Origin of the sequence: Rhodococcus sp. KRD197, assembly GCF_017168235.1 — a bacterium.
Taxonomy (GTDB): Bacteria; Actinomycetota; Actinomycetes; order Mycobacteriales; family Mycobacteriaceae; genus Rhodococcoides.
Genome location: NZ_JABFAO010000011.1, coordinates 179184 through 294138 on the forward strand (window position 1 = coordinate 179184; position 114955 = coordinate 294138).

At 64.4% G+C, this 114955-nt stretch carries 110 protein-coding genes, 4 tRNA genes and 1 pseudogene (2 of these 115 only partly in view); 57 read left to right on the forward strand and 58 right to left on the reverse strand.

Annotated features, from left to right (window positions below; all coding sequences use genetic code 11):
* The 3 genes from J1M86_RS16585 to J1M86_RS16595 form a co-directional block, all read left to right on the forward strand.
* Positions 1-178: the 3' portion of an RDD family protein gene (locus J1M86_RS16585; RefSeq protein ID WP_230556378.1), read on the forward strand. 422 nt of this gene lie to the left of the window's left edge; only the last 178 of its 600 coding nucleotides appear in the window; its start codon lies beyond the left edge, outside the window; it ends in the stop codon at positions 176-178.
* A gap of 175 nt (positions 179-353) precedes the next feature.
* Complete coding sequence (locus J1M86_RS16590; RefSeq protein ID WP_206510689.1) at positions 354-1310, forward strand: hypothetical protein; 957 nt, start codon at positions 354-356, stop codon at positions 1308-1310.
* Positions 1311-1478: 168 nt separating this feature from the next.
* Positions 1479-2408 carry a hypothetical protein gene (locus J1M86_RS16595; RefSeq protein WP_206510690.1) on the forward strand — a complete coding sequence of 310 codons (930 nt, stop codon included), beginning with the start codon at positions 1479-1481 and terminating at the stop codon, positions 2406-2408.
* 99 nt (positions 2409-2507) lie between these two features.
* On the opposite strand, the gene aspS is transcribed toward J1M86_RS16595, so the two are convergent.
* On the reverse strand, positions 2508-4346 hold the full coding sequence (gene aspS, locus J1M86_RS16600; protein WP_206510691.1) for an aspartate--tRNA ligase: 1839 nt from the start codon (positions 4344-4346) through the stop codon (positions 2508-2510).
* Positions 4347-4516: 170 nt separating this feature from the next.
* On the opposite strand from aspS, the gene J1M86_RS16605 reads away from it, so the two are divergent.
* Positions 4517-5446, forward strand: coding sequence for a neutral zinc metallopeptidase (locus tag J1M86_RS16605; protein ID WP_206510692.1), 930 nt, complete (start codon positions 4517-4519; stop codon positions 5444-5446).
* Positions 5447-5456: 10 nt separating this feature from the next.
* Here the strand turns inward: J1M86_RS16605 and J1M86_RS16610 are convergent, their stop codons facing one another.
* Positions 5457-6506 carry an Rv2578c family radical SAM protein gene (locus J1M86_RS16610; RefSeq protein ID WP_206510693.1) on the reverse strand — a complete coding sequence of 350 codons (1050 nt, stop codon included), beginning with the start codon at positions 6504-6506 and terminating at the stop codon, positions 5457-5459.
* Positions 6507-6618: 112 nt separating this feature from the next.
* Here J1M86_RS16610 and J1M86_RS16615 point away from each other — a divergent pair, with 112 nt between their 5' ends.
* Positions 6619-7086 (forward strand): DUF3237 family protein, encoded by a 468-nt coding sequence (locus tag J1M86_RS16615; RefSeq protein ID WP_075838648.1) that lies wholly within the window; start codon positions 6619-6621, stop codon positions 7084-7086.
* Between the two features lie 4 nt (positions 7087-7090).
* Here the strand turns inward: J1M86_RS16615 and J1M86_RS16620 are convergent, their stop codons facing one another.
* From J1M86_RS16620 to J1M86_RS16630, 3 genes are read right to left on the reverse strand one after another with little or no spacing between them, the layout of a single operon-like run.
* Complete coding sequence (locus J1M86_RS16620; protein ID WP_206510694.1) at positions 7091-7720, reverse strand: hypothetical protein; 630 nt, start codon at positions 7718-7720, stop codon at positions 7091-7093.
* Positions 7710-8981 (reverse strand): histidine--tRNA ligase, encoded by a 1272-nt coding sequence (gene hisS, locus J1M86_RS16625; RefSeq protein ID WP_206510695.1) that lies wholly within the window; start codon positions 8979-8981, stop codon positions 7710-7712. Before hisS ends, J1M86_RS16620 begins: the two co-directional genes overlap by 11 nt.
* A gap of 2 nt (positions 8982-8983) precedes the next feature.
* Positions 8984-9679: an MBL fold metallo-hydrolase gene (locus J1M86_RS16630; protein WP_206510696.1), complete on the reverse strand. Its 696-nt coding sequence runs from the start codon at positions 9677-9679 to the stop codon at positions 8984-8986.
* A 193-nt stretch (positions 9680-9872) separates the two neighbouring features.
* On the opposite strand from J1M86_RS16630, the gene J1M86_RS16635 reads away from it, so the two are divergent.
* On the forward strand, positions 9873-10742 hold the full coding sequence (locus J1M86_RS16635; protein ID WP_206510697.1) for a peptidylprolyl isomerase: 870 nt from the start codon (positions 9873-9875) through the stop codon (positions 10740-10742).
* Positions 10739-11533, forward strand: a complete 795-nt coding sequence (locus J1M86_RS16640; protein ID WP_206510698.1) for a peptidylprolyl isomerase — start codon at positions 10739-10741, stop codon at positions 11531-11533. Before J1M86_RS16635 ends, J1M86_RS16640 begins: the two co-directional genes overlap by 4 nt.
* Before the next feature lie 71 nt (positions 11534-11604).
* On the opposite strand, the gene J1M86_RS16645 is transcribed toward J1M86_RS16640, so the two are convergent.
* The 12 genes from J1M86_RS16645 to J1M86_RS16700 all read right to left on the reverse strand — a co-directional run bounded on the left by J1M86_RS16645 (position 11605) and on the right by J1M86_RS16700 (position 24761).
* The gene (locus tag J1M86_RS16645) at positions 11605-13995 is read right to left on the reverse strand and encodes a bifunctional (p)ppGpp synthetase/guanosine-3',5'-bis(diphosphate) 3'-pyrophosphohydrolase (RefSeq protein ID WP_206510699.1); all 2391 of its coding nucleotides are present in this window, start codon (positions 13993-13995) and stop codon (positions 11605-11607) included.
* Positions 13996-14095: 100 nt separating this feature from the next.
* On the reverse strand, positions 14096-14650 hold the full coding sequence (locus tag J1M86_RS16650; protein WP_075838645.1) for an adenine phosphoribosyltransferase: 555 nt from the start codon (positions 14648-14650) through the stop codon (positions 14096-14098).
* On the reverse strand, positions 14647-16323 hold the full coding sequence (locus tag J1M86_RS16655; protein ID WP_206510700.1) for an ABC transporter substrate-binding protein: 1677 nt from the start codon (positions 16321-16323) through the stop codon (positions 14647-14649). The genes J1M86_RS16650 and J1M86_RS16655 overlap by 4 nt, the downstream gene beginning before the upstream one ends.
* The gene (secF, locus tag J1M86_RS16660) at positions 16323-17531 is read right to left on the reverse strand and encodes a protein translocase subunit SecF (RefSeq protein ID WP_206510701.1); all 1209 of its coding nucleotides are present in this window, start codon (positions 17529-17531) and stop codon (positions 16323-16325) included. The genes J1M86_RS16655 and secF overlap by 1 nt, the downstream gene beginning before the upstream one ends.
* 1 nt (position 17532) lies before the next feature.
* Positions 17533-19281, reverse strand: coding sequence for a protein translocase subunit SecD (secD, locus tag J1M86_RS16665; RefSeq protein WP_206510702.1), 1749 nt, complete (start codon positions 19279-19281; stop codon positions 17533-17535).
* 176 nt (positions 19282-19457) lie between these two features.
* A complete protein-coding gene (yajC, locus tag J1M86_RS16670; RefSeq protein ID WP_075838642.1) occupies positions 19458-19865 on the reverse strand; it encodes a preprotein translocase subunit YajC in 408 nt (135 codons plus the stop codon).
* Between the two features lie 128 nt (positions 19866-19993).
* Positions 19994-21121, reverse strand: coding sequence for a Holliday junction branch migration DNA helicase RuvB (gene ruvB / locus J1M86_RS16675; RefSeq protein ID WP_241260176.1), 1128 nt, complete (start codon positions 21119-21121; stop codon positions 19994-19996).
* Positions 21118-21726, reverse strand: coding sequence for a Holliday junction branch migration protein RuvA (gene ruvA / locus J1M86_RS16680; RefSeq protein ID WP_075838641.1), 609 nt, complete (start codon positions 21724-21726; stop codon positions 21118-21120). The genes ruvB and ruvA overlap by 4 nt, the downstream gene beginning before the upstream one ends.
* Complete coding sequence (gene ruvC / locus J1M86_RS16685) at positions 21723-22352, reverse strand: crossover junction endodeoxyribonuclease RuvC (protein WP_075838640.1); 630 nt, start codon at positions 22350-22352, stop codon at positions 21723-21725. Before ruvC ends, ruvA begins: the two co-directional genes overlap by 4 nt.
* Before the next feature lie 118 nt (positions 22353-22470).
* Entirely contained in the window at positions 22471-23226 is a 756-nt protein-coding gene (locus tag J1M86_RS16690; RefSeq protein ID WP_075838639.1) for a YebC/PmpR family DNA-binding transcriptional regulator, read from the reverse strand.
* An 84-nt stretch (positions 23227-23310) separates the two neighbouring features.
* Complete coding sequence (gene pdxT, locus J1M86_RS16695; protein ID WP_206510703.1) at positions 23311-23913, reverse strand: pyridoxal 5'-phosphate synthase glutaminase subunit PdxT; 603 nt, start codon at positions 23911-23913, stop codon at positions 23311-23313.
* Positions 23910-24761 carry an acyl-CoA thioesterase II gene (locus J1M86_RS16700; protein ID WP_075838638.1) on the reverse strand — a complete coding sequence of 284 codons (852 nt, stop codon included), beginning with the start codon at positions 24759-24761 and terminating at the stop codon, positions 23910-23912. Before J1M86_RS16700 ends, pdxT begins: the two co-directional genes overlap by 4 nt.
* A gap of 24 nt (positions 24762-24785) precedes the next feature.
* Between J1M86_RS16700 and J1M86_RS16705 the strand changes: the two genes are divergently transcribed.
* Positions 24786-25460, forward strand: a complete 675-nt coding sequence (locus tag J1M86_RS16705) for a hypothetical protein (protein WP_241260178.1) — start codon at positions 24786-24788, stop codon at positions 25458-25460.
* 32 nt (positions 25461-25492) lie between these two features.
* On the opposite strand, the gene pdxS is transcribed toward J1M86_RS16705, so the two are convergent.
* The 9 genes from pdxS to J1M86_RS16750 form a co-directional block, all read right to left on the reverse strand.
* The gene (gene pdxS / locus J1M86_RS16710; RefSeq protein ID WP_075838637.1) at positions 25493-26467 is read right to left on the reverse strand and encodes a pyridoxal 5'-phosphate synthase lyase subunit PdxS; all 975 of its coding nucleotides are present in this window, start codon (positions 26465-26467) and stop codon (positions 25493-25495) included.
* Between the two features lie 115 nt (positions 26468-26582).
* Positions 26583-27608: an NUDIX domain-containing protein gene (locus J1M86_RS16715; protein WP_206510704.1), complete on the reverse strand. Its 1026-nt coding sequence runs from the start codon at positions 27606-27608 to the stop codon at positions 26583-26585.
* Positions 27608-28732: a glycosyltransferase family 4 protein gene (locus J1M86_RS16720; protein ID WP_075838636.1), complete on the reverse strand. Its 1125-nt coding sequence runs from the start codon at positions 28730-28732 to the stop codon at positions 27608-27610. Before J1M86_RS16720 ends, J1M86_RS16715 begins: the two co-directional genes overlap by 1 nt.
* A complete protein-coding gene (locus J1M86_RS16725; protein ID WP_206510705.1) occupies positions 28729-29634 on the reverse strand; it encodes a phosphatidylinositol mannoside acyltransferase in 906 nt (301 codons plus the stop codon). Before J1M86_RS16725 ends, J1M86_RS16720 begins: the two co-directional genes overlap by 4 nt.
* The gene (gene pgsA, locus J1M86_RS16730) at positions 29631-30317 is read right to left on the reverse strand and encodes a phosphatidylinositol phosphate synthase (protein WP_075838635.1); all 687 of its coding nucleotides are present in this window, start codon (positions 30315-30317) and stop codon (positions 29631-29633) included. Before pgsA ends, J1M86_RS16725 begins: the two co-directional genes overlap by 4 nt.
* A gap of 25 nt (positions 30318-30342) precedes the next feature.
* A complete protein-coding gene (locus J1M86_RS16735) occupies positions 30343-30885 on the reverse strand; it encodes an HIT domain-containing protein (protein WP_206510706.1) in 543 nt (180 codons plus the stop codon).
* Positions 30886-30887: 2 nt separating this feature from the next.
* Complete coding sequence (gene thrS / locus J1M86_RS16740; protein WP_206511087.1) at positions 30888-32981, reverse strand: threonine--tRNA ligase; 2094 nt, start codon at positions 32979-32981, stop codon at positions 30888-30890.
* Between the two features lie 102 nt (positions 32982-33083).
* The gene (locus J1M86_RS16745; protein ID WP_307786689.1) at positions 33084-33476 is read right to left on the reverse strand and encodes a TIGR02611 family protein; all 393 of its coding nucleotides are present in this window, start codon (positions 33474-33476) and stop codon (positions 33084-33086) included.
* A gap of 169 nt (positions 33477-33645) precedes the next feature.
* A tRNA-Val gene (locus J1M86_RS16750) sits at positions 33646-33717 on the reverse strand.
* Between the two features lie 236 nt (positions 33718-33953).
* On the opposite strand from J1M86_RS16750, the gene J1M86_RS16755 reads away from it, so the two are divergent.
* The 10 genes from J1M86_RS16755 to J1M86_RS16800 all read left to right on the forward strand — a co-directional run bounded on the left by J1M86_RS16755 (position 33954) and on the right by J1M86_RS16800 (position 38625).
* Positions 33954-34025 (forward strand) — tRNA-Gly (locus tag J1M86_RS16755).
* An 18-nt stretch (positions 34026-34043) separates the two neighbouring features.
* Positions 34044-34114: transfer RNA gene (locus J1M86_RS16760), tRNA-Cys, on the forward strand.
* A 42-nt stretch (positions 34115-34156) separates the two neighbouring features.
* A tRNA-Val gene (locus J1M86_RS16765) sits at positions 34157-34231 on the forward strand.
* Between the two features lie 211 nt (positions 34232-34442).
* Positions 34443-34892 (forward strand): SRPBCC family protein, encoded by a 450-nt coding sequence (locus J1M86_RS16770; RefSeq protein WP_206510707.1) that lies wholly within the window; start codon positions 34443-34445, stop codon positions 34890-34892.
* 63 nt (positions 34893-34955) lie between these two features.
* Positions 34956-35306, forward strand: a complete 351-nt coding sequence (locus J1M86_RS16775; RefSeq protein WP_206510708.1) for a YciI family protein — start codon at positions 34956-34958, stop codon at positions 35304-35306.
* Positions 35237-36571 carry a DUF6596 domain-containing protein gene (locus J1M86_RS16780; RefSeq protein WP_206510709.1) on the forward strand — a complete coding sequence of 445 codons (1335 nt, stop codon included), beginning with the start codon at positions 35237-35239 and terminating at the stop codon, positions 36569-36571. The genes J1M86_RS16775 and J1M86_RS16780 overlap by 70 nt, the downstream gene beginning before the upstream one ends.
* Before the next feature lie 111 nt (positions 36572-36682).
* Positions 36683-36910, forward strand: a complete 228-nt coding sequence (locus J1M86_RS16785) for a hypothetical protein (RefSeq protein ID WP_206510710.1) — start codon at positions 36683-36685, stop codon at positions 36908-36910.
* The gene (locus J1M86_RS16790) at positions 36903-37580 is read left to right on the forward strand and encodes an alpha/beta family hydrolase (RefSeq protein ID WP_206510711.1); all 678 of its coding nucleotides are present in this window, start codon (positions 36903-36905) and stop codon (positions 37578-37580) included. The genes J1M86_RS16785 and J1M86_RS16790 overlap by 8 nt, the downstream gene beginning before the upstream one ends.
* 65 nt (positions 37581-37645) lie before the next feature.
* Complete coding sequence (locus tag J1M86_RS16795) at positions 37646-38098, forward strand: hypothetical protein (protein ID WP_206510712.1); 453 nt, start codon at positions 37646-37648, stop codon at positions 38096-38098.
* Positions 38095-38625: a GNAT family N-acetyltransferase gene (locus tag J1M86_RS16800; RefSeq protein WP_206510713.1), complete on the forward strand. Its 531-nt coding sequence runs from the start codon at positions 38095-38097 to the stop codon at positions 38623-38625. Before J1M86_RS16795 ends, J1M86_RS16800 begins: the two co-directional genes overlap by 4 nt.
* A gap of 35 nt (positions 38626-38660) precedes the next feature.
* Here the strand turns inward: J1M86_RS16800 and zapE are convergent, their stop codons facing one another.
* Positions 38661-39677 carry a cell division protein ZapE gene (zapE, locus tag J1M86_RS16805; RefSeq protein ID WP_206510714.1) on the reverse strand — a complete coding sequence of 339 codons (1017 nt, stop codon included), beginning with the start codon at positions 39675-39677 and terminating at the stop codon, positions 38661-38663.
* A gap of 88 nt (positions 39678-39765) precedes the next feature.
* Here zapE and J1M86_RS16810 point away from each other — a divergent pair, with 88 nt between their 5' ends.
* The 5 genes from J1M86_RS16810 to J1M86_RS16830 all read left to right on the forward strand — a co-directional run bounded on the left by J1M86_RS16810 (position 39766) and on the right by J1M86_RS16830 (position 44411).
* Positions 39766-40530 (forward strand): pyrimidine reductase family protein, encoded by a 765-nt coding sequence (locus J1M86_RS16810; RefSeq protein ID WP_307786665.1) that lies wholly within the window; start codon positions 39766-39768, stop codon positions 40528-40530.
* 13 nt (positions 40531-40543) lie between these two features.
* On the forward strand, positions 40544-42106 hold the full coding sequence (locus tag J1M86_RS16815) for an alpha/beta hydrolase (RefSeq protein WP_206510716.1): 1563 nt from the start codon (positions 40544-40546) through the stop codon (positions 42104-42106).
* Between the two features lie 84 nt (positions 42107-42190).
* Entirely contained in the window at positions 42191-43447 is a 1257-nt protein-coding gene (locus J1M86_RS16820; protein WP_206510717.1) for a glycosyltransferase family 87 protein, read from the forward strand.
* 9 nt (positions 43448-43456) lie between these two features.
* Complete coding sequence (gene msrB / locus J1M86_RS16825) at positions 43457-43885, forward strand: peptide-methionine (R)-S-oxide reductase MsrB (RefSeq protein ID WP_206510718.1); 429 nt, start codon at positions 43457-43459, stop codon at positions 43883-43885.
* A 67-nt stretch (positions 43886-43952) separates the two neighbouring features.
* Positions 43953-44411: a MaoC family dehydratase gene (locus tag J1M86_RS16830; protein ID WP_075840191.1), complete on the forward strand. Its 459-nt coding sequence runs from the start codon at positions 43953-43955 to the stop codon at positions 44409-44411.
* Here J1M86_RS16830 and J1M86_RS16835 read toward each other — a convergent pair.
* Genes J1M86_RS16835 through hemE form a run of 5 tightly spaced genes read right to left on the reverse strand, consistent with a single transcriptional unit; the run spans position 44392 to position 50556 of the window.
* A complete protein-coding gene (locus J1M86_RS16835) occupies positions 44392-46692 on the reverse strand; it encodes a molybdopterin-dependent oxidoreductase (protein ID WP_206510719.1) in 2301 nt (766 codons plus the stop codon). The genes J1M86_RS16830 and J1M86_RS16835 overlap by 20 nt on opposite strands.
* A 52-nt stretch (positions 46693-46744) precedes the next feature.
* On the reverse strand, positions 46745-47437 hold the full coding sequence (locus J1M86_RS16840) for an HAD family hydrolase (protein ID WP_206510720.1): 693 nt from the start codon (positions 47435-47437) through the stop codon (positions 46745-46747).
* Complete coding sequence (hemQ, locus tag J1M86_RS16845; protein ID WP_075840020.1) at positions 47434-48129, reverse strand: hydrogen peroxide-dependent heme synthase; 696 nt, start codon at positions 48127-48129, stop codon at positions 47434-47436. The genes J1M86_RS16840 and hemQ overlap by 4 nt, the downstream gene beginning before the upstream one ends.
* Positions 48130-48133: 4 nt before the next feature.
* Complete coding sequence (locus J1M86_RS16850; RefSeq protein WP_206510721.1) at positions 48134-49495, reverse strand: protoporphyrinogen oxidase; 1362 nt, start codon at positions 49493-49495, stop codon at positions 48134-48136.
* Complete coding sequence (gene hemE, locus J1M86_RS16855; RefSeq protein ID WP_075840193.1) at positions 49492-50556, reverse strand: uroporphyrinogen decarboxylase; 1065 nt, start codon at positions 50554-50556, stop codon at positions 49492-49494. The genes J1M86_RS16850 and hemE overlap by 4 nt, the downstream gene beginning before the upstream one ends.
* A 149-nt stretch (positions 50557-50705) precedes the next feature.
* Here hemE and J1M86_RS16860 point away from each other — a divergent pair, with 149 nt between their 5' ends.
* From J1M86_RS16860 to J1M86_RS16880, 5 genes are all read left to right on the forward strand, one after another.
* The gene (locus tag J1M86_RS16860; RefSeq protein WP_075840194.1) at positions 50706-51305 is read left to right on the forward strand and encodes a DUF3000 domain-containing protein; all 600 of its coding nucleotides are present in this window, start codon (positions 50706-50708) and stop codon (positions 51303-51305) included.
* A gap of 41 nt (positions 51306-51346) precedes the next feature.
* The gene (locus J1M86_RS16865) at positions 51347-52660 is read left to right on the forward strand and encodes a ribonuclease D (RefSeq protein ID WP_206510722.1); all 1314 of its coding nucleotides are present in this window, start codon (positions 51347-51349) and stop codon (positions 52658-52660) included.
* 72 nt (positions 52661-52732) lie between these two features.
* Positions 52733-53992 (forward strand): thiolase family protein, encoded by a 1260-nt coding sequence (locus J1M86_RS16870; RefSeq protein WP_206510723.1) that lies wholly within the window; start codon positions 52733-52735, stop codon positions 53990-53992.
* Entirely contained in the window at positions 53989-56094 is a 2106-nt protein-coding gene (locus J1M86_RS16875; protein WP_206510724.1) for a 3-hydroxyacyl-CoA dehydrogenase NAD-binding domain-containing protein, read from the forward strand. The genes J1M86_RS16870 and J1M86_RS16875 overlap by 4 nt, the downstream gene beginning before the upstream one ends.
* A 233-nt stretch (positions 56095-56327) precedes the next feature.
* Positions 56328-56612 (forward strand): YciI family protein, encoded by a 285-nt coding sequence (locus J1M86_RS16880; RefSeq protein WP_206510728.1) that lies wholly within the window; start codon positions 56328-56330, stop codon positions 56610-56612.
* 46 nt (positions 56613-56658) lie between these two features.
* Here J1M86_RS16880 and dxs read toward each other — a convergent pair.
* Positions 56659-58524: pseudogene (dxs, locus tag J1M86_RS16885) on the reverse strand (1-deoxy-D-xylulose-5-phosphate synthase); the annotation flags it as partial.
* Positions 58525-58705: 181 nt separating this feature from the next.
* Between dxs and glsA the strand changes: the two are divergent.
* Entirely contained in the window at positions 58706-60532 is a 1827-nt protein-coding gene (gene glsA, locus J1M86_RS16890) for a glutaminase A (RefSeq protein WP_206510729.1), read from the forward strand.
* Between the two features lie 30 nt (positions 60533-60562).
* Here the strand turns inward: glsA and J1M86_RS16895 are convergent, their stop codons facing one another.
* Together J1M86_RS16895 and J1M86_RS16900 are read right to left on the reverse strand one after the other, a co-directional pair.
* Positions 60563-61321, reverse strand: a complete 759-nt coding sequence (locus J1M86_RS16895; RefSeq protein ID WP_206510730.1) for an anti-sigma factor — start codon at positions 61319-61321, stop codon at positions 60563-60565.
* Positions 61318-62040: a sigma-70 family RNA polymerase sigma factor gene (locus J1M86_RS16900; RefSeq protein ID WP_075840025.1), complete on the reverse strand. Its 723-nt coding sequence runs from the start codon at positions 62038-62040 to the stop codon at positions 61318-61320. The genes J1M86_RS16895 and J1M86_RS16900 overlap by 4 nt, the downstream gene beginning before the upstream one ends.
* 126 nt (positions 62041-62166) lie before the next feature.
* On the opposite strand from J1M86_RS16900, the gene J1M86_RS16905 reads away from it, so the two are divergent.
* Together J1M86_RS16905 and J1M86_RS16910 are read left to right on the forward strand one after the other, a co-directional pair.
* Positions 62167-63144, forward strand: a complete 978-nt coding sequence (locus J1M86_RS16905; RefSeq protein ID WP_206510731.1) for an ATP-binding cassette domain-containing protein — start codon at positions 62167-62169, stop codon at positions 63142-63144.
* Positions 63141-63977, forward strand: a complete 837-nt coding sequence (locus tag J1M86_RS16910) for an ABC transporter permease (protein WP_075840027.1) — start codon at positions 63141-63143, stop codon at positions 63975-63977. The genes J1M86_RS16905 and J1M86_RS16910 overlap by 4 nt, the downstream gene beginning before the upstream one ends.
* 4 nt (positions 63978-63981) lie before the next feature.
* Here J1M86_RS16910 and J1M86_RS16915 read toward each other — a convergent pair whose 3' ends face one another.
* A complete protein-coding gene (locus J1M86_RS16915; protein WP_206510732.1) occupies positions 63982-64515 on the reverse strand; it encodes a CGNR zinc finger domain-containing protein in 534 nt (177 codons plus the stop codon).
* 26 nt (positions 64516-64541) lie between these two features.
* On the opposite strand from J1M86_RS16915, the gene J1M86_RS16920 reads away from it, so the two are divergent.
* A complete protein-coding gene (locus tag J1M86_RS16920; RefSeq protein ID WP_075840196.1) occupies positions 64542-64724 on the forward strand; it encodes a hypothetical protein in 183 nt (60 codons plus the stop codon).
* Positions 64725-64738: 14 nt separating this feature from the next.
* Here the strand turns inward: J1M86_RS16920 and J1M86_RS16925 are convergent, their stop codons facing one another.
* The gene (locus J1M86_RS16925; protein WP_206510733.1) at positions 64739-66004 is read right to left on the reverse strand and encodes a class I SAM-dependent RNA methyltransferase; all 1266 of its coding nucleotides are present in this window, start codon (positions 66002-66004) and stop codon (positions 64739-64741) included.
* Positions 66001-68028, reverse strand: a complete 2028-nt coding sequence (locus J1M86_RS16930; protein ID WP_075840029.1) for an APC family permease — start codon at positions 68026-68028, stop codon at positions 66001-66003. Before J1M86_RS16930 ends, J1M86_RS16925 begins: the two co-directional genes overlap by 4 nt.
* Positions 68029-68248: 220 nt before the next feature.
* Here J1M86_RS16930 and J1M86_RS16935 point away from each other — a divergent pair, with 220 nt between their 5' ends.
* Positions 68249-68914, forward strand: coding sequence for a TrkA family potassium uptake protein (locus J1M86_RS16935; protein WP_075840030.1), 666 nt, complete (start codon positions 68249-68251; stop codon positions 68912-68914).
* 30 nt (positions 68915-68944) lie between these two features.
* Positions 68945-69604 carry a TrkA family potassium uptake protein gene (locus J1M86_RS16940; protein ID WP_075840031.1) on the forward strand — a complete coding sequence of 220 codons (660 nt, stop codon included), beginning with the start codon at positions 68945-68947 and terminating at the stop codon, positions 69602-69604.
* On the opposite strand, the gene J1M86_RS16945 is transcribed toward J1M86_RS16940, so the two are convergent.
* Positions 69578-70222, reverse strand: coding sequence for a DUF3159 domain-containing protein (locus J1M86_RS16945; protein ID WP_206511089.1), 645 nt, complete (start codon positions 70220-70222; stop codon positions 69578-69580). The two genes, J1M86_RS16940 and J1M86_RS16945, sit on opposite strands and share 27 nt — an antisense overlap.
* 142 nt (positions 70223-70364) lie before the next feature.
* Positions 70365-70742 (reverse strand): OB-fold nucleic acid binding domain-containing protein, encoded by a 378-nt coding sequence (locus J1M86_RS16950; protein ID WP_206510734.1) that lies wholly within the window; start codon positions 70740-70742, stop codon positions 70365-70367.
* 135 nt (positions 70743-70877) lie between these two features.
* On the opposite strand from J1M86_RS16950, the gene J1M86_RS16955 reads away from it, so the two are divergent.
* A complete protein-coding gene (locus J1M86_RS16955) occupies positions 70878-71582 on the forward strand; it encodes an alpha/beta hydrolase (RefSeq protein ID WP_206510735.1) in 705 nt (234 codons plus the stop codon).
* Here the strand turns inward: J1M86_RS16955 and J1M86_RS16960 are convergent.
* Positions 71579-72454: a DUF3710 domain-containing protein gene (locus J1M86_RS16960; protein ID WP_206510736.1), complete on the reverse strand. Its 876-nt coding sequence runs from the start codon at positions 72452-72454 to the stop codon at positions 71579-71581. The two genes, J1M86_RS16955 and J1M86_RS16960, sit on opposite strands and share 4 nt — an antisense overlap.
* 23 nt (positions 72455-72477) lie before the next feature.
* Positions 72478-72933 carry a dUTP diphosphatase gene (gene dut, locus J1M86_RS16965; protein ID WP_206511090.1) on the reverse strand — a complete coding sequence of 152 codons (456 nt, stop codon included), beginning with the start codon at positions 72931-72933 and terminating at the stop codon, positions 72478-72480.
* 257 nt (positions 72934-73190) lie between these two features.
* On the opposite strand from dut, the gene J1M86_RS16970 reads away from it, so the two are divergent.
* On the forward strand, positions 73191-73679 hold the full coding sequence (locus J1M86_RS16970) for a DUF3093 domain-containing protein (protein ID WP_230554762.1): 489 nt from the start codon (positions 73191-73193) through the stop codon (positions 73677-73679).
* A 33-nt stretch (positions 73680-73712) separates the two neighbouring features.
* Here the strand turns inward: J1M86_RS16970 and J1M86_RS16975 are convergent, their stop codons facing one another.
* Positions 73713-74015, reverse strand: coding sequence for a DUF4193 domain-containing protein (locus J1M86_RS16975; RefSeq protein ID WP_019664051.1), 303 nt, complete (start codon positions 74013-74015; stop codon positions 73713-73715).
* A gap of 583 nt (positions 74016-74598) precedes the next feature.
* On the opposite strand from J1M86_RS16975, the gene cei reads away from it, so the two are divergent.
* Positions 74599-75279, forward strand: coding sequence for an envelope integrity protein Cei (gene cei, locus J1M86_RS16980; RefSeq protein ID WP_206510738.1), 681 nt, complete (start codon positions 74599-74601; stop codon positions 75277-75279).
* Between the two features lie 24 nt (positions 75280-75303).
* Here the strand turns inward: cei and J1M86_RS16985 are convergent, their stop codons facing one another.
* On the reverse strand, positions 75304-76227 hold the full coding sequence (locus tag J1M86_RS16985) for an inositol monophosphatase family protein (RefSeq protein WP_206510739.1): 924 nt from the start codon (positions 76225-76227) through the stop codon (positions 75304-75306).
* Positions 76228-76419: 192 nt separating this feature from the next.
* On the opposite strand from J1M86_RS16985, the gene ppgK reads away from it, so the two are divergent.
* Positions 76420-77217: a polyphosphate--glucose phosphotransferase gene (gene ppgK / locus J1M86_RS16990; RefSeq protein ID WP_206510740.1), complete on the forward strand. Its 798-nt coding sequence runs from the start codon at positions 76420-76422 to the stop codon at positions 77215-77217.
* 30 nt (positions 77218-77247) lie between these two features.
* On the forward strand, positions 77248-78747 hold the full coding sequence (locus J1M86_RS16995; protein ID WP_307786666.1) for an RNA polymerase sigma factor: 1500 nt from the start codon (positions 77248-77250) through the stop codon (positions 78745-78747).
* A 65-nt stretch (positions 78748-78812) separates the two neighbouring features.
* Here the strand turns inward: J1M86_RS16995 and J1M86_RS17000 are convergent, their stop codons facing one another.
* Positions 78813-79184 (reverse strand): DUF952 domain-containing protein, encoded by a 372-nt coding sequence (locus tag J1M86_RS17000; RefSeq protein ID WP_206511091.1) that lies wholly within the window; start codon positions 79182-79184, stop codon positions 78813-78815.
* A 283-nt stretch (positions 79185-79467) separates the two neighbouring features.
* On the opposite strand from J1M86_RS17000, the gene J1M86_RS17005 reads away from it, so the two are divergent.
* Positions 79468-79662, forward strand: coding sequence for a hypothetical protein (locus J1M86_RS17005; RefSeq protein ID WP_075840035.1), 195 nt, complete (start codon positions 79468-79470; stop codon positions 79660-79662).
* A 109-nt stretch (positions 79663-79771) separates the two neighbouring features.
* Here the strand turns inward: J1M86_RS17005 and J1M86_RS17010 are convergent, their stop codons facing one another.
* Entirely contained in the window at positions 79772-81514 is a 1743-nt protein-coding gene (locus tag J1M86_RS17010) for a DEAD/DEAH box helicase (protein WP_075840036.1), read from the reverse strand.
* A 214-nt stretch (positions 81515-81728) separates the two neighbouring features.
* On the opposite strand from J1M86_RS17010, the gene J1M86_RS17015 reads away from it, so the two are divergent.
* Positions 81729-82892 (forward strand): YihY/virulence factor BrkB family protein, encoded by a 1164-nt coding sequence (locus J1M86_RS17015; RefSeq protein WP_206510742.1) that lies wholly within the window; start codon positions 81729-81731, stop codon positions 82890-82892.
* Here J1M86_RS17015 and J1M86_RS17020 read toward each other — a convergent pair.
* Positions 82865-83101, reverse strand: a complete 237-nt coding sequence (locus J1M86_RS17020; protein WP_075840037.1) for a DUF3039 domain-containing protein — start codon at positions 83099-83101, stop codon at positions 82865-82867. The genes J1M86_RS17015 and J1M86_RS17020 overlap by 28 nt on opposite strands.
* 85 nt (positions 83102-83186) lie before the next feature.
* On the opposite strand from J1M86_RS17020, the gene J1M86_RS17025 reads away from it, so the two are divergent.
* The 4 genes from J1M86_RS17025 to J1M86_RS17040 all read left to right on the forward strand — a co-directional run bounded on the left by J1M86_RS17025 (position 83187) and on the right by J1M86_RS17040 (position 87037).
* On the forward strand, positions 83187-83555 hold the full coding sequence (locus J1M86_RS17025) for a DUF3099 domain-containing protein (RefSeq protein WP_075840201.1): 369 nt from the start codon (positions 83187-83189) through the stop codon (positions 83553-83555).
* A gap of 50 nt (positions 83556-83605) precedes the next feature.
* A complete protein-coding gene (locus tag J1M86_RS17030) occupies positions 83606-85141 on the forward strand; it encodes a methyltransferase (RefSeq protein ID WP_206510743.1) in 1536 nt (511 codons plus the stop codon).
* A 106-nt stretch (positions 85142-85247) separates the two neighbouring features.
* Positions 85248-86219: a sigma-70 family RNA polymerase sigma factor gene (locus J1M86_RS17035; protein ID WP_075840039.1), complete on the forward strand. Its 972-nt coding sequence runs from the start codon at positions 85248-85250 to the stop codon at positions 86217-86219.
* A gap of 386 nt (positions 86220-86605) precedes the next feature.
* The gene (locus J1M86_RS17040) at positions 86606-87037 is read left to right on the forward strand and encodes a hypothetical protein (protein ID WP_075840202.1); all 432 of its coding nucleotides are present in this window, start codon (positions 86606-86608) and stop codon (positions 87035-87037) included.
* A 129-nt stretch (positions 87038-87166) separates the two neighbouring features.
* Here J1M86_RS17040 and J1M86_RS17045 read toward each other — a convergent pair whose 3' ends face one another.
* On the reverse strand, positions 87167-87733 hold the full coding sequence (locus J1M86_RS17045) for a TetR/AcrR family transcriptional regulator (RefSeq protein WP_307786667.1): 567 nt from the start codon (positions 87731-87733) through the stop codon (positions 87167-87169).
* Between the two features lie 80 nt (positions 87734-87813).
* Between J1M86_RS17045 and J1M86_RS17050 the strand changes: the two genes are divergently transcribed.
* Entirely contained in the window at positions 87814-88761 is a 948-nt protein-coding gene (locus J1M86_RS17050) for a triacylglycerol lipase (RefSeq protein WP_206510744.1), read from the forward strand.
* A 574-nt stretch (positions 88762-89335) separates the two neighbouring features.
* Here J1M86_RS17050 and J1M86_RS17055 read toward each other — a convergent pair.
* A complete protein-coding gene (locus J1M86_RS17055; protein ID WP_206510745.1) occupies positions 89336-92014 on the reverse strand; it encodes a bifunctional GNAT family N-acetyltransferase/acetate--CoA ligase family protein in 2679 nt (892 codons plus the stop codon).
* A complete protein-coding gene (locus tag J1M86_RS17060; RefSeq protein WP_206510746.1) occupies positions 92007-93278 on the reverse strand; it encodes an acetoin utilization protein AcuC in 1272 nt (423 codons plus the stop codon). The genes J1M86_RS17055 and J1M86_RS17060 overlap by 8 nt, the downstream gene beginning before the upstream one ends.
* Before the next feature lie 159 nt (positions 93279-93437).
* On the opposite strand from J1M86_RS17060, the gene J1M86_RS17065 reads away from it, so the two are divergent.
* Both J1M86_RS17065 and galE read left to right on the forward strand, forming a co-directional pair.
* Complete coding sequence (locus J1M86_RS17065; RefSeq protein ID WP_075840043.1) at positions 93438-94124, forward strand: metal-dependent transcriptional regulator; 687 nt, start codon at positions 93438-93440, stop codon at positions 94122-94124.
* A 15-nt stretch (positions 94125-94139) separates the two neighbouring features.
* The gene (gene galE, locus J1M86_RS17070) at positions 94140-95132 is read left to right on the forward strand and encodes a UDP-glucose 4-epimerase GalE (RefSeq protein WP_075840044.1); all 993 of its coding nucleotides are present in this window, start codon (positions 94140-94142) and stop codon (positions 95130-95132) included.
* Here galE and J1M86_RS17075 read toward each other — a convergent pair.
* The 4 genes from J1M86_RS17075 to J1M86_RS17090 form a co-directional block, all read right to left on the reverse strand.
* Entirely contained in the window at positions 95129-96265 is a 1137-nt protein-coding gene (locus J1M86_RS17075; protein WP_206510747.1) for a DUF4192 domain-containing protein, read from the reverse strand. The genes galE and J1M86_RS17075 overlap by 4 nt on opposite strands.
* 157 nt (positions 96266-96422) lie before the next feature.
* Positions 96423-97151, reverse strand: coding sequence for a sensor domain-containing protein (locus J1M86_RS17080; protein WP_206511093.1), 729 nt, complete (start codon positions 97149-97151; stop codon positions 96423-96425).
* Positions 97152-97346: 195 nt separating this feature from the next.
* Positions 97347-97973, reverse strand: a complete 627-nt coding sequence (locus tag J1M86_RS17085; RefSeq protein ID WP_075840046.1) for an MBL fold metallo-hydrolase — start codon at positions 97971-97973, stop codon at positions 97347-97349.
* Positions 97970-99055, reverse strand: coding sequence for an S-(hydroxymethyl)mycothiol dehydrogenase (locus J1M86_RS17090; protein WP_206510748.1), 1086 nt, complete (start codon positions 99053-99055; stop codon positions 97970-97972). Before J1M86_RS17090 ends, J1M86_RS17085 begins: the two co-directional genes overlap by 4 nt.
* Positions 99056-99209: 154 nt before the next feature.
* On the opposite strand from J1M86_RS17090, the gene sthA reads away from it, so the two are divergent.
* The 4 genes from sthA (at position 99210) to J1M86_RS17110 (ending at position 105497) form a co-directional block, all read left to right on the forward strand.
* Positions 99210-100625, forward strand: a complete 1416-nt coding sequence (gene sthA / locus J1M86_RS17095) for a Si-specific NAD(P)(+) transhydrogenase (protein WP_206510749.1) — start codon at positions 99210-99212, stop codon at positions 100623-100625.
* A 161-nt stretch (positions 100626-100786) separates the two neighbouring features.
* The gene (locus J1M86_RS17100; protein WP_206510750.1) at positions 100787-101764 is read left to right on the forward strand and encodes a proteasome assembly chaperone family protein; all 978 of its coding nucleotides are present in this window, start codon (positions 100787-100789) and stop codon (positions 101762-101764) included.
* Between the two features lie 131 nt (positions 101765-101895).
* A complete protein-coding gene (locus tag J1M86_RS17105) occupies positions 101896-102933 on the forward strand; it encodes an alpha/beta fold hydrolase (RefSeq protein WP_075840048.1) in 1038 nt (345 codons plus the stop codon).
* A 53-nt stretch (positions 102934-102986) separates the two neighbouring features.
* Entirely contained in the window at positions 102987-105497 is a 2511-nt protein-coding gene (locus J1M86_RS17110; RefSeq protein ID WP_075840205.1) for an RNA helicase, read from the forward strand.
* Here J1M86_RS17110 and J1M86_RS17115 read toward each other — a convergent pair.
* Positions 105484-106440 carry a hydrogen peroxide-inducible genes activator gene (locus J1M86_RS17115; RefSeq protein ID WP_075840049.1) on the reverse strand — a complete coding sequence of 319 codons (957 nt, stop codon included), beginning with the start codon at positions 106438-106440 and terminating at the stop codon, positions 105484-105486. The two genes, J1M86_RS17110 and J1M86_RS17115, sit on opposite strands and share 14 nt — an antisense overlap.
* 161 nt (positions 106441-106601) lie before the next feature.
* Here J1M86_RS17115 and J1M86_RS17120 point away from each other — a divergent pair, with 161 nt between their 5' ends.
* From J1M86_RS17120 to J1M86_RS17130, 3 genes are all read left to right on the forward strand, one after another.
* Positions 106602-107189 carry a peroxiredoxin gene (locus tag J1M86_RS17120; protein WP_206510751.1) on the forward strand — a complete coding sequence of 196 codons (588 nt, stop codon included), beginning with the start codon at positions 106602-106604 and terminating at the stop codon, positions 107187-107189.
* Between the two features lies 1 nt (position 107190).
* The gene (locus J1M86_RS17125) at positions 107191-107730 is read left to right on the forward strand and encodes a carboxymuconolactone decarboxylase family protein (protein WP_075840050.1); all 540 of its coding nucleotides are present in this window, start codon (positions 107191-107193) and stop codon (positions 107728-107730) included.
* Between the two features lie 113 nt (positions 107731-107843).
* On the forward strand, positions 107844-108515 hold the full coding sequence (locus tag J1M86_RS17130) for a PhzF family phenazine biosynthesis protein (protein WP_075840051.1): 672 nt from the start codon (positions 107844-107846) through the stop codon (positions 108513-108515).
* 24 nt (positions 108516-108539) lie between these two features.
* Here J1M86_RS17130 and J1M86_RS17135 read toward each other — a convergent pair whose 3' ends face one another.
* Positions 108540-109193: a hypothetical protein gene (locus tag J1M86_RS17135; RefSeq protein WP_206510752.1), complete on the reverse strand. Its 654-nt coding sequence runs from the start codon at positions 109191-109193 to the stop codon at positions 108540-108542.
* A gap of 66 nt (positions 109194-109259) precedes the next feature.
* Here J1M86_RS17135 and J1M86_RS17140 point away from each other — a divergent pair, with 66 nt between their 5' ends.
* Positions 109260-109493, forward strand: coding sequence for a hypothetical protein (locus J1M86_RS17140; RefSeq protein ID WP_206510753.1), 234 nt, complete (start codon positions 109260-109262; stop codon positions 109491-109493).
* On the opposite strand, the gene J1M86_RS17145 is transcribed toward J1M86_RS17140, so the two are convergent.
* Positions 109477-110751, reverse strand: a complete 1275-nt coding sequence (locus J1M86_RS17145) for an aspartate aminotransferase family protein (RefSeq protein ID WP_075840052.1) — start codon at positions 110749-110751, stop codon at positions 109477-109479. The two genes, J1M86_RS17140 and J1M86_RS17145, sit on opposite strands and share 17 nt — an antisense overlap.
* A 107-nt stretch (positions 110752-110858) precedes the next feature.
* Here J1M86_RS17145 and hrpA point away from each other — a divergent pair, with 107 nt between their 5' ends.
* Positions 110859-114758 carry an ATP-dependent RNA helicase HrpA gene (gene hrpA / locus J1M86_RS17150; protein ID WP_206510754.1) on the forward strand — a complete coding sequence of 1300 codons (3900 nt, stop codon included), beginning with the start codon at positions 110859-110861 and terminating at the stop codon, positions 114756-114758.
* Between the two features lie 61 nt (positions 114759-114819).
* On the opposite strand, the gene J1M86_RS17155 is transcribed toward hrpA, so the two are convergent.
* Positions 114820-114955, reverse strand: the final stretch of a protein-coding gene (locus J1M86_RS17155) for a hypothetical protein (RefSeq protein ID WP_206510755.1). Its footprint extends 305 nt past the window's final position; only the last 136 of its 441 coding nucleotides appear in the window; its start codon lies off the right edge, out of view; its stop codon occupies positions 114820-114822.

Consider the following 114955-nt stretch of genomic DNA (forward strand, 5'->3'; position numbering starts at 1 on the left):
GACACAGGCCGAGGCCGCCAAGCGCAACGCGTTCATGCTGCTCAACATCGTGCCGCTACTCGGTGGTCTGCTCGTGATCGTCGCGTACATCGTTATCGCCGTCACGATCAATTCCAGCCCGACCAAGCAGGGAAAGCACGACGAGATCGCTGGTGGAACACAGGTCGTCACGACCTAGCCAAAGCGAGCACCACGCTCGACAAAGCGGACAGAGGACGGACCGTCGACACCGTCGACGGTCCGTTTTCGCGTTCTCACCCGAGAATTCACCATCGATAGACGTGCCCGACGCGCTCCATGCGTGCACAATCCTCTCAAGTGCACGAGGCGCACCACCGACGAGAAGAGGCATCGTGAGCGTGAACCCACCGGACGGTCCGCAAGATGGTCCCGATCCGAACCAGCCCCAGAATCCCCAGTACCCACAAAATCCTCAGTACCCACAGAACCCTCAGTACCCACAGAATCCGCCCGGCAACTACCCACCGCCGAGTGGCACCAACCCTCCGCCTCCCGGCAACTACCCACCACCGGGTGGCAACTACCCACCGCCTCCCGGCAACTACCCACCACCGGGTGGCAACTACACACCGCCTCCCGGCAACTATCCTCCGCCTCCCGGCAACTACCCACCACAGCCCGGAAACTACGGCGGCGGTTACGGGGCAGGCCTACCGCCGACCCTGAATGTCGGTGACGCCATCTCGTACGGATGGAACACCTTCAAGAACAACGCGGGCGTATGGGTCGGCATCGTTCTCATCGCCGGCGTCATCCAGATCGTGCTCAGTTTCGTGTTCGGTGGATTCGACACTTCCTCGGACTTCTCCGACTCATTCAGTGCCTGGAGGATCCTCGGCTCGTTGGTCACCGCGGTGGTCGGCTACCTGATCAATGCCGCTCTGATCAGAGGCGCTCTCCACGAAATCGACGGAAACAAGCCGGCGATCGGCTCGTTCTTTCAGTTCGGAAACGTCGCTTCGATCATCATCGCCAGCATCCTTGTCGGCATCATGGTCGGAATCGGTTTCGTGCTCTTGATCATCCCGGGAATCGTGCTCGCATTCCTGACGTGGTGGACGCTTCAGTTCGTTATCGACCGAAACGAGGATGCGATCACTGCGATCAAGTCCAGCTTCAAGGCGATTTCCGCCAATGCCGGCCCGCTGTTCCTGCTGGCGCTCGCCCTTTTCGGCATCAACGTACTCGGCCTCATCGCCTGCTTGGTAGGGCTTCTCGTGACCATTCCGGTCACGATTATCGCCTCCACCTATGCCTACCGGATCACCACGCGCAACGCGCCTGTCTGACGCGCGCGTCACACGACATCGGCCCCGAATCCAAGTATCGGATTCGGGGCCGATGCGCGTGCAGACTCTGAAACGGTACTTTCCGGTATCGAATTGTCACCCGGACGTCGTATGGTTTCGGGGCGATCTGCGTCCATCGACGCACGATCCACTTCGAATGAAAGGGACATGGTGAACGACCAACCGACCGGGGGCGGCGGCCACGATCCACAATACGATCGACCCGAGAACCAACCGTACGAGCCCGGCCCGTATTCGGGCCAGTACCCGCCGAATCAGTACCCGCACAACCAATTCCCGCCCAACCAGTACCCACCGAATCAGTACCCGCCGGGGCAGTACCCCCCGATGGGCAATCAGTGGGGCCACAGCCCGCAGCCGACGTACATTCAGCCCGCGACTCTCCGGGTAGGGGAAGCGATCTCGTACGGCTGGAAGAAATTCGTAGCGAACATCGGCACCTGGCTTGCCTTCATGGGACTGTTCGCGGCGATCCTGCTCGTCTTCTACGTGGCACTGTTCGTCGTGACGTTCAACAACCTGACAGCCTCGGGGGCCTACGACGACCCGTCCTACGACGCCACATTCGTCGAGAACGGTCTCTCTGCCGGAATGATCGTCGGCACTTCGGTGGCAGGCATCATCGGATACTTCGCCTCCGCGCTCCTCGTTCGAGGATCCTTGCTCGAACTGGACGGTGCGACACCCTCCTTCGGGTCGTTCTGGCGCCTGCCGAACGTGGGGAATCTGACGGTGTTCGCAGTCGTCGCCTCGGTCCTCAACGCCGTTCTGAACGGCGCCCTACATCCCATCATCGGGATCTTCGTGAGCTTCATTTTCGGCATCGCCATCTGGTTCGTGCTTCAGTTCCTGCTCGACCGGGGCACGTCAGCGATAGGTGCGGTCGCTGCGAACCTACGTTTGCTCGCCTCGAGTCCCGGGCCGCTGGCGTTGCTCTTCATGACCCTCGTGGCCCTCAACCTCGGCGGGGCGCTGTTGTGCGGACTGGGTCTGATTCTCACGGTGCCGGTCACGATGATCGCCACGACCTACGCGTATCGAGTACTGACCGGCGGGACCGTCTCGACTGCCCCCTGAGTCGCTCTCGCGCACGAGATCACGGCCGCGCACAACAAGGTGAGGCCCCTCGAGCATGTCGATGCTCGAGGGGCCTCACGGTCACGGGGTCGGCGGCTGTTAGGCCGGTTCGGCGTCTGGCTTCTCCGGCTTCGCGTCCGTCTCCGGCTTCGCGTCCGTCTCTGGCTTCGCGTCCGTCTTCTCCGGCTTCGCGTCGATGCCGGATTCCTTGCGCTGCAATGGCGTGATCGGCGCCGGAGCGTCTGTCAATGGGTCGACACCGCCACCGGACTTCGGGAACGCGATGACCTCGCGGATGGAATCGACACCGGCGAGAAGAGCGGTGATTCGATCCCATCCGAAAGCGATCCCACCATGCGGGGGTGCGCCGTAACTGAAAGCGTCGAGCAGGAAGCCGAACTTCTCCTGAGCCTCTGCTTCGTCGATCCCCATTACCGCGAACACTCGTTGCTGAATGTCCTTGCGGTGGATGCGGATACTGCCCCCGCCGATCTCGTTGCCGTTGCAGACGATGTCGTAGGCGTAGGCGAGTGCCGATCCGGGATCGGTGTCGAATGTTTCCATCGACTCCGGCTTCGGTGATGTGAACGCGTGATGTACAGCCGTCCACGCACCCGATCCGACTGCAACGTCGCCGCTGGCGGTCGCGTCGGACGTCGGCTCGAACAGCGGGGCGTCGACGACCCACACGAAAGCCCACGCCTTCGGATCGATCAGGTCGAGCTTGCGGGCGATCTCGCCACGCACGGCACCGAGCAGGGCGCGAGAGGTCTTGACTGCACCAGCCGAGAAGAAGATCGCGTCACCCGGCTTCGCGCCGACGTGCGCTGCGATCCCGTCACGCTCGGCGTCGGTGAGGTTCTTCGCAACCGGACCACCCAGCGTGCCGTCCTCGGCGACGAGAACATACGCGAGTCCCTTGTGGCCGCGCTGCTTGGCGAACTCCTGCCACTTGTCGAGTTGCTTGCGCGGCTGCGAGGCCCCACCCGGCATCACCACAGCACCGACGTAGGGCGCTTGGAACACCCGGAAAGTCGTGTCGGCGAAGAAGTCGGTGCATTCGACCAGTTCGATCTCGAAACGTAGGTCCGGCTTGTCCGACCCGTAACGCCGCATCGAATCCGCGTATGTGATCCGCGGTATGGACGTGGTGAACTCGTGCCCGACGAGCTTCCACAGCGCGGCCAGAATCTCCTCGGCGAGCAGCATGACATCGTCCTGCGTGACGAAGCTCATCTCCACGTCCAGCTGAGTGAACTCGGGCTGGCGGTCGGCGCGGAAATCCTCGTCGCGGTAGCACCGAGCAATTTGGTAGTACCGCTCGATACCGCCGACCATCAGCAGCTGCTTGAACAGCTGCGGGCTCTGCGGCAGTGCGTAGAAGCTGCCGGGCTGCAATCTGGCCGGCACGAGGAAGTCGCGAGCCCCCTCGGGCGTCGAACGTGTCAGCGTCGGCGTTTCCACCTCGATGAATTCGTGGTGCGCGAGGACACCGCGGGCGGCCGCGTTGACATGCGAGCGCAGTCGGATGGCATGGCCGGGTCCTTCTCGCCGCAGGTCGAGGTAGCGGTACTTGAGCCGAGCTTCCTCTCCCGGTTGGTCATCTAGCTGGAACGGCAGCGGAGCGCTCTCCGAAAGCACTTCGATGTCGGAGGCGTCGACCTCGACGGCGCCCGTCGGGATCTCGTAGTTCTGATTGCCGTCGGGGCGCTGCTCGACGGTGCCGGTCACCTTCACCACGTACTCGGCGCGGAGCCGGTGCGCCTTCTCCGCGACATCGCCGGCGCGGAATACGACCTGGGCGACCCCTGAAGCGTCGCGGAGATCGATGAAGATGACACCGCCGTGATCGCGTCGGCGCGCAACCCAACCCGTCAGGGTGACTGTTCGGTCGACGTGCTCGGATCGAAGTGATCCGGCGAGGTGGGTGCGCAGCACGGGTTTCCTTTCGCGAAAAGCCGAAAATAGGTGTTCGTCGGTCACCGATCCTACGGAGCGCGACATCGGTACCGGAAACGCGATACCACCAGCCGTGCGAAGCTGGTGCCCGACAGCGGTATTTCAGGTCGTACCCGCGTTGCGGGGCACCGTCGAGAGGGACTCGATCGATGACGTTCAGCAGAGGCTCACGCATGGAACGCGGGCGGGTGTCCGTAGGTGGCAGCGGTGGAGGCCGGGGCGGGAAGGTCGCACTGGGCGGCATCGGCGGTGTCGTCGTCTTGGTCGTCGCACTACTGCTCGGCGGCGACCCCGGCGAACTTCTGAGCCAGCTGGGCGGTGTCGACGGTTCCTCGCAGGGCGGGTCCGGTGAGGCGGGCACCCTCGAAGGATGCGAGACCGAGGAGGATGCGAACTCGAAGGTCGACTGTCGAATCGGATTCACCGTGTCGAGTCTGGACACCGTCTGGCAGTCGCAACTGGCGGCGCAGACGGGAGTCGCCTACGTGCGTCCGGCCGTGAACATCTTCACCGACTCGACCTTCACCGGTTGCGGCAGCGCTACCAGCGCCGTCGGCCCCTTCTACTGCCCGGCCGACGCGACTGCGTATTTCGACACCAGCTTCTTCCGAGTTCTCGTCGATCAGTTCGGCTCCAGCGGCGGACCGCTCGCCCAGGAATACGTGGTGGCTCACGAAGTCGGGCATCACATCCAGAACCAACTCGGCGACATCGGACGCGCACAATCCGATCCACAGGGACCCGAGTCCGGGGGCGTTCGTGTCGAACTGCAGGCCGACTGCTACGCCGGGATATGGGCGCATTTCGCGACGCAGATCCCCGCGGAAGAGACCGGTGTTCCGTTCCTCGACCCGCTCTCCGACGCCGATGTCGACGACGCCCTCTCTGCTGCCGCGTCGGTGGGCGACGATCGGATTCAGCAGTCGACCACCGGGCAGGTCAACCCTGAGGGTTGGACCCACGGATCGTCGGCGCAGCGGCAATCATGGTTTCTCACCGGCTATCGAACGGGCTCGGTGTCGGCGTGCGACACTTTCGCCGCAGTCGATCTGAACAATCCCGCGGCGCTCACCCGCTGACCGAGGCGATCTAGAACAGCGTCAACGCGGGAGTGCGATTCGTCGGTGCCGCAAACGAGTCCGCCGGCACATCGGACGGGGAGGCCAGGATATCTTCGACCGGCCCCGCCTGCTCGGCGGCGAATCCATGCCGTTCCAGCAGCGGGTCGATACGCCGGCGAAGCCATGCTGTGTACTCCGGCGTCACATACGCGCCATCGCCGTACAACTGCCGATAACGGCGAACCAGGGCTGGATGGTTCGTCGCCAACCACGACATGAACCAGTCCTTGGTCGAGGAGCGTAGATGCATCGGGAGCGTCGTCACCGAGGACGCACCCGCCTCGGCCAGCGCCTCGAACAGGCCGTCGAGTTGCCGCGCGCCGTCGGTGACGAACGGGATTACCGGCGCCACCATTACCCCACACGGTAGGCCTGCGTCACGGATCGCTCGGATGAGATCGAGCCGCGCACGCGGGCTGGGGGTTCCGGGTTCCAGCTGTCGCTGCAGTTCGGGATCAGCCATCGCGAGGCTGACACTTATCCGGACATCGACCTCACCGGCGGCCAGCGTCAGCAAAGGCAGGTCGCGTCGGAGCAGAGTGCCCTTCGTCAAGATCGAGAACGGTGTGCCGGATTCCGTGAGTGCCCTGATGATTCCGGGCATCAGCCGGTAGCGACCCTCGGCACGCTGATAAGGGTCGGTGCTGGTACCCAGAGCCACCATCTCGCGCTTCCAGGAACGTCGCGCCAACTCCTTACGCAGCACCGCAGCGATGTTGGTCTTCACAACGATCTGCGAGTCGAAGTCGTTGCCCGAGTCGAGATCCAAATACTCGTGAGTGGGGCGGGCGAAGCAGTATCGGCAGGCATGCGAGCATCCCCTGGACGGATTGATCGTCCAGGTGAACGGTAGCGAGTTGTCCCCCTGCACCTTGTTGAGTGCACTCTTGCACAGCACCTCGTGGAACGTGATTCCCTCGAACTCGGGTGTCTGTACGCTGCGAACGAGCCCGGCACGCCCGAGACCGGGCAACGCGCCCTCGTCTGCGGCGTCGAGTGTCTGACCGGCCCATCGCATGCACATAGTCGAACATGTGTTCTAGGGCGTGTCAAGGTCGACTCGGGAGCCGGAGGACGCCGTACCATCGGATCCACCCACCGACCTCACACCAACAAGGAGCGTTCTGCACGTGACTGCACCCATCGCGCCCACCCTCGAGCCGATACTCCGGCTCGGACTCAGCTTGGGCGTCCCGATCGATCTCGGAGCGGTACCGGCGGGCGAACGCGTCGTGACACCCATCCTGGGCGGGGCAGCACCCGGTCCGGATATCGAGGGCACCTTGGCGGGTTCGTCGTCGATCGTTGCGACGACGCGGGCCGACGGATGCACCGAACTGAGCACCGAACTCGTCCTCGAACTGGCTGACGGCGGTTATCTTTCGCTCGCACATCGCGTATTTCAGTTCGGCCCGGCCGAGGTCATCGAGTCCCTGGGCGGCACCGAGGAAGTGGATCCAGCGACCTACTACTTCCGCGGCACGCTCGACATCTCGACCGCCGTACCGCAGTTCACCTACCTCAACCGCGCATTGGTCGTCACGTCCGGATCACGCTCGGTCGATTCCATCGTTCTCGACGCCTTCCTCGTGACCTGAGCGTTCAGCTCGTCAACTCGACGACTTCCCGGTCGGTCAAGGTAGCGATGGGCGTTCGGCCGGCGTCACGAACCAGTTCGACCGCTCGATGCAGCGGACGTTCGCTCAGACCCGCGTCTCTGGCTTCCGCTTTGAGTTGATCGACCAGCACCGAGGCGATCGCGGCAGCAGGGACGAGTTCTGTGGTCCACAGCGCGTCTGCGAGTGAGCGGAGCGCAAGAATCGGCAATTCCCGTCCTCCCCCGCCGGTGTAGAGCGCCAGCGCAATAGTGGCGCGGGTCTTGCCGTCGTAGAGCCGCAGCGACACCTGATCGATCCGGGCAACCCGAACCTGAAGCTCGGCGGTCACCACGTCGGGAACTACCAATCGCTTCGTGCGAAACCCGCCACGAATGTGAACAACGTTGTCCGCGAGCCAGATGCGGCGCCTGATGCCCACCCACGCCGAGCCCGCGGTAGGCACTGCGACCACGAGCCCGAGAACCACTGCCACGACGACCGGGAGAAAGAAGCTCGCAATCACAGCGAGGAGAACCCCCACCACAATCGAGCCGACCGCGAACTTCTTCAGGCGCGGCGCGACGACATCGACGGGAATCAGATCCAGTGCGACGGACGTTCCCTCACTTGGCAATGCCGGCCTCCACCTGTGCAAGCACCTCGGTGAGCGGTACTTCGCGCTGCTCCCCCGTGGCAAGTTCCTTCAATACCACTGTGCCCGCCGCCAACTCCTGGTCGCCGAGCACCAGGGCGTATCGAGCGCCCGAGCGGTCCGCCGCCTTCATCGCACCCTTGACTCCGCGGTTGCCGTAAGCCATATCCACGCTGATTCCCTTGCCCCGCAACTGACCTGCAATAGTGACGATTCGCGCTTTCGCTTCGGCGCCGAGCGGTACACCGAATACGTCACAGCGTGCCGTCGAAGCAGCCGACTTGCCCTCTGCGGCGAGTGCGAGCATCGTGCGATCGACGCCGAGGCCGAATCCGATACCCGAAAGCTCCTGCCCTCCCAGTTGCGCCATGAGCCCGTCGTAGCGACCCCCGCCGCCGATACCGGACTGTGCACCGAGGCCGTCGTGGACGAACTCGAAGGTCGTCTTGGTGTAGTAGTCGAGCCCGCGCACCATGCGCGGATTGACGACATACGGCACGCCGAGTGCATCGAGGTGACAAAGGACTTCCTCGAAGTGGGCCTTGGCCGTGTCCGAGAGGTGGTCGAGCATGAGCGGTGCATCCGCGGTCATCTCACGTACCTCGGGTCGCTTGTCGTCGAGTACGCGGAGCGGGTTGATCTCGGCACGCTTTCGGGTGTCCGCATCCAGCGGCAAACCGAAAAGGAAGCTCTGAAGCTTCTCGCGGTACTGCGGTCGGCACGTGTCATCACCGAGCGACGTGATCTCGAGACGGAAATCGCTCAGTCCGAGGCTCCGAAAGCCGGTGTCGGCAACGGCTACCACTTCTGCGTCGAGCGCGGGATCATCGATGCCGATGGCCTCGATGCCTACTTGTTGCAGCTGTCGATATCGTCCGGCCTGAGGACGCTCGTAGCGAAAGAACGGGCCGGCGTAGGCAAGTTTCACCGGCAGCGCCCCGCGATCGAGCCCATGTTCGATGACTGCACGCATGACGCCGGCGGTGCCCTCGGGACGCAACGTCACCGAGCGATCGCCCCGATCTGCGAACGTGTACATCTCCTTGCTCACGACGTCGGTCGATTCCCCGACGCCACGGGCGAACAGCCCGGTGTCCTCGAAGATCGGTAGTTCGATGTGGCCGTATCCGGCGTTGCGGGCGGCGCCGAGCAAGCCCTCGCGCACGGCGACGAACTCCGCAGAGTTCGGCGGAAAGTAGTCGGGGATGCCCTTGGGCGCAGAAAAACTGGTCGGCTTGCTCACGGTCACAGCTTTCCTTGTCCGGGTACCGACAGTCCAACGAGAAAGGGATTGGCGGTGCGTTCGGAACCGATCGAACTCTGGCCGCCGTGCCCGGGCAGGATCACCGTGTCATCGCTCATCGGCAGCAACGAATGTGCGATGGATTGCAGGAGCTGCTCGTGGTCGCCTCCGGGGAGATCCGTGCGACCGATCGAGCCGGCGAACAGCGTGTCACCGGTGAGTGCGACGCGGACAGTGTCACCGTTGGGTCCATCCATCTCGATGGTGAACACCACCGACCCCTGCGTGTGCCCGGGAGTGTGGAGGACTCCGAAGGGAATCCCTGCCAGTTCGAGGGGCACACCGTCGTCGAGACCGCGTACCTCGTCCGGCTCGGAGAACTCAGCGTCTCCCAGCAGTGCTGCCAGCGTCGGCCCGGTTCCTCGAAGCGGATCCGAGAGCATGTAGCGGTCTTCGGTGTGAATGTATGCCGGAATGTCGAAAGTCCGACACAACGGTTCGACCGACCACGTGTGATCGAGGTGGCCGTGTGTGAGCAGAATCGCAACGGGCGTGATGTTCGATTCGTCCAGAAAGCGCATGAGTGGTTCGGCTGCGTCCTGGCCGGGATCGACTACGACGCACTCACGGGCATCGTCGTGCGCGATGACGTAGCAGTTGGTCTGGAACATTCCCGCCGGGAATCCGGTGACGAGCACGGCAGCAGCTCCTGTTTTGGGGTGAGGGCAGGTCGGACCCAGCGTAGTTGCATGGTGTTCACCTGCACGTCGCCAGTGCCCGACCAGAATGTTCTCAGGATGTGATGGCACACTCACTCACGGTCGGTTCGGTCTCGGATGGTGCCGAATCGAGGACACTTCTCGATCGAGGACTAGCAGGAGGACACGTCAATTGCCCAGCAACGAGCAGCGGCGCGAAGCAGCCAAGAGAAAGCTCGAGCGACAGCTCGAACGTCGCGCCGAACGTGCGAAGAAGCGTAAGCAACTGACGATCGCCGGATCGATTGTCGGCGTCCTGGTCGTCGTAGGTGCAGTTGCCGTCGCGGTCGCGCTCACCCGGGGCAGCGACGATGCCGACACGACGGCTGCCGATGCCACCTCGAGCGCGACGAGCGGCGACACGCTCATCGCCGAAGGCCGCGCTGAGGCGCTCCCCGAGACCGTCGATTGTGCGTATCCCACTGCTCCGCAGCCCGCCGCGAAGGAGAACACTCCTCCGCGCGCAGAGGGTGTGCCCACGAGCGAGGAAACTCTGAGCTACAGCATGGAGACGACCCAGGGCAACATCGGTCTGACGCTGAACAACCCACAGTCTCCCTGCACTGTGAACAGCTTTGTCTCGTTGGCCAACCAGGGCTACTTCGACGGCACCACGTGCCATCGCCTCACCACCGGGGGCGCCCTGCAGGTTCTGCAGTGCGGTGATCCAGCAGGAACCGGCGCGGGTGGCCCGGGTTATCAGTTCGACGACGAGTTCCCAGCGGATCAGTTCGCCGACGGTGACTCCGCGGCAGATGACCCGATCACCTATCCGCGCGGCACGGTGGCCATGGCGAACGCCGGCGCGGGAACCAACGGCAGCCAGTTCTTCCTGGTCTACGGCGACTCGACACTCCCGCCCGCATACACCGTGTTCGGCAGCATCGACGAGACAGGACTGCAGACCCTGGACCAGATTGCAGCAGCAGGCGTCGAAGGTGGCGCCTCCGACGGTGCCCCCGCTGAGCCGGTCGAGATCACCAGCCTCGTGAGCGACCTGTGACGCGGCCTTCGGTGCTGTGGGCGGCTGTCGGCGCGGCGGCACTTGTACTCGTGGGCTGCTCCTCCGGCTCCACCGACTCGCCGGATGCGACGACCAGCAGCGCGCAATCCTCGACGTCCGCTCCCGCCAGCACCACGCAGATGCCGTTGGACATGACTCGATTCGGAGTGCTTCCCCCGGTTCCGGCGGCGTTGGCACAGACGACCACGTGCAGCTACCCGGAATCGTCGCCGGCTGTGAAGGAGAACGTGCCGCCGGCGACCACCGAGGTGCCTACCGAAGGAATCGTCGATGTCGCCGTCGCGACGAACCAGGGACCGATCGGGCTCACTCTCGACCGAACCGAAGCGCCGTGCACCGTGAACAGCTTCACGTCGTTGGCTTCGCAGGGATACTTCGATGACACCCCGTGTCATCGTTTGACCACGAGCGCCGGGCTGGAGGTTCTCCAGTGCGGAGATCCGTCCGGCACGGGTAGTCGCGGGCCGGGGTACGAGTACGCGAACGAGTACCCCACGACCGCGTTCGCGCCGGAGGATCCGGCGCTGTCCATGCCCGTGGTGTACCCGCGCGGCACCGTGGCCATGGCGAACGCCGGACCCGGTACCAATGGCAGCCAGTTCTTCCTGGTCTACGCCGATTCGGTGCTGCCGCCTCAGTACACCGTCTTCGGCACCATCTCCGAGGAGGGGTTGGCCACGCTCGACTCGATTGCCGAAGCCGGTGTGTCCGGCGGAGCGAGCGACGGCGCGCCGATCGATGACGTGATACTCGAGACCGTCACCGCATAAGGCACTTCGCGCATGTGAGTGGTTTTACATAGCCCGCTATGTAAAACCACTCACATGCGGCGGAGCCGCCCTCAGGCCGCCGAGGTCAGCCGATACACGTCGTAGACACCTTCGACGTTGCGTACGACATTGAGGACGTGCCCCAGGTGCTTCGGGTCGCCCATCTCGAAGGTGAACTTGCTGATGGCAACCCGGTCCCCCGACGTTGCGACCGAGGCCGAGAGAATGTTGACCTTCTCGTCCGCCAAAGCCTTGGTGACATCGGACAACAGCCGGTGCCGATCGAGTGCCTCGATCTGAATCGCCACCAGAAAGACCGAGGACGCAGACGGTGCCCACTCGACGTCGATGAACCGTTCGGACTGCTCGCCGAGTGACTTCGCGTTGGTGCAGTCGGTCCGGTGCACGCTGACCGAACCGCCTCGTGTGACGAACCCGAGAATGTCGTCGCCGGGTACCGGTGTACAGCACTTCGCCAACTTGGCCACGACACCTTCGGTTCCCGATACCAACACTCCGGCGTCGCCGACCTGACGTGGTCGCGTCGGGATGGTCGACGGAGTCGCCCGCTCTGCGAGTTCCTCCTCCACGTCTCCGACGCCGCCCAGGTGAGCGACCAATCTCTGCACCACGTGCTGGGCAGAGACATGGCTCTCCCCGACCGCTGTGTAGAGCGCTGAGACATCGACGTAGCGGAGCTCGTGGGCGATGGTCGACATCGACTCGGCGTTCATCAATCGCTGCAGAGGGAGTCCGCCGCGGCGGACTTCCTTGGCAATCGCATCCTTGCCGGCCTCGAGCGCCTCTTCACGGCGTTCCTTGGCGAACCACTGGCGGATCTTGGTCTTCGCGCGCGGTGACGCGACAAACCCCTGCCAGTCACGGCTGGGCCCCGCGGTGACTGCTTTCGAGGTGAAGACCTCGACTACCTCACCGTTGTCCAGCTTTCGCTCGAGGGCGACGAGGCGGCCGTTGACGCGGGCGCCGATACAGCGGTGGCCGACCTCGGTGTGAACGGCGTAGGCGAAGTCGACGGGACACGAACCCGCCGGCAACGTCACCACGTCGCCCTTGGGTGTGAAGACGAAGATCTCTTTGACCGCGAGGTCGTACCGTAGAGATTCGAGGAATTCGCCCGGATCCGCGGCTTCACGCTGCCAGTCCAGGAGCTGGCGCATCCACGCCATATCGTCGACCTCGGCGTTGTCGCTGCCGTGCTTTCCGCGCGTCTCCTTGTACCGCCAGTGCGCGGCGATGCCGAACTCCGCGGTGCGGTGCATGTCACGGGTGCGGATCTGGACTTCCAGGGGCTTGCCCTCAGGCCCGACGACCGTGGTGTGCAGTGATTGATAGACCCCGTAGCGAGGCTGTGCGATGTAGTCCTTGAACCGCCCCGCCATCGGCTGCCACAACGAGTGAACGACGCCTACAGCGGCATAGCAGTCGCGAATCTCGTCACACAGGATTCGCACCCCGACGAGATCGTGAATGTCGTCGAAGTCGCGTCCTTTGACGATCATCTTCTGGTAGATCGACCAGTAGTGCTTGGGGCGACCTTCGACCACTGCGCTGATCCGCGAGGCCGAGAGCGAAGAATTGATCTCGGCTCTGACTTTTTCGAGATAGGTATCGCGGGACGGGGCGCGGTCGGCAACCAAACGTACGATCTCGTCGTACTTCTTCGGGTGCAGAATCGCGAACGCCAGGTCCTCCAACTCCCACTTGACCGTAGCCATACCGAGTCGGTGCGCAAGCGGAGCGATGACCTCGAGGGTTTCCTTCGCCTTGCGTGCCTGCTTCTCCGGTGGCAGGAAGCGCATGGTGCGCATGTTGTGCAGGCGGTCGGCGACCTTGATCACCAGCACTCGAGGATCCCGGGCCATCGCGATGATCATCTTGCGGATGGTTTCGCCCTCGGCAGCCGTACCGAGAACGACCTTGTCCAATTTGGTGACGCCGTCGACCAGATGCGCCACCTCCTCCCCGAACTCGTCGGTGAGTTGGACCAGCGAATACCCGGTGTCCTCGACGGTGTCGTGTAGCAGGGCCGCGACGAGGGTGGTGGTGTCCATCCCGAGCTCGGCGAGAATATTGGCCACGGCGAGTGGGTGCGTGATGTACGGGTCGCCCGATTTACGCATCTGACTCGCGTGACGCTCGTCGGCAACATCGTAGGCACGCTGCAGCAACGCCAGGTCCGCCTTGGGAAACAGCTCACGGTGCAAGCTGACGAGCGGTTCGAGTACCGGCTTGACGGTGGCGTTCCGGCCGGCGGTGATCCTGCGCGCCAGCCGCGCGCGCACGCGTCTCGATGCCGACGTCGGCACCGTGGGCGTCGCGCCGCGGCCGAGTACCAACGGGGGCTCAGCAGGCGAGGCGGCCGACAAACCCCCTTCCGGCGAGGGCTCAGCTTGTTCGGGCAGGGGCTGGTCGGGCACACCTTCGTCGACGGAACGGGTCATTGCGATCGCCTCCTGCCGCGTTGACTGTCCTCGTGTTCGCCGTGAGTTCTCTGACCGCTCACATGCTGATCACGACCACAGCATGTTTCGATTTTAGTCTTCATACCTGCCGAAGGCAGGCGAGCGGGTACCCGGCACATCGACTTCTCCCGCCCAGAGCCGAAATCTCGAGGACTACAGCGGCCGCTACCACGTCTGCACCACGGGAGCGGAGCAGTTCGACGGTCGCCGCGATGGTGCCCCCGGTGGCGAGCACGTCGTCGACGACGAGGACCTTTCTCCCCGCTACGTCGATGTTCTCGGGGATCTCGAGCTCAGCCGAACCGTATTCGAGCTGATAGCTCTGCGATACGACAGGAGGCGGAAGCTTGCCTGCTTTGCGTACGGCCAGCACACCCGAATCGAGTGCGAGCGCGACTCCTGCCCCGAGAAGGAAGCCCCTGGCATCGATACCTGCGACGAGATCGGCGCCGTTGTGTGATGCAGCCAAGGCGTCGATGATGCTCGACAAACCCCGCGCGTCCGCGAACACCGGCGTCAGATCCGCGAAACGCACACCCTTTACCGGGAAGTCGTCCGCCCAGCGCACCAGTCGGTCGATGTTGACTGCGGCCTCGGCGGCCGGGTCCGGTCGGGTCGGACTGTCTGCGCTCACTGGTGAAGTATCCACCGATCCATGTTCCAGCCCACACCCGAGGTGGTCGCGTTGACCACCACGTTGCTCAGCCCGTCCGAAGCGGCAACCGTGCGGGGCTGATTGAACAGCGGCAGAGTCGGCATCTCGTTCCAGAGAATCCGCTCGCCCTCGGTGGCGATCGCCAGCGCGGTGCCGTCCACCTGTTCGACTGCCAGTTGGTCGACGATCTCGTCGACCCTGTTGTTCGTGTAGCCCCCGACATTGCTGCCGTTGTCGCTGTGCAGGCTGTACCGCGCAGCTTCGCTCGCCGTCGCCGTCGAACCGAGAACAGCATCGACCACACCGGCACGCAGCGCCGACGGCGCAAATGTCGTCGAACCGACATCTTCGACGGTGATTCCGGCGGGAGCGCACGCTGCTGCGAGGTCTGCCACGATGCGAGCACGTCTCGGATCCGGCGCAAGGTAGCCGATGCGGACCGCTACCGTTTCGCCTTCGAGAGCGTCCGTCGATGCCGCCGTGTCCGGCTGCCGATAGCCGCCGTCGGCCACCGCGGCAACGGGCCCGTACAGCAAGCTATTCGGCTGCATCAGTCGCGAGTCGATCACGCCGGAGCCGATCCCGGTAGCGCGCTCGAACCCTGGATGACCCACATCGTCGAACAATTGCTCGCGCGGGGTGCACAGCGCCAGGGCACGCCGTGCCGATGCCGAGCCGAGTGCGCCAGTAGTAGCGAAAGTCAGTTGTTCGACGCCGTGCGACGGGAAGTCGGTACGGCCGAAGCCCTCGGCCGGCAGGTCGCCGCCGGCACCGGAGTCGACCACCTGCATGTCGCCTGCATCGACTTTGGCCTGCAGTTCGGTTCCCTTCGGCCACACGACGACTCGTTCGGTCTCGGGTGCGATGCCCCACCACTTCTCGTTGGCCACCAGCACCAGACCACCGTCCTGCGTGTACGAATCGACCCGGTACGGCCCGTTCGACGGCAGCAGCGCCGTGTCGATCGCACCGGGTGTCAGAGTCCAACCGGTGTTCCAGAACTGCGCGATGGCCCGGACGGAGTCGATATCTCCCGAGAGGATCGGGTCGACCACATTCGGTATGCCGGCTGCTTGTGCGACGACGTGCGACGGCAACAGTTCGGTGGCGCCGAACAGGCTGCGCCACTCCTGGTAGGACCGACCGGGCTCGTACACGACGGTCGCGGTCTTGCTGCCCGGCGCGCAGTCGACCCGTTCGATATCGGCGTAACCAGCACTCGATGCCGCGTCGAACAGTGGAACGTCGTCCTCCTCGACGAACCGGCCGCTGTTGGCAGCCCAGGTGAGCACGAGATCGTCGCACGTCATCGGCACACCGTCGGAATACACGGCCTGTGGGGCGATCGTGTACGCCACTGTCAGAACGTCGGCCGGAACTGTCGATACTCCGCCGATATCGTTGTCCGCCAACGATTTACCCTCGGGTCCCAGATAGCTGAATCCGGTCTGGACCCGCGGGAACGCTTGCCGCGCTCCAGAGGCCGCGCCGTCGACGGTGTTCGCGTTGTAGGTACCGACGGTGTTGTCGATGGCGTACCCGATCGACGGCACCTTGTCCTCTGCCGAGGTACAACCGGCGAGGGCACCGGCGGCAACGGCGGCCGCCACTGCTGCTGCCCCGGTTCGGGTGAGTCCGGACGACACGTTCATCACCGCCTGTTCTTGCCGCGCTTCCCCGTCGGTCTCGCACCCACCCTGGGCGTCACGGGCGCGGGCTCGGCAGGGACGGTGTCGACGCGAACTCCGGCGCCGACCAACTTGCCGGACCTGGCACGTTCGGCCGCTTCAGCGCGCTTACCGTGCACCTTCTTCGTGTGCGCGGCCACCGGGCCCCACTTCTCCTTGATGGAGACGAGCAGAGGCGTCGCGAAGAAGATCGAGGAGTACGCACCGACGATGATGCCGACCAACTGCACGAGTGCCAGATCTTTGAGGGTCCCGACGCCGAGCATCCACACCGCGATCACCATCAGGGCAAGGACAGGCAGGATACCGATGACGGTGGTGTTGATCGAGCGCATCAGAGTCTGATTCACTGCCAAGTTCGCCTGCTCCGCATACGTCCTCCTGTTGAGGTGCAGCACGCCCCGGGTGTTCTCCTCGACCTTGTCGAACACCACAACGGAATCGTAGAGCGAGAACCCGAGAATGGTGAGCAAACCGATCACCGTCGCCGGCGTCACCTCGAACCCGACCAGGGAATAGATGCCCGCGGTGACGAGGAGATCGAAGAACAGGGCCGCCAGAGCAGCAAGGGCCATATCGCGCTCGTAGCGAATAGCGATGTAGATGCTGACTATCACGAGAAAGACGACCAGCGCGATGAGAGCTTTCTGGGTGATCTGTCCGCCCCAGGTCTCACTGACATCGGAGAAGCTGATGGCATTGGGTGTCGCCGTTCCGGTGTTGTCCACCGGTTGTAGCTCGACGAACAGTGCGGTCCGAACCTCGTCGGTCTGGCCTGCGTCGAGGGCCTCGGATCGAACCTGGACGGTGGCACCGGCACCGGAACCGACGGTTTGTACCTGTTCCGGACCGAAGCCGAGAGTGTCGGTGAAGACCGTTTCGACCTGCTCGGTGGTAATACCGTCGCTCGCGGGAACTTGAATCTGAGTTCCGCCCTCGAAGTCGATCCCTAGGGTGAATCCACGGAAGACCATGCTCAGCAAGCAGATCAGTACGATCGCGCCCGTCAACAGGTAGTAGAACTTGCGTCGGCCGACCACATCGAACGCCCCGGTTCCGGTGTACAGCCGGCTCAAGAAGCTTCTGTTGGGTTGGGCATTCTGGTCGACGCCTGAGTCGAGCAGCGTGGCGTTGGGTGCCGCACCAGCGGAGTCTTGTGGAGTGTCGGTCATCTCAGGCCCCCTTGATCGGCGCGGGTGCTGCGGCCTTGCCGGCTGCGGCGCGCTTTCGTTCGTACGCAATCTGCGCGACGGCGCCCAGACCGTTGACCTCGGGCTTGGACCAGAACTTCGACTTCGATGCAAGGTGCACCAACGGCCAGGTCACCAGGAATACGACGACGACGTCGAGGATGGTGGTCAGCCCTAGCGTGAATGCGAACCCTTGAACCTGCCCCACCGCCAGCGTGTAGAGCACCGCTGCAGCGATGAAGCTGACTGCGTTTCCGGACAGAATCGTCTTCCGCGCACGCGTCCATCCTCGTGGGACGGCAGATCTGAAGCTCCGACCCTCCCTCATCTCGTCCTTGATGCGCTCGAAGAACACGACGAACGAGTCGGCAGTCATACCGATACCGATGATCAGACCGGCGATGCCGGCGAGATCGAGTGTGAAGTTGATCCAGCGACCGAGCAACACGAGTAGGCCGTAGACCATCGCTCCCGCCAGAACGAGCGACAGCGCGGTCAGGAAACCGAGTGCACGGTAGTAGGCGAGGCAGTAGAGGAGCACCAGCAACAACCCGACGGCACCGGCCAGCAGACCGGCCTCCAGCGAGGCCAGCCCGAGCGTCGCCGAGACCGTCTGGGCCTCGGACGCGGCGAACGAGAGCGGCAGGGATCCGTACTTGAGCGTGTTGGCGAGCTCGGTGGCTCCCTGTGCGGTGAACTGCCCGGTGATGGAGGTCGCACTGCCTGCCGGTGTCGCCCCCTGGATCTGCGGCGCGCTGACGACCTTCGAGTCGAGAGTGAACGCGGCCTGACTACCGATGTTGGCGCCGGTGAATTGCGCCCACGTGGTGCTGCCCTCGGAATCGAAGCTCAGGCTCACCTCGTGACGAGCCTGCTGAGTGTTGAATCCCGAACTTGCATCCGTGATCTGCTGACCGTCGATGATGCTCGGAGCGAGGAGGTACACGGCCGCTCCGTCGGTCGAGCATGCAACCAGCGGTAGGTCCGGGTCGTCGTTGCCCTGCAGTGGGTCCGGCTCGTTGCAGTCGATCGTCGCGAGCGCAGCTTGCTGCACCTGCGGATCCTCGCTCTGACGCAGTTCCTTCGCTTCGGCGATCCGGTCGGCCGTGATCTGGGCATCGGTGCGAACCGTCTCCTCGTCACCGGCGGTACCCGGCGTCGGAGCCGGTGTAGCGGACGGTTCCGAAGGAGCTTGGTCGACGGCGCTGGGGTCCTGGGCGGGGAACGGCCGACTCTGCGGCACTGCATCGCCCGCGGGCGCGTCCGTGGCCGGGGCCTCCGCGGGAGGCTCCTGCTCGGTTCCGGCTTCGCTTTCTCCGGTCGCAGGATCGATCGCGGGCGCACCGGCTGCGGGCTGGGTTGCCTGAATGACCGGGCGGATGAACAGACGCGCGGTCTGCCCGAGGGTGCGTGCCTGCGCGCCGTCGTTACCCGGCACGGTGATCACGAGGTTGTCGCCGTCGACGATCACCTCGGATCCGGCCACACCGAGTCCGTCGACGCGCGTGGAGATGATCTCCTGTGCCTGCTGCAGGCTCTCCTGGTTCGGCGCACTGCCGTCCGGCGTGCGCGCCGTCAGGGTGACCCGGGTGCCGCCTTCCAAGTCGATTCCGAGCTTGGGTGTCGGCGACCGATCTCCGGTGAAGAAGACCAGCAAGTAGACGACGGCCATCATCACCCCGAAGACGGCGAGATAGCGGGATGGATGCACCGATCCGCTTGAAGGTGCCACGGTGTGTGTTTCTCCTCTGGACAGTTCTAGAAAGAACGAGCGACGTTTCTCCCGGACCTGTTCGCACGTCGAGAAGCGGCTTTGTCGGCCGATATCAGGACGAAACGGACGCCGAGGCCCCGGCATGCGAAACCGCTGCCGGATCCGGTCCGACAGCGGCTGCGATCATCGCTGAGTCACTCCTTGTCGAGACGGCGCGCGCTCTGCTCGACGGTTTCGTCGGCGGGTACCGACGGCTGGTTCTTCTCGAGTGAGGTGTTCTTCTCCAGCGACGGTGTTGCACCCTCGATTCCGGAGAGATCGTCGGGCGCCGCGAATTCGTCCTCCGACTCCGGAGGCAGAACCTCACGCACGACTGCGCGCGACCAGGTGGTGATCACGCCGTCGGCGATCTCGAGGTCGACACTGTCTTCCTCGACGAGTACGACGCGGGCATACAGCCCGGCGGTGGTGACCACCTCGTCACCGACCTTCAGCGAGTCCTGAAGCGCCTGCGTGGCGGCGAGCACCTTTTTCTGCTTCCGAACATTGAGGAACATAGGTACGAGCAAAGCTACGATCAGCAGCGGAAATAGCAGTTCCATCTTTTACGTCAGTCCTCGTCAAGAGTCGGTTGTCGATCGGTTCGGCGGTCAATCTTGCGCCACGTGTGCGACCCAGTGTGCCATTACCTCGGCGGTCGCTTGTCCCGCTCCCGTGGATTATCAGCGAATTATTCGAATAACTGCTGCTGAGCCTCGTTGGTTCGGACGGAAATGCCACCGATGGCGAGGTCCGGTGGCGGTACCAGGCCCAGGTGCCGCCACGCGGCCGCGGTGGCAACTCGCCCCCGCGGGGTACGGGCAACCATCCCGGCTCGGACGAGGAAGGGCTCACACACTTCCTCGACGGTCGCTGGTTCCTCGCCGACGGCAACGGCCAGGGTCGAGACTCCGACCGGTCCCCCACCGAAGCTGCGAACCAACGCGCTCAGCACCGCCCGGTCGAGGCGGTCGAGTCCGAGTTGATCGACGTCGTAAACCACGAGCGCCTCTTGCGCGGTCTTCTTGGTGACGGTGCCGTCACCGCGTACCTCGGCATAGTCACGGACGCGACGAAGCAGCCGGTTGGCGATGCGTGGCGTGCCACGCGATCGTCCCGCGATTTCGGCGCAACCGGCTTGATCGATGGGGACCCCAAGGATTCCTGCGGAGCGAAGCAGGATCTTCTCCAGTTCCGCGGGCTCGTAGAAGTCCATGTGTGCGACGAATCCGAATCGGTCCCGCAACGGGCCTGTCAACGCACCCGACCGGGTGGTGGCACCGACGAGGGTGAAGGGCGCCACTTCGAGGGGGATGGACGTCGCGCCCGGACCCTTTCCGACGACCACGTCGACGCGGAAGTCCTCCATCGCGAGGTAGAGCATCTCCTCCGCGGGTCGCGCGATGCGGTGAATCTCGTCGATGAACAGCACGTCGCCCTCGACGAGGTTGCTGAGCATCGCCGCGAGATCCCCGGCTCGTTCGAGTGCCGGCCCCGACGTCAACCGAAGCGAAGTGTTGAGTTCCTGCGCGATGATCATTGCCATCGATGTCTTGCCGAGCCCGGGTGGGCCGGACATCAGGATGTGGTCCGGTGTGCTGCCGCGCAGCTTGGCGCCGGTCAGCACGAGCTGCAACTGTTCGCGTACACGGGGTTGCCCGATGAACTCGGCCAGCGACTTCGGCCGAAGGCTGGTCTCGACATCGGCATCATCGGCGGTGACCCCGGCCGTGACATGTGAACGCGCCGTGACGTACGAATCCGCCGTGACGTGTGCATCCTCGTGGTCGGGTTCGATCCCGTTGGAGTCGGCGCTCATCTGGACTTGCCCAGATAAGCCAGAGCGGACCGAAGCGCCGCCGACGTCGACGCATCCGGCTGGGCGGCGAGTACGGAGTCCGTGGCATCCTCGGCCTGTTTCGATGCGAAGCCGAGACCGGTCAGTGCTTCGACTATCTGGTCGCGGATCGTGTTGCCGGTACCCGATCCGGACGGAATCGCCGCTCCGGAGGCGCCGCCCACGATGGCGTCGACCTTGTCTCGGAGTTCCACCACCATCCGCTCGGCGCCCCGCTTGCCGATGCCCGGGACCCGCGTCAATGCGGTGATGTTGCCATCTGCCAACGCAGTTCGAAGCGAAACCGGGTCCAGGACAGCGAGAGTGGCCATCGCGATACGAGGTCCGACACCCGAGACGGTCAGCAACAGCGAGAACAGGTCTCTCGACTCGCTGTCCTCGAAGCCGTAGAGCGTCATGGAGTCCTCGCGGACGATCATGGTCGTCAACAGACGCGACTCCGCGCCGCGGCTGAGCGTGCCGAGCGTCGAGGGAGTGGCATTGACGCGGTAGCCCACACCGGACGCTTCCAGCACCGCGTGATCGAGTGCGATTTCCAGCACTTCACCGCGTATCGACGCAATCAACGGGTGCCTGCCTCTCTCGCGACCCGCGCGAGCTTCTTCGCCGTGACCGAGCGCGTCTCGGCTGCCCGCGCTTTTCGCTGCTCCGCCAAGCGGGTCTCGTACTTGCGCTTCTGCTCCGCGGCCATCGCTTCTGCCTGTGCCATCCGGGCGATCATCGGCGCCCGCCAGCAGTGACAGATACCCAACGCGAGAGCATCCGCGGCGTCTGCGGGTGTCGGAGCCGTTTGCAACCCGAGAATGCGCATCACCATTGCCGTGACCTGGGCCTTGTCCGCGCTTCCGTTTCCGGTCACAGCGGCTTTGACTTCACTCGGCGTGTGGAAGCACACGTTCACACCGCGCCGGGCGGCCGCCAGTGCAATGACCCCGCCGGCTTGAGCAGTACCCATCGCGGTGCGCACGTTGTGCTGTGCGAACACCCTTTCGATCGCAACAACACTCGGCTTGTGAGTGTCGAGCCAGTACTCGGCAGCTTCGGATATGAGCAACAGTCGCTGAGCCAAGTCCATGTCGGCCGGAGTGCGCACCACATCGACGTCGAGCGCGACGACGCTGCGACCGGCTCCACCTTCGATGAGGCTCAGACCGCAACGGGTCAGCCCGGGGTCGACGCCCATCACTCGCACACTGCCACCTCTACGACCCCGAGCACGACCACGTCGACACCTTTCACCCTACGAACTGTTGTTCGATAGCGTAGCGGAGGACGGGGGAACTACCGGTGTGCGACACCCGAAGGCGAAGTCACTCCTCGTCGAGCTCGGCGAGCACCTCGTCGGATAGTTCGACATTCGAGTAGACGTTCTGCACGTCGTCGCTCTCTTCGAGGGCGTCGATCAGCTTGAACACCTTGCGTGCGCCGTCGGCGTCGACCGGGACACTGACCGACGCTTGAAAACTGGCCTCGGCCGAGTCGTAGTCGATACCGGCCTCCTGCAGTGCCGAACGCACTGCGACCAGGTCGGTCGGCTCACTGACGATCTCGAAGGTGTCACCGTTGTCGGTGATCTCCTCGGCCCCGGCGTCGAGCACGGCCATCAGGACATCGTCCTCGCTCTGGCCGTTCTTCTCGAGCGTGACGAGTCCCTTGCGCGAGAACAGGTACGACACCGAACCCGGGTCTGCCATGTTGCCGCCGTTGCGGGTCATCGCGACGCGAACCTCGCCGGCAGCTCGGTTGCGGTTGTCGGTGAGGCACTCGATGAGCACGGCGACGCCGTTGGGCCCGTACCCCTCGTACATGATGGTCTGCCAGTCGGCGCCACCCGCTTCTTCACCGGCACCGCGTTTACGTGCGCGCTCGATGTTGTCATTGGGCACCGACGTCTTCTTGGCCTTCTGAATGGCGTCGTACAACGTCGGGTTTCCGACTGGATCACCACCACCGGTGCGAGCCGCCACCTCGATGTTCTTGACGAGTTTGGCGAACGATTTGCCGCGTCGGGCATCGACCACCGCCTTCTTGTGCTTGGTGGTGGCCCATTTGGAGTGGCCGCTCATGCGATAGCGCCCCTTTCGTACGGAAGTCGAGTGTTCATAGTTTACGCGCGGCCGCGCCGCTGTCCGACGAGGACAGCGCAGTTGCTAGGTCGAACGCACCAGGTCCACGAACCTCTTGTGCACCCGATTGTCTCCGGTGACCTCGGGGTGGAAGCTCGTTGCCATCACCGACCCCTCTTTCACCGCCACGACGCGACCGGCCGCGGGGCCGTCGGGAACCGAGGCGAGAACCTCGACCCCGGGACCGACTCGTTGCACCCAAGGTGCACGGATGAATACCGCGCGGACCGGATCGCCGTCGATGCCGGCGAACTGAAGATCCGTTTCGAAGGAGTCGACCTGCCGACCGAAGGCGTTGCGGCGGACGGTGATGTCGAGTCCGTCGAGATGTTGCGCATCCGGACGGGTGTCGAGCACTTCACTTGCGAGAAGAATCATGCCGGCGCACGAACCGTAGGCCGGCATCCCGTCGCGTAGTCGCGTCCGCAGTGGGGTCAGCAGCTCGAAGACGGACAGCAGAGTGCTCATCGTGGTCGATTCGCCACCCGGAATGATCAGACCGTCCACCTCGTCGAGCTCAGCGGGCCGCCGAACCGTCGTGCCCGAGGCGCCGCAGGCCTCCAACGCCGCCAGGTGCTCGCGCACATCGCCCTGAAGCGCGAGAACGCCGATCCGCGGAACACTCACTTGGGGGCGAACGGATCGGTGACGGTCCGCGTCCGGTCTCGCTCGAAGCGCATGAGTCCCTCCTGTACGACGGCGGCGACCATGCGACCCTGTCGATCGAAGATCCTGCCCTGCGCCAGAGCCCTGCCGAAGTCGGCCGAAGGCGAGGTCTGGTCGTAGAGCAGCCACTCGTCGGCGCGGAACGGTCGCAGAAACCACAATGCATGGTCGAGCGACGCGGTCTGCGTCACCACATCAGGATGAGGCACTTTGGCCGAACCGATGAGTGTCATGTCCGACATGTAGGCCAGGGTGCAGACGTGGAAGACCTGACTGTCGGGCAACCGGTCACGGTAGCGAAACCACACACGTTGCTGCGCCGCGAGACTGGAATGCTTCTCGGTCTGCTCGTCGGGAATCTTGCGGATGTCCCATTCCTTCCACTCCTCGTAGAAGGAATTGTCGAAGCCCGGGAGATCACGCGGGTCGGGGAGGCTTTCCGGCTCCACCACGCGCGGCATCGTGTCCTGATGCGATATCCCCTCGTCGTCGACGTGAAACGACGCCGACATCGTGAAGATGGCCTTGCCGTCCTGAATGCCGGTGACCCGCCTGGTACAAAAGGAGCGCCCGTCGCGAATGCGTTCGACCATGTAGACGGTGGGCTCGTTCGGGTTCCCGGGGCGGATGAAGTAGCCGTGCAGGGAATGGACGCGGTAGTCCTCGCCCACTGTGTTCACCGCCGAGACCAGTGCCTGTCCCGCAACCTGCCCACCGAACGTGCGGTGCAGCATGCTGGGGAAAGTCCGACCGCGAAAGATGTCGTTCTCTATGCGCTCTAGCTCGAGAATATCCTCGATACTGGCCATTGTTCACCTTTCTCGTCAGTGCCGGTGAAGGCTAACAAGCGCCGCGCCGGGCAGGATGGTCGAGTGTCCGACGACGATCCGACGGTTGCCACACCGATCTTTCCCGACCTTCTCGTCGAGACGATCATCGCCCGCATTCCTCTCGGCGAGCGCACGCTCGTCGTCATCGATGGGGCCGACGCTGCCGCTCCCGTGGAATTCGCGGGTCGGGTCCGCGATCGCATCCGCTCCGGCGCGCGGGCGTGCGAGGTGATCGATCTCCACGACTTCGTCCGACCGGCATCGTTGCGGTTCGAGTATTCACGAACGGACGAGCTGTCCTATCGAACGAGCTGGTTCGATTTCGATGCGCTCGGCCGGGAAGTGCTCGCGCCGATGCTGCCGGGCGGGCGCGGCAGCTTTCTACCAAGACTGTGGGACGAGTCGAGCGACCGATCCGCGCGTGCACGACTCGAGGTGGCAGCCCCGGATCAAGTGCTGATAGTCGCCGGTCCCACCCTGCTCGGACGTATCGGCAATGCCGCCGTCACCGTGCACCTGTCACTCAGCGTGGGTGCTCTACGTCGCCGGACCCCGACCGACCAGCAGTGGACGATAGATCCGCTCGTCGAGTACTACTCGAACGCGGACACCCGACCCGATCTCCTGGTGCGATGGGACCATCCGGACCGTCCGGCCCTCATGGGATTTCTCCCGTGAGGGCCGAACCGCCGGCTCGAAATACTTCTCGATCACCAACCGCGCTCGGCGAGGCGGTGCGCGACGGGCAGATCATCGACATTGATGCCGACCATCGCCTCACCCAATCCGCGGGAAATCTTCGCGAGAACATCCGGATCGTCGTGGAACGTGGTGGCCTTGACGATCGCCTCGGCGCGCTCCTTCGGGTTTCCGGACTTGAAGATGCCAGATCCGACGAAGACGCCTTCGGCGCCGAGCTGCATCATCATCGCGGCGTCGGCTGGTGTCGCGATGCCGCCCGCGGTGAACAGGGTGACCGGGAGCTTGCCCGCCCGCGCAACTTCGACGACGAGGTCGTACGGGGCAGCCAGCTCCTTCGCCGCTACATACAGCTCGTCCTCGGGGAGCGAAGTGAGACGACGAATCTCGCCACGGATCGTGCGCATGTGAGTGGTCGCGTTGGACACATCGCCCGTCCCGGCCTCGCCCTTGGACCGAATCATCGCCGCACCCTCGGTGATGCGGCGTAGCGCCTCGCCGAGGTTGGTTGCACCGCAGACGAACGGAACGGTGAAGTTCCACTTGTCGATGTGGTTCGCGTAGTCCGCGGGTGTCAACACCTCGGACTCGTCGACGTAGTCGACGCCGAGGCTCTGCAGGATCTGCGCTTCGACGAAGTGACCGATCCTGGCTTTCGCCATCACCGGAATGCTGACGGAGGAGATGATGCTGTCGATCATGTCCGGATCGCTCATTCGCGACACGCCGCCCTGCGCACGGATGTCCGCGGGTACTCGCTCGAGCGCCATGACGGCGACGGCGCCGGCGTCCTCGGCGATTTTCGCCTGCTCGGCGGTGACGACGTCCATGATGACCCCGCCTTTGAGCATCTCGGCCATACCTCGCTTGACCCGCGCCGTTCCTCTGCCGCTGTTGCCGAGTTCTGCAGTGCGGGGATCTGCGACGTTGCCGTTATCGGAAGGGGTGGGGGTACTCAAAGCGACACTCCTGGTGTGTGGGTACATAGCTGCGCCGAAGCGATGTGGATACGTTCGGCTGGGCAAGAGTAGGCCCAAGTGGATGCCGTTGCCATATCCAGTGAGCATCTGCTGGCCTGGTCGCCTCCAGCCTGGACTGCGCTCAGCGAATCGCGCGTACTTCCGGCTCGACCCGTCTGGCCAGCACGATGTTGACCTCGTCGATGAGTTCCGCCAGCTCCTGGGGGTAGACGGTTTCGCCGGTCGCGGCGAGGGAGCGGATATCACTCTCGGTGCACCAGCGGTGCCCCACCACCATCCTGCGTTCGAGGTCGGTGAATCCGGCGTGCTCGGGTTCGAAAGTCTGCGTTCGGTAGGCGAAGAACAGTTCCTCGGACTTGATCAGCGTGCCGTTGAACACGAAGGTCGCCACGCGCCGCCACATCGGCCCCTTCAGTTCGGAGTGATCGAGCTCGAGACCGGTCTCCTCGCGAACCTCCCGTGCAGCGGTGACACGGAGCGTCTCCCCCGATTCGACGGCCCCGCCGATCGTGAACCAGAAGTAGATGTTCGGCACTGCGGGATCGTGTCCCCGCAGCAGCAGTATCCGCCCCTGCTCATCCACCAGCACCACACGCGAGGACGTACGCGGCAGCGCTCGGTCCCCATGACCGAACGTCGCCGAAGCCGAACGCTCGGCGATCTCGAAATACGTCGGCAGGGGCGCAGTTCCACCGAGATGAAGCAGCCGAACCACGGGCGTGGTGCGAAGCGCCAGGGTGTCGCGGACGGCGTCGTTGTGGAATCGGCGCGCAATCAGAACCCGGGCCTCCGCGTCGGCCAGTTCGGCCACGAGTTGCGGAGGCAGGTGGGCGGGATCGAGGGCAGCCAACGCCATCGACACCGCGTTCTCGGCCATCTCACGGTCGGCGCGGTCCGCGCGCTCTGCGGTGTCGGCGAGGGCGGCCAACCGTCGACTGTCGTCGAGTCGATCCCGTGTCGCAGCCGATACCGCCCTGGCGACCACCGCCCGACGCGCCAGAGCCGAATCGAGAGACTGCCACGCCAGATCCGAACGAACGTGCAGTCTGTCGAGTCGATTGGCCGTCGAATACGCCCACAGCCCGATCACCACAATCGACATCGCGACGAGGCCCAGGACCAGAATGGTCAAAGCGGAGAACGTCATCAACTCGCCGCCCGAACCTTTTGCCCACCGAGGGTCACCGTCTCGTACACGCGCATGATCTGCTCGGCGACGACCGGCCAGTCGTACTCTGCAACGGCCCGGGTCGCCGCTTCCACCAGTCCGGATCGGATCTCGTCAGAGGAAAGCAGGGTGTCGAGCGCTCGGGCGAGCGCAGCCGAATCGTCGACAGGCACGAGTACACCGGCGGAACCGTCGCGCAGAACCCGACGAAAGGCATCGAGTTCGCTGGCCACCACTGCCGTCCCGGACGCCATCGCCTCGACGAGGACGATCCCGAAGCTCTCACCACCGAGGTTCGGCGCGCAGTACACGTCGGCGCTGCGCATCGCCGAAGCTTTGTCCTCGTCGTTGACCTGGCCGAGGAAGGTCAGGTGATGCGCGAGCGCACCGGCCTCCTTGCGAAGTTTGTCCACGTCACCCCGTCCGACCACGAGGATCTCGACCTCGGGATGCTTCTCGGCCAGCTCCGGCAGCGCGCCCATCAGCACAGCCATGCCTTTGCGCGGCTCGTCGAAGCGCCCCAGAAACAGGACGGTGCCGCCCAGTCTCGGGTAGCCCGGCAACATCGGCGCGCGCCGAAATGCCTGCACGTCGACGCCGTTTGGGATCTCGACGGCGTCACTGCCCAGGGCTTCCACCTGCCACCGCCGTGCCAGCTCCGATACAGCAATCCGACCGCTGATCTTCTCGTGGTACGGCCGCAGCACGCCCTGGAACGTGCTCAACACCAGCGATTTCGTGGTCGAGGTGTGAAATGTCGCCACGATCGGCCCCTCGGCTGCCTTCAGCGCGAGCATCGACAGGCTGGGGGCATTGGGCTCGTGAATGTGCAAAACATCGAAATCGTTCTCCGCGATCCATCTCCGGATCCGTGCGTAGGTCACCGGACCGAACCGAAGCCGAGCAACGGAACCGTTGTACGGAATCGCCAGCGCCTCCCCGGCAGAGACGACGAAGTCCGGCAGCACGGTCCCCTCGGACGCGGGGGCGAGAACGCTGACGCGGTGTCCGCGCTGGATGAACACCTCGGCCAGCTGCTCGACATGAGCCTGCACTCCACCCGGTACGTCGAAGGAGTAGGGGCAGACCATGCCGATTCTCACGTGCCCTCGATTCGCGCACGTCGCGACTCGGACAGATCGGCCAGCCAGAGCGGTTGCAACATGTGCCAATCCTCGGGATGCTGCGCGATGTTCGCGGCGAAGACATCGGCCAGCTTCTGAGTTGCTTGTTCCAGACCCTGAGAGACATCGATCCGCGGCGCGATGGAAAATCCCCAACCGTCGCCGTCGAAGTAGCAGTGCACGGGGAACAAGTGGGCCCCGGTGTCGATCGCCAGCTTGGCCGGGCCAGGCGCCATTCGTGTGGGTTCGCCGAAGAACGTCACCGGCACACCGCGGCGGGCCAGGTCGCGTTCACTGAGCAAGCACACGATCTTGTTATCGCGCAACCGATCCGACAGCAGCGCGACCGGAGGTGCCTCGCCGCCGCTGAGGGGGAAAATTTCGAAGCCCAGGCTCTCGCGATAATCGACGAACCGTTGGTACAGCGACTCGGGCTTCAAACGCTCGGCCACAGTGGACAAGCCTCCGTAGTAGCGCACGAGCCACATACCGGCCATGTCCCAGTTTCCGCTGTGCGGCAGCGCGAGCACCGCACCCTTCCCCTCTGCGAGGGCGGCGTCGAGATGTTCCCGACCGCTGACACAGCCGTCGATGACGGCGGCCTGCGCATCGAGATTCATCGACGGCAGCCGGAATGCCTCACGCCAGTAGCGCGCGTAGGAACGCACACTGGCCTGGACCAGTTCGTCGGGGACCGCCTCGGGTGGCACGCCCAATACCCGCGCGAGGTTACGACGAAGTTGGTTCGGACCGCCTCCGCGGGATGCGCTGAAGTCCGCACCCATGTCGAAGAGCTTGCGTGCGAGACCGTCCGGGAGTGCTCGGACGAGTCGCCATCCAGCGGCATATCCTGCCTCGGTGGCGCGTTCGGCCAACGTCACGACGAAACCTCACCGTCGGACTCACCGGTCGGCGACTCTCCCGTCGTACGAATGATCTCCCGAGCCCCATCCGACCGGCGAACCGCGAGCACGCGCTGGAAAACCGTCACGACGCTGAGCGCCGCCAGAATCCACATTGCCGGATAGATCACGCTGTCCAGCCACGCTATGTCGAAGTGTCGCCCGATACCCGTCAAGCCCGCTCCGAGGAGCACGATCACCAGGCGGTCGGGACGCTCGATCCAACCGCCGTCCGCGGACAGGCCACTCGCCTCCGCGCGGGCCTTGGCGTACGAGATGACCTGTGAGGTGACCAGACAGATCAGCGTCGCGATCAGCAGCGGTTTATCGCCTTCGGTGTAGACCGCCCACCAGGCGAGTCCGGCGAAGATGGCGCCATCTGCGACACGGTCGCATGTCGCGTCGAGCACGGCACCGTATTTGGTGCCGCCACCACGCGCCCGCGCCATCGCGCCGTCCAACATGTCGAACAGCACGAACACCGTGATGACGACCGAGCCCCAGAACAGGTATCCGGCCGGAAACAGCGTCAACGCGGCAGCGACGGTGACCACGGTTCCGATCAGCGTCACCGAGTTCGGCGTCAGACCTGTCTTGTTGAGCGCCCGCCCGAGCGGCGCAGTCACCTTGGACACCGGTGCCCGCCCGAAAATGCTCAGCACTGCCAATTCTCCCTTTGCGTACCGATCATTCCGGCCAAGCCGATGCCAACAGCGCGCGAGTGTCACGAAGCAACTGCGGCATGACCTTGGTACCTCCGACGACCGTGATGAAATTGGCGTCGCCGCCCCACCTCGGCACGATGTGCTGGTGGAGGTGCTCGGCCAGCGAGCCGCCGGCAGCCGCACCGAGATTGAGACCGACATTGAAACCGTGCGGCCGCGAGACCGACTTGATCGTCCGGATCGCCTGCTGGGTGAACGCCATCAGCTCCGCGCTCTCGCCGGGCGTCAGGTCCTCGAGTGCAGCCACGCGCCGATACGGAACGATCATCATGTGACCCGGGTTGTATGGGTACAGATTCAGCACCGCATAGACCTCCTCGCCACGCGCGACGACCAATCCGTCCTCGTCCGTCATCTTCGGGATGTCCGAGAAGGGCTCGGTGGATTGATTTTTCGCGCCCGGAGTCTCCGCGACGTACGACATCCGGTGCGGCGTCCACAATCGCTGCAGCCGGTCGGGCTCACCGAGACCGGTATCGACGATCGCCGCGTCCTGTTCGGCCATGGTCAGCTCACTCCTGATCTGTCGTGGCGGTCTCGGTTGGTGTCCGTGTCCGCGGCCGTGCTCGTGAAGAGCGCGGCCGTCGGAGACGCGTTGTTGCGGGAGGAAATCCACTCCGAGATCGCCTCGACTGCCGCGGTCACCGCGACTCCGTTGACCTGTGTGCCATCACGGAATCGGAAGCTGACCGCACCGGCTTCGACGTCGCGTTCACCGGCCAGAAGCATGAACGGCACCTTCTGCGCGGTCTGATTGAAGATCTTCTTCTGCATCCGGTCGTCGCTGGCATCGACCTCGGCCCGGATTCCACGCTTCTTCAGCGCCGCGACGACAGTGAACAGATGGTCCTGGTGCACCTCTGCCACGGGAATGCCGACAACCTGGACGGGCGACAACCACGCCGGGAATGCGCCCGCATAGTGCTCGGTGAGAACACCGAAGAAACGCTCGATCGATCCGAACAGCGCACGGTGGATCATCACAGGACGTTCCTTGGTGCCACCGGTCGCCGTGTATTCGAGTTCGAACCGCTCGGGCAGGTTGAAGTCGAGCTGGATCGTCGACATCTGCCAGGTTCGCCCCAGCGCATCCTTGGCCTGTACCGAGATCTTCGGGCCGTAGAACGCGGCGCCACCGGGATCGGGCAGCAAGGTCAGACCGGAGGCCGCAGCAACCTCGGCGAGTGTGTTGGTTGCCTCTTCCCACACTTCGTCGCTGCCCACCGACTTCTCCGGGTTGCGGGTAGAGAGTTCGAGATAGAAATCGTCGAGACCGTAGTCCTTGAGCAGACCCAGCACGAACTCGAGCGTACTGGTCAGCTCGCCACGCATCTGCTCGCGCGTGCAGAAGATGTGCGCGTCGTCCTGCGTCATGCCGCGAACTCGAGTGAGACCGTGAATGACACCTGACTTCTCGTAGCGATACACCGAACCGAATTCGAACAGGCGCAGCGGCAACTCGCGGTAGGACCGGCCACGAGAGCGGAAGATCAGATTGTGCATCGGGCAGTTCATCGGCTTCAGGTAGTAGTCCTGACCCGGTTTGCGAATCTCACCCTCTTCATCGAGTTCCGCGTCGAGGTGCATCGCGGGAAACATTCCGTCGCGGTACCAATCGAGGTGACCGGAGACCTCGTACAGATGCCCCTTGGTGATGTGCGGGGTGTTGACGAACTCGTAGCCCTCTTCGATGTGACGCTGACGAGAGTAATTCTCCAACTCGTTCCTGATCACCCCGCCTTTGGGATGAAACACCGGCAGGCCCGAGCCCAGTTCGTCAGGGAAGCTGAACAGGTCCAGCTCCGAGCCCAGTCTGCGGTGATCACGCCGCTCCGCCTCGGCCAACAGTTCCAGGTGCGCCTCGAGCGCCTCGGTCGACTCCCACGCCGTGCCGTAGATGCGCTGAAGACCCGCATTGTCCTGATTTCCGCGCCAGTACGCTGCGGAGCTGCGGGTGAGCTTGAAAGCGGGAACGTATTTGGTGGTCGGGATGTGGGGCCCACGGCACAGGTCGCCCCAGATGCGTTCACCCGTGCGCGGGTTGAGGTTGTCGTACGCGGTGAGCTCGCCGCCGCCGACCTCCATGATCTCGGGGTCGTCGATTCCCGACTTGTCGTTGACCAATTCGAGCTTGTAAGGCTCGTTGGCCAGTTCTTCGCGGGCCTGCTCGATCGACTCGTACACCCGACGGGAGAATCGCTGCCCTGCCTTGACGATCTGCTTCATCTTTTTTTCGAGCGCGACGAGATCCTCCGGCGTGAACGGCTCGTCGACGTCGAAATCGTAGTAGAAGCCATCTTTGATGAAGGGTCCGATACCGAGCTTCGCGCTGGGAAACATCTGCTGAACTGCCTGTGCGAGCACGTGTGCCGCGGAATGCCGAATCACGCTGCGGCCGTCCTCGGTGTTCGCGGGCACCGGTTCGACCTCGGCGTCGAGGTCTGGCGCCCAGGACAGATCCCGCAACTTTCCGTCTGCGTCTCGGACGACGACGATGGCGTCGGGACCCTTGTTGGGAAGGCCTGTGTCCCGAAGTGCCGTTCCGGCGGTCGTCCCTGCCGGCACCATGATGCGGGCTGGCAAGACAGCGGCTACGGGCATGCTCACGGCGTTGTACTCCTCGGTTGTTCTCGATGGTCGGGAAGACCGGTCACAGCCTATCGGCTACGACCGGCGGGTCTTACCCGCACACCACGCCGGGCACTAGAGGGGACTGGCCATCCAGTGCCATTCGAGACCGAACCACCCACCGACGAGCCCGAGGGCGCCCAATACCCACAGTGTCGCGAGCACGACAACGGTGGTCAGCAGCGCACCCGCAGCTTGCACCACCGTCGACTGTCGCGCGAACCACGCCATGAAACGGTCGTAGTGTCTGCGCACGAACTCGAGCAGGCGACGCGCCCACGTGAACTCCGAGGCGAGTATTCCCAGCCCGGTGAACACGATCAGCCAGCCTGGCCCCGGGTACGGAATAGCGACGATGCCCAGAGCAAGAACAATGGCGCCGAAGATGCCGACACTGATCCGATAGACAAGATCGAGCGTCGAGTTGGCGGCTATCCGCGCACGGAACCGTCGCTGACGCTGCGCCACGCGATGAAAGAAGCCCTGGTCTTCGCGCTGCTTCTCGTCGGTTCGAGCTTCGTCTGCGATCACGCCACCAGGTTACCGAGCCGACACGGCTGTGAGCACGCACGAAAAAGCCCCACGCCGTGGACGTGGGGCTTCGTCTCGAGAATTGAAGTGCTGCGGTTATGCAGTGTGGTCCCGGCTGGGATCGAACCAGCGACCTTCCGCGTGTGAAGCGGACGCTCTTCCACTGAGCCACGGGACCGTTTTCGTTCGCTCACGACGACGCGTTCGAACGAGGCAGAACATTAACATGTTGCCGAGTTGAAACTCGAATCGCCCCCGGCATCGATTTCGCCGCGCTTTCCGGACCCGAAAAGCACCGGCACGGACCGCATGCGGCACCGAATAACTATCTGACCACGCGATTTGTGAGTTCGCCGGAAGTTAGTCTAATGTTTTCACCGCACCACGGAGACAGCAATTCGCTCCGAGGCGCATGCGGATGTGGCGCAGTGGTAGCGCATCACCTTGCCAAGGTGAGGGTCGCGGGTTCGAATCCCGTCATCCGCTCGAGGGACTAGGGCCCATGGTGGAGTGGCCGAGTGGTGAGGCAACGGCCTGCAAAGCCGTGCACACGGGTTCGATTCCCGTCTCCACCTCGTAACGAAGCGAAGGTTCCCAGCCTTCCCTTTGAAATACCTGCGCGATTAGCTCAGCGGGAGAGCGCTTCCCTGACACGGAAGAGGTCACTGGTTCAATCCCAGTATCGCGCACCATAGAAATACCAGGTCAGGCCCCCTTTCGAGGGGGCCTGATTTGCGTTTCGGGCGAGTGCAGTTGCAGGCGAGTGCAGTTGCAACCGTCGCTGCGGCGTCGTCCGCCCCGAGCAACCACAGCAGAAACATTTTCGGAACTGTGTCCTCGCGCGCGCTCGTCGTTCGTCCCTCTTGATGAGCGTGCAATCGCCATCCAACGAGAGGGACAATCATGAGCAGGTACACCACCATCTCCCGCGCATGTCGAATCGATGCCGCGGCCGCGGAAGTTCTTTCACTGGTCTCGTCCACCGAGGGCTTCACGGCCATCAATCCCCATCGCACTGCCGATCCGAAGCTGGAACTCACCCCGTTCGGTCCATCCAACGGCGTCGGTTCCGGATTTGCTTTCTCCGGCAAAAGAGGCAAAGGGACACAGGTGGTTTCGGAGGTGACCGACCACCACGTCGAGTATGCGATCGACATGGGGTCGATGGGACAGTCGACCCAGCGGATTGTCGCCACTCCTGCATCGCACGATGGGTGCGACGTCGAATGGTCGATGACGTTCGATGCAGGACGCAACCCGATGCTGCGGATCTTCGGCCTGGTCGCCAACAGGGTCTTGGGCCCCACGCTCGACAGCGGAATCCGCAATCTGTCCACCACGACCTGGCGCTAGGCCACTCGGCCTAAACTCCGTACCGGTCGCGAGTCGGCCGGTCACCCCGATGAAAGGGAAGCGATGAAGTACACATTTCTGCTGTACAGCGACCAGAGCGCTGCAGGTGAGGCCACGGCGGAGGAGAAGGAGCAGGAGCTCGCCGTCTACGGTGCCTACATCGGCGCGCTCCAGGAGGCCGGGGTCTTCTTGGCTACCGACTGGCTTCAGCCAACTGCGACTGCCAGCACCGTATCGTTCGCCGACGGCGCCGCCGCGGTCCATGACGGCCCTTTTGCCGAGACTCAGGAAACCCTCGGCGGATACTTCGTCATCGAAGCACCGGACCTGGATGTGGCACTGGAGTGGGCAAAGAAGTGCCCGGCTGCCCAGTACGGCAAGGTCGAGGTGCGCGCCTCGGCGATGGAGGACTGAGCAGCATCGACCCCACCCCAGCTTCCGACGATTCGCGTCCGCCGCATCTTGTCCTCGAAACACTCGTTCGAGAACAGCGGGCGCGTCTCGTTGGCGCGCTTGCGCGATGGTGCGGCGACATTCAGCTGGCCGAGGACGGCTTTGCCGACGCCGTCGAGCGCGCTCTGGCGACCTGGGCGAACGGGGTTCCTCGCGCCCCGGAGTCATGGATCAGCACCGTCGCCAGGAATCGCATACGGGATATCGTGCGCTCAGCCGAACGCACCCGTACTCGTCCGCTCGACACAACCGACCCTCATCCCAGCGTCGACCTTCACCCTGACCGGGACGATGACACTCTGGTGCTGATGCTCGCCTGCGTCCACCCATCGCTGGACCGCGCCGTTCACGCGCCACTCATCCTGCAGGTCGTCATCGGAGCACAAACCAAGGACATCGCCACGGCGTTCGCGCTGCCGCAAGCAACTCTGGCCAAACGCCTCGTCCGCGCCAAGCAGAAACTTCGGGCGAACCACGTCTTCCTCGAAATGCCCGACGGAATCCCGCATGAACGCGTCGATGCTGTTCTCGACGCGATCTACGCGGCCTACTCCATCGAATGGTTGCGTGTCGCGCCACCGGCCGCAGTCGACCTCGTCACCGAACATGCCATTCATGCCAGCCAGCTGCTGCTGACCGCCGTGCCCAGCAATCCCGAGGTGCGTGGTCTGGCCGCGCTCCTGCTGTACCTGCACTCGCGCCGCAACGCGCGGATCAAAGATGGCGTTCTCATCCCGACCGAACAGCAGAACCCCGCGGATTGGGATCACCATCTGATCCAAGTCGCCGAAGACCTGCTTCGCGTCGGCCTGCGCGCCCAACGCACTACCTTGCCCGGATCGTACGAACTCCAAGCGGCCATTCAGTCCGCTCATGCGTCCCGAAGCCGCCAGGACGGAGACACACCCTGGGATACGATTGCCCACTTCTACGACGCCCTTGTTCTGATCACTCCCAGCAAGGGAGCCGCTGTCGCCCGAGCAGCCGCAATCGCGCACGCCACCGATTCCCGGACCGGGCTGCGGATCCTCGCCGAACTCCACGAAAACGATCCCACCCTCGATGCGTTCCAGCCGTACCACGCCACCCGCGCCGCTCTCCTGTCCGACATCGGCGCCGTGGCAGACGCGGCTCACTCGCGCGCCCGGGCGATCGCGCTGTGCACCCATGCACCGAGCCGCCGATACCTCGAGTCGATACAGCCTCGGACATCGTTCGGCGCATGACGCCCGAGGTCGGCGATTGTTCGCAATCGGAACTTCTTCGCTCGAACCGGTGGTGATTGCGCTCACAGACGTGCACTCTGGAGTGACACCCCCTACGGAAGGAATCCACCCATGGCGGACGAGCGTCACGAGGGAAACAGCGGCACCGATGTGCCGGTCGACAACGAGGTTGCGCAGAACGCCAAGGAACGGGTCGCCGGAATAGATCAGAAGTACGCGCCTGGTTCGCGGCCCACCGTCGTACTCCCAGGAACCGGCGGCATGGTGTCGGGAACCGCTTTCGCAGACATGGTCGACGAGAACGGTGATTTGAAGGACGATACGACCACGGATGCCTGAGCGCATTCCTCCTCCCACGTGTGTCGATGAACCCGGAGTACACGGCTTCCTGCATGTCCCCGCCGACGATCCGGTGGCCACGCTCGCTGTGACGCATGGTGCGGGAGGCGATTGCACCGCGAAGGTTCTGACGGATCTGGCCGAAACGTGGTCGGCACATGGCGTCGTGGTACTTCGATTCGATATGGCGTTCAGGCAAGCGAAGCCCTCCGGTCCCCCGCATCCGTCGAAGGCTGCGGCCGATCTCGAGAGCATCCGATCTGCCGTGGACTACCTTCGCAGCCGGGGCCCCGCGCCGATGCTCGTCGGAGGGCATTCCTATGGTGGACGTCAGGCGTCCATGGCGGCCGCTGCGGATCCCGATCTCGCTGCGGGCCTTGTGTTGCTGTCGTATCCCCTTCACCCGCAAGGGAAGCCGGAGAAGTTGCGCACTGCGCATCTACCGGAGATCACGACGCCCGTCCTGTTCGTCTCGGGCACCCGGGACCCGTTCGGCACACCCGAGGAACTGCGCGATGCGATCGACCTGATTCCAGCGAAAACCGTGTTCATCGACATCCCCGGCGCCGCGCACGACCTGTCTGCAGCCAAGCATCGCACCGCCCATCGAGCGCTTGACGGGGCCGCCGCCCTGTTCCGTTTCGAGCCGGGTGAAAGAGCTTCGACCTAGGACTCTGCCGTTGGTTGTCGGTGCCGCCGTCTCGATCTCCGGCAGTCGAGTGTTCTACTTGTGCCATGCCCACATGGGGATGGTTCGTGGTTGCGTTGGTCCTCATCGACACAGCCGTGCTGGCAGCGTGGTTCCTCGCTCGCAAGAGCCCACGCGAGGACACTGCTGTCGCGACGCGGTTCAAGCTGGCAGGGTTGGATACAGAAGCACGCGAAGAGATTCAACAGTTGATCTCGGAGAAGAACAAGATTCACGCCGTCGAAGTGCTCCGAGATCGCACCGGGTTCGGTTCGAAAGAGGCGAGAGAAATCGTCGAGTCCGTGGCACAGGGCAATCCGTTTCCGACACCGAGCACGTACAACGACGACAATGGACTCGATTCCGGCGCTTGGGAGGACATCATTCCGAAGTTACGTGCACTCAAGGCAGAGGGGCGTGCGCTCACTGCCATCAAACTTGTCCGCGCGCGAACGGGTTTGTCGCTGCGGGATGCCAAAGAGGCGGTCGACCGGATATGACAGTCACCGTCGAACCCGCCGGTCTGTGGGACGCCGAACAATTGGCCGATGTTGCCGCAGACACTTTCCCTCTGGCCTGCCCCCCTGGAACGTCACGCGAGTCCATCGAAGCATTCGTCGACGAGGTGCTCTCGAACGAGCGCTTCGGTGAATACCTCAACGATCCTTCTCGAACGATTCTGGCTGCGCGCGTCGATGATGCAATCGTGGGCTACGCAATGGCCGTGCACGGCGCCCCTTCGGATCCTGCCATCGGTCCACTTCTCGCACACTCCCCCACGATGGAGTTGTCCAAGCTGTACGTGATGCCCGGCCACCACGGAAGCGAAGTGTCGACCGAACTCATGAAATCGGTGTTGGCATCCGCCGTCGAGCGGGGCTGCGCCGGGGTATGGCTGGGGGTCAATCAAGAAAACGTTCGAGCGCAGAAGTTCTATGCCAAGAACGGCTTCGAGCGAGTGGGAACCAGAGACTTCGCGGTCGGCGGCGTGGTCCACACCGACTACATCATGGAAAAAGCCCTCTGATCGAGCGCCTCAGCCGGGGGCCTCAGCGTGGGGCTTCAGCCGACCGCGGCGAAACGTGAGAGCGCGAGCAACCTGGACGTCGCACGCAGGTATTTCTTGCGGTATCCACCCGCGAGCATCTCCTCGGTGAAGATCTCGTCGAGCTTGCCCCCCGAGGACGTGACCGGGATACCCGCGTCGTAGAGACGGTCGGCAAGGACGACGAGACGCAGCGCGACGGCCTGATCCGACGCGGGGTGCACCTTGTTCCAGAACACGGCCTCGACGCCGTCGAGAAGCTTGCCGTAGCGAGACGGGTGCAGCGTACTCAGATGCGCCAACAACTCGTCGAAGTCGTCCAGCGTCGCGCCCTCGATTCGACCGGCGCGCTCGACCAAGTCGGCCTCGGACATCGGGTCCGGCGCCGGTGGCAGATCCCGATGACGGTAGTCGGGGCCGTCGACGCGAATCGATTCGAAGATCGACCCGAGCTTCTTGATTTCTCGCATGAAGTCCTCGGCAGCAAACCTGCCCTCACCGAGTTGCCCGGGCAGCGTGTTGGACGTCGCGACGATCGACACACCACGTGCGGACAGCTCCGACAACAGACGCGAGACGAGCATCGTATCGCCCGGGTCGTCCAGCTCGAACTCGTCGATGCACAGCACGCTGTGGTCGGACAGCCCGTCGAGCGCCTTGACGAATCCCAACGCGCCCACCACATGCGTGAGCTCGACGAACGTACCGAAGGCCTTCGGCTCGGGAACACTGTGGTAGATCGAAGCGAGGAGGTGGGTCTTGCCAACGCCGAAGCCGCCATCCAGATACAGGCCAGCACCGGTGGGAGGAGTCTTCTTACCGAACAGACCTCGTTTGCCGCTCTTACCGGCGATCTTGCCGACCTTGTGCGAGAACTCCTCGGCCTTGGCAACCGCTTGCGCCTGCGTGGGCTCGTTCGGATCAGGAATGTACGAGGCGAAGCTGACCTCGTCGAACATGGCCGGCGGAACCATCTGAGCGATCAACTGATCGGACGGAACCACGGGATTGCGATCGACAAGACGTGCGGGCATTGGTCGAGCCTAGCGACGTGGTCTTATCTACTTCGTGCAGCTACTCGATATTGCGACCTACTTCACATCTGAACGTGATGTGTCACGCGTGGCGCGGGGCCCTCTCGACGACGCCGGCCTGCGAAGTCTCTACGCGTACCCGCCGCGGCCGCGCCGGCCATGGATACGTGCGAACTTCGTCTCCAGCATCGACGGGGCAGTCACCGCCGACGGTGTATCAGCAGGCCTGGGCACTGCGGCAGACAAGCGGGTCTTCACGATTCTTCGCGAGCTCGCCGACGCCGTGCTCGTCGGGGCGGGGACGGTGCGAGCCGAGAACTACGGCGGCGCCAAGCTGAATCCGGCGGCGCGAGCACAGCGTGTATCGCAGGGGATGTCACCGGATCCGGTGATCGTCGTGGTGACTGCCTCGGCGGCCATCGACCCACAAGCGCGCATCTTCACCGACACCGACGTCGCCCCCATCGTGATCACCTCCTCGTCCGCGCCGTCCGAGGCCAGACGGGCACTCGCTGCCACCGGAGCAGACCTCGTCGAAGTCTCCGGCGACGACGTCTCGACCGAATCCATACTCGGCACCCTCGACACGCGCGGTCTACACCGTGTGTTGTGCGAGGGCGGTCCGGGACTGTTCGGCCGACTTCTCGACGACGACGCAGTCGACGATCTGTGCCTCACCACCTCGCCAGTGCTCGTTGCGGGTGATGCGGGACGGATTTCCCGCTCCGAGTCGGCGTCGATCCGCCCGATGACGCGCGCCCACGTGCTGGCCGACGAGGACGGCACGCTGCTGACGAGATGGGTCAAGCACCGCACCGAGGTCGACCGCAAAAGTGCAGCGGCAGAAAAGTAGATAGCCTCGCAGCGTGACGCCGAATCGATCGCTCCTCGCAGTCGTCGTATGCCTGTCGGTGACGGCAGCCGCGTGCTCTGCCGGACCGTCCTCCCGACCGGACGTTGCCGTCGAGCAGAATTCGCCGGGGCTGCCTGCCGATTCCGAGGACCCGGATGGCGAGGAGCTACGCGAGCTCGAAGTTCCCAGCACCGATCTCGCGTGGAACGATTGCACGCAGACCACGCTGGACTCCTTCGGATTGACCTCGCGAACCCCCGGACTGATACTCGAGTGCACGGCGTTCGAAGCCCCGGTCGACGCGTCCGGTGAGATGTTCGGCTCGTTCACCGTCGGAGTGATGCGAGCCAAGCTCAACACAACACCCGACGATGCTGCTCCCCTCGTGTTCACCTCGGGCGCCGACCGTGCGTCCATCGAAATGCTGGCGGACATCACCTCCGGACAGAGTTCGACGCTGCTCGCCGCTCATCCGATCGTCGCAATCGATCGACGGGGCATCGGCCGCTCCAGCGCCGTCAACTGCGTCACCTCCGACAGCCGCATCCCACTGTCGGATCTGGGTCAGTTCGCGTCATCGGACGGTGATGCCGTGGATCGAGCGGTCGACGCCGGACGGACCGCGACGATCGAGTGCACCGACCTTCTTCAACCCCAGGAGTTGGCCTTCGGTGTGAGCTACGCTGCCGACGATCTCGAGGAACTTCGGCTGAACTGGGGTGTCGAAACCCTCGGGATCATCGGGTCGGGCAACGGGGCCTCGATAGCGCTGGCCTATGCGGCGCGCTACCCCGATCGCGTGGCGCGAATGATCCTCGACTCGCCGACGGACGTGACCGCCGATCAGCTACGCAAGGCAGAGCAGAGAACTCAGGGCAGGGAAGCGGCGTTCGCGGCGTTCACCCAGCGCTGCATCGCGCTGGAATGCTCGCTCGGACCCGATCCGCGCACCGCAGTCACCGATCTCATCGATGCCGCGGACCGCGGCGAACTGGCACCTGTATCGACGCACGAACTGCTGGACGGTATCGCCTACGCGTTGGCGTCCTCAGCGACCGACCCGTCGCGGCGCGCCCTCGACCTGTCCGACACCCTGAGCGCGGCGCGAGACGGAGACTTCTCCGAACTCGCCGGCCTGATCACACGCGCGGCGGCAGCGTACGGGACCGACGGCCAGTTCGTCGCACGCTGCACCGACGGCAGGCAGTGGCCGACGCCGCAGGCGGTGCGGGACATTCAGCCGGCCTGGTCGGAGCAGTACCCGGTATTCGGCACCGACGCCGCCCTCGCAGCGTTGGCGTGTTCGTCGTGGCCGACCGCACCCGCGCCGCCCTTGCCATCCGACCTGACCGTTCCAGTGCTCTCGTTCAGCGGCGGCGCCGATCCAGTCGTCGGGAACGGTGGGTTCGCCGCCATGACCGGCCTGGTCGCGGCGACCGGTACCCGTTCGGCGGCAATGACGTGGCAGGGATCAGGCCATCCGGTGCTCGGTGGATCTCAGTGCGCACAAGCCGCGGCAGCGGCTTACTGGGAAACGGCCGCGCTGCCGCCGGACGGCAGCGTGTGCCCAGCTTGAGCGGCATCTTCCGGGCAGCACCCCGAAGAACCCTCGGGGGTGTCTCGGTGATCGGGGGCCACCGCTCAAGGTAGCGTGCTGCACGTGTCACTTAGCTTCCTCGAGCCACGCAACGGTCGATCCACCGCAGAAGTAGTCACCTACGCTCTGTGGCCTCTGGCCATCATGACCGTGCTCAACCGCGTGCTCATTCGAGCTGTGAACGGCGACATCACCGACGATTACAACCCGGTGTATCGGGCTGCGCTGGCGTTTCTCAATCGCGAACCCGTATATACCGCAAACTTCGATTCGGTCGATCCGCACTACCTGTATCCCCCGGGTGCGACCATGCTTCTCTCGCCCATTGCGGTCATCGACCCCGAACGCTCCCGTTGGCTGTTCATCATCGCCAGCACCATCGCAATCCTGGTCGCGCTGTACATCCTGCTACGCATCTTCGGGTTCGACCTGAAGTCGGTTGCCGCTCCAGTTCTCCTGCTTGCTGCGTTCGCCAGCGAGACTGTCACCAACACTCTGGTGTTCACCAACTTCAACGGCTTCGTGCTGCTCGGTGAAGTTGCGTTCATCGCATTTCTGCTCAAGCGCAGAGACCTGTGGGCGGGAGTTGCGATCGGCCTGACGCTGGTGATCAAACCTATGCTGATTCCGCTGCTGATCATCCCGCTGATGACCAGGCAGTGGAAGGTGTTCATCCCGGCGATCGCAATACCGGTGGTCACCACCGCCATTGCGTGGCCGCTCGCAGCTGATCCGATGGACTTCGTCCGGCGCACCGTCCCATATCTGCTTCAAACGCGCGATTACTTCAACAGCGCCATCGTCGGTAACGGTCTCTACTACGGCCTCCCGGACCTCATGGTTCTGGCGATGCGAGGCGTTCTCGGCATCATGGTGCTCGTCTCGTTGTGGATTCTGTACCGGTACTGCCGGGAGGATCGGCTCTTCTTCATCGCCACCACCTCGGGCCTGGTGTTGACGGCGCACTGGCTGCTCGGGTCGCTGGGCCAGATGTACTACTCCATGATGCTGTTCCCACTGCTGATGACGGTGGTCTTGAAGAATTCCGTGCTGCGCAACTGGCCCGCATGGCTCGCCATCTACGGCTTCATGTCCTACGACCGATGGCTGTCCGGACGGTTCTTCACCGAGGGCCGTGCGCTCGACTACCTGCGCACCACCTTCGGGTGGAGCCTGCTGATCATCGTCATCTTCGGAGTTCTCATCGGCCGATACCTCGCGTCCCGTCAGGATGGCCGCCTGGATGAGGGAATCGAACCCGACTACTTGCTGGAGGATCGCCCACCAGCGGAAACGACGAAGACTGCTCGTACGTATTAGTTTGGTGGCATGAGTTCCGCGACCGACAACGATCCCACCCCCGCAGTTGCGCTCACCGACGCACAGTGGCGCGAGAAGCTCACCCCGGAGGAGTACGCGGTACTGCGCCAAGCAGGTACCGAACGCCCCTTCGTCGGTGAGTACACCGACACCACCACCGAGGGTGTCTACCTGTGCCGCGCATGCGACGCAGAGCTTTTTCGCAGCACCGAGAAGTTCGAATCGCATTGCGGTTGGCCGTCGTTCTTCGACCCGGCCGACAGCGATGCAGTCATCCTGAAGGTCGACAGCTCCCTCGGAATGCGCCGCGTCGAAGTGGTCTGCAAGAACTGCCACAGCCACCTCGGGCACGTATTCGAGGGCGAGGGTTACCCGACGCCCACCGACCAGCGGTACTGCATCAACTCGATTTCGCTGGTTCTCAAACCCGCCGAGTAGTTCAATAGCCGCTGAGTAGTGTGGTGGTCTCGCCGACGGTGAAGTGCCCATCAGCCATACTGTGACGATGCGCACTTTCACCTCAGCAGAGCAACTTCGGGCGGCCGTCGGCGAGGATCTCGGGTCCAGCGACTGGCTGCAGATCACCCAGGAACGGGTGAACACCTTCGCCGATGCGACCGGGGATCACCAGTGGATCCACGTCGATGTCGAGCGTGCGAAGAAGGAAAGCCCGTTCGGCGGGCCGATTGCACACGGCTACCTCAGCCTCTCGCTCATCCCGGTGTTGAACTGGCAGATATACACGGTCGAAAACGTGAAGCTCGGAATCAACTACGGCTCGAACAAGGTTCGCTTCATCAACCCGGTGAAGGTCGGTGCGCACGTACGCCTGCACACCACCCTCACCTCGGTCGAGGAGGTTTCCGGCGGCGCACTTCAGGTAATTGCGACCAACACACTCGAGATAGAAAACGAAGCAAAGCCGGCCCTCATCGCCGAAACGATCAGCCGGATCGTCTTCTGACATCGTCTTCCTGGACGAACTCGGGCGGATCGAACGCGGTGATCGGCGGAAGGTCCTCGTCGTAGCGTTCGATCTGCACCAGCACATGCTGTCCGGTGCACCCCTGCGACAACGCCGATGCACCGACATCGGCCGTCAGCACGTTCGGATTGCCGTGCTTGCACATCGCTGCCGTGTCCTCGGGATCCAGCGGGTCGTACCAGGCGCCCGTGGACAGCTGCACGACATCGTCGAGCATCCCGTCGTCGAGGAGTACTCCGGCCAAACAGGAGCCGCGGTCGTTGTACACCTTCACCACCTCCCCTGCCGAAATGTTCCGGGCTGCTGCGGCGCTCGGGTGCATTCGGATCGGTTCTCGACCCTGCACTTTCGACGCCTGACTCACCGCCCCGTGGTCGAGCTGACCGTGCAGTCGACTTCGAGGCTGATTGGCGATCAGCAGCAGCGGAAACCGTTGCGCACGCGGCCCTTTCCACCACTCCGCAGGTTCCTGCCAGGACGGGTGGCCAGGGCAGTCGGCGTAGCCGAAACCGTCGACGACTTCGGAAAAGATCTCGATGCGGCCACTCGGGGTGCGCAACGCGTTCCGGATGGGATCGGCCCGAAAATCCGCGAGAAACGTCAGGTCGTCCTCGGTTGCCATGGCAACCGACCCGGCACGCCAGAATGTCTCGAACGACGGAGTCTCGACGCCTGCTGACCGTAGGTACCCGCGCCACTGGCCGTAGAGATGCTCGACCCACTCCCCCGATGTCCGCCCTTCGGTGAAGGTGTCGCCGACTCCCATCGCCCGGGCCACGTCGGCGAAGGTGTCGTAGTCGTCACGCGAACCGCCGTATTTCGGCACCGCCTGGTGCATTGCCACGAGCAAGGGATCGTTGCGGGTGCAACTGAGGTCGTTGCGTTCGAGTGAGGTGGTCGACGGCACGACGATATCGGCGTGTCTGGCCATCGGCGTCCAATACGGTTCGTGCACGACGACCGTGTCGGGTCGAGTGAGCGCGCGGCGCAAGCGCCCCAGATCCTGGTGGTGGTGAAATGGATTGCCGCCGGCCCAATGCACCAGCTTGATGTCCGGGTACGTCAGTCGCGTTCCGTTGTAGTCGATGGTCTTACCCGGGTTCAGCAGCATGTCCGATACCGCTGCGACCGGAATGAAAGTCTTCACAGGGTTGATGCCCTGCGGCAGCGTCGGGAGCGGGTACGGGACGGGGGCGCGACCCGGTTCGTTCATCGAACCGTAGCCGTGACCGAATCCGCCGCCCGGTATTCCGATCTGCCCCAGCATCGCTGCGAGGGTTACACCCATCCAGGGCGCCTGCTCGCCGCCGCGTATCCGCTGCAGTGACCAGGTCACCGACACCAAAGTGCGCTGCGACGCCATGGCCCGCGCCAGATCGACGATGACGTCCGGCGCGAGACCCGACTTGTCCGAAGCCCACTGCGGAGTCTTGGCGACGCCGTCCGTATCTCCGAGCAGGTAGCGTTCGAAGACGCGGTAGCCCGTGCAGTACCGGTCGAGAAAAGCGAGGTCGTGCAGGTCCTCGGTGGCCAGGACGTAGGCGAGACCGAGCATCACTGCCACATCGGTTCCGGGTCGCGGGCTCAGCCATGTCGCCGCGCCACCGATGTCGTCGCGCAGGGGGCTGATGGAGACGATCTTTCCGCCGCGCGAGCGAAGAGCATCGAGGGCTGCTTCGGTCGGATGATCCGACGTACCACCGTGATTGGTGCCAGTGTTCTTCACCGGTACGCCACCGAATGCAACCAGCAGATCGGTGTGACGGGCGATGACCTCCCAGGATGTCGAGCGGGAGAACATCTTCCAGTGGGCTCCCAATACGTGCGGCATGATGACGCCGGTGGCGCCGAGGGAGTAGCTGTTCACCGACCCGGTGTAGCCGCCGAGACAGTTCAGAAATCGGTGAATCTGGCTCTGCGCGTGATGGAAGCGGCCCGCGCTCGCCCAGCCGTAGGATCCGCCGTAGATCGCCTCGTTGCCGAAGCGATCGATCACTCGCCGCAGTTCGGCGGCGAGTAGTTCGGTCAGTTCGTCCCAGGACACGGCGACGTATCGATCCGCACCCCGACGGTCGCTGGGGCCGGGCCCGTTCTCGAGCCACCCCGCGCGCACGGACGGCCCGGTGATCCTCGAACGGTGGCGCACCGAACCCGGCACGTTCCCGAGCACCGGGGACGGACTCGAGTCTCCCGCAAACGGGTGAACGGCGGTCACCTCGCCGTCGGCCACCGTCGCCCGATACATCCCCCAGTGCGCCATGTGTTGGGCACCCTCACGCGGCGCGCCACCGTCGTGTGTAGCTGGGACCACCTCAGATGCCGATACTGTCCAACACATTCGACAGTGCACTCGGCCGATCCTGCGTCGGTGCGGGATCGACGAGCGCGAACGAACATCCGATGCTCCTCGCCGCGCCGTCGGCCTCCTCGCTGTCGCCGACCATCAGTGTCCGACTCGGGTCGACGCCGAGTGCATCGACGGCATGACGAAAAATCTCCGGTTGAGGTTTGACGAAGCCGAGCTCGAAGGACAGCACGAACTCGTTCACGTACTGCGCGGCGCCGATCGCTTCGAAGGCAGGCCGTATGTCGAATGCGATATTGCTCAACACGGCAACCGGAATCGAGGCGGCCGCAAGCCTTTTCAATACCACGGCGGTGTCGGGGTACGGGGTCCAACAGGACGGGTCGATGACCCTGCCATACACAGAACTCGCCTGGCCCGGATCGTCGACTCCCGATTTCTGCAGCACATGCAGATAGGCCTGACGGTGCAGGGCCGGATCGAGATCGCGGTTCCGCCAGGCATGTCTGGTCACGTCGTCGAACTCGACCACTTCACCCACCGGTGCGGTCATTCGGCGCATGAGCTCGGCTGCGTGATGGCCGTCCACCGGCGTGCCGTCGGCGTGTGTGACGCCCTCGAACCAGGATTCTTGCTCCTCGAGGCGGAACAGGGTGCCCGAGAAATCGAAGATCACCGCATCGAAGGACATATCCGTCATGGAAGCGCCGCAACGAGTGCTTCGACGTCGACCCGCGGCCCGGTGAAGAACGGGATTTCTTCACGGACGTGACGGCGCGCTTCGGTGGCGCGCAGATCGCGCATCAGGTCCACGATGCGGTCGAGTTCGGGCGCCTCGAAGGCCAGGATCCACTCGTAGTCGCCCAACGCGAAGGACGGCACGGTGTTTGCCCGCACGTCCTTGTATCCGCGCGCAGCTTTGCCGTGATCAGCGAGCATCGTGCGTCGCTCGTCGTCCGGAAGCAGGTACCAGTCGATGGACCGCACGAACGGGTAGACACAGATGTAGGCACCCGGGTCCTCGCCTGCGATGAATGCGGGGACGTGGCTCTTGTTGAACTCGGCGGGGCGGTGCAACGCCGAGTTGCTCCAGACGGGGGTGCTCGCCTTGCCGAGCGCGGTGGTGCGTCGAAAGTCCGAGTAGGTGGCCTGCAGCTCCTCGATTCGTTCCGCGTGCGTCCACACCATGAAGTCGGCGTCCGCACGCATCCCGGCGATGTCGTACACGCCGCGCACGACGACGCCCTTCTCCTCCTGGCTTTCGAAAAACGCTCTCGCTTCCTTGGCGGCCGCAGCGCGGTCCTCCCCCAGAACACCTGGGGTGACCTTGTACACCGAGAACATCAGGTAGCGGAGAGTGGAGTTGAGCGCGGAATAATCGAGGCGTGCCATGGCTCTATCGTGCCACTTCGCATACGACGGCGGCAGCTCTGGTGCCCGAGGCGACACAGGCGGGCACCCCGACTCCGTAGCTCCACGCGCCGGCGACGGCTATGCCGGGCAACCGCTGCACAGCCGCCTCGATGTGGGCGACACGATCGAGGTGTCCGGGCGCATATTGGGGAAGTCCGCCGTACCAGCGCTGGACGAGGGTCGCGGTGGGCGCGGCATCGATGCCGGTGATCGATCGGAGATCTCCCATGGCCTGCTCGACCAGGAGATCGTCGGGCAAGGCCAGCGGTTCTTCGTTGCCGAACCGCCCGAGCGAGGCCCGCAACAGGGGCACCTCACGCTCGGCGAGGTGCGTCCACTTGCGGCTCGAGAATGTGAACGCCTTGACCGCCAGGCCTGCGTCGGTAGCGACGAGAACACCGGAGTTGTCCGGCAACTCGGTTCCCGGGGGTAGCGCCATGGCAACGACGGCAGAGGAGCCGAGCTCGATCTCCGCAGCCGACTGTGCTGCGTCGGGCACGATGTCGGACAAGACGTGTGCGAGTTCGGGGGCCGGGATGGCCAGCACGATGAGATCGACGTGTCCGACCGGATCGAGCATCCACCCCTTGCGCTCACCGCAGATCGACGTCGCCCGGGTGTTCATGAGGATGTGTGCGTCCGCGGCCGAGACGAGGGTGTCGACGAGAACGCCGTATCCACCGCGGAGTGTGCCGAACACGGGGGCCGAACTCGGCTCGGGCAGCGCGCGGCGCACTGCGTCGGTCAGACTTCTCGCCCCGGCGTCCAGGGCAGCGGCGAGTGTCGGTAGCGCGGCACGCACGCCGATCGAATCGGACAGACCCGAATAGACTCCGCCGAGCAGCGGGTCGACCGATCGGCGCAGAACCTGCTCGCCGAATCTGGCTGCGACGAGGTCCGCAACGCTGCAGTCCTTGCCGCGATCCCACGTGAACTCCATCTCGGGCTCGCGCTCGATCGTGGCGAGGGTGGCACCGTCGACAAGCTCTTGCATCGAGGCGGCACCCGACGGAATGCCCATCAATGTGTCGGTGGGCATTGTGTGGAGCGCACCGGCTGCGTAGATGAGCGGGCGTCTTCCGGCTGGATAGACGAGCTGATCGGCGATGCCCAGCTCATCCATCAATGCTGGAACCTCCGGTCGGCGCCCGACGAAGGCCTCGGCGCCGACATCGACGGGTCCGCCGGCGAGATCGACCGTGCGTAGCGTGCCACCGAGCCGATCCGATGCCTCCACCACCGTGATGTGGGCATCGGGCCCCAATGTGGTGCGCAATCGATAGGCCGCGACGAGGCCCGTGATGCCGCCCCCGACGACTGCAGCCCTGATCGATCGATCGGTCACAGCGAGTGCACCAGCTCCACGAGCCGTGTGATCATCTCCGGGTCGGTGTCGGGCAGCACACCGTGTCCCAGATTGAACACATGCCCGAGCGCACCCGCTTCGACGGCTCGGTCGGCCTCGGCCACGATGCGCCTGGTTTCGCTCTCGATCGCATCCCAGCCGGCGAAGAGCACTGCCGGATCCAGGTTGCCCTGCAGTGCTTTGCCCGGGCCGACTCGCTTCGCAGCTACGTCGAGGGGGATGCGCCAGTCGACACCGACGACGTCGGCGCCGGCCTCCCCCATGGCCCCGAGCAGCTCACCTGTGCCGACACCGAAGTGAATCTTGGGCACACCGGCAGAAGAGACCGCGTCGAACACCTTCTTCGAATGCGGAAGTACGAACTCACGGTAGTCGGCGAGCGAGAGCGCCCCGGCCCACGAGTCGAACAGCTGAACGGCGTCCACACCGGCCTCGAGCTGCGCCAGCAGAAACGTGATGGTGGTGTCCGCGAGCCTGTCCAGCAACGAGTGCCACGTCGCCGAATCCGAACGCATCAGCGCTTTCGTCTTCTCGTGGTTTCGACTGGGTCCGCCTTCTACGAGGTACGAGGCCAACGTGAAGGGCGCTCCGGCGAAACCGATCAGTGCGGTCTCGCCCAGTTCGCGAACCAACAGGCCGACCGCGTCGGATACCGGCGCCACCTGCTGCGCATCGAGCTTCGGAAGTGCGGCGACGTCGGCTGCCGACCGCACCGGATGGGCGATGACAGGTCCGGTGCCGGCCACGATGTCGAGATCGATACCTGCCGCTTTGAGCGGTACCACGATGTCGGAGAACAAGATCGCCGCGTCGACACCGTGCCGCGTGACAGGCTGCAAGGTGATCTCGGCGACGAGTTCGGCGTCGAAGCAGGACTCGAGCATTCCGATGCCGGCCCTGATCTTTCGGTACTCCGGCAGCGAGCGGCCGGCCTGCCGCATGAACCACACGGGACGGCGCGTCGGCGACCGGCCTGCAACGGCCGCCAGCAACGGAGCATCGGGAAGTCGGCGACGGGGCGAAGGCGTGTCGATGTTCATCGACGTCCATGCTGCCACGTCCCGGCGAGAAGTCTTCGATGCAGGTACGACACCGGCTTCACCACTCGGGCGCCGTTACAGCGGCGGGTTGGTCTCGGCTCGGCGCGCCTCCGACTATGAAGAACCTGAGAAGTCTACCGTCCGATGTTGTGACCAAACCCGGATCCTCTGCCGAGCCTGCGCCGTTTCGATCGGCGATCGAGGCGATGCACCGGGCCGTCGTACACCCGTCGATCGAGATCGGGCCCATTCGGCCGCCGCAGCGACTCGCACCCTTCAGTTATGCCATCGGAGCCGAAGTTGCGCATCCTGACGGTGACGACGTCGGGGAACAGTCCGACGGCGATGCATTCGGACGACTGATTCTGCTGTACGACCCCGACGGCGACGAGGCTTGGAACGGAACGATGCGCCTCGTCGCGTACATCCAGGCAGACGTCGACGAAACTCTGGCGTCGGACCCACTTCTTCCCGAGGTGGGTTGGAGTTGGCTGGTCGACGCCCTCGAGAGCCGAGCCGAGCCGTTTACCGCGCTGGGCGGCACCGTGACGTCGACGAGTTCGGTGCGGTACGGCGACATCGCCGGTCCGCCGAAGGCGCACCAGTTGGAGTTGCGCGCGTCGTGGACGGCAGGTTCGGTGGAACTGGCATCCCACGTGGAAGCGTTCTGCGAAGTCCTCGCCTACGCCGCCGGACTACCTCCGGCAGGCATCACCGACCTCCGCGATCGTGAGAAAAACCGTACGTAGTTCGCGCAAAGTCGACTCTCGAGGGCCTAGAGTCTGCACTCATGTCAACAGCCAGTTCCAGCGAGCCGTCGGAGACAGCGGAGGACGCGCCGACGGCGGTGCCTCTACTCGCCCCCGCGGACGGTGTCCCCGCCCTCGTCGATTCACCGGCCGGTGTCATTGCCGCTGCAGCACAGTTGGCCGAAGGGCATGGCCCGCTCGCCGTCGACGCGGAGAGGGCGTCGGGTTTCCGGTACTCACAGCGCGCATATCTGTTGCAGTTTCGCCGCCGCGGCGCCGGAACTGTCCTTCTCGATCCGATCCCGGTGGCCGATTCACTGCACCCGCTCGCCGAGGTGATCAATCCGCTCGAATGGGTGCTGCATTCCGCCGATCAGGACCTTCCGGGGCTCGACGAGCTCGGACTCGTCCCGGCCACGTTGTTCGACACCGAACTCGCTGGGCGGCTCGCGGGCTTCGAACGGGTCGGCCTGGGGCCGATCGTGGAGCGCACACTCGGTCTATCGCTGCAGAAGGGCCACGGTGCCGCCGACTGGTCGACCCGACCGCTCCCCGACATCTGGCTCAACTACGCCGCACTCGACGTCGAGGTTCTTCTCGAACTGCGAGATGCGATGGCCGCCGAACTCGAGGCGCAGGGCAAGACCGACTGGGCTGCTCAGGAGTTCGCCCACATTCTGACGCTCGGGCCACCCAAGCCGAAACCCGAGAGGTGGCGGCGCACGTCGGGCATCCACTCGATCAGCTCCCAACGTGTACTGGCCTCGGTTCGGGAACTGTGGCGCGCCCGTGACGAGCTGGCGCAGCGACGAGACATCGCGCCGAGTCGGGTGCTGCCGGATTCCGCCATCATCTCCGCCGCATCTGCCGACGTGAAGTCCGAGAACGACCTACGCGCGCTGCCTGTGTTCGGTGGTCCGCGCCAGCGACACTCGTCAAAGGTGTGGTTGTCCGCGCTGGAACGAGCCAGGCGTCTGCCCTCCGGGGAACTGCCGCCCCGGGCCGCTCCGTTCGACGGACCCCCGCCCGTCAACAGATGGTCACGGCGCGATCCGGAGGCGGCCGAACGTCTGGCCACCGTCCGAGCCGCCATGACCGAGCTGAGCGAGAGGGTCGGTGTGCCCGTCGAAAACCTGCTGCTGCCGGACGTTCTGCGGCGGCTGGTGTGGGACTGGACGGCCGTCGACCCGCTCGAGGCACACCAGCTCGTCGACGATCGACTCGCCGAGGGACGAGCCCGTCCGTGGCAACGCGAGTTGGTCGTTCCGGTGCTCGTCGAGGCATTGACCCCTCCTCGAGTGACTGGGACCCCTCCTCGAGTGACTGGGACCCCTCCGCAAGTTACCGACGGGTAATACCGGCTAGAGTGGTCGGCAGCCCGGCGTCGGCCGGGCCAATCGACCGCATCTTCTCGGGAGGATCGAAGCGTGTCAGTACCCGCATCCACCAATTCACAGCGGAATGTCGTGTTCGTCGACGGCATCCGTACCCCATTCGGCAAGGCAGGCCCCAAGGGCATGTACGCCGACACTCGCGCCGACGACCTCGTCGTCAAGGCCATCCGCGAACTGCTGCGGAAGAACCCCTCCCTACCGCCAGAGCGGATCGACGAGGTTGCCATTGCCGCTACGACGCAGACCGGTGATCAGGGCCTGACAATCGGCCGCACCTCTGCACTCCTCGCCGGACTCCCCCGCAGCGTTCCGGGCTTCGCCATCGACCGCATGTGTGCCGGTGCAATGACCTCGGTCACCACCACCGGATCGGGAATCGGATTCGGCCAGTACGACGTGGTCATCGCCGGCGGCGTCGAGCACATGGGACATCACCCGATGGGTGAGGGCGCCGACCCCAACCCGCGCTTCCTCGCCGACAAACTGGTCGATCCCAGCGCCCTCGTCATGGGCAACACGGCCGAGAACCTGCACGATCGCTTTCCCACCATCACCAAGGAACGCACCGACGCCTACGCCGTCGCCAGCCAGAACAAGTACGACGCCGCCAAGAAGGCCGGCTTGCTCGCCGATACGCTCGTCCCCGTCGCCACCAAGTCCGCAGCAGGCTGGGGCCTGGCCACCGAGGACGAGCCGCCCCGCCCCGGCACGACAACCTCGGACCTCGCCAAGCTCAAGACGCCGTTCCGGCCCGCCGGCCGCGTCACCGCAGGCAATGCAGCAGGCCTCAACGACGGTGCCACCGCCGCGATCCTCGCCGGCGAGGACACCGCACACGAGCTCGGCCTGAACATCGGCATGCGGATGGTCGGCTTCTCCTTCGCCGGCGTCGACCCGGCCGTCATGGGCATCGGCCCGGTGCCGGCCACCGAGAAGCTGCTCGGCCGAACCGGATTGAGCATCGAAGACATCGGTCTGTTCGAGATCAACGAAGCCTTTGCCGTCCAGGTACTCGCCTTTCTCGAGCACTTCGGCATTGCCGACGACGATCCCCGCGTCAACCAGTGGGGCGGCGCGATCGCGTGCGGCCACCCGCTTGCCTCCTCGGGTATTCGTCTGATGACTCAGCTGAGCCGCCAGTTCGCCGAGGCGCCCGACGTCCGGTACGGCCTGACGACCATGTGCATCGGTCTTGGCATGGGCGGCACCGTCATCTGGGAGAACCCCAAGCACGCTGACTACGCGGGAGTGAAGCCTGCAGGAACGACCCATGGAGCGGGAGCAGCCAAATGAGTGACATAACGACAGCGTTCACGGACGAGGTAGTCACGAACGCGTACACCAAGATCGTCTCGGTGCCCGGCCTCGACGGCTCCATCGCACTGGTCACCCTCGACAACGGGTTCGATCACACCAAGCCGTCGACATTCGGCCCGGCCGGCCTCGCGCGGCTCGACGCCGCCCTCGACGAGGCGTTCGCCGCGAACCCGGTGGCGATCGCCATCACCGGTAAGCCGTTCATCTTCGCCGTCGGCGCCGACCTCAACGGTGTGCCGAACATCAAGACCAAGGACGAGGCGCTGCAGATCGGGCAGCTCGGCCACAAGGTCTTCCGGCGTCTGCGCGAGTCGACCATTCCGACGTTCGCCTTCATCAACGGTGCCGCCCTCGGTGGCGGACTCGAAGTGGGTCTGCACTCGCACTACCGCACGGTCGCGGAGAACGCCGCTGCACTCGGCCTGCCCGAGGCATTCCTCGGCCTGGTCCCGGGCTGGGGCGGAACTCAGTTGCTGCCCAACATCATCGGCGCCTCCAATGCCGTGACGGTCGTCATCGAGAACTCGCTCAACCAGAACCGGGTCCTCAAGCCGCAGCAGGCAGTCGATCTCGGGATCGCCGACGCCCTCTTCGGTGGCGCGGACTTCATCGAGCAGTCCCTCGCCTGGGCGGCGCAGGTCATCACCGGTGAGATCGTCCCGACCCGTCCCGAGATCGATCGCGGTCAGGCCTGGGACGACGCCATCACTCGCGCCAAGGCAATCGTTGCGGGCAAGACGAACAACTTCGCACCCGGCCCCGTCGCCGCCGTCGAATTGCTCGAGCTCGCCAAGAACACCGACATCACCGACCCCGCCTCGCTCGACAAGGCATTCGCAGCCGAGGACGAAGCGCTCTCGACCCTGCTGGTCAAAGACGAGTTGCGTGCCGGCCTGTACGCATTCGACCTGGTACAGAAGCGCGCGAAGCGTCCCGCCGGAGCACCGGACAAGTCCCTCGCTCGCAAGGTCTCCGGAGTCGGCATCGTCGGTGCCGGTCTGATGGCCAGCCAGCTCGCCCTGCTGTTCGTCCGTCAGCTGAAGGTGCCGGTGATTCTCACCGATATCGATCAGGAGCGCATCGACAAGGGCGTCGGCTACGTTCACGCCGAAATCGACAAGCTCCTCGGCAAGAAGCGCCTCTCCCCGGATGCCGCGAACCGACTCAAGGCGCTGGTGTCCGGCTCGATCGACAAGTCGGCGTTCGCCAACACAGATTTCGTCATCGAGGCAGTGTTCGAGAACCTCGACGTGAAGAAGAAGGTGTTCGCCGAGGTCGAGGAATTCGTCTCGCCCGAGACGATTCTCGCTACCAACACCTCCTCGCTGTCGATCACGAAGATGGCGGCGGACTTGAAGCACCCAGAGCGCGTGGTCGGCTTCCACTTCTTCAATCCCGTTGCCGTCCTCCCGTTGCTCGAGGTCGTCAAGGGCGAGAAGACCGACGATGCCACTCTGGCAACGGCATTCGCGACTGCGAAGACTCTCAAGAAGTCTGCCGTCCTGTGCGCCGATCTGCCGGGCTTCGTGTTCAACCGCCTCGTGACGCGCGCATCGAACGAGATCATCAGCGCCATCGACGAGGGCACCCCGTTCGAGGTCGCCGATAGCGCCGTCGGCGAGCTCGGTATGCCGATGAGCCCGCTGACGCTGCTGGCCCTGGTGGGCCCGGCGGTTGCGCTGCACACAGCCGAGACGCTCGCCGAGGCCTACCCCGACCGGTTCAAGGACTCCCCCGGATTCCGCGCGCTCGTCGAGGCCAAGAAGGCCGGAGTCTGGACCTACGGACCCGAGGGGCAGATCGTCGACCCGGAGGTCGCCGATATGTGGCCTCAGGGTGACTCTCCGTCGACCAGCGAGCAGGTACTCGATCGCACGCGTCGTGCAATCGCGGACGAGATCCGCATCATGCTCGACGAGGGCGTCGTCGCGGCCCCGGAGGACATCGACCTCTGCCTGCTACTCGGTGGTGGATTCGGCTTCTGGAACGGCGGCATCACCCCGTACCTCGACCGCACCGGCACATCCGAAGCGGTGACCGGTAAGCGGTTCCTCGCACAGGGCGTAGCCAACGTCTAGGTAGCCCAGCTCGACCGAAGAGCCCGGCACTCCCTACAGGAGTGCCGGGCTCTCTCGTTCCCTCCCCATGTGCGCGGAAATACATAGCAGGACACGTATTTCCACGCACATGGGGAGGATTCGTCCCCGCTACGAAGCCTGTGAACCCAGGTGAAATCGTTCAAACCGGCCACGTCGGGCGCTGAGGAGGTCCACGATGATCTCACACCACAGGCACGAGGAGGGTTCCCATCATGCCCATGTTTGTCGTCGAATATTCGTACACGCCCGAGACCTCCGGCGGTCGGGACGATCATCGCACCGACCACCGTGCTTGGGTTCGAGAGATGATTCGGCGAAAGATCATCCGTTCGTCAGGTCCACTCGCCGACCACAGCGGGGCCATGTTCATCGTCCAGTCGCCCGACCGCGACGCCGTGGCACGCCAGTTCACGCACGATCCGTTCGTGCTCGCCGGACTCGTCGAGGACGTCAAGATCACCGAGTGGGCGCCGGCCGCAGGCGAGTTCAGCGGCTGACACCCCGTCCACATACAGGCCCCGTCTACGGCTACAGCGCCCCGGCCCAACCCGCGATTCGTTGCGTCAAGTCGGTCGCGGTGAGACCCAGCTCGCGGTGGATCTGCTCACGCGAGGCGTGATCGAGGAACCGCTGCGGCACACCCACGTCGCGGCACACAGTGTCCACTCCAACAGCACGTATCGACGCCGACACACTCGAGCCGACGCCTCCGTGGACACCCGAATCCTCGATCGTCACCACGAGTTTGTAGTCCTCGGCGAGCTTGAGCAACGACTCGGGCACGGGAAGGACCCACCGCGGATCGACCACAGCCACCGACAAACCCAGCTCGGTCAGCTTCGCAGCGGTCTCCATTGCGAGCCCGGCAAAGACACCCACAGAGACGATCAACACGTCACCGCTCGCCGTCGGCGGTTCCGCAAGTACATCCACCACGCCATCCAGGCGTCGCAACGCCGGGATGTCCTCGGTGACGGCGCCCTTCGGGAATCGCAACGCTGTCGGTCCGTCATCGACGGCGAGAGCTTCACCGAGTTCTTCACGCAGAGTGCTGCAATCGCGGGGCGCAGCGACCCTCATTCCGGGCACGATACCGAGCAGAGACATGTCCCACATGCCGTTGTGGCTCGCGCCGTCCGCGCCCGTGACGCCGGCGCGATCCAGCACCAGGGTGACAGGCAGATTCAGCAGCGCCACATCCATGAGCAGCTGATCGAAAGCCCGGTTCAAGAAGGTCGAATACACCGCCACCACAGGATGCATACCGCCGAGAGCGAGTCCCGCTGCAGAAGTCACCGCGTGCTGCTCGGCGATGCCCACGTCGAACAGTCGATCGGGGAACCTCTCACCGAACGCGGCAAGGCCGGTCGGTCCCGCCATCGCGGCAGTGATGGCGACAATATCGTCTCGCTCGGCGGCCCGATCGATCAGTTCTCGAGAGAACACCGACGTCCAGTCGGGAGCAGACTGAGAGCGCGCCAGCCCGGTCAGTGGATCGATGACACCCGTCGCATGCATCTGATCGGCGACATTGTTCTCGGCGTGCGCGTAACCCATACCTTTGCGCGTGACCGCGTGCACGATCACCGGACCCCCATACGCCTTCGCGCGACGGAAGGCAGACTCCAGCGCCTGCTCATCGTGACCATCCACGGGCCCGAGATATTTGATGCCCAGATCGGTGAACAGCACCTGCGGGCTGACGGCGTCCTTCACCCCGGCCTTCATCCCGTGCAACATCGCGTACGCAGTCTTGCCGACGAGTGGAATCTTCCGGACGATGCGCCGGCCGTTGTCCAGGATTCGCTCGTAGCCCGGTTGCAGCCGCAAAGCAGTCAGATGCTCCGCGAGTCCGCCTATCGTCGGAGAGTAGGAACGGCCGTTGTCGTTGACGACGATGACCACCGAACGATCCTTGCCCGCCGCGATGTTGTTGAGCGCTTCCCAGCACATTCCTCCGGTGAGGGCACCGTCACCGACCACCGCGACCACATGTCGATCGTGCTGGCCTCGTAGCTCGAACGCCTTCGCCAGACCGTCGGCATACGACAGTGATGCCGACGCATGCGAGGACTCCACCCAGTCGTGCTCGCTTTCCCCGCGCGAGGGATAACCCGACAGACCACCCTGCTTGCGGAGCGAGGCGAATGCCCCGGTCCGGCCGGTGATCATCTTGTGTACGTACGCCTGATGACCGGTATCGAAAATGATCGGGTCATGCGGTGAGGTGAACGTCCGATGCAAAGCCAACGTCAGCTCCACGACGCCCAGGTTCGGGCCGAGGTGGCCGCCGGTCGCCGACACCGTTTCCACCAAGAACTCACGGATTTCTCCGGCCAGATCTTTCACCTCGGACGGGGCCAGGCGGCGCAAGTCCTCGGGCGTCTGAACTCGAGCTAGGACACCCAACGAGATCGCTCCCTCCGGCCGACAATATCGGTCTCGAGTTCGCAGTGATCGTCACCGCGAACAGTCACATCTGAGTCTACTTAGCACCCGACAGTACTGCGGCCGTACCGCCGCCCCAACCACACACGACGCGTCGGTCATCACAGCGAAACCGCGCAACCCGGGGAATAGGGTGGGCTTCATGCCTACCGTGGTCGACCAGATCCTGACGAACGTGTACGAGGCCTGCCGGGGCAACACCTCGGGGTCCGTCGCCGACTACATCCCCGAGTTGGCGGCCGTCGCTCCGGACGGCTTCGGGATAGCTCTGGCCACCAGTGACGGATACGTCTACGAAATCGGCGACACGGCCATGCCGTTCACCATTCAGTCGATCTCCAAGCCCTTCACCTACGGCCTCGCCCTCGCCGATCACGGTGAGGCGGCGGTAGCGCGCAAGATCGACGTCGAGCCGTCCGGCGAACCCTTCAACGAGATCAGCCTCGATCCTGTCACCGAACGTCCACGCAACCCCATGATCAACGCCGGCGCCATCACCTCGGCATCGCTGATCGAAGGCGACTCGGCCGAGGATCGTTTCGAACGCATCCTCACCGCCTACTCGAACTACGCGGGGCGCCGGTTGACATTCAACTCCGCTGTCTACGAATCGGAGGCCAGAACCGGCAACCGCAACCGGGCCATCGGCTACATGCTCCGATCGTTCGGGATCATCGAGGACAATCCGGACGCCGCAGTGGATCTGTATTTCCGACAGTGCTCCATCGATGTGACCGCAGCCGACCTCGCGATGATGGCGGCGACGCTGGCGAACAACGGCATCAATCCTCGGACGCAGCAGCGAGTGCTCGCTCCTGCCCTCGTCGAACGGGTGCTGAGCGTGATGACCACCTGCGGTATGTACGACGGTGCGGGCGACTGGGTGGCCAGCGTCGGCATGCCCGCCAAGAGTGGTGTCGGCGGAGGCATCGTCGCGGTGCTGCCCGGTCAGATGGGAATCGCGGTCTACTCGCCGAGGTTGGATGAGCACGGCAACAGCGTTCGCGGCGTCGAGGCGTGCAGGACGATGTCGAAGAAGCTCGAGCTTCACTTTCTGCATGTCACACGCGCCTCGCGCTCTGCCATCCGCAACCGGTACACGGTCGCGGAGACTCCGTCACGTAGACGGCGTAGCGAAGTCGAGCAGGAAGCACTCGCTCAGTTCGGTACCCGCGCGCGCATCTACGAACTTCACGGCGACCTGCTCTTCTCCGGCGCCGAGACTGCGGTCAGAGAAATCGGCAACCTCGACGAGGACTTGGATGCCCTGGTCCTCGACGTACGAGGAGTCGACGACGTGAGCGAGGTTGCACGCGGCATGCTCTCCGCGCTGCGAAAGCAACTCTCCGCCCGCGGGTGTCGCGCATCTCTCGTCGACCCGCGAGCAGTACTGGGTCAGACTGCGTCGAGTGTCGACCCTACTGCGCCGGATGGGCGAGTATTCGGTGACCTGGGGTCGGCGATCCAATGGGCCGAGGAGCTGCTGCTCGACCGCTTCTGCGTCGGACCACGCCAACCGGAGAAGGTTCTCCCCCGCGATCACCCGGTGCTGTCGGGCCTGACAGCAGAACAGTACGACCGCGTGGCAGCGGTCCTCGAATACCGGAGCTACTCGCGTGAGGAACTCATCGTGAGCACCGGACAATCGACCGCGGGGCTGTTCTTGATTCTCGCCGGCCAGGCGAGCTCGACGTTCACGGCGCCCGACGGTTCGCACCACCGGATTTCCACCTTGTCCCCCGGAATGAGCTTCGGTGAGATGCCGTTGCTAGCGCGGACGAAGTTCATCCTCGACTTCCGAGCTGAGACCGACCTGTCCGTCGCAGTCATCTCCGACGAGAATTTCGCCGAGCTGACCCGCGACGCCGCCGAGGTGAAACTGGCGTTGCTGACGAACCTGGCTACGGGTGCCTACTACCAGATGAACACCGCGATCAAATCGCTCGGCCCGTTCGATATCGGGCGCTGAAGCGCCCGATACCGAATCCGAGGCAACTGCTCAGGTATTCAGGTCCACCAACGTCAACACCTCGGTCGGCTGCGGCGAACCGCCTGCCGGTTCGAGCGAGAACGCGAAGTTGGTGGCGGAACCCACACCCTCGATCACCGTCTCCTCCCCGCCTGCCAGCTGCTCCGGGGTCACGAGACCGACCGAGCGTGGCGTGCCGTCGACGAACCACATCTGGTAGTCCTGTCCCGCCGCAGGCGGAGAGACACCGTCCATGGTCATCACAACAGCGTCGGACTCCGGTGAGTACGACACCGTCGCCGTTCCGCCACCGGGGAATTCCGCGATCTCGCGGCGGGTGTCCGGCGCGGCGACGATCTGCTCGGCCTGTGTGAGTCCGGGATCGTCACCGATGACCTGAGTGACGACGACGACTCCACCGACCGCCACGACCACCACTGCCGCAGCAGCCATCAGGGTCGTCCGCCAGCGTCCCGTTCCGCGAGCTCGATGGCGCCGAATGCTCGTGACGTTCGTTGCCGCCGCGAGCGTCGACTCGACCTGTGTGATGTGCGGTATCTCGTCGAGAACACGCGCTTTCAGCTCTGCCGGTGGGTCGGTGGCGTCGAGCACCGATACCAACGCCAGGGTTTCCCGAATCTCGCTGACGAGGACGCCGAACTGCACCCGGGACGTGCCGTCGACCGAATCGAGGTTGTGCTCTATCTCGGCTTGCTCGGCCGCGCTGACGGCATGCAGGGCGTAGACCTCTGCAGAATCGAGCAACCGCTGTCGCGATGCTTCACTCATGAGGGTGCCACCCCCAGACAAGTCTTCAACTTGATCAATCCGTCCCGTATGCGCGATTTGATGGTGGGCACAGCGACCCCGAGCCGCTCAGCAACCTCCCGGTAAGTCCATCCGCCGTAGTAGGCCATGCGCACCGACTCGCGCTGCGTATCGGTCAGCGTGTCCAGACATGCCACGACGGCATCGGATTCGAGGCGCTGCGTCACCGCCTCGAGCACTTCGTCGTGCTCCGGGGAGTGACTGATCGCCCCGTACGCGGCTTCGCGGTCGGTACCGGACTGCTCGGACCGCACCCGATCCACCGCACGGCGATGCGCAAGCGTCATCATCCAGGCGAGCGGACTTCCCTGGTTCGGGTCGTAGTTCGGTGCCGAACGCCAGATCTGCAGAAATACCTCCTGCGTGGTTTCCTCCGAATAGCCCGGGTCGCGCAGTACGCGCAGCACCATGCCGTAGACGCGCGCCGAGGTGGCGTCGTAGAGCTCGGCGAACGCCCGCTGGTCCCCGGAAGCGACCGCTGCCATCACGCGCCGGAGACGTTCGGCCTCGTCCGCGCGCAGATTGCGCAGCTGCGCGCTGGGGACCACACACGCCGGTCCGTCGCCACCGTGCCCCGACGGGTTCTCTTGCGGCGAATCCGAACTCGCAGTGCTCACCGGAGCCAGGTCCCAACGTCTTCGAAAGTGATCGCGTTCATTGATCAAGAGAGTAGTGCTCATGTGACTCTCACACCGAAACCTCCGCGTTTTCCCGCCGCAAGATGTATTCGACGCGGCACCCATCACGGATGGTCGGGTGAGGAAATTCGATTGCGACATCGGATCGCATCGACCAATACTGAACCTATGGATTTCAGGACGGCTATCGAGACGAATGGCCTGATCAAGCGTTTCGGCGACAATGTCGCAGTCGCCGGAATAGACCTGTCGGTACCTACCGGCGGTGTGTACGGCGTCCTCGGCCCCAACGGGGCCGGCAAGACCACGACGATTCGAATGTTGGCGACGCTGCTGCCCATCGACGGCGGCTCTGCCCGTGTGCTCGGGCACGACCTCTCGACCGAAGCGGACGTCATCCGCGGCAAAGTCTCCCTCACCGGACAGTTCGCCTCGCTCGACGAGGATCTGACCGGAACCGAGAATCTGATTCTGCTCGCGCGGCTCTACGGATACTCGCGTCCCGCCGCGCGGTCCCGAGCCGATGAGCTGCTCACCGCGTTCGGCATCGCCGAGGCAGGTAACCGACAGGTCAAGACGTACTCGGGTGGGATGCGGCGTCGCATCGACATTGCCGCCAGCATCATCGTGACTCCGGAACTGATATTCCTCGACGAGCCGACGACCGGGCTCGATCCACGCAGCCGAAACCAGGTCTGGGACATCGTGCGCGCTTTGGTCGATGGAGGCACCACAGTTCTGTTGACGACCCAATACCTGGACGAGGCCGATCAATTGGCCGGTCGGATCGCAGTGATCGACCGTGGGAAGGTCATCGCCGAGGGCACCACCGGCGAACTCAAGGCCTCGGTCGGTTCCGGTTCGCTGCACGTGCGAGTCGTCGAGGCGTCCATGCGCGCAGCGGCAGCCGACATTCTCAGCTCGATGTTGACCGAACCTGTTGTCTACGAGGCCGACCCGATGGCATTGTCGGCACGCCTCGACTCGACCGCCTCGGTGGCCGCGGCGCTCCCCGAGTTCGAGCGTGCCGGAATCGCGGTGGCATCGTTCGCCATCGGGCAACCCAGCCTCGACGAGGTCTTTCTCGCACTGACCGGCCATCCCACAGAAACCGACACGCACACCGAGACCGAGGCAGCATCATGACCACGTCCACCACCGACCTGGCCGCACCCGACGCGGTGGCGCACGTCCTGCGCAGCGCGGGTCCACGGCCGCCACGTCCGAACGCTGTCTCGACGTCCATCACCTTCGGCTGGAGGGCCCTGCTGAAGATCAAGCACGTCCCGGAGCAGCTCTTCGACGTGACCATGTTCCCCATCATGTTCACGCTGCTGTTCACCTACCTGTTCGGAGGCGCCCTCGCCGGGTCCACCGATGCATACATCCAGTTTCTGCTACCCGGGATTCTCGTCCAGACGGTGGTGATGATCACCATGTACACGGGCGTGACCTTGAACAAGGACATCGAGAAGGGGGTGTTCGACCGGTTCAGGTCGCTACCGATCTGGCGGCCGTCACCGCTCGTCGGGGCGCTCCTCGGCGACGTCGTTCGCTACTCGCTCGCGTCTGTGATCGTGCTGGCACTCGGTCTCGCGATCGGATTCAGGCCCGCAGGCGGCATCGTCGGCGTCGTGGCGTCGATTGCGCTGCTTCTGCTCTTCTCGTTCTGCCTGTCGTGGGTGTGGACCATGATCGCGATGATCGTGCGGACCGAGTCCGCCGTCATGGGTGTGTCGATGTTCATTCTGTTTCCGCTCGCCTTCGCCAGCAACATCTTCGTCGATCCCCAGACGATGCCTGGTTGGCTCCAGGCGTTCGTGGAAGTCAATCCGGTCAGCTTTCTCGTGACATCGATCCGATCACTGATGGCGGGGGAACCCGATGCGGCTGCCCTTGCGGTGACGATGGCGATCTGTGCCGGGTTCCTGGCGGTGTTCGGACCGATCACGATGCGTCTTTACAACCGAAAGACCTGATCGGTCATCTCGACCGGCCGACTGCCGCTCGCGCGCGGTGGCGACGTACTGCATCACGGTTGGAGCACACCGTGCCGCAGTAGCGTTGGCGGCCGGTTCGGGAGACGTCCGCGAACACCGCGTCGCAGTCGGCTGCGGCGCATCGGCCCAGGCGGTCCATGCCGCGTCCGGTCAGGTGCAGGGCCGTCCCAACGCTCACCAACGCCCTGACCACCGAGCCGAGCGCGATGTTGGGGTCTCGGTAGTGCATGTGCCAGCCGTCGCCTGCGTGATCAGTGAGCCGAGGGTACGTCGATGCCCGGGCCAGCAGATCGTTGAGGATATCGGCTCGTTCGACATCGGTGCGTGCATCGACGACTCCCACCCATTCGTCGAGGAATGCTGTCGTGTCCCGCAGATCTTCCTCGGTGGGCACGGTGTCGACGACCAGTCCAGCGGCGGAACATCGGCTGCCCAGCTCCTCCGGCGATACCGGCGGCACATTGCACAGTTCGACGCCGAGCCGAACCGCATATTCACCGTAAGGGTTGATGTGCATAAGACCATTACAGCACAGTGGTCAGCATGGATACCGCAACGATCGCAAACAGCAGCCAGCACGCACACACCCACCGGTGGCGCACCACCAGTCGACACTTCACCAGCGACGGAACCATCGGCTATCAGCACTGCTCCTGCGGATCTCACCGAGTCGTGGCCACCGTGGACCGAGCATCGGAACTCCTCGCCACGATCGACCATCGGTAGAACCTGGCGGCCGGCTATCGGACGAACAGTCCGATCGATTCCACGTGATGACTGCCGGGAAAGGCGTCGAACGCGCGCAGGGCCTCGAAGTGATACCCGGCGTCGATGTAGAGCCCGGCATCACGCGCGAACGACGCCGGGTCGCAACCGATATGGACGATTCGCGCGGGAGTGCGCGCGACCATTGCAGAAACGACATCCTTGCCCGCACCCGAACGCGGCGGGTCCAGCACCACCACCTCCGGCGACGGAAGCTGCTGGGAAGCGCGTTCGACCCGACCTGGCGCGAATCGCACCTGCGCGAGATCGCCAAGGGCCTTTGCACCGTCGGCTGCCGCACGCGGGGACACCTCGACGCTCACAACTGTGCCGTCCGAACCGACGGCGTCGGCGATGCTCGCGGCGAACACTCCGACACCGCCGTACAGATCCCATGCGACCGAACCCAGGCTCGGAGCAGCCCACTCGGCGACCACATCGCTGTAGGCCTGCGCAGCTCCGCGATGCGCCTGCCAGAACCCCGTTGCATCGAGCTCCCATTCGCGGCCGAAGACCGTTTCGTGTGCGCGACCGCTACCGACGACAATCTTCTCCGCGCGCGGCCGGGCCGACGCAGCGCGACGAGCGGACGCCCCGCGCCTGCCCGGCGATCGACGCCCCGCCCGCGATACGGCTGCGGGCGCGATCTCGACGACGTGACGCTCTCCAGCACCGTCGACCGCCACCACGATTTCCGATCCGGGACGCCACCGAGTCGTGTCCAATCCGTCGAACGCGCCCGGAACAACTTGGGGGCAACCGAGTTCGGTGACGATCGTGGCACTGCGATACCGGTGAAATCCGGCGCGGCCGGCGGCGTCGACGGCGAGGCGGACCCGGCTACGCCACCCGGTCCCGTCGCCCGTGAACGGAAGTTCCTCCACGACGACATCGCGTTCGAGACCAGCGACCCTTCGAAGCTGCTCCTGAAGTACCGAGGCCTTCATGGCTCGACCGGCGGCCAAGGACGCGTGCGAATAGTCACAACATCCTGACCCGCCCGGACCGGAGATCGGGCACAGCGGAGACACCCTGTCCGCGGAACCCTCGACGATCTCCACCGCATCGGCACGGCAGAACGATCCGCCACGGTCCTCGGTCACCTGCACGCGCACCACTTCGCCTGGCAAACCGTGCCGAACGAACACCACGCGGCCCTCGTGTCGAGCCACGCAGAAGCCGCCGTGGCCGGGCGCGCCGAGCGTCGACTCGAAAGTCCGACCGAACCAACTCTCGGTCATGGTTTCCTACCTGCGCCGTTGTCTTCGCCGCGCTGCGTCGGCTGCTCATAGCCGCGACGCGATGCCCCCGGGGCGTTCTGGGGCGACTCCTTCTTGGCCTTCTCGGAAGAACGTAGCTGCCACGGGACGCTCGTGACCATCACGCCGGGCTGGAACAACAGTCGGGACTTGAGCCGCAGCGCACTCTGGTTGTGCAATATCTGCTCCCACCAGTGTCCCACCACGTACTCCGGAATGAACACCGTCACCACGTCGCGGGGAGAATCCCGTCGGACGCGTTTGACGTAATCGAGCACCGGCTTGGTGATCTCGCGATACGGCGACTCGACGACCTTCAACGGCACCGCGATATCGCTGCGTTCCCATTCACGGACCAGGCCACGTGTGTCTGCCTCGTCGACGTTGACGGTGATCGCCTCCAACGTGTCGGGTCGAGTCGCGCGAGCGTAGGCGAGCGCACGCTTGGTCGGCATGTGCAGCTTGGAAACGAGCACGATCGAATGGGTCCGACTCGGAAGGACGCCGTCCCATTCCTCGTTCTCGAGTTCCCGCGCGACAGTGTCGTAGTGCCGCCGAATCATGCGCATCAGAACGAAGATCGCGAACATGGCGACGATGGCAATCCACGCTCCGGCCGCGAACTTGGTGACCAGCACGATGACGAGGACCGTTCCGGTCATCGCCAAGCCGACACCGTTGATCATGCGCGAGCGCATCATTTTTCGCCGCGCCGCCGGTTCCTGCTCCGACCTCAGATGCCGATTCCAGTGCCGGATCATCCCGGTCTGGCTCAGCGTGAACGAGACGAACACTCCGACGATGTACAGCTGAATGAGCTGAGTGACCTCTGCACCGAACACGACGACGAACGCGATTGCGGCACCGGAGAGAAACAGGATGCCGTTGCTGAATGCCAGGCGATCGCCGCGCGTGTGCAGTTGGCGTGGCAGGTAGCGGTCCTGTGCCAGCACCGAGCCGAGAACAGGGAAGCCGTTGAACGCCGTGTTGGCGGCCAACACCAGGATGAGCGCAGTGACCGTGGTGATGAAGAAGAATCCGATCGGGAAGCCCGAGAACACCGTCTCCGCAAGCTGCGCGATCAACGTCTTCTGTTTATATCCCTCCGGCGCACCCAGCAACTGCTCCGCTGGATCTGCGGCATATTGGATGCCCACCTTCTGGGCCAGGATGATGATACCCATCAGCAGCGTGATCCCGATCGTGCCGAGCAACAGCAACGTGGTCGCCGCGTTCCGTGACTTCGGCTTGCGGAAAGCCGGCACACCGTTGCTGATCGCCTCGACGCCTGTCAGCGCGGCACACCCGGACGAGAAGGCACGAGCGACCAAGAACGCAAAGGCGATCCCGTACAGGTGCGAATCCTCGGCCTGCAACTCGAAACTCGCGGACTCGGCCCGTACGTCCTCCCCCAGCACGTACACGCGCGTCAGCCCCCACACGAGCATCAGCACCATTCCGAACATGAACGCGTAGGTCGGAATCGCGAACGCTGCCCCGGATTCTCGGATGCCCCGCAGATTGATCGCGGTGATCAGCACGATCGCCACCACGGCGAACAACACCTTGTGGTCCGCAACGAACGGGATCGCGGAACCGATGTTGGACGCAGCCGCCGAGATGGACACCGCGACCGTCAGCACGTAGTCGACGAGTAGCGCGCTGCCGACGGTCAGTCCGGCTGTCGGGCCCAGGTTCACCGTCGCGACCTCGTAGTCGCCACCGCCGGACGGATAGGCATGGACGTTCTGCCGGTAGCTGGCCACCACGACCGCCATGACGATGCAGACGGCGAGTCCGACCCATGGTGTGAACGCGTAGGCAGAGATCCCCGCGACGGACAGGACGAGGAAGATCTCCTCCGGCGCGTAGGCAACCGAGGACATCGCATCGGAAGCGAAGACGGGTAGCGCGATTCGCTTCGGGAGCAGGGTGTGACCGAGCTTGTCGCTACGGAAGGGCCTACCGAGCACGAGCCGCTTCGCGGCGGTCGAAACCTTGGACACGGGTGAAAGCGTAGGCCGTCCGCGTCGCAACGAAACACCGGAGCGTCGAAATGGGGCTCACCGAACGTCGCCGTGTACGAAATGCCGCATCGGCGGCCACCCAACCGACCCGCCCCACGCGACTCACGAGAGCCTGCGCTCGATTACTGCAACGTGGACCATTACGTTGGTGCATGCGCTCGAAACGACCTGCAGATGACATCCGAATGGAGCTGGACCTGTGTACGTAGTGGTGATGGGGTGTGGCCGAGTGGGCGCATCGCTGGCCGGCGCTCTGCAACGCATCGGTCACGAGGTTGCCGTCATCGATCGCGACGAGACGGCGTTCCTTCGCTTGGACCCGTCGTTCGAGGGCCATCGGGTCGTGGGTATGGGCTTCGACCGCGACGTTCTCGTCAAAGCCGGGATCGAAAAGGCAGAGGCATTCGCCGCCGTTTCCTCCGGTGACAACTCCAACATCATCGCCGCACGCGTCGCGAGGGAGACCTTCGGCGTCGACAAGGTGGTGGCCAGAATTTACGATGCCAAGCGCGCCGCGGTGTACGAGCGGCTCGGCATCCCGACCGTCGCGACGGTGCCCTGGGCGACCGATCGCTTCCTGCACAACCTGCTGCGCGACGATCCCACCACCAAGTGGCGTGACCCGTCGGGCAGCGTGGCTGTGGTTCTTCTGGACTTTCACGAGGGCTGGATCGGACGGAAGGTCTCGTTGCTCGAGGACGCGACGCACTCACGCGTGGCGTTCATCATCCGCTTCGGTACGGGCATCCTCCCGGACAAGAAGACCGTGATCCAGTCCGACGACGAGATCTACGTTGCGGCTGTGTCCGGCACGGTCGCCGAGGCGGTCGCACTGTCCTCCAATCCACCACCGTCCGATGCCTGACCACATCCGTACCGACACGAACGGGATTTCATGAGAGTCGCAATCGCCGGCGCGGGTGCCGTTGGTAGGTCCATTGCCCGAGAACTCATTCGCAACAAGCATTCGGTGATGCTGATCGAGCGCAAGCTGGACCACGTCGACCGCGAAGCAATCCCAGAAGCCGAGTGGGTGCTCGCCGACGCCTGCGAGCTCACTCTCCTCGAGGCCTCCCAGCTCGAAACATACGACGTGGTCATCGCGGCTACGGGCGATGACAAAGCCAACCTCGTCCTCAGTCTCCTCGCGAAGACCGAGTTCGGTGTCGATCGAGTTGTCGCTCGAGTCAACGACCCTCGCAACGAATGGCTGTTCGACTCGGCGTGGGGTGTGGATGTGGCCGTGTCGACTCCGCGCATGCTCGCCTCGCTCGTCGAGGAAGCGGTGTCCGTGGGCGACCTCGTTCACCTGATGACGTTCCGTAAGGGCCAGGCGAATCTGGTCGAGGTGACATTGCCGGAGAACACTCCGCTCGCGGGCAAGCCGGTCAGAAAATTGAAATTGCCCCGCGATGCGGCGCTGGTGACAATCCTCCGCGGCGGCCGTGTCATCGTGCCGCAACAGGACGATCCACTCGAAGGCGGCGACGAGTTGCTGTTCGTTGCCTCGGTGGAGGTCGAGGACGAACTACGGGTGGCTGTCGGTCTCGCCTGACCTGTTCTCGGCGGCCGCAGAGGAATTCGCAGAGGTATCAGCAGGCCGGGCCTCCTCGAGCGCACGGTCTGCGCGGCGAACGGCCCACAATGTCACCAGGAGCGCCACACCTGTCAGGGGCCAGCCCATACCGATACGGGCCACGGCCAGCCAACCGGTGTGATCCGAGTCGTACAAATTCGACTGCACCAGGTATCGGGCGGCGAACACCAGGGCCCAGGCGAACGTCGCGACATCGTAGGAACGTACTGCTCTACGACTCGAACGCCATGCGGTTCCCTTGTTGTTCAGATAGCCCCAGGCGACTCCGACGAGCGGCCATCGGGCGAGCATCGAGACGATGAACACGCCTGCATAGGCGAGGGAGGTGTAGATACCGAACAGGAAGTAGCCCTTGGCGTCGCCGGTTCGGTAGGCGATGAAAGCACAGATCCCGACGCCGAAGAAGCCGGAGATCGCTGGCTGGATCGGGACGCGCTGCACGAGGCGCCACACCATCACCCCGAGTGCTACAGCCAATGCCGACCAGATCGCGGCTGCCAACCCGAAGTAGTTGTTGACCGGCACGAACACGATGACCGGCAGAGTCGACGACACTAGGCCAGTGAGGCCACCCATCTGTTCGAGGACGGTCTTCTCGCGTACGTCCGCTGTGCGGTCATCACTGTCGGTCACATAGTCGAGGGTGCCACATTCGGTGATGTGCCCGGTCGACGAGGCGGGCCGCACTTACACTGCGGCCGGTTCACGCACTGTCGACTCAGGAGTCGTCGCGAAGTTCGTAGTAGGGGTTGTACACGATCTTTCGGCCGTCACGTTCGCCGACTCGGCCTCGAATGAGAACGGTCCTGCCCGGCTCGATCCCCGGGATCTTCCGACGACCGATCCACACGAGGGTCACCGGATCGGTGCCGTCGAAGAATTCGGCCTCGATGTTCGCGTTGGCGGCTTTCGAGCACGCTTCCACACTGCGCAATCGACCGAGCATGGTGACCTCGTCACCTCGCGAGCAATCGCAGGCGCGACTGGCGCCGGAGGCCTCCGACGATTCCGCCATCTCTTCGGCGTCGAGTTGATCGACGTCCTCGGTCAACTTCCGCGTGAGCTTGCGAAAATATCCTGCGGCAGCGGGTGCCATGGTGCGCTCCTGGAGCATCTACGACGGTTTTCAGCACGCATAGGGCGTGTACTTCGCAACTGTAGACCCGAGAATGGACTGCGGCCAACCGGCCCCGAAACGCATCGAAACTCGGGTGTGCGCACAATGGTCGCAATGAGCAACTGGGCTGCCCACGCCGTCGTCCTACCTGGGACCGGATCGGATGCGCGCTTCGCGTCGGACGCATTCACATCGGCGTTGACGGCGGTGGGCACGAGCGTCGAAGCCGTCGACCCCGATCCCGTGGGTGTTGTTGCGAGCTACGAGGCGGCATTGGACGCTGCAGCGGATGCACACGGCCGAATCATCGTCGGCGGGATATCGATCGGCGCAGCCGTTGCAGCTGCATGGTCCGCACGCAATCGGGAGCATGTGGCCGGGATACTGGCAGTACTGCCGCCCTGGCTCGGCAAGCCGGGTGATGCACCGGCTGCGCTCAGCGCCCGCCTCACCTCGCACCTATTGACCACGGAGGGACTCGAGGCGGTCACTGCGGCGATGGCCGCGACATCTCCGGACTGGCTGGCCACGACGCTGACACGGTCGTGGGCGGCCCAGTGGCCCGACCTTCCGTCGGCGCTGCTCGAGGCCGCCGAATATGTCGCACCCGATGTGCAGTTGCTTCGCCGGTTGAATGCCCCCACGTCTGTGATCGGCGCCGTCGACGACGCCGTTCACCCGTTCGAGATCGCCCGCATCTGGAACCGCGAGATTCCCCACTCGGTACTCACGGCGATCCACCTCGATGACATAGCGACCGATCCTGGTGTTCTCGGTCGCCGTGCGGTCGAGGGTCTGCTCGGCCTTGCTGCCGACTAGCCTCCCAGCTGCTGCATTGCCGAACCCGACGAGCCGCGCCGCGGCCCTTCCTCAGGTCCGGACGGTGGTGTTTGCGTCGGATCGACCGGCTCACCGGACCCGGCCGCCCCGCCCTGCGGTGCGACACCCTGCTGCGGTGCCTGCTGGCCCGCGGCTTTCTGGGCGGCTGCCTGCTCCGCCAGCTGTTGCTGCGCCGACGCGAGTTGAGAGATGAGCACTTCGGGAAGGACCACGGGCAGCGGTGTACGTACCGGGTGGGGGTCGGAGCCGCGGTCGACCACGGTCTGCGAGAGCATGTCGCGAGCAATTTTCACCAGTGGCGTGTCCTGGGACACCGCGCCTGCCGGCCCTGCGAGCACACACCGCACCATCCATCGATATCCGTCGACCCCGATGAAACGTAGGTCGGCATTGGCGGTGACGCCGTGCAGTTCACGGCCCCATGGCCCTGTTTCGACCGAAACCTCGGAGTTGTCCTTGCGCAGCGAAGTCGAGAGGTCGCTCGCAACCTCGCGCCACTGTCCCGGCGACTTCGGCGCAGCATAGGCAGCGATGGTGATCCTGCCGTGTTGGGTGACCACATGAACTGCTTGCGGCGCACCGGCCGGCGTCATCTCGACCTGCAGCTGCCCTCCGCTCGGAAGCGGCACGAGCACCGATCCGAGATCGAGCCGGCTTGCGGCGAGCGACTCGCGGTCATCGTCCAGTTCGCTCAGATCGAATGGTCCTAGGTCGGCCGCCAGTTCGGCGTCCCCGCCTGCGTCCCCGTCCACAACAGCGGCGGAATCCTCGCGGGTCCGCGAGGCATCGACCTCGATCTCGGCCACGGACTCGTCGTGCTGGGGCGCGGTCTTCTTACGTCGTCCGAACATGTTCAATTCACTTTCCTCTCGGGTCAGCGTGTCTGCGTCTCGGCCGGCGACGTCAGGCTCGCGTGCCCCCCGCTCGATCCGTAACCCCCGCTGCCACGCGATGTGTCGTCGAGCGAACGCACTTCGACGAAGTCGACGAGTTCTATCCTCTGCACCAGCAGCTGTGCAATGCGATCACCACGGACGAGTTCGATCGTCTCTCGCCGGTCGAGGTTGATCAGGCATACCTTGATCTCGCCTCGGTACCCGGCATCGATGGTTCCAGGTGCGTTGACGATGGACAGACCCGACCGGGCGGCCAAACCCGATCGAGGGTGGACCAGGCCGACAGTTCCCAGTGGAAGCGCGATCGCGATGCCGGTGCCGACCACGAGCCGCTCACCAGGCGCGATCGTTGCATCTGCGGTGATGTGCAGGTCGACGCCCGCATCTCCCTGATGGGCACGCCGCGGCAATGGAAGATCGGGATCCAACCTCATCACCGGGATCAACGGTACGGCGGACAGTCCCGCGGCAACCTCGACCACGTGGACCGCTTCATCGGTGAAATCGTCGCTCACGTGCTCCGAGACTACGCTGCCGGAGGCGATGCCCGACGATGCACCGACGCTCGGCCGTTTTGTCGACGGTTACGCTGTATAGCGTGCCAAAGGACTCACCGCGCGACCTCGACTCCACATCGTCTTCGGACGCCGCAGACCCAGTCGGTTCCCCTGCCCGAGGAAACGGAGTTCACGTGCCGACCGAAGACGCGACAGTTCACTCGGAGAAACTGTGGGTCCCGCTCTGGTGGTGGCCCGCAGGCCTCGCCATCGGTGCGCTGTTGGCTGCGGAAGTCCACATGGGCGCTCCCGGCATTCGCGCGTGGCTGCCTTATCTGCTGCTGCTCCCGCTGCCCATCTGGGCTCTCTATTGGCTGAGCCGGATGCGAGTCGAGGTGGTTCGCAACGCATCGGGTGAAGGCGAGCTGCGTGCGGGGCAGGCCCATCTACCGCTCGATGTCATTGCCAGAGCCGCCGTGGTGCCCCGGACAGCAAAAAGTGCGGCGCTGGGAAGGCAGCTCGATCCCCTTGCCTTCGTACAACACCGCACCTGGGTCAAACAGATGGTGCTGATTGTTCTCGACGATCCCGACGACCCCACCCCCTACTGGCTGGTCAGTTCCACGCGGCCCGAGGAACTCGTGGCTGCGCTGGCTCGGCCCACCCCCGAGGACCGCGCGTAGCGGTCCGGCCTCACCTGAGTTCGGTCGTCTCGATCAAGCCGCGCAATCGCGACAGACGAGAACGCCGTTCGCGTCACTCGCCAAGCGGCTTCTGTGATGTACCAGAAAGCAGCTCGAGCAGGTGAATTCGTCTGCCTGCTTCGGCACGACCCGAACCGACAGTTCCTCCCCGGACAGATCTGCGCCCGGAAGTTCGAACGATTCCGCCGTGTCCGACTCGTCCACGTCGACCACTGCGGACTGCGCCTCGTTGCGACGTGCTTTGAGCTCCTCGAGCGAGTCCTCCGACACATCGTCGGATTCTGTTCTTCTCGGTGCGTCGTAGTCGGTTGCCATAATTCCTGTACCCCTCGTCCTCTTGCGTTTTCCGGTGGAAGCATCCGGCCGGCGTAAAAGCGGAGCGTGCCGGCGGTGGGGATGGCAGCTCGCGCTGCGCTTACACCGTGTTTCTGTACTTGTTCGGGCTGTTCAACGGACAACAGCATGGAAAGGTGCCCGAGAAGTTACCGGGGTAATGCCCGGACAATCGAGGTTGAAACCTGATCGAGACCTCTCCCGTGCGCTGTCGACCGCCACGGTTTCGTCTCTCTTCTGAAACCACCGGGGCCGCCAGACAATAGCCGAAGCACTCGACTTTGGCGAAACCGAACCGCCGAGTGACCCTCCACTGTCTTGCAAAGGGCTATCAACAACGGCATCCGCTCGCGCATTCCGCGCGTCCACAGCGCCCGCTTGCCGTGTCCGCAGCGCCGCCGGTGTGATGCATCCACCGGGTTGCGAGCCTCCGATGTACCGGTGCGCGAACCTACGACGGCGAGGACAACTACAGTGATCGCTGCACCGGCACGCGGCTGTTCCTCTGGGCAGGCCGATTCGGCGCACTCACTCGAATCAGCCGACGGAAAGGCGCGTCCACACCGTGGTTTCTCTGATCACCGAGGGCAGCTCGTTCGACGACAACGGCCGACCGTTCCGCCGCAGGCGTGCGCTCCCCATCACCGCCGTTCTACTCGTCCTCGCACTCCTCGGTGTGTTCACCTGGATGCGCGTGTTCACTGCAGACGAAGCGGTCACGGCGACGGTCGAGTGCAACGAACCCCCCTCGGAACCCGGGAGTGACGGCACTTTGCCTGCACCGCTGGGTGAGCGCGTCGACCGCTCCACACTGCTCGACGTCGAACCCGCTCCACTGTCGGCGACACAGGTTCGGGTCTACAACGCCAACGGTGAACGCGGACAGGCTGCCACCGTCGCAGCCGATCTCAGCGAGTATGGATTCGCCAGCGCTCCGGACGTGCAGGTCGGCAACGATCCGGTGTACCTCGATCAGAACATGCAGTGCCAGGGTCAGATCCGTTTCGGACCCAACGGCACCGCGGCGGCCAGTACCGTGTGGCTGGCCGCGCCCTGCGCCGAACTCATCCAGGACGGTCGCGCCGACGACACCGTCGATCTCGCGCTGGGCACCTATTTCACGTCCTTGCAGCCGAACCCCGACGCGGAGTCGGTGCTCCAGTCTCTTGCCGGGATCGCACCGGGCACCGCTGCGCCGCCACTTGACATCACCTTGCTCGAAGCGGCTCGCTCGGCACGCTGCTGAGCGTCGGGCGCGCCTGGGCCGCGTTCAGTCGGCAGGGATGGGATCGAGCGCGCCCAGCGCATCCAGGAGGCGGAGGAAGTCCTCTTCGATCCCGGGCGCGAGCGCCACGGTCGCCGCACCTTCGCCGCTCGTGGACATCGGCTTCGGCACGATCACCGCAGCACCCGCCTCCTCGGCGATCAACGAACCGGCTGCCCAGTCCCACGGGCTGAGTCCGTGTTCGAAATGGGCGTCCACTGCTCCCGACGCGACCATGCACAGATCGAGGGCCGCCGACCCGATTCGCCTGATGTCACGTACCTGCGGGAGCAGTTCCGCAATGATCTTGCCTTGTGTGGCTCGCCGCGCCGATCCGTATCCGAAGCCCGTGGCAACGAGAGCGAGCGCGACATCGGAAATCGGATTGCAGGTCAACGTCGCCACATCGCCACTGGACGAGGTTGCCGTTGCGCCGCGACCGCGTACCGCGCTGTAGAGGATCTCGCGTGCGACATCGACGACCACACCGACGACACTGACGCCGTCCACCTGGACGGCGACCGATATCGCGTACGCGGGGATCCCGTACAGGAAGTTCACTGTTCCGTCGATGGGATCGAGCACCCACCGAACGCCCTCCACCGACTCGGTGCTCCCGCCGCCCTCCTCCCCGAGTATGGGATCGGCGGGGCGTCGTTCCGCGAGCAGCGTCCGCAGAACCTGTTCTGCTTCGGTGTCGACGACAGTCACCGGGTCGGTGGGCGTGCTCTTCGTCTCAACGGGCCCGCGCGCAGCTGCATTTTCGCCCTGCGCGCCGGGTCCGAATACCTCGGGGCGCCGGGCACGCACGTGTGCGGCAGCGGCTGTCGCGACCTCCCGCGCGATGTCGGCCAACTCCGACAGGTCGTCTCGGGCGATTTCGGCGAAGTTCTGCGCGGAGTCCTGCGATGCGTTCGACACGGACCCCATCGCATCACAAACGGCGGGAGGGACACCAGTCGAGCGAAGTTCTCGTGCAAGCGGCGCCGAGCGTGTTCGCCGGGCACGGTGAGCCGATCGTCGGGCACAATACGTACGAACAGGCGGGCTCACGAACAGCCGGGCTCGAGAACAGACATGCACTACACGGTTCAGGTCCACGACGGCAGGAGCGGGCGCCACATGACACAACCAGGTTCGGAATCGACCACGACGAGCGCACGGCACGGGTTCGGAGTCGACGTGGGTGGGAGCGGGATCAAAGGCGGCATCGTCGACCTCGTGACCGGCGAACTGGTCGGCGACCGCTACAAGATCGAGACACCTCAGCCCTCCACCCCCGAGGCCGTCGCGGCCGTCGTGGCCTCGATCGCGCAGCGCTTCGAGTGGACCGGACCGGTAGGAGTCACTCTGCCGGCCGTGGTCACCGGCGGGATCGCTCGGTCGGCGGCGAACATCGACAAGTCCTGGATCGACACCGATGCGAGGGCGTTGTTCGCACGGGCACTCGGGCACGAGAACGTCGTTGTTCTCAACGACGCCGACGCCGCCGGTGTGGCCGAGGACCGCTACGGCGCAGGAAAGGGCCGAAGCGGAGTGGTGGTGCTGCTGACGTTCGGCACCGGTATCGGGTCGGCGATCCTGCACGACGGCGTACTGCTCCCCAACACCGAACTCGGCCACATGGAAGTGGGCGGCAAGGAAGCCGAGCACAGGGCGGCGTCCTCGGTGAAAGAGACCAAGGAGCTTTCCTACAAGGAGTGGGCCAAGGAGGTCTCGAGGGTCCTCGAAACCTTCGAGGCGCTTCTGTGGCCCGATCTCTTCATCGCGGGCGGCGGAATCAGCCGCAAGAGCGAGAAGTGGATTCCGCTGCTCACCAACCGAACGCCCGTGGTGGCGGCCACTTTGCAGAACGCCGCAGGCATCGTCGGAGCAGCACTGTTTGCCGACACGGCCGCCGCTAGCGAGCAGGCACGGTAACAAAGTTCCGGAGGGTCGTTACAATGGTTGGTGCCGGTCTGCACGCCGGCACAATCGACAAGACCTCTCCGCCGGAAACAACTCTGGCGTGACGCCGCACGACACCGTCACGAAAGGGCGTACGTGGCAGCCACCGATATCCGTCAGACCGTAGATTCAGCAACAGAGTCTGCGAACCCTGCACCTGCTGCGGAGGCACCGAACGGCACGATCCGAGAAGTCGACGCCGCCCCCGCGGCGACCGACGCTGCGGCACCGGCGGCCAAGGCAGCTGCCCCCGCCAAGAAGGCGCCGGCGAAGAGGGCCCCCGCCAAGCGCGCGGCGGCCAAGAAGGCCCCCTCGAAGAAGGCCGCAGCCAAGAAGGCCACCGACGCCTCCCCCACAGGTGACGGCGAAGAGGACGCACCGGGCATCGAGGACATCGACGTTCCCGAGGGCGATCTCGCAGCCGCAGCCAACGACGTCGTAGAGGTCGTCGCTGCCGGAGACGACACCGAAGACGATGCCACTCCGGAGCCGACCGCCCAGGACAAGGCGTCCGGAGACTTCGTGTGGGACGAGGAAGAGTCCGAGGCCCTGCGCCAAGCCCGCAAGGACGCCGAGCTCACCGCCTCCGCCGACTCGGTGCGCGCGTACCTGAAGCAGATCGGCAAGGTCGCGCTGCTCAACGCGGAGGAAGAAGTCGAGCTGGCCAAGCGGATCGAAGCCGGTCTCTTCGCCACCGAGAAAATGCGCGAGTTCGCCGAGAAGGGCGAGAAGCTTCCGGTTGCTGCGCGCCGCGATTACACGTGGATCTGCCGCGACGGTAACCGGGCCAAGAACCACCTCCTCGAAGCGAACCTGCGTCTGGTCGTCTCCCTCGCCAAGCGGTACACCGGTCGCGGCATGGCGTTCCTGGACCTGATCCAGGAAGGCAACCTCGGACTCATCCGCGCGGTCGAGAAGTTCGACTACACCAAGGGCTACAAGTTCTCCACGTACGCAACGTGGTGGATTCGACAGGCGATCACCCGGGCCATGGCCGACCAGGCCCGCACCATCCGCATCCCGGTGCACATGGTCGAGGTCATCAACAAGCTCGGCCGCATCCAGCGCGAACTCCTCCAGGATCTGGGTCGCGAGCCCACTCCCGAAGAACTTGCCAAGGAAATGGACATCACGCCCGAAAAGGTGCTGGAGATCCAGCAGTACGCGCGTGAGCCGATCTCGCTCGACCAGACCATCGGTGACGAGGGCGACAGCCAACTCGGTGACTTCATCGAGGACTCCGAGGCAGTCGTCGCCGTCGACGCCGTGTCGTTCACCCTTCTGCAGGATCAGCTGCAGTCGGTTCTCGAGACGCTGTCCGAGCGCGAAGCGGGCGTGGTTCGTCTGCGATTCGGCCTCACCGACGGCCAGCCGCGCACCCTCGACGAGATCGGTCAGGTCTACGGCGTAACCCGTGAGCGCATCCGCCAGATCGAATCGAAAACGATGTCGAAACTGCGCCACCCGTCACGCTCGCAGGTTCTGCGCGACTACCTCGACTGAGTCGTTCCAACCGAATACTGACACTCGAAAGCCGCCGTCGCCTCCCCGACGGCGGCTTTCGAGCGTCAGCGCACCTCTTTCAAGTCGGGTGGCGCTGTGAACATGCCGCTGGCGTCGGGTAGATAGTCGACGACGTCGGTGACAGCCGCCGTGGGCACTGGGCCGTAGAGGTGCGGAAACCGCATCGAGTCCGGATCCTGTGGCACGCCCGGTTCCCAAACCACAGGGGCATCCAATCGTTCCGGGTCGAGCAGCAGCAGAACCATGTCTTTGCGACCGAAGAACAGGCGGTTCGCGGGCAGGTGAACCTGCCTCGCGGTCGAGAGGTGGACGAACCCGACGTCGGCGAGCGAGTCGGGCCTTATCTCACCCGCGGAGCGGGCCCCGAGCCAGTGCTCGCGGCTGATGATGTGCAGCAACACTCGCGAATCATCCATCGCACCCATCGGCAACCTCCCGTACTCCCGAGTCTGCCTGTCCCCTCGATCGTAGTGGGACGACATGAAGCCGACGGATCAGCTGTGAGCGAACACATAGACGGCCCCGCAGGCGCTGCCAGCAGCTTTCCTTGTGTTTCGTGTTAGTGACAACACAGAGAAACGCGCTCGGGAACAACACGTGACCGCCATACGTCTGAAAGAGTGAACGGACCGCGCCATACCGACGCGGCGGACCGGCCCCAGGCAATCGGGTCACACCGAACGCCAGTACGGAGGAGTCATGCCCGGAACATTGACCAGCCCACAATTGACAGCTGCCGACCGGTGCGACCGGTGCGGTGCAGGGGCTCGCGCACGTGTTGTGCTCTCGACCGGTGGAGAACTCCTGTTCTGCGGCCACCACGCGAAAGCGCACGAGGACCGGCTGCGTGAAGTAAACGCAACGGTGACGACCGAATCGGACTCCGCAGTTTAGGTCGGCTAGCAACACCATCATCGACACCAGAACGGGTGGCCACTCATGTGGCCACCCGTTCTGGCGTTCATACCCCAACGTCGTGCGCAGGTGACAGCTTGCGCGGGGGCTACATCTTGCGCAGCTGGGCGATCCGCTCCGACAGTTGATCTGCCGTCGCCATCGCAGTCGGCGGGCCACCGCACACCCGTCGTAGATCGCCGTGAATCACTCCGTGCGGCTTTCCGGTGCGGTGGTGGTACACCGCGACCAAACTGTTGAGTTCGCGCCGTAGCGAGGCAAGCTGGCCTGCGGAGGACGCCCGCACCGAGGCGGCCGGGGCCGGCACAGCGGCGGCGGGCGGCGGTGTCGTCGGCTTGTCGATCTGTTCCTGCTGTCGCTGACGCAGCAGGGCGCGCATCTGCTGAGCATCGAGCAAACCCGGCAGTCCCAGGTAGTCCGCTTCGTCGTCACTCCCGGAGAACGTAGCGGTCCCGAAAGACGAACCGTCGTAGATGACCTGATCGAGTTCGGCGTCGGCGCCGAGGGAGGTGTACGCCTTCTCTTCCTCGCCGGCTTCGTCCTTCTGCTTGTTCGCATCGGCCAGCAGTTCGTCATCGAGTCCGTCCTTCTCGCGATGTGGCTTTCCGAGAATGTGATCTCGCTGCGCCTCGAGCTGACTTGCGAGATCGAGCAGCACCGGAACCGAGGGCAGAAAGACGCTTGCGGTCTCGCCGGGACGGCGCGATCGCACGAAGCGGCCTATTGCCTGTGCGAAATACAGTGGTGTCGAGGCGCTGGTCGCGTAGACGCCGACTGCCAGACGCGGGACGTCCACTCCCTCGGACACCATGCGGACAGCGACCATCCACTTCTGGTTGCTTCGGCCGAATTCGGCGATGCGCGCCGAGGACGTCGGATCGTCGGACAGCACGATGCAGGGGGTTTCGCCAGTAATCACCTCGATCAGCTTCGCGTACGCACGTGCCACCGTTTGATCGGTTGCGATGACCAGCGCACCCGCGTCAGGCATTCCTCCGCTGCGGAGCTGTTCGAGACGTGTGTTGGCCGCCAGCAGCACCGCAGGCATCCAATCGCCCTGCGGGTCCAGTGCGGTGCGCCAGGCTCGGGCCGTCTGCTCTGCGCTGAGCGGCTCGCCGAGGCGCGCGGTGAACTCCTCCCCCGCATTGTCCCGCCAGCGCGCCTCGCCGGAGTACGCGAGGAACACAACCGGCCGCACCACGCCATCGGCGAGTGCGTCGGAATAGCCGTAGGAGTGGTCCGCCCGTGACCGCATCAGACCTTCGTCGTCCGGCTCGTAGTTCACGAACGGGATGGCGCTGTCGTCACTGCGGAATGGCGTTCCGGTCAGCGCGAGCCGCCTGGTGGCGTCACCGAACGCTTCGCGAATCCCCTCGCCCCAGCTCTTCGCGTCACCGCCGTGGTGGATCTCGTCGAGAATCACCAGAGTCTTCCGGGATTCGGTGCGGACTCGATGCCGGAACGGGTGCGATGCGATCTGCGCGTACGTGACCACGACCCCGTGATAGTCGCTCGATGTCTGGCCCGTGGAGTTGGAGAACTTCGAATCCAGTGCGAGGCCGACGCGCGCTGCGGATTCGGCCCACTGATGTTTGAGGTGCTCGGTCGGGGCGACAACCGTCACCTGATCGACGGTGCGATGCGCAAGCAGCTCCGAAGCCACGCGCAGGGCGAATGTCGTTTTTCCGGCTCCCGGCGTCGCAACGGCGAGAAAATCTTTGGGTGCGGCCACGAGGTACTTGGTGAGCGCGCGGCGCTGCCAAGCGCGTAGCGGCGCACCCCCGGCCGCACCGACGGCGGTGTCGGGTGTCGGGTTCGTGGTGTCGGTCATGTCAGCGCTCACTGGCCGCCGGTTCCTGGCATCGATTAAAATTCCTCGCGCTCTCGGTAGCCCTGCAGTGTCCGCCGTGGAGCCTATCGCTCTCCACCGACGCGCTTCGCATCACCGCGAGAGTCGAGAGCGCCGCGGACAACGACACGCCGACAGGTCCGCAATAGGGGTGCAACGAGCGTGCGGAGCTCCCGTCGGGAATGCTGGAAGCATCATGAGTGAAACCGCAGGTGCACCGCGCAGCGCCGAACCGTTGTCGCTGAGACAACCGTTTCGGCTGGTCTGGCGTGTGAGTCTGCGCACAGCGAGCAAGGCGTGGAGCGACTCGATCTTCAGCAAGGCAGCTACCGCCGCGTTTTGGCAAACCCTTTCGCTGCCACCGCTGCTGCTGGGCGTGCTCGGCAGCCTCGGATTCGTCGCGGGATGGTTCGGACCCAACACGATCGAGATCATCGAATCCAAGATCGTCACCTTCAGTAGCACCGTGTTCAGCGAAAGCGTTGTCGACGGAATCATCGAACCGACAGTCCAGGACATCCTGCAACAGGGCAGAGGCGGAGTGGTCTCGGCCGGGTTCGTGCTCTCGTTGTGGGCGGGATCATCGGCCATCTCGACCTTCGTGGATTCGATCGTCGATGCACACGGGCAGCAGGACGCGCGCCATCCGGTCTGGCAACGCATCTTTGCGTTGTTGCTCTACGTCTGCTTCCTGATCGTCGCGGTGTTCGTGCTCCCCCTCGTCGCCCTGGGCCCGACGTACATGCAGAGATTGCTGCCCGGATCTTGGTTCGAAGTCGGTAGCGAACTGATCGACGTGCTCTACTACCCGGCGGTGGGTGTGCTACTCATCGCGGGACTGACCACGCTCTACAAGGTCGCCCTGCACACCACACTGCCCTGGCATCGACTGCTCGGCGGAGCTTTGGTGGCCGGTGTGTTCTTCATGATCACGAGCGCCGCGCTGCGGTTCTACCTGACCTGGATCACCGGCACCGGATACACCTACGGAGCCTTGGCGACGCCGATTGCGTTCTTGCTCTTCACGTTCTTCCTCGGCTTCGCCGTGGTCCTCGGTGCCGAGTTCAACGCCACGGTGCAGGAGTTCTTCCCGGCGCGCGCAACACGCATCGCCCAGATGAAGGAGTGGCTCGCCGCACAGGCGCAATCCCAGGACTCAGGCCCGGTCGGCCCGGTCGGCGCCGTGGCATGGCGACTTGCGACCGGACCCATCCGGCTGGCCGGGGATGGCATCCGCACCCAACGTGCGCAGAACAACCCCGATCCCGAACGCCCAGTCGAAGAGACCGCCGAGGATGCCGACGCCGCAAGACCGGCGACGACATCAGGCGATCATTCGCCCTTCTTCAAGCCCTCGTAGACCTTCTTGCAGTCGGGGCACACCGGCGAACCGGGCTTGGCCGACTTGGTCACTGGAAAGACCTCTCCGCACAGTGCGACGACGTGCGTCCCCATGACCGCGCTCTCGGCGATCTTGTTCTTCTTGACGTAGTGGAAGAACTTTGGCCTGTCGTCATCGGTGGTTTCGTCGGGGGCGATCTCGGGACGGTCCTTGGTCTGTGTGCTCATGCTTCGATTATTCCGCACGTTGGGCCGGTGAGACGAACAACGCCCTCGAGTGCATTCCGACGCAGGTAGTGACAAAGTGGTTGTCATGACGCGAATATCCGAGACTTCGGGCTCGACCGAGATCGGTTCTGCTCGTCACCCCGCACTCATCACCGAAGCACAGAGCTCAATCGAGGAACAGCATCGCGCGAGGGTGCGCAAGTACATGTTCATCATGTCCTTCCGCATTCCGGCGCTCGTGCTGGCAGCCATCTCCTACAGCATGTGGGCGAACCCCTGGATCGCCATGGCGATCGTCGGGGCATCGATTCCTTTGCCGTGGATGGCTGTCCTCATCGCCAACGATCGCCCACCACGTTCCGCCGACGAAGTCAGCCGCTTCGACGGACGTGTCGGGCAGCGTAAGGCAGTCGAGTCACGCGATCATCGAGTGATCGACGCGAGCGAGGACTGACGCTCTCCACTCCCGAATGGTGCCCCCTCGGGAGCTGAAAGACTGTCCGAGTGACTGCAACTCTGCTCTCGGCCTGCCCGCTGCTGCGTGCGGCATTCCTCCGGTGCCACTATGACGCCGACTCGCTACTCGAGGCGCTCGGAGACGCGGCCCACGCCGCTCTCGGCCGCGGCGAACCGGCGCCGGTCCGTATGGCCGCCCGCGATCTCGGTGAGCTGGGAACGCTGGTTCGCCTGTTCCTGCTCGTGGACGACGTCGACGTGCGCGACGCGGCCGCCGCGCTCGCGCCGCTGTCGATCGACGACGCCGTGGATGCCACGATCGTCACCCGGAGCGGCCCCGATGTCGTTCGCACGTTGGTGGACATCCGGCCGCTCGATACCGGCACGGGCACACGTTGGGTCGTTTCCGACTTGGACGGAAGCATGCGGCCCGCCCCCACCGCACCCGACCATGTTCTCGGCGTAGGTCAGGCGTCGTTGTCGTTGCTCCGAGGTACCCCCACGAGACCTGCGGAACATGTACTCGATGTCGGGACCGGTTGCGGTGTACAGGCGGTGCACGCAGCCGGCTACGCACGATCGGTGACGGGCACCGACATCAGCCCACGATCGATGTTGCTCGCCGCCGCGACTGCAGCGCTGAACGAAATGACCCTCGAACTGCTGCAGGGCTCGTGGTTCGAACCCGTGGCGGGCCGTCGATTCGACCGCATCGTCGCCAACCCCCCGTTCGTGGTCGGTCTCGGCACTGTCGACCACAGTTACCGAGACTCCGGCTTGGACCTGGACGGTGCCAGCAAGCTGATGGTCGAGCAGACCCCTGCCCACCTCGAACCGGGGGGTATCGCCGTGATCCTCGCTTCGTGGGTGCACGTGGAGGGTGAGGACTGGCGCTCCCGTGTCGCCTCCTGGCTCCCCGACCACGGCGTCGACGCGTGGATTCTTCAGCGTGATGTGGCCGACCCGGCGCTGTACGTGGGGACGTGGTTGCGCGACGGCGGGGTCGATCCCCGGGACGAAGCAGGCTCGACGCGCGCTCAGATGTGGCTCGAGCACTTCGCTGCGGCCGAGGTCACCGGGATCGGCTTCGGTTTCGTCTATCTCAGAAAAACGGATCTACCGAGCGATGTCCTCGCCGAGGACCTGCGACATGCCTTCGACGATCCGCTGGGTGACGAGGCCGTCGACTACTTCGACCGATTGACCTTCTCCCGCGAGCACGACTACGCAGATACGGTGTTCGAACTCGATCCGGCCACCGCACTCGAGCGGGTGTATCTGCCGGGCGACGAGGGATGGTCGCTCGAGGTCACCCGGGTGCACCGCGGCAACGGACCGAATTGGCAGCACGAGATCGACGATCTGGGTGCAGCGCTGCTCGCGGGCATGAATCCGGGTGGACTGACTCTGTGTGAACTCGTCGAACTGCTGGCCGCTGCGCACGGCATCGACGAAACCGCATTGTTGGACGCGTCGAGCACTCTGGTGGCGGGGCTTCATCGACATGGATTGGTGCGTCCGAGACGGGCCGGCGGCCCGGTTCCCGCCGCTGAGACGTTCTCAGCAACTTCTCAGGACCGCTGAGGGATAGACCCAGGTCAGACGGGGTAGTACACGGTGGAGCGTGGGAACTTTTCTAACTCGCCCGGACGTTGATCCCTATGAGACACCACCGATCAGGAGGCAAGTCATGACCAGCCCCAGCACCACTACCCGCCCGCGCCCCAGCGATGCTGATCTCGACGCCCAGAGCCCGGCCGCAGACCTCGTTCGCGTCTACCTCAACGGTATCGGTCGCACCGCCCTGCTGACCGCTGACGAAGAGGTCGACCTCGCCAAGCGAATCGAAGCTGGGTTGTATGCGAAGAACGTGCTGGAGAACGGCAAGCGCCTCACGGCGGCGAAGAAGCGCAACCTGGCCATCATCGTGCGCGACGGAAGTGCAGCCCGTAGCCACCTGTTGGAGGCCAACCTGCGTCTGGTCGTCTCTCTCGCCAAGCGGTACACCGGTCGCGGAATGCCGCTGCTGGACCTCATCCAGGAGGGCAATCTGGGTCTGATTCGCGCCATGGAGAAGTTCGACTACGCGAAGGGCTTCAAGTTCTCGACGTACGCAACCTGGTGGATCCGACAGGCCATCACCCGCGGCATGGCCGATCAGAGCCGAACCATTCGGCTTCCCGTCCACCTAGTAGAGCAGGTGAACAAACTCGCACGCATCAAGCGCGAGTTGCATCAGCAGCTCGGACGCGAGGCCACCGACGAGGAATTGTCGAACGAGTCCGGTATCCCCGCGGAGAAGATCGCGGATCTCCTCGACCACAGTCGCGACCCGGTGAGCTTGGACATGCCGGTCGGCAGCGACGAGGAAGCCCCTCTCGGAGACTTCATCGAGGATGCCGAGGCGACTTCCGCCGAGAACGCGGTCATCGCCGGACTGCTGCACAGTGACGTGCGCACTGTCCTCGGAACATTGGACGAGCGCGAACAGCAGGTCATCCGGCTCCGGTACGGCTTGGACGACGGCCAGCCCCGAACTCTCGACCAGATCGGAAAGCTGTTCGGTCTCTCACGCGAGCGCGTGCGTCAGATCGAACGCGAGGTGATGGTCAAGCTTCGCCAGGGCGATCGGGCCGAGAAGCTGCGTTCTTACGCCAGCTGACCCCCAGAACAGGTGAGACAGTAGTGAACAATTCCTGCGGTCTCACCCCCACGCGGCGGCCGACCCGGTTTTCCTCCCCCCTCTGGGAATCCGGGTTCGGCCGCTGCGTGCATTTGTAGAAGTCGCGTTTATCGGCCCGACCCTTTGGGATGTGGGTCGACATGTCGACGCGCCGGAACGTCATCGAACCGTGATTTCCGGTTTGGTAATGCGGCCGCGGTGCACGTCGATAAATCCGAGACAGAGCGATATCAGTAGTCGACGACCGTGGAGGCCGCGCCAACCCAGGCGATGACACGAAATAGTCCACCGTCCCGACTCGGCTCACGACGAGAAGGGAAAAGGCCTTGCGCAACCTCGGACTTCGAATTGCAACCATCGCGGCAATGTTCGCAGCTGTGTTCGTGGGAGGTGGACTCGCACAGGCCGCCCCTGCCCCCGTACCTGTCTATCAGATCCCGGCGACGGCCTTCGCCGTCAGCGGGCTCGTCGTTCCCAGCCCTGTCTTTGCGACAGTAACCGCGCGGTCACTGGCTCCGGCGACGACAGAATTCGCCGCTCCCGCCAGGCCCGAGGTGTGTTCGACGACGGCCGGACGTGCTCTCGTCAAGATCTCCTACCTCAACTTCAACACGGGTGCCACTGGATCTGTCACTGTCAAGCCATGTGAGCACTTCATCGACCCGACGCCGACCAGCGTGGTTGCGCCCACCGGATCGGGCCGAATCGTGTTGACAACGCAGGTAATCGGATCGCCGTTCGCACCGGCCGCCGGCCAGCCGTCGATCCCGGGCATTGGAACCTTCCACGCGCCGTAGCGATCTGATGGCTCCTTTACTCGCTTTCAAGCAGGAGCTGTAGAGTCATCCCGCTCAACGCAGCGCAGTCGCTGTACGACGAGTTCGCCGAGCTGCACTACGCGCCACGGCGATCCGTGGGCGCGGTCCTCACGTCGGCGGCACGGCGATGTCCACCGGATGTGCCACGATGGCGAGCACCGCGGCCCGCAGGTCGTCACGGGGCCCCCGCGCGCCGAGCTCCTGAAGGCTCACGTCGGCAGCCATCGCGACCGCGAGGGTCGCGATGGGTGCGGCCGGCGACCAGCCGATCACCTCGAGATCCGCGCGCACGAGAGCGGCAAACATCGCATTGCGCTCGGCAACCTGCTCGCCCAAATCGGTTTCCGATCGTGCCTGCGCGAGAAACGCTTTCGTTCCCGGCGTAGCCAGGCAGGCATCGAGGAAGGCAACGAACCCGGTGCGTAGCCGTTCGATCCCCGGGGGCAGCCCCTCGATCGCCGACGTCATCAGGGATTCCAGCTGGTCGTGGTATCTGCGATGAAGCTCGACGATGTAGCTATGCCGATCCGGAAAATGCTGGTAAAAGCTACCTTTGGCCATCCCGGCGGTGGTGGTCACGGCGCTGATCGACAGTGCGCCGACGCCCTTCTCCTCCGCAAGCGACATTCCCGCATCGAGCAGCGCTCGACGTCCGGGTCCAGCGGGACGCGCCACAGAGACCACCTTCCCTCGTCCGGGTCGTGAGTGTACCGTTCCCGTTAATGACCGACCGGTCAGTCAATCGAGGAGGGGTCATGGGAATCCGATTCGTGCACACACTCGCCACCGCCATCTCGGCTGCCACCGTCGCAGCCGTCATGGCAGCAACGGCCGCGCCGGCCATCGCACAGCAGGCACCGGAACCGTCGGACTACCCCTTCAGCTACCTGGCCGGGGTCCGGGCACAGGCTGCTGACCCGGGCAGCGCTCCGGCGGGCACCAACGATCCCACCTGCCGGTCGGAGCGAAACCCTGTCGTCCTTCTGCATGGGTTCGTCTCGAATTCCACACTGACCTGGCAGGCACTGGCCCCACTGCTCCGCGATCGCGGTTACTGCGTGTTCACCTTCGACTACGGCAGGGCGGATTTCTCCGGCACACTCGGTGGCATCACGCCCGTCGAGCCGAGCGCCACCGAGTTCGCCCGGTTCGTCGACGAGGTCCTCGCCGACACCGGCGCCGACGCGATCGACCTGATCGGGCACTCCGAGGGAGGGACGATGCCGTTCCACTTCCTGACCCGGCTCGGCGGTGCCGACAAGGTCGACCGATACATCGGCATCGCGCCCCTGTACCGGGGGACGTCCCAGTGGGGGCTCGCCGGTCTGATCGGCGAGCTGTATTCCTCGCCGGCCGGGCAGGTGCTGACGGACGTGTGCGGGGCGTGCCGCGACATGGTGTCCGGCTCAGCATTCCTCGCCGAACTCGACCCGCACGGCGATGCGGCGCCCAGCGTGCAGTTCACCAACATCATGACGCGTTACGACCAGAACGCCACCCCGTACACGACCGGCGTCCTCGAAGGACGAAACGTGAGCAACGTCGTCGTCCAGGACCTGTGCGGCCAGGACTACTCGGACCACTATCAGCTCACCTACTCGCCGACGACGGCACACATCGTGCTCGGTGCTCTCGACGCGAATTACACGGCGACGCCTACGTGCTCACCGTCGCTGCCCGTCCTGGGGGTTCCCGGGTCGTGACGACGCCAAATATTCTTGGGGTTCTGGGCGAATAAGCGCGGCACCCCCTAAAATGCGGCGGCTATCGGCGCGTCTGAGACGTCAGCTATTCGGAAACCACCTCGACCGAGGGGCCTGGTCGTCTGGGCCGAACGTTGGTGGCGAAAAATTGGTAACCGTCGCCTGCGTTTGCGATCCATTCGTAATCGACAGTTTCTCCTAGGACGGCGTTTCGCGGCGGCGAGATCGAGGCTTGCTGGCCTGGCTTCAACTCCGGCATGTCAGGCCTCCACAGGTTGCTGAAGTGAAACCAACATCCCGATGGAGTTTCTGCCGAAACGATTACACCCCATCCTTCTTCGGCATTCCACAGGTCGACTTTCCCCTCAGTCACCAGCATCCCTCTCATACCTACTCGAGTCGAATATCTGAGCATGCTTGCCGAGAATCACCGAGCCGATTCGTACGCTACTGGTGGTCCGCGTTTGAAGTTGTTGGGCGGTTCGCTTTCTTGGATATCTGCTCGGCGGTTTTGGTCCAGACGAACGGTTGTTGAACCAAAACGGTACCGCCCAATAACTTCAGGCGCGCCGCACTAGCGCAACCGGCGCGGCCCGAGATCGTTGCGAGTCGGCTCGGGTCCCAGTCTTACCCGGGCGTCGGTGATCTCTGCGGCGCTTGCCGACGCCAGCACCGGTTCGCACGCCAACTCTCTGATCTCCGGAATGTCGTCTGCCATGGCAGACACGCGCTGAACCAGATCCACCAGTGCCTTCTTGTTGACAGGCACCGCGTTTCGGTAACCGGACAGCAGCGGCGCTGCCTTCGGCGCGTCGATGAGCTCGACCGATTCGTCCTCGGTCAGCGGGAGCACGCGGTATGCGCGGTCGCCGAGCAGGTCCGAGATAACCCCGGCCAACCCGAACGACACGAGGGAGCCGAACGAGGGATCGTCCTGCACGCGCACGACACATCCAATTCCCTTGTGTGCCATCTTCTGTACGTGCAGCAGAGGTTCGCCCGACTCGGCTGCCAGGGCTCGATAGGCGAAGCGCACCGCATCGGCACCGGCGAGATCGAGCCGAACGCCCCCGAGGTCCGGACGGTGTCGCCACTGCTCGCCCGTCGCTTTGAGAGCGACCGGATAGCGCAGCTCTTCCGCAGCGGCGACTGCCTCCTCCTCGTCGGTGACAGTCTTGAACTCCACGACGTCGATCCCGTAGCAGGACAGCAACTCGGCAGCCTCGAAATCGGAGAGCCATCGGTCGGTGTCGTTCGACACCCACTGACGTACCAGCGCTGTGGCGCGTTCGGAATCTATGCCGTTGGGGCGTACTGGTTGCGATACCGGTCGGCTCCGCCAGGCCGAGTAACGCCAGGCCTTGGCGAGTGCGGATACTGCTCGTTCGGGACTGGAATACGACGGCACCGACCCTCGAACCGGTTGTCCCTGTTCTCCGCGCACAGCCAAGACGTCGGGGATGCCTTCGGTGGCGAGAAACGTGGTGAGAACTGGCTTGTCTGCGCCGTGCACTGCCTCACCGAGTGCAGCGGCGAACGGTTCGACGGTCACCGCCACCGGCGGGACGAACACGACGATCACAGAATCGACGTCGTCGGCCTCGAGCGCGCCCGATACCGCCGCCGCGAACTCGGTGGGGCCGGCCTGGGGGCCGACATCGATCGATGCCCCAGCGTGCAGACCTTCCGCCCGCGCAGCATCCACTGCCAGCACGCCGAGGGCGGTGGAGTTGCCGACCACCGCAACCCGCGGCCCCGTAGGCAGCGGTTGGTAGCCGAAGAGAATCGCACAGTCGAAGAGCTGGGCGATCGTGTCGACTTGGATCACCCCTGCCTGCTCGAACAGCGCACGCACGATGGAATCGTCGATATCCGGTCCGGTGGCGAGCGCCGGAGGTACCGCACCTCGGCCGCTCTTGACCGCCACGATCGGTTTGGTGCGCGCCACTCGCCGGGCGATACGGGTGAACTTGCGTGGGTTGCCGAAGCTTTCGAGGTACAGGAGAACCACCTCGGTGGCCGGGTCCGAGTCCCAGTACTGCAGCAGATCGTTGCCGGACACGTCCGCGCGATTTCCGGCCGAAACGAAGGTCGAGAGCCCGAGGCTGCGCTTGGCCGCCTGATCGAGGATGGCGATGCCCAGAGCGCCGGACTGACAGAAGAATCCGACGTGCCCTGGCATCGGCAGGTGCGGTGCAAGGGTGGCGTTCAGCGCGAATGCGGGGTCGGTGTTGGCCACTCCCAGCGCGTTCGGGCCGACGAGCCGCATACCGTGCGCACGGGCGGCATGGACGAGCCTTCGCTCCTTCTCCTGTCCCTCGGCGCCGGTCTCCGCGAAGCCGCCCGACACCACCACCAGCGCCTTGACACCCTTGTCCAAACAGTCGTCGAGCACACCATCGATCGAGTCGGCCGGCACCGCAGCGATCGCCAGATCGACCGGGTCCGGTATGTCCCTGACAGTGCGATAGGCGCGTACCCCGCGAACCGACCGGTGGTCGGCGTTGACCGGATACACCGGTCCGGTGAAACCTGCCGCGAGCAGGTTCGCCAGGACGGCGTTGCCAACCTTGGAGCTGTCGGTGGACGCGCCGATGACCGCGACGGACGACGGGCTCAGCACATTGCGCACACTGCGCGCTTCGGCTGCGCGTTCCCGCGAATTGCGCACCGACAGCAGAGCTTCACTGGGGTCGATCGCGAAATCCAGTCGTAGAACTCCACCTTCGAAGGTCCGCGAGACCTGGTACCCCGCTTCACGGAAGACCGAGACCATGTTGCGGTTCTCGGCAAGCACCTCTGCGACGAACATCGACACTCCGTTTTCCGCTGCGGCACCGGCGAGGTGCTCGAGCAGAATCGGCCCCAGGCCGCGACCCTGGTGACTGTCGGCTACAACGAACGCGACCTCGGCGGAGTTGCCGTCGCCCTCGGGGAGTCGCTCGTAACGCCCGACGGCGATGATGTCGTCGCCCAGGATGGCCACCAACGCGACCCGCGAATGGTGATCCACGGTGGTGAAGTTGAGCACGTCGCGCTCGGGCATCCTCGGGTACGGGCCGAAGTAGCGCATATAACGAGTGCGTTCGGACAGTTTGCTGTGAAAGGTGATCAGCGCCTCCGCGTCGGACGGCACGATCGGTCGGAGATGAACCGCACCTCCGTCGGAAGCGAGTACGTCGGCGACCCAGTGCTTCGGAAACGACGTCTCGGCCGCGATCCGTTCGCGTTCCTTGGGGGTGGGTTCAGTCACGTGGATCCTCCGGATCGAGGCCGAGCAGGGGAAAGACTGCGCGTCTTGTCGCGATGATGGCGGAATCGACGCGTTCCAGTGCACGGTCCGCGGGTTCACCGGAACCATCCACCGCGCCGCCGGGCCCGTCCCAGACGGGGAAGTCGACGTCTCCCCCGTCACCCATGACCTGTGGCAGGTCGACGCTCGGCGCCATCGCCCGAACTCGATCCCGCCACTCGTCCGGTATCGGGGCGAGTGCATCGACCCCGCGTCCGAGTGCGGCGCCGATCAGATGAGTCCAGGCACGCGGAACGACACGTATGAGTCCGTATCCACCACCCCCGACCGCCAACCACCGACCCTCGGAGTGCGCGTCGGCCAGATCGCGCATGGCCAGGAACGCCGCGTTCTGCCCGTCCACCGTCAGCGAAAGGTCCGCCAGCGGATCCTCTCGATGACTGTCCACTCCGCATTGACTGACGATGATCTGGGGCCGGAAAGCTGCGATTGCGCCAGGAACAATGGCGTGGAATGCACGCAACCACAACCGATCTCCCGTCCCTGGCAGAAGCGGCACATTGATGGACGTCCCTTCCGCGGCACCCCTGCCGATCTCGCTGGACCAACCGGTGTTGGGCCACAACGTGGCTGGATGCTGGTGCAGGGAGACAGTCAGCACCCGCGGATCGTGCAGGAAGGCGTGCTGCACCCCGTCGCCGTGATGGGCATCGACGTCGATGTAGGCGATGCGATCGAAGCCGTTGTCGAGCAGCCACGAGATCGCAACCGCGGCGTCGTTGTAGACGCAGAATCCAGATGCCCAGTCCGGCATCGCGTGGTGCATGCCGCCGCCGATGCTCACCGCGCGGCGGGCTCGGCCCGAGGCTATCTCTCGCGCCGCGGTCAGCGAACCTCCGGTCAACATTGCGCTGGCCTCGTGCATGTGACGGAAGACCGGGTTGTCCTCGGATCCCAGGCCGTGTTCGACCTGATCGGGATGCAGTATCGACAGTCCTTTGTCCGGAGCCCGCTTCACCGCCTCGATGTAGGCGGGGGTGTGAATGCGAAGCAACTCCTCGTCCGACGCTGACGTCGGCGCAACCCCCTCGATCCCCTCCAGGACGCCGATCTGACGTGCCAGCGACATCGTCAGGTCGAGGCGCGTCGGGTTCATCGGATGGTCGTCGCTCCACCGATAGGCGAGGTATTCGGCACTCCATACGACGATGTCGTCGACTGCCCCCGCCGCTCCGGGTGGGGCTTGCATCGCCTGGTCTGCCATGAAACGCAACGCTACTTGCCGCGCCGGGACTGCGCGAGCACCCGCCGGTGTTGCATCGGATTACCGACGAGTAAAGCGCGGCGGCACGCCAGCCTGGCGGGCTGCGGCGCCAATCTGCGCCGATCAACGGTAGAATCGCCGACGACGAAGGGGTTGAGTGTGAAGGATCTGGTCGACACCACGGAGATGTATCTCCGGACGATCTACGATTTGGAAGAAGAGGGCGTCGTACCACTGCGAGCACGTATCGCAGAACGCCTCGAGCAGAGCGGTCCCACCGTCAGCCAAACCGTTGCACGAATGGAACGCGACGGCTTGCTGTCGGTTGCAGGTGACCGGCATCTGGAGTTGACCGAAAAGGGTCGCAGTCTCGCCGTGTCCGTGATGCGCAAACATCGCCTAGCCGAACGGCTGCTCGTCGACATCATCGGGCTCAGATGGGAAGACGTGCACGCCGAGGCGTGTCGTTGGGAGCACGTGATGAGCGAGGAGGTCGAACGTCGACTGGTCGCGGTGCTGAACAATCCGACGACCTCGCCCTACGGCAACCCCATACCCGGCCTGGAAGAACTGGGCCTCGTTCGCCCCGCGGCGACAGCCGAGGTTCTGGTGCGCCTGACCGATCTGCCGCACGGGGAATCGACAGCAGTGGTGGTACGACGGCTCGCCGAGCACGTGCAGTCCGACCCCGATGTCATCTCACAATTACGTGATGCGGGAGTGGTTCCCGACGCACGTGTCACGGTCGAGGCCAAGCCAGGCACCGTGACCATCACGGTCCCCGGTCACGGCGGAATCGACATCGCGGAAGAGATGGCCCACGCCGTTCAGGTCAAGCGGGTCTAGTTCAGGAGACGAAGAGTGAAGCTAGTGGTGACCGGCGGCGCGGGTTACGTCGGAAGTGTCTGTGCTGCGGTTTTGATCGATCGTGGGCACGAGGTGATCGTGGTGGACAATCTGTCGACGGGCAATCGCGACGCTGTTCCGCCGAAGGCCACGTTCGTCGAGGCCGACATCAAGGACGTGGCGTCATCGGTCCTCGGTGGTGGCGACGTGGACGGTGTTCTTCACTTCGCGGCTCGATCGCTCGTCGGCGAGTCGGTCGTTTCTCCCGCGGAATACTGGTCCGGGAACGTCGTCACCACGCTGGCTCTGCTCGACGCGATGCGCGAAACGAACACCACGCGACTGGTGTTCTCCTCGACAGCGGCGACGTACGGCGAACCCGAGCACACCCCCATCACCGAATCGATGCCCACAGCGCCCACCAATCCCTACGGCGCAACCAAATTGGCCATCGACCATGCGATCACCTCTTACGCCGACGCCTACGGTCTCGCAGCCACCAGCCTCCGATACTTCAACGTTGCCGGGGCATACGGTGAGTTCGGCGAAAACAGAGTGGTAGAGACACATCTGATACCCCTCGTGCTGCGGACGGCCCTCGGACAGCGCGACAAGATATCCGTCTTCGGTACCGATTGGCCGACCCCGGACGGTACGGCCGTGCGTGACTACATCCACGTGTCCGACTTGGCCGAGGCCCACATTCTCGCCCTCGAGTCCTCCGAGCCCGGCACCCACCGCATCTACAACCTCGGCAGCGGGACCGGCTTTTCGGTCAGCGAGGTCATCGACGCGTGTTCTCGAGTGACGGATCTACCGATCGCGGTCGAGAATGCTCCTCGCCGCGCCGGTGACCCCGCCGTCCTCATCGCATCGAGCGAGCGTGCGATGGCGGAGCTCGGCTGGACTCCGCAGTTCACCGACCTCGATGTGATCGTCTCCGATGCCTGGACCTTCCTGAAAAACCTCGGCGATCGATCACACGCGGCACGGACGCCGTCGATCTAGTCGAGCGGCGGCGGTAGACGTACGCCGCACAGTTCTGCCACGGCATATCCGCTGAGCGCTACTTCACGAATCATGCCCGGTCGCGCCCCCGCCAGCAGCGACCGCTCCAGCAGGCGCGCCAAAGAGTAGTCGGGGTCGGCGTCGAGTGCGATCTCGATCGCGAGCGCCGCGAGCGTTCCTTCGCCGCGGGCATAGGCGCTGAAGCCGACAAGTGCTGCGGGACAAGCGCGCTCCGGCGCCGGTAGCATCTTCATCAGGAACAGCCACAGTTGCTCGGCGATATCGGAAAATCGGGTCAGAGTCATCGCGAGGAGACTGTCTCGAACCATGACGCTGGTCAATGCGATACCGAACTCGGCCGTCTTCGCCGGTGCCAGCGCAACAACGGCTGGGCGATCGGGCGGCTCGGCTGCCCACGAGGCGAGCTGCCCGAGGAGTGACTCGAGTGAAGTTCGGTCGCAAGCGCGGTCGAGTCGCCGCGCGTGGGTCATGCACTCGGCGACCTCTCGACTCTCCGCTGTGTCGACAGGCATCAACGCGTGCTTCAAGGTTTCCCGCGAGTCGTGTGTCCTGCGGCCCTCGAGTAGGTACGCAAGAGCGACAGGAGAGAGTGCTGGATCGGTCAGCACACCGCCGTCGACCGGTCCCGTCACCGTCATCCACCGGGCACCGCACACGAGTTCGCGGGTGAGATAGGCCGCAGTCAACGTCGTACCACGCAGGCGCAGAGTCTCACCCAGTCGCGCGGCCACGGCACGCAGCCGCCGATCGACGTTCGAACCCATCGCAGTCACCGCGCGATCGTCGACGATCACCGCCACGGCAGCGCTCGCACCGTTGCGTGCGCACACGTCCGCGAAATGGTCGATCGCCTCGGCCATCTCAGAGGTGACGGGCTGACGGGCGTCGCCGCCGAGCACTCGGACATTGCTCTCGCTCGGCAGGCTCATGTCGTAGCGCATCACGGTGTCGACCGTGACACTTCCGACATTCGATTCGCGTGTACCGATCAGTATCAGTGACCGGTGCGGGACGAATCCCAGGAACGCCGGCACTGCGGCGATGAGCTCGTGGGCTCCGGCGATCTGCGGCCGGGACATCGATGAGCGGGGTGTATCCGGATGAGTCGTCATGACGCACAGCCTGCACACGGCACCATGCATCAGGGCGGCGCCGACCTGGGGCTACAGATCGCCTGTGGATGGCCGCACCGCCTGTGGACAAGTGCCGGTCGGCGTGGTCCTCACACGTGATGTCTGTCGGACCTCCGTGCTAGCGCGAAACCGCAGGTCAGCCTGCTTTGACCTTCAGAACTGCGGTCGTGAAAATCTCGTCGAGGGTGGCCGCATCCGGCGCGGTGTCATCGAAGGACATGTACGTGGCAGAGATACGGATGTCGCCCACCTGAGCCATCAGTGTCAACATCGACTGCGTGACGGAATCGGACCCGGTGCCCGAGGACACGGTTTGACGCACCGCCAGGGTGTCGTCGGCATCTATCGGTGGCGCGGGAGTCACGGTCGACCGAATCGTCGAGGTCGCCCCCGACTTCGTGGCCGTCACCTCCGCACACGCGTCGAGTTGCTCCTCCCGGACCGAGAGTGGCTCGTCGACTGCGATCAATTCCACCGAGATCGTCGCGCGGTCGGTGTTGTCGGTCCCGACGATCATTGCCGCCCGCTCCGGTTGCACGTCGACCGGTTTGCACCCGGCGGGCGAGACCTCGGCGCCGGCCGGAATACCCGTCAGGTCCGGAGAGGCCTGCGTGATAGCTTGCGGCGGAAGAACGATGGCGTCGTAGGGCGGCGGAAATACCGAAGGATCGACGAGCAGGGCTCCGAGATCGACCTCGTCCGCGGGAGCCTGTCCCTGCGATGTCCCACCCGAATCCTCACCGCCTGGCTCCGACGTACCGCCCTGCCCCGAGACACTGCCCTGCTGGGCCGGTTGTGGCGAGCCGGAAACGTCGGTGCTGCATCCGGCCAGCGCGATCATGGTCGCACCTGCCAGGGCGGCCATGAGCGGGTGGTGACGCAGTACGAATCGGCGCTGCACGAGAGATCCTCCGGTCCAAGACGGTGTGTGATGCCCGACGCCGTCGCGACGAACGAATGCCGACGGTGACCGGTTCAGCTTCTCACGTGCTCGGCTCTGCTCGGGTGCGCGCCGGTGGCAGCGGAGTGTCGCCCCGATCGGTCGAGCAGAGCCGCGGCATCAGCTGCCTCGCTTGATCCATTCTTCGAGGTGCGGCGACTCCTCGCCGATGCTGGTGCCTTCTCCATGCCCGGTGCACACCTTCGTCTCCGCGGGCAAGGAGAACAACCGATCCCTGATCGAACCGATGATCGTCGGGAAGTCGGAATAAGAACGCCCCGTTGCGCCCGGCCCACCTGAGAACAGGGTGTCCCCGGAGAACAAACGGGCTATCTCCGGGACGTAGAGGCACGTCGACCCCGGAGAATGCCCGGGTGTGTGCATTGCCAGGATGTCCGTCCCGGCAACCGAAATGCGCTGTCCGTCCTCGAGCGAGCCGTGTGCGACCCCCGGGTGCGTCTGTTCCCAGAGCATGTCGTCCGCCGGATGGAGCAGAACCGGTGCATCCAATTCACGTGAGAGCTCCGGAGCCACAGTGACGTGATCGTTGTGCCCGTGCGTGCACACGATCGCCTTGACCACCCGCCCACCGACGGCATCGATAATCGGTGCAGCGGAATGTGCGGCATCGACGATGACGACCTCCGAGTCGTCCCCGATCAGCCAGATGTTGTTCTCGACATCCCATTCGCCACCGTCGAGGGCGAACGTGCCCGAGGTGACAACCTTCTCGACCCTGATGCTCACAGCTCCACCACCGAACGTAGGACGGTGCCCTTGTGCATCGCCTCGAAGGCCGCCTCGACGTCCTCTATCCCGATTCGCTCGGTCACGAACTTCTCGAGCGGCAACCGCCCCTGCTCGTACAGGTCGACCAGCATCGGGAAGTCGCGCTCGGGCAGGCAGTCGCCGTACCACGACGACTTCAGCGACCCACCACGCGAGAAGAAATCGATCAGCGGCATCTCGACGGTCATCTCCGGGGTCGGAACGCCCACCAGGACGACCGTTCCGGCCAGATCTCGCGCGTAGAAGGCCTGCTTCCATGTCTCGGGGCGGCCCACCGCGTCGATCACCACGTCGGCGCCGAATCCGTCGGTCAACTCCTGCACCGCTTCCACGGCATCGACCTTCGAGGCGTCGACGGTGTGGGTGGCGCCGAGGTCCTTGGCCCACTCGAGCTTGCCCGGGTCCCGATCGACAGCGATGATCGTGGTCGCGCCGGCCAGTCGGGCACCGGCGATGGCGGCGTCTCCGACGCCGCCGCAGCCGATCACGGCCACCGAGTCACCGCGCGAGACGTTGCCGGTGTTCATCGCGGCGCCCAGGCCGGCCATGACGCCGCATCCCAGCAGGCCCACCACAGCCGGATCGGATCGGGGATCGACCTTGGTGCACTGGCCCTCGTGCACGAGGGTCTTGTCTGCGAAGGCACCGATGCCCAAGGCGGGTGAGAGTTCGGTGCCATCGTCGAGCGTCATCTTCTTCGAGGCGTTGTGGGTGTCGAAGCAATACCAGGGCTTTCCCTTCTTGCATGCCCGACATTCCCCACAGACCGCGCGCCAGTTCAGAACCACGAAATCGCCGACCTCGACGTGCGTTACGGCATCACCCACGGTTTCCACGGTGCCGGCAGCCTCGTGACCGAGCAGGAACGGGAACTCGTCGTTGATACCGCCCTCGCGGTAGTGCAGATCGGTGTGGCACACACCGCATGCGGCGATCTTGACCACCACATCGAAAGGTCCCGGGTCCGGGATCGTGATCGACTCGATCGACACCGGCTCACCCTTGGCTTTGGCAACGACGGCCCGGACCTGCTGCGGCATGTTTTCCTCCACTATCGATTCGGTTCTATCAGCATCAACACTTCCACAATCCATGCAACAGTGGCCACATTCGCACTCGTGCCGGTGTCGGGTGTTCACGAGTTCGTGACCCGTGCGGCATATGGGCTTTGCACACGCGGAGTACTTATGAGCCATGTCAGTAGCGATGGAATACGACCTTGTCGTGATCGGATCAGGCCCGGGTGGCCAGAAAGCTGCGATCGCCGCGGCCAAGCTGGGCAAACGCGTTGCCATTGTCGAGAAGGGTACGATGCTCGGTGGCGTGTGCGTCAACACCGGGACCATTCCGTCCAAGACGCTGCGCGAGGCCGTGCTGTACCTGACCGGCATGAACCAGCGGGAGTTGTACGGCGCCGGATACCGCGTCAAAGCCAACATCACCCCGGCCGACCTCCTTGCCCGAACCACCCACGTGATCGGTAAGGAGATCGAGGTAGTCCGATCGCAGTTGCTGCGCAACCGCATCGAACTCATCACCGGCACCGGACGATTCGCCGATCCGCACACCATCGTCGTCGACGACGAGCAACGCGGGGAACGTGTCACTGTCACCGCGAAGAACGTCGTCATAGCGACCGGTACCGCGCCCGCCCGACCCGTCGATGTGGACTTCGACGATTACCGAGTGTTGGACTCCGACGGAATTCTCAATCTCGAGTTCATTCCCAGTTCCATGGTCGTGGTGGGTGCCGGCGTCATCGGGATCGAGTACGCGTCGATGTTCGCGGCCCTGGGCTCCAAGGTGACGGTGGTGGAGAAACGCGATTCGATGCTCGATTTCTGCGACCGTGAAATTGTCGAGTCGCTTCAATTCCACCTCCGCGATCTCGCGGTCACGTTCCGCTTCGGCGAGGCAGTTACCGCAGTGGACGTCGGTGCGTCCGGCACGGTGACAACCCTGGCCAGCGGCAAGCGCATTCCCGCGGAAGCGGTGATGTACTCGGCCGGGCGCCAGGGCATGACGGAGTCGCTCGAACTGGAGAACGCGGGCCTCGAAGCGGACGCCAGAGGCCGCATCTTCGTCGACGACAACTTCCAGACCAAGGTCGATCACATCTATGCCGTCGGTGACGTCATCGGATTCCCCGCTCTCGCGGCCACATCGATGGACCAGGGACGCCTGGCCAGCTACCACGCGTTCGACCAGCCGAGCAAGGGGTTGATGGATCTGCAGCCGATCGGCATCTACTCCATCCCCGAGGTGTCGTACGTGGGCGCGACGGAGGTGGAGCTGACCAAGAACTCGGTGCCCTACGAGGTCGGCGTCTCCCGGTATCGCGAGCTCGCACGGGGCCAGATCGCCGGCGACTCGTACGGGATGTTGAAACTTCTTGTCTCCACCGAGGATCTGAAACTGCTCGGGGTGCACATCTTCGGCTCGGGCGCCACCGATCTCATCCACATCGGGCAGGCAGTCATGGGGTGCGGTGGCACCGTCGAGTATCTGGTCGATGCCGTCTTCAACTATCCGACGTTGTCGGAGGCGTACAAGGTCGCCGCCCTCGACGTCACGAACAAGATTCGCGCGCTGGAGAGCTTCAAGGCCTGACCTCGAGGGAATGAACGAGATGCTCGACGACGTTGTTCATCGATAACGGGTCGACGGGTCTGGCATGCACCAACCGTGCGCCCCAGCCGGGTATTCTTGTTCGAGTCGGTTTCGGCCCGGCGCAACGAACGCCTGGCGCGAACCAACGAAAGGGGTACGGCATGGACGACCAGTCGAGTATGTACGAGCTGGAGTTTCCTGCACCGCAGATTTCGTCCAACGACGGTGTCGGCCCGGTCCTCGTGCACGGGCTGGAAGGCTTCTCGGACGCCGGTCATGCGGTCAAGCTCGCGACGAAGCATCTCCGCGACACCTTGGAATCGGAGTTGGTTGCCTCGTTCGCCGTCGATGAGCTGATCGACTACCGCTCACGCCGTCCAACGATGACCTTCAAGTCCGATCACTTCTCCGATTACGACGCCCCCGAGTTGAATCTCTACGCGGTCAAGGACAACGCCGGCACTCCGTTTCTTTTGCTTGCGGGCATGGAGCCAGACCTGCGGTGGGAAAAGTTCACCACCGCGGTCCGGTTGCTCGCCGAGCAACTCGGGGTTCGCCGAACCATCGGACTCGGTTCGATCCCGATGGCAATTCCGCACACGCGCCCCCTCGGCGTGACGGCACACTCCTCCAACAGGGAGTTGGTATCGGAAGACCAGAGCTGGTCCGGTGAACTACAGGTACCGGGAAGCGCATCGTCCTTGCTGGAGCTCCGGTTGGCCCAGCACGGTCACGAGTCGATGGGCTACTCGGTGCACGTTCCGCACTACCTATCGCAAACCGACTACCCCGCTGCCGCGGAAACCCTGCTCGAGAACGTCAGCGAAGCAGGTGGGCTCGATCTTCCTCTCGTGGCACTCGGCCAGGCAGCGGCTCGCGTCCGTGAGCAGGTCGACGAGCACATCACGGGCAACGAAGAGGTGCAGTCGGTCGTGACGGCACTCGAGCGTCAGTACGACACCTATGTCGCGGCCCAGGAACAGCAGTCCACGCTCCTTGCCGGAGACGAGGGTATTCCCAGCGGCGACGAGCTGGGCGCCGAGTTCGAGAAGTTCCTGGCCGAACAAGGAGATTTCGAAGCCGAGCCCGATCAGAAGCCTTCGGAGAATCCAGGGCAGGATCCCGAGCCGGAAAGCTGATCGACCCCTCTCAGGCACTGGTTGGATGTCGGCACAATTCGCGCATCGCACCTTCTCGTGCAAGAGTCGTGAGCTAGACACCAGTCGCGTAGCGAGGAGAAGACCCTTCGCGTAGCGAACCAGGAGGCGAGATGAGCAACCCGCGCATGCGCAAGCTCCGACCGGTGCCCGACGCCGAACCGCGGCTCGAGTACCGCACGGTGCACGGGTATCGACGTGCCTTTCGAATGGTGGGCGAAGGCCCTGCACTGCTGTTGATCCACGGAATCGGTGACAACTCCGAGACGTGGAAAGAGGTGATCCCACACCTTGCCCGCAATTACACGGTGATCGCTCCGGACCTGCTCGGCCACGGTAGCTCCGACAAGCCACGCGCCGACTACTCCGTTGCGGCATACGCCAACGGTATGCGTGATCTGCTCTCGGTACTGGCCATCGAGCACGTCACCGTCGTCGGTCATTCGCTCGGCGGCGGGGTCGCAATGCAGTTTGCGTACCAGTTCCCCCAGATGGTCGATCGGCTCGTTCTGGTCTCTTCCGGGGGCGTCACCAAGGACGTACATCCACTTCTTCGGATTGCCTCGCTTCCGTTGGCAAGCGAAGTGGTCAAGCTGCTACGACTGCCCGGCGCACTACCGATGATCCGCCTGGCCGGCGACGTGATCGGCAGACTCAACCACACTCCCCTGCGCCCCGGTGCAATTCTGCACGACACCCCCGATCTGATCCGGGTTCTCAGCGGGCTCCCCGATCCGACGGCGCACGAGGCCTATCTGCGTACCCTTCGGGCCGTCGTCGACTGGCGGGGTCAGGTGGTGACGATGCTCGATCGCTGTTACCTCACAGAGAATCTGCCGGTGCTGCTCGTCTGGGGAGACCAGGATTCGGTCATTCCCGTCGCACACGCACATCTCGCTCATTCAGCGATGCCCGGTTCGCGCCTGTCCGTCTTCGAACGATCCGGGCACTTTCCGTTTCGCGACGACCCGATCCGGTTCCTGGGCGTGCTCGAAGACTTCTTCGATTCGACCACGACACTGGACTTCGACGAATCCCGCTGGCGCAACCTGTTGGTCGCCGGTATCGGCGAGGACAAGATCACCGGCAACGCGAGTACGCGTCTCGCCGTCCTCGGCGCCATGGGTTCGGACGAGCGCAGCGCAACCTGACGCGAGCAGGGCCGATGACGTCCGCAGTGGGCCCGCACCATAGCCTTGACGGCGTGCTCCTCTCCGAACTGATCCCCGCTCCCACCACCGACGAGGCGCACGATCCGGACACGCTCTTCGACGTCTTCACCACGTGGACGACCGAACGCGGGTTGACCCTCTACTCGGCCCAGGAAGAGGCGCTGATCGAGCTCGTGTCGGGTTCGAACGTCATTCTCGCCACGCCCACGGGGTCGGGAAAGTCGATGGTGGCCGTCGGCGCGCATTTCGCAGCCATGGCCGCCGGGAAACGGTCGTTCTATACCGCCCCGATCAAGGCTCTCGTCAGCGAGAAGTTCTTCGCTCTCTGCGATATCTTCGGCGCGAACAACGTGGGCATGATGACCGGTGACGCCTCTGTCAATTCCGGTGCCCCGATCATCTGCGCGACGGCGGAGATCGTCGCCAACTTGGCGCTGCGTCAGGGCGCGAATTCCGATATCGGCCAGGTCGTGATGGACGAGTTCCACTACTACTCCGAACCGGACCGCGGCTGGGCATGGCAGGTTCCACTGATCGAGCTACCGCACGCACAGTTTCTGTTGATGTCCGCCACCCTCGGCGACGTCTCGTTCTTCCGTGACGATCTCCAGCGCCGCACCGGCCGAGCGACCACCGTCGTCTCCGGTTCCGAACGTCCGGTGCCGTTGATGTTCTCCTACGTCACCACGCCCATCAGCGAGACCATCGAGGAGCTCGTCGAAACTCATCTCGCCCCGGTTTACGTCGTACATTTCACGCAGGCCTCTGCGCTGGAACGAGCTCAGGCGCTGACGAGCGTGAACGTTGCCTCCAAGGCGGAGAAACAGCAGATCGCCGAGGCAATCGGAGCGTTCCGATTCACCACTGGGTTCGGGAACACACTCTCGCGACTGGTCCGCCACGGTATCGGCGTGCATCACGCAGGCATGTTGCCGAAGTACCGGCGCCTGGTGGAGAAGCTTGCGCAGGACGGCCATCTCAAGGTCATCTGCGGCACCGACACCCTCGGCGTCGGAATCAATGTCCCGATCCGAACGGTGCTCTTCACCGGACTCACCAAGTACGACGGCGTCCGTACCCGCAAGCTTCGAGCACGTGAATTTCATCAGATCGCCGGACGCGCGGGACGTGCCGGCTTCGACACGCTCGGCACAGTCGTGGTCGAGGCTCCAGAACACGATATCGAGAATGCGCGTCTGGTCGCCAAGGCGGGCGACGACCCCAAGAAGCTCAAGCGAGTTCAGCGCAAGAAAGCTCCCGACGGTTTCGTCTCCTGGGGTGAACCGACCTTCGAGCGCATCGTCGGCGCCAGCCCCGAATCGCTCGTCTCACGCTTTTCCGTCAGCAATGCCATGCTGCTCAACGTGATTGCCCGGCCCGGCAACTGTTTCACCGCGATGCGGCACCTACTCGAAGACAATCACGAGACCCGACCGGCGCAACGCGCACATATCCTGCGAGCAATCTCGCTCTACCGCGGGCTGGTCGCGGCCGGCATCGTCGAGCAGTTGAACGAACCCGACGCCGACGGTCGCCATGCCCGTCTCACCGTCGATCTGCAGCCCGATTTCGCGCTCAATCAGCCCCTGTCCCCCTTCGCTCTGGCCTCGTTCGAACTACTCGATGCCCAATCTCCCACCCATGCACTGGACGTGGTGTCCATCATCGAGTCGACACTCGACGATCCCCGGCAAATCCTGATGGCGCAACAGCACGCCGCCCGAGGTGAGGCCGTCGCCCAGATGAAGGCAGACGGCATCGAGTACGACGAACGCATGGAACTGCTCGAGGAGGTGACCTGGCCCAAGCCTCTCGCCGATCTGCTCTTCCCCGCCTTCGAGATCTATCTCGGTGGGCACCCGTGGCTCACCGAGGTCGCACTGTCACCGAAGTCCGTGGTCCGCGACATGATCGAGCGGGCAATGACGTTCGCCGAGCTGATCAGCCATTATGGGCTCACTCGTTCGGAGGGATTGGTGCTGCGGTACCTGGCCGACGCCTACCGCGCGCTGCGTCAGACCGTTCCGCCCGAGTCGCGCACCGAGGAGGTGCAGGACATCACCGAATGGTTGGGCGAGCTGGTGCGGCAGGTGGATTCGAGCCTGCTCGACGAATGGGAGAACCTCACCGATCCGTCGGCCGAGCCGGACCAGCGGCCCGAACCGTACGGCGGCGATGCACCCAGGCCGATCTCGGCGAATCCGCGTGCCTTCCGCGTACTCGTACGCAACGCCCTTTTCAAGCGCATCGAACTCGCGGCGACACGCAGGTGGGCTACTCTCGACGAACTCGACGACGGCCCCGACTGGGAGGTCGAATTGGAGCCGTACTTCGCAGAATACGGCGAGATCGGCACCGGCGCGTCAGCACGCGGGCCCGCGCTCTTCGAGCTGACACTCGGCCGAGGCACCGCATCGGCGCGTCAAACCATCGAAGACCCCGACGGCGATCAGGGCTGGTCGCTACGGGCCGTCATCGACATCGACGAGTCGGACGCACTCGGCGAGATCGTCTTCGACGACATCGCGATCACTGCCGGCTGAGCGGTGCTGGGGGAATTCTCTTCGCTCGTGCCACGTCGAGGCCGATCCGGGTGACGAGGGCCGCGAGGGCCATGTAGTCCTCGGCCCGTCCGGTAGAGGCGCGGTGCACGAGGCCTATCGTGCGTCCCGGCTTCGGTTCCGCGAACTCCGCCGTGCCGACCGTCCCCCTCGCCGTTTCCACGGCGATGGCCGATCTGGGTATCAGAGTGAGACCGAGATCGCCTGCGACGCACTGCACGATGGTCGCCAACGACGCCGCCCGGGTGTCGCTGGACGTCGGCGCGGCATCGACGGAACGGCATAGATCGAGGGTTTGATCGCGGAGGCAGTGACCGTCGTCCAGCAGCAGCAGAGGCTGGTTCTTCAGCACCGACAACGGTAGCCCGGTCCGCCCGTCGAGCCGGTGACCGGCCGGCACCGCCAGCACGAAATCCTCGTCGTAGAGCGGTATCTCGTTCAGACCGGCCTCATCGGTCGGCAGCGCAACCACTGCGGCCTCGATTGCACCCGACCGCAGGGAGGACAAGAGTCGTCGCGTCTGATCCTCGACGACGACTGCATCGATATCGGGGTGATCGGAGCGCAGGGCAGGGAGCAGGGCAGGAAGCAGATAGGGAGCCACCGTGGGGATGAGTCCGAGCCGTAGCGGTCCGGACCATTGGCCGCCGAGATCGCTCGCCTGCACGAGGAATCCGTCGGCGGCGACGACAGCGGCGGTGGCCCGTTCGAGGAGACGGGCTCCGGCTGTCGTCATCAGCACCGTGCGTGTACTGCGTTCGACGAGTTGGACGCCTAGACCCTGTTCGAGCGACGCCAGCGCCTGCGACAGTGTCGGTTGGCTCACGTTCAACCTCGATGCCGCTCTACCGAAGTGTCGATCCTCGGCCACGGCGACGAACGCACGCAGCTGTGACAGTGTGGGTTGATAGCTTCGATCAGCCATGCCTATCAGTGTAGTGCTAACCATCACCTTTCCCTTTGAAGCAACTTTTGGCACACTCGTCCAGGTCGGCGCGGACGCTCGGTTGCGTCTTGCCGCCACCACACCTACGAAATTCCGGCGCCGTACGGCGCGCACGTGTGCAGCACTACAGAGGAGGACCCATGGCCCTGTTGACAATCGGAGATCAGTTCCCCGCATACAACCTCACCGCCGTCATCGGCGGTGACCTGTCGAAGGTGAACGCACAGCAGCCCGACGACTACTTCACCTCCGTCACCAGCGACGACCATGCCGGCAAGTGGCGCATCGTCTTCTTCTGGCCGAAGGACTTCACCTTCGTCTGCCCGACCGAGATCGCCGCATTCGGAAAGCTGAACGAGGAGTTCGCCGACCGCGACGCTCAGGTCCTCGGCGCGTCCGTCGACAACGAGTTCGTGCACTTCCAGTGGCGTGCACAGCACGAAGAGCTCAAGACCCTTCCTTTCCCGATGCTGTCCGACCTCAAGCGTGAACTCGCTTCTGCCGCCGGCGTTCTCAACTCCGATGGTGTCGCCGACCGCGCGACCTTCATCGTCGACCCCAACAACGAGATCCAGTTCGTCTCCGTCACAGCAGGTTCCGTAGGCCGCAACGTCGACGAGGTGCTGCGCGTCCTCGACGCACTGCAGTCCGACGAACTGTGCGCATGCAACTGGAAGAAGGGTGACCCGACCATCGACGCAGGCGAACTGCTGACGGCGAGCGTCTGACATGAGCATCGATTCGCTCAAGGGTTCACTCCCCGAGTACGCGAAGGACCTCAAACTCAACCTCAGTTCCATCGCGCGATCGACCGTTCTCAGCGAGCAGCAGCTGTGGGGCACCTTGCTCGCCACCGCAGCAGCGACGAAGTCGCCCGCCACGCTGAAGGAGATCGCCGAGGAGGCAGCGGACAACCTGTCTGCCGAGGCGTACAACGCGGCGCTCGGTGCAGCGTCGATCATGGGTATGAACAACGTCTTCTACCGCACCAAGGGCTACCTGGACGGAAAGTACGACGACCTGCGCGCTGGTCTGCGCATGAACATCATCGCGAACTCCGGAATCGCCAAGGCCGATTTCGAACTGTTCTCACTCGCGGTGTCCGCGGTCAACGGCTGCAACCACTGCCTCGAGGCGCACGAGAAGACTCTGCGTGACGAGGGAGTCGACCGTGAGGTCATCTTCGAGGCCATTCGCGCGGCCTCGATCGTCGCCGGCGTCGGCCAGGCCGTCGAGATCAGTCGCACCCTCGAAGGCGCGACCGTCTAGTCGCGTCGTTTTCCCACCGGCAATGGCCCGAACGCACCACGCGTCCGGGCCATTGCCGTACTCGGCTGTAAGTCGAATGCGTGGCACGTCCTCGGGCTGTACATTCTCAGCTCATGGGGATCGATGTTTCTGTGGTTCGAGTGTTCACCGACGATGCGGGCCAACAGGGAAATGCGCTCGGCATCGTCGATGCCGCCGCCGTAGCCGAACCGCGGCGCCAAGAATTGGCCGCCCAGCTCGCTTTCAGCGAAACCGTTTTCGTCGATTCCGACGGATCGCAGATCGCTTCGGCGACCATCTTCACTCCTGCCGTCGAACTACCGTTCGCCGGCCATCCGACGGTCGGGTTGTCATGGTGGCTGCGTGGGCAAGGCACCCCGGTCCACACTCTGTCCGTCCCAGCAGGAAACGTGCGCGTCCGCTACGACGGAGACATGACCTGGATCAGGTCTCGAGCAGCCTGGGCGCCGAAGTTCGAGCTCCATCACGTCCCGTCCGTCGACGAGGTCGAGGCAACGGATCCAACGGCGTTCACCGAGGGTCACCACTATGTGTGGGCATGGATCGACGAAGAAGCGGGACAGATTCGATCTCGGATGTTCGCGCCCAGCATGGGCGTCGCCGAGGACGAGGCAACCGGAGCCGCCGCGGTACGAATCACCGACGCGCTCGGACGCGGACTCACCATCACACAGGGACGTGGATCACAGCTCGTGACAACACCTTCTGACGGGTGGATCGAACTCGGCGGCCGTACGGTGGCCGAGGAAACGTTCACCGTCTGACGTCGGATTCACAAGACTTCGGATTCATGAGACTTCGACGGCGATCTCGTCCCCCAAGCTCACACCTGGCGCCAACGGCAGGCGGTCGCCGCTCCAGAATTTTCCGGGGTCGAACCAATTGGCTTTCTTGTTGCCGGACAGCAGTCCCATGGCGTCGTAGGTCAGCGCAACCACCTCGGCGCAGTACGCGGTTTCGAGCGCGGCGGCCGAGCTCGGGCCGCCGCCCGAATCCGACAAGTCGCGCAACCTGGGGAGGCGTCCCAGAAACCAGCGGCCGGTGAGTTTCGCTGTTGTGGGGAACGCGGTGCCGTCCATGCGCGCAATGGTGCGCATCAACGCGTCATCCTGCTCGCGGGTGACGGCCGTGTTCAATTGACGGAGCCAACAACGCTGCTCGTACTTGTTCGACCACTGCATCACCGCTTCACGTAGATCGTGCAGCTGCACCCCGCGCTGGTAGTTGCCGGTCCACATGTCCTGCAGAGACTTTCCCAGCTCTGCGTGCCACATGAGAGGCGGGAGATCGTCGACGACGACGGCCATGCCGACATGGTTCACGGGACTGTTGGTCAATGTCTGGATCGCCCGGTCTGCCCGCGAATGGCCACGAAAGATCCAGATATCGCCGGTTCGAGTCGCATCGAGCGCAGAGTTCAGGTCGATTCGCGACGCAGTCATGATCGACAGCCTAGAGCGGGAGCCCGGATCGCCCCGGCCGGCGTCGGGCCACAGTACGGTTGAGCGATGAAGATGTGGAAGATCCTCGGTCTCGCCGGGGTCGTGGGCGTTGCGGCGACGGGAGCCCTCGTGGTGCGCAACGAACGGGCGCGGCGCGCCTACGAACCGGACGAGGTCCGTGCCCGACTGCACGCACGTCATGCCCAAGCGGCCGCCGCGACCGCCTCCACTGCCGTTACCATTACCGAACCGACGACCCTTCTCCGGCGCCTGAAACGTCGATTCAGCCGAGAGCAGTGAGGAATCGGCTCGCCAACTCCTCGACCTCGGCATCGGTCATCACGAACGACGGTGAAATCTGCATCGCGCCCTGACCTGCGGCTCGCCCGGATACCCCGTGCTTGCGCAACGTCTTGACCAACGGCAGCGCCTCGGCCGGATCGGCCAGCTGCACTGCCGCGACAGCACCCATTCCGCTGCGCACCTCCTGCACGCGAGGGTGCTGCGCGAGTGGAGCGAGGTGTGCGTGCAATGTCGTCTCGAGCCGCGCCGACTCGTCGAGCAGGTTCTCCCGTTCGATGATGTCGAGGTTCGCCATCGCGGCAGCCGCAGCACCGGCGTGGCCGCCGTAGGTGTATCCGTGACGCCACCAGACACCACCGGAGAAGAACGGATCGGCGACGTGCGGCGCGACGAAGACAGCACCCATCGGCACATAGCCGGAGGTGAGGCCTTTGGCTGTGGCAATCAGATCGGGTTGCAGGTCGAATCGTGTGGAAGCGAACCAGGATCCACCGATGCGGCCGAAGCCCGTCACCACTTCGTCGGCGACGAAGAGCACGTCGTTGTCGCGGCAGATCTGACGCACTTCCTGCAGATAGCCGGCCGGTGGGAGGTAGACACCGCCGGCCCCGATGATCGGCTCGCAGAAGAACGCTGCGATCTTGTCCGCACCCACCTCCTCGATCAGTGACAGCAGGCTTTTCGCGTCGTCCCAGGCGACGGTTCTGGCATCGGGCATCAGGACGCCGTAGTTCTCGTGGTTGACAGCGATGCCGGCCAGCGACGTCCCCGCCACGTGCATGCCGTGATAAGCCTTCTGCCGACCGACGATCATCGTCTTGCCGGGTTTGCCGACCTCATGCCAGTAACGCCGGGCGAGCTTGGCGGCCGTGTCGATCGAATCGGACCCACCCGAGGTGAAGAAGACCTTGCTTCCGGCGACCGGTGCGATCTCGCCCAGACGCTCTGCCAAAGCCAGCGTGGTCTCCGGCACGAAGTCACCGAAGTTGGAGTAGTGAGCCAGGGAACCGAGCTGAGCTGCGACTGCGTCGGCGATCTCGGTCCGTCCGTGACCGACGTTGGTGAACCACAGCCCTGCGGTAGCGTCGAGGTACTTGTTGCCCTCGCGATCGAAGATGTGCGCGCCCTCGCCGCGGGAGACGACGAACGGTCCACTAGCGGTGACGGCCCCCATATCCGCGAACCCGTGCCACAGGGCGGAGTGAGTGGATTCGTACGTCGGCTCTTGTGATGCACCCGGTTCTGGAGAAGACATGGCTCGAAGCTTAGTCGGGCCGCCGCACGAGCCGACCCACGGCGTTGGGAGCGGAGAGCGCCCGAAATTCTCCCGCACAGCGATGCGCGATTACCCTTGGAACTTCCATGTCTACTTCACCTGTCTCCGAGCGTCGTCGTTCGCTCCTTTCGCGTATGTCCGGCGTCACCCTTCGCGACGAACATCGACTTCGTCGGCGCCTCGACCAAGCTCGAACCGAGGACGCGTTGGAACGAGTCGAAAGCGAGATCGCGCGAGCCGAGACAGTCGTCACCAATCGGCGTGCCGCAGTGCCTCGCATCGAGTACCCGCAGAACCTGCCTGTCAGCATGCGACGCGACGACATCGCAGCCGCCATCGAGGCACACCAGGTAGTCATCGTCGCCGGCGAGACCGGTTCTGGTAAGACAACCCAAATCCCCAAGATCTGCCTCGAGCTGGGACGCGGCGTTCGAGGCTCGATCGGCCACACACAGCCCCGTCGTCTGGCAGCCAGGACCGTCGCCGAGCGCATCGCCGAGGAAGTGGGCGAACAGATCGGCGAGTCGGTGGGATACAAGGTGCGATTCACCGATCAGTCTTCGAATGCGACGCTCGTCAAGCTGATGACGGACGGCATTCTGCTCGCCGAGATCCAGCGCGACCGAATGCTGCGGCAATACGACACCCTCATCATCGACGAAGCGCACGAGCGCAGCCTCAACATCGACTTCATCCTGGGCTATCTGGCGCAGCTGCTCCCCCGGCGTCCCGACCTCAAGGTCATCGTCACCTCGGCCACCATCGATCCGGAACGGTTCGCGCAGCATTTCGCGAAGGACGGTGTGGCCGCCCCGATCATCGAGGTCTCCGGCCGCACGTTCCCTGTGGAGATGCGGTATCGGCCCCTCACCGTCGATGTCGGCGACACCACCGTAGACCTCGATCCGGTCGACGCCACCTGCGACGCCGTCCAGGAACTGATCGGCGAGGGTGACGGAGACATTCTGGTCTTCCTGTCCGGCGAGCGCGAAATCCGAGATACGGCAGACGCATTGGCTGATCGAGCCTTTCGCAACACCGAGGTGGTGCCGCTGTACGCTCGCCTGTCCGCTGCCGAACAACACCGAGTGTTCAGTGCGCACAGCGGCCGACGAGTCGTACTGTCCACCAACGTCGCAGAGACCTCGCTGACGGTTCCCGGCATCAGATACGTCGTCGATCCCGGCACCGCCCGCATTTCCCGCTACTCGCTCCGCACCAAGGTTCAGCGACTGCCCATCGAACCGATCTCGCAGGCGTCGGCACGCCAGCGGGCAGGTCGATGTGGTCGTGTCGCGGACGGTATCTGCATCCGCCTGTACTCCGAGGAAGACTTCGAGTCCCGGCCGCCGTTCACCGAACCGGAGATCCTTCGCACCAATCTGGCCTCGGTGATCCTGCAGATGACCTCGCTCGGTCTCGGCAGGATCGAGGACTTCCCGTTCGTCGAACCACCTGACCCGCGCAGCATCCGCGACGGCATCGGACTATTGGAAGAACTGGGCGCGCTGAAGCCGTCGAACGAGTCCGGTCGGGCCGAGCTGACCCCGATCGGGCGCGAGTTGGCGCAGCTGCCGGTGGACCCACGCATGGCACGGATGCTGGTCGAGGCCAATACCAGCGGTGCGCTCGCCGATGCACTCGTCGTCGTTTCCGCGCTGTCCATTCAGGATGTGCGGGAGCGCCCGGTCGAACACCAGCAGGCTGCGGACGAGAAGCACGCCCGATTTGCCGTCGAGAACTCGGACTTCCTCGCGTACGTCGAACTCTGGAAGTACCTGCGTGCACAGCGAGATGACCTCAGCTCCAACCAGTTCCGCAGGATGTGTCGCAACGAGTTCTTGCACTACCTGAGGATCAGGGAATGGCAGGATCTGCACGGGCAACTGCGGCAGATCACCCGCGGGCTGGGATGGACCGTCCCGGATGCGCCCAGTTCTCCGGCCGCACTGCATCAGGCTTTGCTGTCCGGGCTGCTCTCGCACATCGGACTGCGCGAGGGCGACAAGCGAGAATTCCTCGGAGCGCGAGGAACCCACTTCGCGGTATTCCCCGGATCGGGGTTGTTCAAGAAGCCGCCGCGCTGGGTGATGGCGGCGGAACTGGTGGAGACGGGCCGACTCTGGGGCCGTATGGCGGCGCGGATCGAGCCCGAGTGGGCCGAGAAGCTTGCACCGCACCTGGTCAAACGGACCTACTCGGAGCCGCACTGGTCCACCAAGCGGCAGTCGGCGATGGCCTACGAGCGCGTCACCCTCTACGGGATACCGCTGGTCACCGGGCGACCGGTGAACTATCACTCCATCGATGCGGAAGTCTCACGCGAGCTGTTCATCAGGCACGCCCTGGTGCAGGGAGAGTGGAAGACCCAGCATCCGTTCTTTCACGAGAACCGGGAGTTGCTCGACGATGTCGGTGAGCTCGAGAACCGAGCTCGACGCCGAGATATCGTCGTCGACGACGACACACTGTTCGATTTCTACGACGCTCGTATCGGCGCGGAAGCGGTCTCGGCGCGCCATTTCGACACGTGGTGGAAGAAAGCCAGACGCACCCAACCCAATCTGTTGAACTTCACCCCTGAGACGGTTGTCAATGCCGACGCGGGATCTGTGCTGGGCGGTGACTACCCCGACGCGTGGCGTCAGGGAGATGTTCAGTTTCCGCTCACGTACCAGTTCGAACCGGGTGCCGCCGCGGACGGTGTCACCGCCCGCATCCCGATCGCTCTGCTCGCCCAGGTGCAACCCGTCGGATTCGACTGGCTGGTACCGGGCATGCGCGCGGAGTTGGTGTCCACGCTCATCAAACTCCTCCCCAAGGCGCAGCGTCGAAACGTGGTGCCCGCGCCGGACTTCGCCGCCGCGGCACTCGCCGCCATGACACCGCGTGCCGAACCGGTGGTGACCGCGCTCGCTCGTGAACTGTCCCGGCTCGGTTCGTGCCGAATCGATCCCACCGATTTCGATGTGGCGTCCATGCCGGGGCACTTGAGCATGACGTTCGCGGCTGTCGATACCGATGGCACCGAGCTGGGTTCGGACAAGGACCTGGACCGGCTGCGGCGAACGTTGGCGCCTCGAATCACCCAGGAGGTGGCCACAGCAGTCGGTGCGGCCGAACGGGCTCCGACGCTGGCATGGACCTCGTCGAGCCTCGGGACTCTCGATCAGGCCGTCACCCGGTCGGTCGGCGGCCAGACCGTTACCGGCTACCCGGCGCTGGTACCGGAAGGCGGCGGCGTGGCAGTCCGGATCCTCAGTACGCCCGCACAGCAGCGGCAAGCCATGCGTGATGGGACCCGCGCCTTGCTGTTGGAACATGCACCGCGCGGCACCAAGGCCTTGATTGCCGGGATACCAACGCGTGAGCGGCTGGCTCTGGGGCAGAACCCGTACGGGAGCATCGACGCTCTGCTCGAGGATTGCCGTAGAACAGCTGTCGACGAATCGATGGATGATCACGGTGGTCCGGTTCGGTCCCCCGACGCTTTCGCCGCGCTGTCGAAGGCGGTCAATGCCGATGTGACTGCGCGCACCTCGCGCATCCTTGTACTGGTGCGGCAGATTCTGACCGAATCACTGGCTTTGCGCGCGGTTCTGGAACGGGCGCAGGGTGATGCCGCAGACGACGTTCGCGAGCAACTCGCTTCTCTGGTGTTCGACGGCTTCGTCTTCGAGTTCGGGTCCACACGTCTGGCGGAGATCCCTCGGTACCTCAAGGCTGCGACGGTTCGATTGAATGCGTTGCCCAGCAGCGCCGCCAGAGACGACGCCGGTATGGACGTGTTGGATCGCGTCTACGAATCCTATGACCGACTGGTGAAGTCGCTACCCGAGGCCCGCCGGCAGGGCGCCGCCGTCCAGGATGTGTTCTGGATGATCGAGGAGCTCAGAGTCGGGCTCTTCGCGCAGAGCGTTCGTACGGCGTATCCAGTGTCGGAGAAGCGCGTGCAGAAAGCTATCGACGCAGCTGGGCGCGGCTGAGTTCGCGGCACCGGTCAATCCGCACACCGCTCAGGACGCAGTCAGCCGGACCAAACCTTCATCACCGCGGGCTCGCCCGCCGGCGAACTACCAACGGACCGTATGTCAGCGAGGCGAGAAAGCTGACGCCGACGACCACCACGGTGGGTCCAACGGCAGCGGCCACATCCCTCGACAATGCGAACAGCGCGAGGACG

Excerpts from the sequence above, each read along its gene's own strand:
- J1M86_RS16795 (WP_206510712.1), top strand. The coding sequence starts at position 37,646 with ATGCCCACATGGGGATGGTTCGTGGTTGCGTTGGTCCTCATCGACACA.
- zapE (WP_206510714.1), bottom strand. The coding sequence starts at position 39,677 with ATGCCCGCACGTCTTGTCGATCGCAATCCCGTGGTTCCGTCCGATCAG.
- J1M86_RS16770 (WP_206510707.1), top strand. The coding sequence starts at position 34,443 with ATGAGCAGGTACACCACCATCTCCCGCGCATGTCGAATCGATGCCGCG.
- J1M86_RS16985 (WP_206510739.1), bottom strand. The coding sequence starts at position 76,227 with ATGGGGTCCGTGTCGAACGCATCGCAGGACTCCGCGCAGAACTTCGCC.
- J1M86_RS17135 (WP_206510752.1), bottom strand. The coding sequence starts at position 109,193 with ATGACTGCGTCGCGAATCGACCTGAACTCTGCGCTCGATGCGACTCGA.
- J1M86_RS16645 (WP_206510699.1), bottom strand. The coding sequence starts at position 13,995 with ATGACCCGTTCCGTCGACGAAGGTGTGCCCGACCAGCCCCTGCCCGAA.
- J1M86_RS16830 (WP_075840191.1), top strand. The coding sequence starts at position 43,953 with ATGCGCACTTTCACCTCAGCAGAGCAACTTCGGGCGGCCGTCGGCGAG.
- hrpA (WP_206510754.1), top strand. The coding sequence starts at position 110,859 with ATGTCTACTTCACCTGTCTCCGAGCGTCGTCGTTCGCTCCTTTCGCGT.
- J1M86_RS17100 (WP_206510750.1), top strand. The coding sequence starts at position 100,787 with ATGGACGACCAGTCGAGTATGTACGAGCTGGAGTTTCCTGCACCGCAG.
- J1M86_RS16700 (WP_075838638.1), bottom strand. The coding sequence starts at position 24,761 with ATGGCCAGTATCGAGGATATTCTCGAGCTAGAGCGCATAGAGAACGAC.
- J1M86_RS16900 (WP_075840025.1), bottom strand. The coding sequence starts at position 62,040 with ATGAGCACTACTCTCTTGATCAATGAACGCGATCACTTTCGAAGACGT.
- J1M86_RS16905 (WP_206510731.1), top strand. The coding sequence starts at position 62,167 with ATGGATTTCAGGACGGCTATCGAGACGAATGGCCTGATCAAGCGTTTC.
- J1M86_RS16950 (WP_206510734.1), bottom strand. The coding sequence starts at position 70,742 with ATGGCACCCGCTGCCGCAGGATATTTTCGCAAGCTCACGCGGAAGTTG.
- J1M86_RS16940 (WP_075840031.1), top strand. The coding sequence starts at position 68,945 with ATGAGAGTCGCAATCGCCGGCGCGGGTGCCGTTGGTAGGTCCATTGCC.
- J1M86_RS17075 (WP_206510747.1), bottom strand. The coding sequence starts at position 96,265 with ATGACGACTCATCCGGATACACCCCGCTCATCGATGTCCCGGCCGCAG.
- J1M86_RS17120 (WP_206510751.1), top strand. The coding sequence starts at position 106,602 with ATGGCCCTGTTGACAATCGGAGATCAGTTCCCCGCATACAACCTCACC.
- J1M86_RS16865 (WP_206510722.1), top strand. The coding sequence starts at position 51,347 with ATGTCAACAGCCAGTTCCAGCGAGCCGTCGGAGACAGCGGAGGACGCG.
- hemE (WP_075840193.1), bottom strand. The coding sequence starts at position 50,556 with ATGAACATCGACACGCCTTCGCCCCGTCGCCGACTTCCCGATGCTCCG.
- hemQ (WP_075840020.1), bottom strand. The coding sequence starts at position 48,129 with ATGGCACGCCTCGATTATTCCGCGCTCAACTCCACTCTCCGCTACCTG.
- J1M86_RS16835 (WP_206510719.1), bottom strand. The coding sequence starts at position 46,692 with ATGGCGCACTGGGGGATGTATCGGGCGACGGTGGCCGACGGCGAGGTG.
- J1M86_RS17020 (WP_075840037.1), bottom strand. The coding sequence starts at position 83,101 with ATGAGCACACAGACCAAGGACCGTCCCGAGATCGCCCCCGACGAAACC.
- J1M86_RS16910 (WP_075840027.1), top strand. The coding sequence starts at position 63,141 with ATGACCACGTCCACCACCGACCTGGCCGCACCCGACGCGGTGGCGCAC.
- J1M86_RS17000 (WP_206511091.1), bottom strand. The coding sequence starts at position 79,184 with ATGGATGATTCGCGAGTGTTGCTGCACATCATCAGCCGCGAGCACTGG.
- thrS (WP_206511087.1), bottom strand. The coding sequence starts at position 32,981 with ATGCCCGTAGCCGCTGTCTTGCCAGCCCGCATCATGGTGCCGGCAGGG.
- J1M86_RS16945 (WP_206511089.1), bottom strand. The coding sequence starts at position 70,222 with ATGGGTGGCCTCACTGGCCTAGTGTCGTCGACTCTGCCGGTCATCGTG.
- dut (WP_206511090.1), bottom strand. The coding sequence starts at position 72,933 with ATGAGGTTGGATCCCGATCTTCCATTGCCGCGGCGTGCCCATCAGGGA.
- J1M86_RS16610 (WP_206510693.1), bottom strand. The coding sequence starts at position 6,506 with ATGCGATGGGCCGGTCAGACACTCGACGCCGCAGACGAGGGCGCGTTG.
- J1M86_RS16960 (WP_206510736.1), bottom strand. The coding sequence starts at position 72,454 with ATGTTCGGACGACGTAAGAAGACCGCGCCCCAGCACGACGAGTCCGTG.
- J1M86_RS17005 (WP_075840035.1), top strand. The coding sequence starts at position 79,468 with ATGCCCGGAACATTGACCAGCCCACAATTGACAGCTGCCGACCGGTGC.
- J1M86_RS16880 (WP_206510728.1), top strand. The coding sequence starts at position 56,328 with ATGCCCATGTTTGTCGTCGAATATTCGTACACGCCCGAGACCTCCGGC.
- J1M86_RS17060 (WP_206510746.1), bottom strand. The coding sequence starts at position 93,278 with ATGGCAGACCAGGCGATGCAAGCCCCACCCGGAGCGGCGGGGGCAGTC.
- J1M86_RS17105 (WP_075840048.1), top strand. The coding sequence starts at position 101,896 with ATGAGCAACCCGCGCATGCGCAAGCTCCGACCGGTGCCCGACGCCGAA.
- J1M86_RS17040 (WP_075840202.1), top strand. The coding sequence starts at position 86,606 with ATGTTCGCAGCTGTGTTCGTGGGAGGTGGACTCGCACAGGCCGCCCCT.
- J1M86_RS16800 (WP_206510713.1), top strand. The coding sequence starts at position 38,095 with ATGACAGTCACCGTCGAACCCGCCGGTCTGTGGGACGCCGAACAATTG.
- J1M86_RS16655 (WP_206510700.1), bottom strand. The coding sequence starts at position 16,323 with ATGAACGTGTCGTCCGGACTCACCCGAACCGGGGCAGCAGCAGTGGCG.
- J1M86_RS16790 (WP_206510711.1), top strand. The coding sequence starts at position 36,903 with ATGCCTGAGCGCATTCCTCCTCCCACGTGTGTCGATGAACCCGGAGTA.
- J1M86_RS16715 (WP_206510704.1), bottom strand. The coding sequence starts at position 27,608 with ATGACGTTCTCCGCTTTGACCATTCTGGTCCTGGGCCTCGTCGCGATG.
- J1M86_RS17035 (WP_075840039.1), top strand. The coding sequence starts at position 85,248 with ATGACCAGCCCCAGCACCACTACCCGCCCGCGCCCCAGCGATGCTGAT.
- J1M86_RS17015 (WP_206510742.1), top strand. The coding sequence starts at position 81,729 with ATGAGTGAAACCGCAGGTGCACCGCGCAGCGCCGAACCGTTGTCGCTG.
- J1M86_RS16690 (WP_075838639.1), bottom strand. The coding sequence starts at position 23,226 with ATGAGCGGCCACTCCAAATGGGCCACCACCAAGCACAAGAAGGCGGTG.
- J1M86_RS17010 (WP_075840036.1), bottom strand. The coding sequence starts at position 81,514 with ATGACCGACACCACGAACCCGACACCCGACACCGCCGTCGGTGCGGCC.
- J1M86_RS16785 (WP_206510710.1), top strand. The coding sequence starts at position 36,683 with ATGGCGGACGAGCGTCACGAGGGAAACAGCGGCACCGATGTGCCGGTC.
- J1M86_RS17140 (WP_206510753.1), top strand. The coding sequence starts at position 109,260 with ATGAAGATGTGGAAGATCCTCGGTCTCGCCGGGGTCGTGGGCGTTGCG.
- J1M86_RS16915 (WP_206510732.1), bottom strand. The coding sequence starts at position 64,515 with ATGCACATCAACCCTTACGGTGAATATGCGGTTCGGCTCGGCGTCGAA.
- J1M86_RS16605 (WP_206510692.1), top strand. The coding sequence starts at position 4,517 with ATGACGTTCAGCAGAGGCTCACGCATGGAACGCGGGCGGGTGTCCGTA.
- J1M86_RS17050 (WP_206510744.1), top strand. The coding sequence starts at position 87,814 with ATGGGAATCCGATTCGTGCACACACTCGCCACCGCCATCTCGGCTGCC.
- J1M86_RS16735 (WP_206510706.1), bottom strand. The coding sequence starts at position 30,885 with ATGGCCGAACAGGACGCGGCGATCGTCGATACCGGTCTCGGTGAGCCC.
- yajC (WP_075838642.1), bottom strand. The coding sequence starts at position 19,865 with ATGGAACTGCTATTTCCGCTGCTGATCGTAGCTTTGCTCGTACCTATG.
- J1M86_RS16925 (WP_206510733.1), bottom strand. The coding sequence starts at position 66,004 with ATGACCGAGAGTTGGTTCGGTCGGACTTTCGAGTCGACGCTCGGCGCG.
- glsA (WP_206510729.1), top strand. The coding sequence starts at position 58,706 with ATGCCTACCGTGGTCGACCAGATCCTGACGAACGTGTACGAGGCCTGC.
- ppgK (WP_206510740.1), top strand. The coding sequence starts at position 76,420 with ATGACACAACCAGGTTCGGAATCGACCACGACGAGCGCACGGCACGGG.
- J1M86_RS16875 (WP_206510724.1), top strand. The coding sequence starts at position 53,989 with ATGAGTGACATAACGACAGCGTTCACGGACGAGGTAGTCACGAACGCG.
- J1M86_RS17130 (WP_075840051.1), top strand. The coding sequence starts at position 107,844 with ATGGGGATCGATGTTTCTGTGGTTCGAGTGTTCACCGACGATGCGGGC.
- J1M86_RS17080 (WP_206511093.1), bottom strand. The coding sequence starts at position 97,151 with ATGGCCGCCCTGGCAGGTGCGACCATGATCGCGCTGGCCGGATGCAGC.
- J1M86_RS16895 (WP_206510730.1), bottom strand. The coding sequence starts at position 61,321 with ATGAGTGAAGCATCGCGACAGCGGTTGCTCGATTCTGCAGAGGTCTAC.
- J1M86_RS17145 (WP_075840052.1), bottom strand. The coding sequence starts at position 110,751 with ATGTCTTCTCCAGAACCGGGTGCATCACAAGAGCCGACGTACGAATCC.
- msrB (WP_206510718.1), top strand. The coding sequence starts at position 43,457 with ATGAGTTCCGCGACCGACAACGATCCCACCCCCGCAGTTGCGCTCACC.
- secF (WP_206510701.1), bottom strand. The coding sequence starts at position 17,531 with ATGACCGACACTCCACAAGACTCCGCTGGTGCGGCACCCAACGCCACG.
- J1M86_RS16920 (WP_075840196.1), top strand. The coding sequence starts at position 64,542 with ATGGATACCGCAACGATCGCAAACAGCAGCCAGCACGCACACACCCAC.
- J1M86_RS17025 (WP_075840201.1), top strand. The coding sequence starts at position 83,187 with ATGACGCGAATATCCGAGACTTCGGGCTCGACCGAGATCGGTTCTGCT.
- ruvB (WP_241260176.1), bottom strand. The coding sequence starts at position 21,121 with ATGAGCGCCGACTCCAACGGGATCGAACCCGACCACGAGGATGCACAC.
- J1M86_RS16975 (WP_019664051.1), bottom strand. The coding sequence starts at position 74,015 with ATGGCAACCGACTACGACGCACCGAGAAGAACAGAATCCGACGATGTG.
- J1M86_RS16840 (WP_206510720.1), bottom strand. The coding sequence starts at position 47,437 with ATGACGGATATGTCCTTCGATGCGGTGATCTTCGATTTCTCGGGCACC.
- J1M86_RS17115 (WP_075840049.1), bottom strand. The coding sequence starts at position 106,440 with ATGGCTGATCGAAGCTATCAACCCACACTGTCACAGCTGCGTGCGTTC.
- sthA (WP_206510749.1), top strand. The coding sequence starts at position 99,210 with ATGTCAGTAGCGATGGAATACGACCTTGTCGTGATCGGATCAGGCCCG.
- J1M86_RS16775 (WP_206510708.1), top strand. The coding sequence starts at position 34,956 with ATGAAGTACACATTTCTGCTGTACAGCGACCAGAGCGCTGCAGGTGAG.
- J1M86_RS16955 (WP_206510735.1), top strand. The coding sequence starts at position 70,878 with ATGAGCAACTGGGCTGCCCACGCCGTCGTCCTACCTGGGACCGGATCG.
- J1M86_RS16595 (WP_206510690.1), top strand. The coding sequence starts at position 1,479 with ATGGTGAACGACCAACCGACCGGGGGCGGCGGCCACGATCCACAATAC.
- pdxS (WP_075838637.1), bottom strand. The coding sequence starts at position 26,467 with ATGTACCCACACACCAGGAGTGTCGCTTTGAGTACCCCCACCCCTTCC.
- J1M86_RS17125 (WP_075840050.1), top strand. The coding sequence starts at position 107,191 with ATGAGCATCGATTCGCTCAAGGGTTCACTCCCCGAGTACGCGAAGGAC.
- J1M86_RS17090 (WP_206510748.1), bottom strand. The coding sequence starts at position 99,055 with ATGCCGCAGCAGGTCCGGGCCGTCGTTGCCAAAGCCAAGGGTGAGCCG.